The following is a 110,020-nucleotide window of genomic DNA, read 5'->3' as shown; positions in this document are numbered from 1 at the left end:
GTTGTGATAGAGCACCGATCATAAATCAAATCTGTATCCAGTGATAGGCTTTTAGGGGGGTTAAAACATCTCTCACTAGGGATAAGCCCTAATGATAGATATCGAGCGAAGGGACGAGCGTGTGAGCAGTAGTTTTAGAGATGAGCAAAATTATAAGAAGGCACCATGCAGCCAGAACGGTTTTCCCATATCAGGCTGTGAAAAAACTTGCTTCCTACACCCCTATTACAGTCCTGCCCGCGAATGAATCCCCTTCGTGCACCTTGAAAATTCAAATCCTTTATCTATCCTTGAAGGGCATGCCTTTCGACAACCTGGTAAGTCTCATCCTTTTGTTGCAAGAAACTGAAGAGGAGTCATCATGAAAACTATTGTGGGCATCAAAGTCCGTGGCTTTATTCTCGCTGCAGCATTTTTTGTTGGTGCGGGTTTCGGCACCAGTGCCTATGCGCAGTTTCAAAGCTCATACCTCATCGACCCCAACAGCAACACGGTAACTATGATTGGCAATTTGGGCGGTGGTTCCAGTGATGCTTGGGGCATCAACAGCGAGGGGCGGATAGCGTGTTATTCTTCCACGGCTGGAGGCACTACGGGGTAGAACAAGCAGTCGTGTCACCAGCCGCCATTTCGATCACAGCAACGCCAGCCTGGCGTTCATGTCGAGGTCAAACCGGCCATACGGGTTGACGTGTTCCCAGATCAGCGGCGTCAAGGCGGCGTAGTCGCGCGGCGTAAACTTTCCTTGCCAGTTCGGTTGCGCCAGCACTTTCTGGATCATCAGGGTGTTGACGTAGACCATGCAGTTCTGGATCAAGTGTAGCGCGAGCATGCTGACTTCGTGATCCTCACGGCGGTTGCTCGCCATCTCGCCACGCCGGGCAAAGAATACGAAGTCGGTAGCACCGTTCCACTGCTCCACCACGTTCAGCCCCTCGTTGATCTCGCGGCGTAGAGATTCGTCATGCAAGTAGCGGCACAGGAAGATGGTCTTGATCGCTTTTCCCAACTCGGCGATCGCCTTGTAAGTCGGGTGTTGCACGTTCTTCCTGGTGAAGCGCCGCAGGATGGCTTCCGTCTCGGCCGTCCTCAGGCGCAGTGCTGTGGCGTACTTGACCATCTGGTCATACTGCTGTCGCACTGATTCCCAGTCGATGGGCTTGGTCAGAATCTGTTGCAGGTTCGCGTAGGCATCGGCCTTGCCAGTCTCTGGGCGATACAGTTTCTGCGAGTGAATGGCTTTCAGCCGTGGCAACAACTGGAAGCCCAGCAGGCGGCAGAAAGCAAATGCTACTGTGCTCTGGCCGTGGGAATCGACATACTGCCGATCCACCTCCATCTCTGTACAGTGGTGGATCACGCCCTCGATCATCGACGCCACTTCCGACGATGATGGCGACTTGAGCTGAGAGTGGATGCAAAGCGAGCTGCGCTCAACGTGCCGCGAATGTTGTAGTCCGTGCCCGGATCGACGAGCACATCAAGGAAGAGGCGAGCGCCGTGCTGGCGGCGATGGGTCTGACCGTATCGGACGCCTTCCGCATCATGCTGACCCGCGTGGCCCGCGAGAAAGCCCTGCCGTTCGAGCCGCTGGTGCCGAACGCCACTACCATCGAGGCGATGAAGGAAGCGCGCCGTGGCGGCTTGAAGTCGTTCGCACCGTCGAGGATCTGATGACGGACCTGAATGCGGAGGATTGAACAGACCGGCCAATTCAAGCGCGACTACAAGCGCGAAGCCAAAGGCCCGCATCGGCAGACTCTGATCAGCGATTTCGTCGCCATCACTTTGGCATCGGCTCAGTCTCGACAGAATATGGCGTGGAAACCTTATTCTAGGCGGGGTTCATACTGAGCCGATACCCTTTTTGATGAAATATCCGGGCTAAGCCAAGTGCAGATGGAAGTTACGAAGACCAACCCTTGTCCGTTTGTTTAGTTGGTAAGTGATGATGACAGATGATCCTACTACGATGTCTTTGAACTGGCTTGCCACCCTCGCTGCGAGTAAATTTTGTCGACACACGGCTTATTGGAAGGGAGGCTGGAGGAATCGTCAACTTGCCGCGGCAGCACAACGCGCGCAAATCGACATTACAATCTTTGATCTTGGCCCCGTGGTACGGATGGGCGAAGCCTTCACTACTGAGCCGCAGGAACTTACTCGATTTAGCATGTTATTAATGAAGGTTTCCGACGAGACCGAGATTAAGAAGGCTGCCGGATTTGATGTTCAGAAGGTGCTCCGAAAGGAAACCACTTGGGGTGTTCAAGTCGATCTCTCCAATATTCAGGCGAGCGAGCTTGATCCCTCTTCAGGGCAGAGCACTCTTGAGGTAGAGTTGCTCAAGCTCCCTATCGCTGGACCTTACCTACCCGATGAGCCATCTTTGCTTCCGCATGTGATTGCCGACCTATCAGCCCTATTGTGGCTCGGAGTTCAGCAGGAAGTGCTGGCAGAGCGCGCGGTGCTCGACATCAAGGGTCTAACGGCGTCGGACGAAGCGCTTCGCTACTTGCGCCGGTACTGCGGCACGAGAAATCAAAATCTTGCTGGTGTCATGATGCTGCCTGACGCCGTTTTGCGTGACTACTATCTAACATTAGCGCGGGAACTGCAGCATATCGCTCCCGAAAAGGCTGCTGAGTATGCCCAAACCGTGTCCGACATGCTCTGTCAGGGTTCTTCGGTGATAATATCCGCGCCAAACTATACATTCACAACCGAACCCGAGGCTACTTCGATCGATCAGGAGTTTGGCGGGTTGAGGAAGCACCGGCTTGGGCTCAGGGCTCTAACAGGTCGTCATGTCGCATGGCTGAGCAACCAAATGGAGGAAGGTCTTGCCGTGTGGCGCGGCGAGTTCATAGGCAGCGTCTTGCTGCTGCAAGAAGTCATTCAACCACTGCCATTTACTCCCGCGCACCTGATTAGAAAACCTATAGAAGTATTAGAGCAATATGAGAACCTACCCCCAGATAGTGACTACATAGTTGGCTTTCGTTATGCGGCCACGGCTGCATTAACTGGTAGTCCTTGGCTACTTTCTAGCGCTCCACTTGCTGCCGCAGTTTTGCGTGTTCCTCTTGAGTTGCTCAAGACAAGGTTGCCAGCCAGCGCGTTCCTGCGGGTCCAGCCCGATAGCCTGTTCGCGCCGAATGAACGTCTCCGCCAGTTGGCGCAGCTCGGAGTGGGTGAAAAGCTGGAGGAGCTGGTTTGGATAGAACGTGTCTATGATTCCATTGGAGCCACGACCCCACCAATCATAGATGCTGTCGTTCGACACGTGATTAAAGAACAAAATGAAGGAGGTCTACTATGAAACTACTTGTCGAGGATGCCGTTGTCCTCCATGAGCGTTTTGAAACGCATGCTGATCTCGTGGATCACTACCGGAATTACGAGGCGTCACAAGGTCGAGTCCCACCAGGGTTTATGTGGGAAACTCTGCTTATCGCGTTGGCAGCTTTCCTCGCTGAGTATTTGGGCGGAAAAGCCCTTGATTATGTGTGGGAACAAGGTCTTCCAAAGATGCCTATTAAGCCAGATGTGAGAAAAATATTGACTAACCTTGCCAGCGAGGGCCACAGGGTACGCATTGTTCTCGAAACAGACGCTGAGGCTGAAGTCGTGCAGCAGCTTCGAAAGCAGTTGCCTGGGGTAGAAGTGACCGTTCCATCGGAGTAGCTGTCGGTCGTCCTAATCTACCGCGTTCCCAACAGGCCGAACCAACATGTCCGCTTTGGAGAAATGCCAACGGCAGCTCAGGGTCGTTATGCAAAGCTTTGCATAAAGCAGAGGATTTTTAGGTCAGCGGGCGCGGCGCATGGAGGGTGGCAAGATGCATAGCCTTGATGCCGCGACCGGTGGGCTAAAATCACCGCGCTGGCGAATGACCTGCCGCTAGCAGAGAAGCACCGCGACCACGCATTGCCCGGCGATTGGAAAGACCACCGCGATTGTCACGTCAAGCCAGACTGGTGTTGATTTACCGCAAACCGGATGACGCCGTGCTGCAGCTCGTGCGTCTCGGCTCACATAGCGAGCTTGGCCTGTGAACGGCCCTGCTGAAACTGCATCAACTGGCGAGAGCCGTATTCAATGAGGGATCACGCAGCCAGGTAGCCGACCTGTTCGAGTTCGCCGTCGATCTGAAAGATCAGGTGTTCAGCATGATGAACCTGCTGGAACAAGTACAGGAACACTCTCTTGTTGACCGAGTTTTGGCCGGAAAGTCTGCCCTATGCCGACTTTGACGACGCGGCCTGATTCAAATGGCGGCTGGTGACACGACTGCTTGTTCTACCCCATTCTAGAAGGCACACGCTCTTCCTGTTTCTTCCAAGAGTGCAAAACAGGGTTGAATACATATAGCATTCTACGAGATGCCTGTGAAAGCCGGGTGAGCGGCAATGCAATCAAATCACATCGCTAATCTGCAGCTCGTGCTTTCTTCGTTGGTTCACGCATAAATAGGAAGATTGCCTTATTGGCATGATTCAGCCCCATCGGATATCGAGCTTTCGCGCCCACGGGGATCGAGGGAATCAATTTGCGCGGGGTGTTCCGTTTCCCTATTGAGCGTTATGCCGGCCAGATTCTGCCGTTAGGAAATGTCGCGAAAACAGGCGCTGCTATCTGAAATCGGCCACGCAACCAGGCTCTGTTGCAAAAAAGAGGACAAACCAAAGAACTATGGGTGTGATCTGATTGATTACGTCCTGTAGATACCGAATTGCCTTTCAATGAGCCAGATTTCTCCTGTGAGGCCTTGGCGCAATTTCCAAATGTCCAGCTGTCCTTTCTTGACCATCCGCATGAGCTCGAAACCTTTGATGGTGGCGTAGGCTGTTTTCATCGATTTAAAGCCCCGCACCGGGTTTATCAAGCGTTTGAGCTTGCCATGATCAGCTTCGATAATATTGTTCAAGTATTTGACCTGCCGGTGCACGATATCCAGCAGAGACTTTCCTTCCGCTTTTAATTCGGCAATGGCGGACCTGTAAGCGGGCGCCTTGTCGGTATTGATGGCACTGGGGTGGGCCCAGGGTTTCATGGATTTCAGGGCTTTGCCCAGAAAACGTTTGGCGGCTTGGGTATTGCGAGTAGCGGAGAGATAGAAATCAATCGTATGGCCTTTTTTATCAAGGGCCCGGTAGAGATACGTCCACTCCCCTTTTACTTTGACGTAGGTTTCATCCACTCGCCAACTGTAGCCCATGGAAGATTTCCAATGCCACCTCAGGCGCTTTTCCATTTCGGCGCGTAGTGCTGAACCCAACGGTAGAGCGTCGTGTGATCCACATTAAGACCACGTTCCAGCATCATTTCCGCCAGATCACGATAGCTGATCCCGTATTTACAATACCATCGGACACAACCCAGAATCATCTCCCCACGAAAATGACGCCACTTAAAATCTGACATTTGAGGATCTGTTCTGAAAAACACAATGGTGCACCTGGCTTCTTATTTTTTGCAACAGAGCCAAAAGCTGCAAGGGAAGCTTGTCCCCTTGCAGCTTCGGGTACTTTTGGCTTCAGCGGGCAATTAGCCGCTTTTTGTCGCGTCGCCTTACACCGCTGGAGAACCTTTGCTCTCCCTCCTCAAATTTTAAAATTGCATCAGTCATTTATAAAACTGGCACAATAATTGCTTATCCCATCTCTTGGTAAGCCAGCCTTCTAGCGAATAGAGGGAAACCATGAGAGAAGAGGACTAAAATGACTGAGAAGTTACTGGGAGCAAAAAATTTTATTGTTGTCCTATCCACGATTGCCATTGCTTCAATATCACCAATCTCCAATGCAGGCTGGATAATTACGAGTATAGGACGCATTCCTGGATATTTGGGGTCGGCAACTGGGATAAATGATTTGGGGCAAGTGGTAGGTTATTCTTTTGACCATACTACCCGTTTCGGTTCTTTCCATGCCTTCACGACGGGCCCCAACGGAAAAGACGTGAGTATCCCCGACATCTTGGGTGGAGAAAGTACCTACATCAGTTCTATCAACAATTCTGGGCAAATGGTTGGGTCAACTAGCACTGATAATAGAGCAACCCAAGTCTTCTTTTTCGATGCCTTCATCACGGGTGCAAACGGGATCGGTATCACGCGGTTGGAGGCAACCGATGGAGCAAGGCTTTTTCCCGTGGCGATAAATGACTCTGGGCAGGTGGTGGGATCTTCCGATGATCCGCGTACTGGCGAGGACCACGCATTCATTACAGGGCCCAATGGAGCAGGACTGACCTATTTAGAGAGTCCGGATGGAGTACCTATTTCGGTAACTGGAATCAATAATTTCGGTCAAGTCATAGGCTATTCTTATCCTTCTAATGGCCCTTCCTACGCGTTCATTACAGGCCCCAATGGAGTAGGATTTAATTATCTAGAATCCTTGGTTGGATCAACCATTATGCCGAGAGCCGTAAATAATTCGGGTGAGATTGTCGGGGGTTTTCATACTCCCGGCTCACCTTTTCACTCTTTCATAACTGGCATAAACGGAATCGGGTTTAGCAGCTTAGTGCTGCCTCCAGAGGGAAGCTATGGCAGTTATGCCTATGACATTAATGATTTAGGGGATGTGGTGGGAGTAATGCACACGGAGGATTTATTATCTAGATCTGCGTTCTTCTATAGCCAAGGAGTAACAACGAACCTCTCGCTTCTACCCTCCGTCATCGCGGGCGGGTGGACTGATCTTAATCCCCGTGCCATAAATAATTTTGGCCAGATCGTGGGGTTTGGAACGAACGGCTCGGACCAGTTCCCATCCCCATTTTTACTTACATATGTAACTGAGCCTCTTGAGCAGAATCCCGAAATGGAAATTCCACTTCCTGAACCCGGGACCTTACTATTGACGAGTTTGGGGCTATTGGGTTTTCGCTTCCGGCACCGAAAGCATAGGTATTTGACTAAAGGCCGCCGATCAAGGCAACCATAATTCCACTCTTCAATACAATCACAATCGTATTTGCACAAAGCGTCCACGAGAGTTCTATCTGGAATTGGCGTGCTGACAGTTGAGAGCGCGAGTTTAAAATTGTGGGAGGCTCGCGCCATATTCCACAGTGGTAGTGGCGAAGAATTCAAATAGACAGCGAATTAATAGACGAACTTCAATTCAGAATGAGGATTACCGCGCCTCACTGTCATTCCAAAAAACCCACATCTTGCAGTATTTCTCTTCATCTTTTACCCATGATACGTATTTTATGATGGTTGAATTGGGGCAAGCTTGCGTATCCTTTATTATTGATAAAATACGTTATCGATAATAAAACAGGTGCACGAGCACTCTGATCTTCCCGCCTCAATTCCTCTTTCAAGCCGGCTTCTAGCTGTGAAGTAGCGAAGTACGGGGAAATCTCAAACAAAAAAAGCCGCAGGACAATTTAGTTTATTAATTCTCATACACCCGCCTCCCGGCGGGTTTTTTTGCTCTGCCATTCTCTTACGAGCCAGTTCCTTGCTCAACTGCTTCTCTGCTTCAAGATCTCACAATCTCGAAAAACGAACTTTACTAGATTCCAAGTGGTACGTTTTATTGGGGCACATCAACGGTTCGTAGCGGATTTTCATTTTTAAATGCTCTCCTGAAACTCATCGTATTTATAGCTTTTCCGAGAGTTAATTTCAGGAGACAGTTTTCGTAGGTTTTTTCAGTCAGGATTGGGACTAAGACATCCGGTTTTTCAAGCTCTCTGAAAAACCACCGTTTAAAAGAGCCAAGTCGCAGCAGGGTTCCGAGCGGACTCATGGCGAAGTAACGATGAACCATATCGGATCTCATTTATTTCAAAAACCTCTTTTTGCATTCGACTTCAAGTTGGTTACCTGAAGCAGCCCTAGGTATTCACTTGCTCAAGTAGCGACTCCTCCTCGTTAAGTTCTGAATACCCACACTGATTCTCTGGTGTACCTCAGGACAGCAGGAAATACTGCTGAGTTATATATAATCGCCCCAAGCTGATCAGTAATGTCTATAAGTAACGTATGCCGCAGCAATCCCTCCGAGAATTTCTAAACAAATCTAAAGTCGGAGCGCATGAGGCTCGGAACGTGGAGCTACGCATTAACACTCCGTTTCTACGCCGATTAGAAACTTGATGGCCATCCGCGCACATCGATAAATGTATGAAGAAGACCTAGCGACATGGAGATTTCGTCTTGGCACGTTATAACCCGCACCACGACCCAAAGCTTAACCACGCTGCAGCTGCGAGATGGAGCGAGCGCTGTCTGATCGATGACGAGTCGATATTACAGGATGGGTTGAACCTATGGACCCCTGTGCTGGTTGATGAGCTGGATCAGAGATTCGTTCAAAACCTCCACGAGGGTGAAGGCGATTTCTTTGGCAAGCTGCGCACCCAACTTTCCCGAGGATCAGCTGAGTGTCACAAGCTGATGGCAGAGATCCTATGGATCCTCATGCTGTTCCAGTCCAACGTTCGCACTTCGAAAAAGAGAGCGAACATCCGGCTGGTTTGGTCTTGGTCGGGGGGAGATTTGCCCGAGGACCATCCCACGCTTTCCGACGCAGTCCTTGAAGGGCTCGGCTCTACAGGCACCGCGTACAACACACATGATGGCGAGAGATTGCCTTTCTAGTTGCGGCGCTACTCGACTTTAAGCATCGTGACCGAGTTCAACGTCAAAACATGGTGAACGACCCGTGGACGTTCGCAGAATGGCTGAGCAGCTTGCCCGAAGCCCGCAACCGCCAGCTGCCACATATCCTGCCACATCTCTTGTTTCCAGACAGTTTTGAGCATATTAGCTCGGAAAAAGACAAGAGACTTATTCTCTCTGCCTTTGATGGCGTGACAGAGAAGGAGCTCCGTAAGTGGGATTTAATCAAGATTGATCGAGCACTCCTCGATCTGCGACGGCGGCTGGAAGCTGAACATTCCCGCGAGATCGATTTTTACGAGAAAGAGCTCGCTGCCAAGTGGAAAAACTCATCAAGGAGTTGGTTGCTGAGCTGGAACCCGAAGAACTGGGAGTGGGCCACTCTCGCCGCCGATCGATCCAACACCAGCGCAGGCGAAACCGTCACCCACGGCTGGCGGTGCGCATCTTCCGCTGCCCGTGAGGGAGACCATGTTTTTTTAATGCGCACCGGGGTTGATCCGAAAGGCATCGTAGCATTTGGATCAGTGGCACGCTCGCCCTACGTGGCAACGCATTATGATGTGGAAAAAGCCAGGGAGGGTAAAACAATCCAGTTCATCGATGTGGATTTCGTCGAAATCCGCGACACGTCGCAGGACCCGATCGTGCCTCTCGAGTTACTTCAGCGCGAGGCCCCCGACCACACGTGGAATCCGAAATCATCAGGTATAGAGATCAAGCCAAAGGCGGCCCGCACACTATCTCGATTATGGAGGGATTCATCCGGGGAGAGAACAGAAAAGCCACCCACCTTGGCAAGGTCGGACAAAGCACCTGATCCTGGGGAGCCGCTGAACTTGATCCTGTATGGTCCCCCCGGCACTGGCAAGACCTATCGTCTGCAGCACACCTACATACCACGCTATTCAGATAACGAGGGCGACCGCTTTGAGTTCATCACCTTCCATCAAAGCTACGCTTACGAAGATTTTGTCGAGGGCATCCGGCCCAAGACTATCAACGGGACCGTTACGTATGAGATCCGGCTTGGCGTCCTGCGGCGTCTGTGTGAGAGGGCACGCAATGATCCAGGGCACCGCTATGCCCTTTTTATAGACGAAATCAATCGCGGAAACGTCGCTAAAATCTTCGGAGAACTGATCACGCTAATCGAGGCGGATAAGCGTTTGCGCTTCGACTCGGATGGCAAGAAAGTCAACGGCCTCGAAGTCACGCTACCTTATTCTGGTGATCGCTTCGGCGTGCCTGCAAATATGGATCTAATTTGCACGATGAACACTGCAGACCGCTCAATCGCCCTGCTCGATACGGCATTAAGGCGGCGATTCCGCTTTGAGGAGCTTATGCCGAGCGCAAGAGATATCGACAGTCGGGGTTCAGGGACGATCCCTGACGGAGAAGGCGGTGAGATTGATTTGCGTCAGCTACTCAACGCGGTCAACGCACGACTGACGCATTTCCTGCACCGAGATCAGACAATCGGGCACGCCTATTTCACTAAAGTGAGAAGCTTTTCTGATTTGCGCACTGTGATTGCTAAGATGGTTCTGCCTCTCCTACAGGAGTATTTCTACGATGACTGGAACCAGATACGCCTGGTCCTCGCCGATCAAACCGTCACCGATCGCGAATATCAACTTGTACGACATGTCACTGCCGACCCTGTGGACTTATTCCCCAGTGCCGATTTTGCCGGACTTGGCGAGTGCCGTATATTCGAAGTAACGCCAGAGGCGGAAATTACCCCTCACGCCATTCGCAAGATCTACGAGTCCCGCTGATGCGGCGACTGACGATGCGGCGACTGACTTTGCGAGAGCGAGATGCGATTCCTATCGGAACAGACGACGGCTTGAGCGAAGCCGAGGCGGCAGCATTTGCCCGGCTTCAGCCCTCGCTCCCCGCAGGCAGTGTGAATTGGCAACATCGCGCTATTCGCTTCGGACCTTTCTGTGGCGTCTTGCGCGCTGGTAATGTAACGGTAGAGTTATTACCTAAGATTGAGGACGGCCAGGATTCGAACGAGGGCGCGCGCGGCCTACTGGTGGCAATGCTGCGCATCACGGGCAATCTCATTGTGTCCAACGCGGGAGAATCGACACTCGGGCAGCAGCAGCTTCATTTGCTGGATCAGTTCATTTTAGATTTCTGCTCTCGCGTGCGCACGATGCTACGCGGTGGCGCAATCGCACGCTATCAGGACCATAAAGAGAACCTGAATGCGCTGCGCGGCCGTTTGATTCTAACCAATCATCTTCTGCGAAACAGCTTTGACCGATCGCATTTGTTCTGTAGCTTTGATGAGCGCACAATCGACAACCCGCATAATCGTGCGCTGAAGGCCGTGTTGTCGGCCCTGCGCTCTAGCGCAGTCAGCGTTCAGACCAGGGCTACCGTGACTACTCTTTTGCATCACTTTGATAATGTCGCCCTGTATCCCGTGACACCGCGAGATATTGCCCGGCTAATCTTCGATCGAATGACGAATCGTTGGAAACCAATCTTCGAGCGAGCCGCATGGCTTTTGCAGGGCCTCTTTCCAGACGTCCGCAGCGGGAATATCGACGGCACCTGCCTGCTGTTTAATATGGAGCGGCTGTTTGAAGCATTCCTCGTCGTCAAAGTGCGGCAGGCTTGGCGAGGTAGCCAGGAAAACAACTTTAAAATTGTATCGCAAGGCCCACAAAAGAACCTTGCGCGGTCTGACTCGGGCCCTGCGTTCAGCCTTCGGCCAGACGTCACTTTGATGGACGATGATGTTGTAGTCCGGATCTTCGACGCCAAATGGAAGCGGCTAGACCCCCAAGCCCCTTCATTCGGCGTTTCGCCATCTGACGCTTATCAGCTTGCCGTCTATGCCAGCCGATATAGGTGCGAACGCGTGGCACTAATATATCCGTCCTCAATAACCCGTCCGCCCGGGCTTGTCGAAAGATATAGATTGGCAATCCCGGGTGCTCCTATTCTCGAGATTTATGCATTCGATATTCGAAAGCTCGCAAGTGGCGGCCCGTTGCCGGTGGAGTTGCACCCTTCGGTGGCATCTTGATGAGCCCGCGACCCGGTAGGCTGCGGCATTGGGGACTAGCCTGCTCAGTGCTTGCCGTAAGGTGAGGGGGCATGTGTCACACCCGCCGTGTAGCGTGTTCAAGCACTCTCTGCTCCGCTACCACCCCCGCGACAATATCTTCTTCATGCTTAGCGGGTCCAACACAGACGCGCAGGTCTCCCAGTTGGCATCTTCTACCTTACTGTATTTCGCATCGAACGGGTTTCGAGTCGCCGTTGTTCGGTCGATGAGTTGATTGGCGGCTTTCTCGTCGTTAAGCGCTATCTGCACCCACACATCTTCCAGCGTGTCGGGAATCTGGCCGAACAGGTCGTGAATTGCTTCGAGGCGGTCGGCGAGCACCTGATGGACCCGATCTTCAATTGAGCCACGATAGCGAAGGTTGGCAATCCATATTTCACCGCGAGCCTGGCCGATGCGCTGGATGCGCCCCTTGCGCTGCTCCAATCGTGTCGGGTTCCACGGCAAGTCGATATTGATCAGCGCACCCAGACGCTGGAGGTTGAGGCCTTCGGACGCGGCATCAGTCCCCAACAAGAGTTTGAGGTCCCCAGTTCGGACGCGAGCCTTGAGATCGTTCCTGTCGCAACGCTGAAACGTGCCGTTACGCCAGATCCCGGAACGGTTGCTGCCGGCATAAAGGCCGATGTCCATGCTGGTAAACTCGGTACGCTTGGCCAGTTCGTCACCGACCCAGCGGACAGTGTCGTAGTACTGAGAAAACATGATGCAACCAAGATCCAGCCAACTGTGAGGGAGGCCGGGGTGGGTGCCACCCCGCAGGTAGCCGATTAGCGCATCCAGCTTAGGGTCGTTGTTGCCGCCCTCGAGAAGCAGCTTGAGGCAACGCTCAAGGGACTGGCGCTCGGCATTAGTGAAGTTCTTGAAGTCGCTGAGAGCCTGCGGCGGCCGGCCGACCTGCGCAGGCGCATCTTCCTCGGCGTCATCATCATCCTCGTCGTCGGGGATGTCCAGCTCTTCGCCGAGCAGTTTGGCAACGGTGCGGCGCCCCGCTTCCATCGAACTGCCCAAACGGCGCAGTAGCAGTGTCTTGAAAAAGCCCGCCCCTTTTACCCGTTCCTGGAGCAGTTGCGAGAAGTTCTCCGCCTCCTGATAGGCATCACGCAGATAGCTGCCGAGCATCAGAGCACCGCTGTCGTCCTCCCCAAACAGCTTCACCGTCACTTTGGGCAGGAAATAGTCACCGGTCGCGGGATTGATCGTCGCTTCAAGGTAGGCGCGCGTGCGGCGAACGATGCAGCGCAACAGCGGGTTAAAGGTTTCGCCGTAGTTGGGCAGCAAGCCGTTCTGTAGTTGGACGCGCTGAATCGCTTTAGATAGGTTGTCGAGACTTTCGGGATTGAATTGCCACCGCGCGTCGCTGGCATCGAGGGTGCGGCGGATACGATCGAATGCTGGGTCTTCAAACCTTGAGGGAAGCGGATCACGTACGTACTGCCAGCCGTCGCGAACATCGACTATTGGTACTGCCGAATCCCCGGTGGCAATCTCCAGGCAATGACTGGCCTGAAACCAGGGACTTGTATGCGTCCAGCCACCTAGCACTCCTTCGTTGCCGTGAGACAGGATGTGCAACAAGTCCCATGCCTCAACCGGGTGCAATTGCACCGGCGTCGCCGTGGCGAGCAACATGCTCTTTGTCTTGGGCCCTAGTTCCCGTAGGAAAACCATCAGTTTGTTGGGGGCGGCACGCTCATTGATTTCAGTAGCATCGGCATCCACCTTCGGCACATTACGTCGGCGAGCGCGGTGCGCTTCGTCGACGATCACGCAGGTATAGCGCCGACTCAGGAGTTGATTGACAGCTTCCGACAGCCCGCGAACAACCAACCCTTGGGAGACCAAGCCAATGCGGCGGGGGCACTTGCCGAGTGACTTGCCACTCTCCGAGGGGTATTCCAGCTCGTTCTCATCAACCCACGCACGGCCATTCCAGCGAGCTGATGGTAGCAGCAAGAGTTCCATCAACTCGTCCTGCCACTGTTGCAGCAACGGCTTCGGCGCCAGCACAAGAATTGGGCCACCGTCAGGATCATCCAGCGCCATCAGCAGCGCGGCCATCGCCAACTGAATCGTCTTGCCCAGACCCACCTGGTCAGCCAGCACTAGCCGCGCTCCGCCAAGCCGGTGTCGCTCCAGCGCGAGGCGGGCGAAATACTTCTGATGTGGCCACAAGCCCTGTTCGCGGCGATAAACAGGCGTTTCGACCGCCGCAGCGGCAGCCGCTGCAGTCGGGTCAGCAATGGCTTGCAGATCCTCGGGCTCGATCAGCTTCCGCGATAGGATGCGTTCCACATCCTGCGTAATGAAGGGGCAACAGGCCAGATCGACAGCACGAGCATCGTTCCATAGCGCATCAAATTCTTCCTGTACCCAGGCAATCGTCGCGGGGTCGGCGTCTTCCCACAGCAGTTCATAATTCACTTTCCAGGCTGAGGCGCTTTCGTTAACGCTGCCCAGGAACGCAGTGGCCGAACCATCGGCGCGGCGCACTACACCGGCCTTGCCGTGAATCAGGCCGAAGGCGGAATCCGGCAGCACCCGCACCTCCATCTTCCGGCTGGTCAACGCGTCGTAGAGTGCGCGGTAGCGGGGTAATGCCATTGGCGGCGCCTCTTCCGGCTTGCCCGCGCACCAGCTCCGGCGCAGCGCCGCTTGGGCCGCCGCCGCGGTGATGAGATCTTGCGGGTCGAGGTCCGAGTTGCAGATGATGCGTACTGGCCCGGAAACCTTTGAGATCGCTTCGCCCGCCACCTCGAACAGACTGGACCGGAAGTAGCCGGCAATGCGGTCGTATGACACTGCGCCATCGAGGCGCCGCGCCAGTACCGAGTGGTCGAGTCTGTTACGTCGACTGGAATGGCGCTCCAACATCAGGCGTGATCATTCCGCAGGCGACCGGCTAGGATGCGGGCGGCCTCGGAATCCGCAATCCATTCGTTCATGCCCTCGGCGTTGCCAAGGGCGGCGAGCCATTCGAGCAAGCCGATGAAGCCCTCGCGCTTGCCCCAGTAGGCCTGGCCAAAGGTGTCGCGCAAGTACTGCCGACCCGATTCCGGGCTATTGTCGGCCGCGGTGGTTTCGCAGATGGCAAACATCAGATGCCGCAGAAGCGATGCCGCAAACGGGTGTGGGCCATTGCGGCCTGCGCGTCCACCGCGAGCAGGCAGTGCAGCCGAATTCGCCTCGCCTCCACTCACGGGAGCAAGCTGGGTTGCAGCAAGGCCCGATGGCGTGAACATGCGAGTGCCATTCGCCTTGTCGCTCTTGAGCAGCGGCTTGACGTCAGTGACCCCGAAGCCGCGTGCCAGCTCTTCATACATGCCCTTGCGACGCTCGCCCCGGCTCTCGATATCCAGCGCTCGCAAGTAGTAGCGCTCTACCAAGGAAAGATCACGCCAAGAGGCGTCCAGTCCATGTGGCACCAGCGTATCGCACGCGATAGCGAGCGCTCGTTCGATTACGATCTGGAAATCGCTCTTCTCGTTCTTGGCACGCACCGCAAAAACTTCATGTTCCACGTCCTTGCTATCCAGATTGCCATATTGAGTCAGCACCTTCAGCGCGGCAGCATAGGCGGCAAGCTGGTAATCAGCGTCGTTGAAGTTGGGCTCCCCACTTTCGTCGAGGGCCTGCATGGACTCGATCTGGCGCTTCACTTCATCTTCCACCAGAGGATATACCTCATCGAGGAAGCCGGGCTCGTTGGCAATGCGCTTTCGCAGGACGAGGCAGACGGTACCTTGGACATAGTTGCCTTTCTTGATGCCGGCGGCTTCGGTTTCGGTGCTGATGGTCCACGCGGCGGTGGCTTTCAGTCCCGCGGCCCAGAGGATCATCCCCAGATCAGCCCAGACCGCGGGGTCTTGATGGGTAAACATGACCATCTGCATACCGTTGTTCGGCATGTGGTTGGCGAGGTTCTTATAAATCTCCACCATGGAATGGCGGAAGTCCTCACCGTCACCGCGCACCGCGAGCTCGGCGCGAGCGTCAGGTATCCATTCGGGGAAGGCTTTGGCCAGCTGCTTGTCGTACCAAGCCAGGAAGAAATCTCCCAGTTCGTGGTAGTTGACCGCGTCCGCATAGGGGGGATCGGTGACCCAAAGGTCGCAAGTTTGGCGGAGATCGCGGGCGTCAACCGGCAACACTTTAGAAATGCGAGCGGTTGATACCTTTGCTTCTGTTAATACCGGCCATGCAGTAGCGAGTTTTTGAAGCGATCGATTCGAGTAGCTAGCCAGTGTATTTAAAGCTTGATTCAGGAAGACATCTTTTCCTTTTTCATTTGCGGGACTCGTGTCCCAAAGGCATAGCCTTGAATTCCAATTCGCAATTCGACCCAACCCCAGAACGCACCCAACTTTCGCCGCCTTCGACGTCGCAAGGCGACCGCTGATTTCTGCGAGTAGTCCGTGCGTCAACAACTGCCTTGGGGTAAACAAATGGTACCAGTAAGTCCAACCCCGCTCGCGATAGAGACGCGCGGTCTCGTCGCCACCTTCAGGAATTACTTTCGACGGAATAAACCCCTCGCGCTGCCACTCCGCAAGGCGTTCGCGCAGCAGTTCCAGCACCTTCGCTTCCCGCGCCAGATCAGCAGCCTCAGGGGCGGCGTAGCGGCGGACTTTCTTAGGTTTGCCATTTCGAACCACGGTCTTTACCCAGCGGATGCAGTAGAGCCGTTCCTGAAACACATCGCCGGGGCGCGGAACCACATCATTATTGCTCCAACGCCGCAGTCCCTCCGGGCCCCGCAAGGCTTCCATCGACCAAGAACGGCTTGCGTTGAAGGGATCGATGACGCGACTATCTACCACCGTGGCGCCTTTCTTTTCTTTGTAGAGTTTCAGTTCGGCATCTGAGACAACAGCGATTTCTGGCGTCAGAGAGTCGCTGCCGGGGACAAGCTGCCAACGGGCGACGACCTTGGATTTCTCTCCGATCAGCCAACTAGGCGCCAGCGGAATGAAATAGTCGCACCCCTCTGGCTTCACCTCTACGCAGTAGAGGTACGCGTCAGCGCGTTCGCCCTGCGCATTGTGCTCGATGCCCCATTCGGTGACTTGTCGGTCGGCGGCGGCGAGCGCCTCGGCCTGTGCGCGGATGACTTCTTCCTGAACATCCATGTCTCCGCAAAGCAAATTGAGGCTGGCCCAAGTGAGCAATCCCGCGACGGGATTTAAGTCGGAGCCAAACGCCTCGCAACCGATGCGGGCTGCCTCGAAAGGAATGGAACCACCACCGCAAAAGCTATCGCCGACACGGGGCGTATGGCCGAAGGCGCGCTGACCGAGTTGTTCGACCAACTCAGCCAAGGAGGTCGCTGTGGTGCCGAGGTGCGCGTTGATCTCCACCCAAGCGCTCTCTGACGGACCCTCGACGTTCTCCGGGCGCTCGCAGTATCGGAGTCTATCTGCGTAAGGCAAGGCGTCGAATGCGGTACGGCTGATGTAGCTGTCCTCGGTGCGCCAGGGTGCGCCAGAAACTGCGTCTTTGACACGTTGCCATGTGCCGTCGTCATCCATGGTCAAAATCTTGAGAAAAATCTCGCGGTCTTTTTTTGCGTCGTTGGAGGCGGGCATCAACATGCCAATGATAGAGGCCCGTACAAGAATCAGCGGCTTGCGCCCCCACCATTTGCCAAGACGAGTTAGTGTCTGTCCGTTGTTCGCCTTGCGCTCCTTGTAAGACTCGGCGGAGAGGCGGGCGACGGGGAACTGGGTTTCGATGAATGCAGGCATGGGGCGATCTTGATGAATTCAGAGTGAGAGCGAAAGCTGCGAATGACCCAGCAGCTCGCGGCGGGCCTTGGGCGACAGGCCCTCGCCCTTAACGAAGGGGTTGTCGACGATGGCAGCACGCAGCGCCTTGCGCCAACCCAGCCCCTTCTGCGTGGCCTGCCCGGTGGTGGCCACTGTCATGGTGTAGAGCCACCAGCGTTCTTCCGGAGCCAGCGCCTCCCAGTTGTGCAGGGCGTTAGGGATGTCATCAGGTGAGGCGTCTTCCACTGCCCAGCAAAGGATGCAAAGCTCCTTGCCCAGCGACGGATGCACCGGCACGGGATTGCCAGGGTTCTTCTGGAACTTCGCCAGCGGCAGGCCGTTGGCACGCAGGCGGCGGTTGGCTTCTGCCCAGAAGGCCGGAGCGAGTGCAAGCCAGCGGTTGCGGTCGATCAGTACACGCAGGGATGGGTCGTTCGGCGCAGGTATCTCCACGGTGCGAACGCCCAGATGGTCGAGATCATTACCACGGTGCTCCGTGATGTAGATCATTTCGCTGGCGCTGCTTCCCTTGGGGACATCAATGAGGAAGCCGTGACGAGCTTCTTCGGGTAGAAAGCCGAGACCGACAATCTTGCGGGCGGATGCAGGTGTGCGGACCATGGCTTATTGACTGACCTTCGCGGCGTTAAACGGCTGGTTGGTGGCCTTGAGCCAGTCGAGCAACACCTGACCGCTGGGGAAAGCCAAGGAGCCGACGCTCATGCGCAGGCTACCGTTGCTGACGATTTCTTGCAAGCGCTCGGCGACGGATTTCGTGGTGGCGGCGTTGTAGCCCCCCTCCAGCGCACCGGAATACTCGACGTTCTGTTGGCCGTCCGTACTCTCAGCCGTGAGGCGGATATCATGCGCAACAACACCGGCAGCTGTTTCCAGCCGTTGCAGGAAGTCCCACACCGCGCCGGTATCGTCGAATTTGGTTTGCTGCGTCCAGCGGGCCGGTTGGGTGAGGTCGATAGGCGGTCCGGTGTCTTTGCCTTGCGGAATCTGAATGCGGATGACTTCTGAACTTAACTCATAAGCGGCACAGACGGCCATGGCGCAAACGATGCGGCAGTTAGTCGGCACGCGGAAAATGCCATCGTAGGTTGCCGAGCCAGCGTTGGTCGGTGAGGAACCGTCGGTGGTGTAGTGGATGACGATTCCGCTGGCTTTGGGCAATGCCCGGAGCTCGACTTCGTAATGGTCACCACGGTTGGGCAACTGGTACTTGAGCCGCAGCTTGGCCGTCCATTCCTTGACCGCACTGACCCGCGCCATGTCAGCAGGGTCATGGGCCAGGAAGCGGTAGCGCAGTGCGGTCGCCCCGAAGCGGGTGGGGGTCGGCACCGGGCTGGAGGCGCTGGTTGGGTTTGCATCACCCGTTTCAAAGACGACCGCGGGCGCGTGCAAGGGCTCGATCTTGAGATAGGTGATGCCGTCGCCGTCTTCCTGAACAGAGAGCTCGCGAATCGAGACTTCCGGCACGGGCGGCGGGAAGGGGCCGCGGCGAATGTGATTACCCTCCTCGCGCCATAATCCCCGGCGCAGGCATTCGGCCTTGAGGTCCTCAAGCGCGGAAAGTTTATGTAGCGGCCAGTTAGTTGTTACCGCCGCTGCGCGCTTGAAGTCGGCCCAGAGAACAACCTTGCTGTCTGCTGATCCGAACAGCCGGCCTTCAGCCCGGCTGCGGAAGCTGTCGTCATCCACCTTGGTGGTAAACTTTTGTGCGCCTTCGAGCGTGTGGCGAAGCGTCGCTTCGCCGTTCTGATTGCCGGCGAATGCGAGATCAATGCCCGTGGCGCGGAGGGCGAAGTTGATCGAGGGATAGACGATCTGGTCAAAGGCTTCCTTGAGGGCGGAGGTGAATTGCAGCCCTACACGGTCGCGCAGGGCGTCGAGTGTCCGCCACTGCGGATCATCAGACGGTGTTTTTTCCTGACGGAGTTCGTCTTCGATGCTTTCCAGGGCGCGGGTCTGACGGGCTGAGTCGAGCACCTTCTGGAATGTGTCCCGCAATCCGGTTAGGAAGAGGACGCGGTTCTTGTATTGCTGCTGTTCCCACCATGCCTGCCAGTCCACCGAGATGGGCAACTGGTTGGCTTGGCCTCCGGGGCGAACGATGACCAGCGTGGTCTTTTCCTGTTCAACCTGCACTTCATCGGGCGGCGGCAACACTTTGACGACTTGGTAGCAGTCGCGCAGTGACGCGGAAAAGTAGGACTCCAAATGCTTGCGTAGCATCCGGTCTACGGTTTCGAAGTGGAGTGAGAGGGCGGTAGAACGAAGCTTGGCCGCGAGATTTTGCTGGTTCTTGAAGAACAGGCGGCCGTCGTCGGAGTTGTGGAGATACCAAGCACGGGTGGCGAGCTTGTCGAGGACGTTGGCCTTAAAGGTAGAGAGGTCGCGATGGGGACGCTGGAGGCAATCCACAAGCTGGTATTCGCGCAGCCCCTGAATGGCACCCGGCGTAGTGGACAGCGAAGCGACGAGGATCAGCCGGGCAGCATCTGAGGCGTCGGAATTGCCGTTGGCGAGGTCGATCTGCTCCACTTCGGCATCGCCACTATGCGCGATGTCGTGTGCGATAGCTTCGCTGAGCGACGGATTGATGGTCCGGATTTCAGAGGCGATCTCATCCAAATTCAGGTCGATATCGTAGGGGTGAATCAGGTCGTTACCGACAGCCCGCTTGGAGTTCCACAGGCTGGCCACCACCATCTGCATCAGGCGAATGACGCCACGGGTTTGCTGGAAGCCTTCGTTTTCCTTGAATTTGCCAACGAGTTCGCGCAGGTCGGGATGGAAGGGGTAGGCATCGGTGATGCGGGTGAATAGCGCCTCGGGGGACGAGCTGGTCAAATTCATCCTGACCGCCTCACGCAGCGCCTCTCGGTACGCCTCGGCAACTTTTTGGATTTCCTGGTCGGGGGCAATCGCCTCGAACAAACGTTTGCGCAGGATGTGATACAGCTCGTCGCCGTTGGGATTGACGGGCGTGATGGGCACAGCGATGCGCTTGGATTCCGAGGTGATGCCCTGGACGGCACGATTGAATGCCAATTCCAATTTGGATTGTCCAATGCTGAAATTCGACCCCGCCAGATCGGAAAGCACCAGGCAGACGTTGTCCATGTCGGCGACGGCAACGAACAGATTGGCCAACGCGGCAGTGGTCACCACCCCGAGATCGGCATTGCCGACCGGAACCGCAACTGCGTATTCAAGGTAGGGCGGAAGCTCGTCAAGGAACAAGACAAGCGGATCACCACCGAGCAACTGCTTCCACGCCTCCGGCCCGGGAGCGCTGAGCATAGGAGAAACGTAACGGGCGAATTGTTCAGCCTTGCCAAGTTGTTCTGCAATCGAACCCCAGATGCCGCCAACCGCGTCGGTGCTGCGGCCATTGAAGCCGGAAACCCTTGCCCGCCCCAGATTGGGTGCCGGGTTTCGCTCCCCAAGTATCTTCTTCCGCAAGGCTGGGTCTTTCGCTAGCAAGCCCAGAGCAATCATGCTGTGAGTTTTACCGCCACCCATCGCCTGCGACAGGAGGAAGACCGACGACCCGGCTCCCTCACCACTCAGGTGCCGGAATGCTCGATCGACGAGCGTGAGCATGCCGCTGGTAAAGTGGTTTTCTTCGAAGAACTCCGTGCCGTTGACCTGCCCCTTCAGGAACGCATCCAGGTTGAGAACTGTAGCGCGTCGATCAGCGGCGAATACTGACTGCCGAGGTTTGCAAAGGGTGTGGAGGCTCATGGTGGTGTGGACTGGATGGATTAATGGCGGAAATCATGGGTATTCTTGCGTCCGTGCAAGTTCTATATTGTGCGGGAAAACCCCACGCGGAAGTATAGAGGCAACGGCAAACTTTCGATGTGCGATAGGGCTGGAAAGAGTAAAAGTTGCGGAGGTTTTCGAAAAAAATGTTACTTCTCTTTGCGATCGACAGCCTTTCTCCTTCTCCTTCTAACTACGTTCTCCTCTCTTGTTCGGCCACAGTTACTCTCTGCCGTTAGCATTTGAAGCAAGAAGGATGGTTTTGATAGCGGTGTTTGGGAAACACCGAGTCCAGTAGATTCCGCCATGCCTGCTGAATGGCGTGCAGAGGTAAAAGAAGAGATCGAGGACAGGGCGCGAGAATTGACGCTGTTGCGAGATCAAGAGCTTGTCATTACCAGCAACCAAGCCTAATAGTCGTAGTCCAATTCCTCTGTATCTGACGCCTGCGCCTGCCTCTCTTCCGCATAGGCTATGCAGCCCTCAATAAATGAGTCGGAGTTTCCCCCGCAATCATCGGGATCGTGAATATCATTTTCCTCCGCCCACTCATACCCTGCCTCATGCCCTGAGCAATCAATTGTGCACGTGTACCCCATAAAGGTAGGCGGAGCATGCCGTGCGTAAGGGGCTGTCGTTTTAGATTGATATTCGCCCCAAGATTCTTCCCAAGGCTCCGGGTTATTCCGGGTTTGATGTTCCTGTTTTGTTGACGAGTCTTTTTCACACGAGAGCAGGGATCCGGCGATCAAGACCATAAGGATACTGCTCAGTAGCAGCTTCATTTTTATTGCCTAGATTTTGCTATTAGAGGGAGCAATACTTGCTTTGGGTTCACACTAGTCTGGCAATTTGCCAAGTCCAGCGGAGCTTGTCTATTGGACTAACGTACACCTGAGTTACAGTATGGGTATTGGGGGATGGAAGGGCAAAAAACCCACCGAAGTGGCTTGGTATAGAACTACCTGGGATCACCAGACGCGGAGGAAGGCAATTAGGGCGGCGCCGAACATCCGTGTAAATCGTATTGACGGACTTATGTAGAAGCCCCGAAACCTCCTTTACTCCTATTGTTTTCATCCTCAATTTCTAATTGCTGTAAAGCGAGGGAGCGAGTAGCATTCTTTAGCGTAACCCCGGGTGTAACCCCGTAGGTCTGCGGCATAAAGACAGATAGGATACTTATTGATTAAGGACCACCGACCAGGGTTCGTACCTGAGACCTGTGGATTAACAGCCCTATCACTATTTTATCGGAAACAGTTGATGCTAAGTACGTGAAACAACGGATAGACGAATGCCAGGAAAAAGAAATTGCAAAAAGCGATACTGGATACAAATGTAAATGAGCGGGAGTCAAGAACAAGACCGAGCTTTGACTGCCACTAGCGTTTTGATTTATTTAATAGGTGTCCTCTTTAAAATACGTCCTCTCGCTCTTTAATTTTTTGCTTAATTGGCTTCAGGTTATCTGCACATGAAGTAACAGCTACTAGAGCGGGTAAAAATACGGGTAAAAAATGTTTATGAAAAGTAGGAAACCCTCTTTCCTACTAGTTTTCTGAAGGTTTTTAGATTCCCCCTCCCGGCACCACGAAAGTATTTTCCACTTCTTCCAGAATCCTCCCAAAACCGATTAAGTTGTTGCTCTTCAACGGTTTTATCTGTAATCAGCATTATACAATTTCACCCAGTTTACCCTGTTCCGCTCTACTTCGGCCCCATTATTGCCCCAATTTTGGCCCCAAGCGTATGGCATCGATTACCAGATCAGGACGCAAATGGCGCGCCCAGGTAAACTCAAAGGTGTCCGTGACTCGGAGACATTTGACACCAAAGCAGAGGTCATGGCATGGGCGGTCGAAACGGAAAAAGCCATTCAAGCAGGCAAACGAGGTGAGATTCCGGATAAAACTTTTGGGCAACTACTCGAGCGCTACCGTGATGAGGTATCGATCACAAAAAAAGGGGAGCGCTGGGAACGGCTACGGATCGGAATGCTGTGCAGGGATGAGATAACGAAGATCAAGCTGCAAGAACTCAAGACAGATCATTTTGCCACCTGGCGGGATCGGGGGCTGCGGTCAGTATCGGCCGCTTCAGTTCTGAGGGAATGGACGCTCGTTTCGCACGCGCTGAATATTTCGGTGGTCGAATGGCGATGGCTGAGGGAAAACCCGATCAAGGTGTGCGCAGGCCCGCTGAACCGCCGCCTCGGGATCGTCGGCCTACGGGTGATGAGAACGAGCGTTTGCTATTTGCCCTTGGCTACGATTACGAGAAGATGCCCTCCACCGTCACAGCACGGGTTGGTGCTGCCTGGTTATTCGCCCAGGAAACAGCCATGCGTGCCGGCGAGATAGCGCGCCTCACGCGTGACCGGGTGGATTTCGAGCGGCGTTACGTTAGGTTGCTGGAAACAAAAAACGGTACAAAGCGGGATGTGCCGTTGTCGGCCGAGGCACTCCGCATCCTCCACCAGGTGGATAAAGTGCGGAATGGACAGCTCATGTTCGGGCTCACTACCCAACAGATTGATGCGCTGTTCCGGAAGGGTAAAGCTTGGGCGATGATCTAGGACCTCCACTTCCACGATTCGCGGCATGAAGCGATCACGCGCTTGGCCAAGAAGCTTGATGTCCTGGAGTTGGCCAGGATGGTAGGACATCGGGATCTACGTCAATTGATGGTTTACTACAACGCGACAGCGGAGGAGTTAGCATAAAAACTTGATTAGGTTATGCGAGTATTCTTGAGGTAAGGCAAAATTGAAACGCCTGAGATAGAAGGCAATGCTGAAACGTGGCCGGATATTCCGACCCATTTCAATAGCAGCAGTACGTTTGTACTAAACCCTGCTTCCTGATTTCTGGCGCCATGCCACCAGCCAGATCAGGCTGAGACCCGCGAGCATCAGGGCGTAGGATTGAGGTTCGGGGATAGATGGAACAGGCGATGCAGATGTGAAAAAGCCGTCAGCAATCACTTGCCCGTTGTCATTGATGTCCATGGCCCTAATCAGAGTCACTCCTTGTGGGAGGTCAATCAATGAATTGAGGTCCATCATCGCTCCCCCATCAGGCCCGGTGATGAAAGCGTGCTGAGGACCTCCCCTACCCAGGCTAGATTCTCCCACCACCTGTCCAGCGTCGTTCATGCCGAAGACAAAGCTGTAAGCGCCGCCTAACGTGCCAAGGTCTCTCATTCCCATTCCATCAGGACCGGTGATGAAAGCACGATTAATATCAAAGGCTTCAGCCGTGTGATAATTTCCCACCACCTGTCCCGCATCGTTGATGGCCTTAGCAGAACTCATACTGCCTAACGTACCAAGGTCCCTCATGCCCATCCCATCAGGGCCAGTGATGAAGGCATGAGTAGCGCCGTCAGCCGTGGCAGAACTTCCCGCCACCTGTCCCCCATTGTTGATGGCGTAAGCAGAGCTCCGATCACCACCGAGGGTGCCAAGGTCCCTCATGCCCACCCCATCAGGGCCAGTGATGAAGGCATGAGTAGTGCCGTTAGCCGTTTCAGAGCCCCCCACCACCTGCCCAGCCTCGTTGATGCCAGAAGCACTGCTGCCGAAAGAATGGCCGGAATAAGTACCGCTCAGGGTTCCCAAGTCCCTCATACTGATCCCGTCAGGGACAGTGATAAAGGCATGGGACTCATACTCATAAACCGAGCTAAAAAATCCCACCACCTGCCCCTTGTTGTTGACGTCAGAAGCAACCGAATCTGTCTGTGCCAGGTCACCGAAGGGACCCAAACTCTTAAGACCGATCCCATTGGGACCGGTGATGAAAGCATGATCAGGAGCTCCACCATAACTGCCCACTATTTGCCCCGCATCATTCATGGCGCTGCTACCGACTAGGCCATAGACGTCACGATCTAAACTCCCAAGCTCGGTCGCTGTCCTGCTGTTGAGGTCGATGAGATACGTGCGTTCCTGGGCAATGGCAGGATTAGCAAGGCCGCCAACCAGGGCTGCAGCGAGGATGAGGCCGTGGAAGTTGAAGCAATCTTTGATTATCATTGTAGGCTCCAGCAAAACGGATTGAAGGATTGATTTCACAGATCAAACGCGATCAATTTGCTTGAGACATTATCTATGGTGTCGAGTCTGATCCTAATCCCTGTTCCCTTTTCTTTTCAACTGCTTTTTGAACATGGCTTTTCCTGACTTAAGCTACGTCCCACATCATTATTAACGGGAATCTTGATCTCTCTCCCACTCCTCCCGCATCTGCTGAAGGCCTAACGCCCACTCCCTGCACTCGTTCCGTTTGACCCGGGTGCGATTGGCTTTAAGGGCGTAGTCGTAAAGATTTTCTTCAACTTCGCCTGGAAGTCGTAGCCAATCACATCGTCCTCCTCCAGGATCGACGGCGGCACTATCGGCAGTGGCGGACACTGGGTCAACTCGGCATGTTTCGGCTAGGATGCGCAGGCCGTCAGGATCGCGGTGGAGAGCAGCGTCGGCAGCGTGGATCTTCTGATTTTCTTTTGCGGCATTGTTTGTCACCCTGTCATTCAGTTTTGAGTTCGCCTCGATCAACGCAAGATTTCTGACGTTTGCCTCCTCGAGCTGCTGCTGGGGGTTGAGGTCAGCCATTCCTGGCTGAATCACTTCCGAAAGCTACTGGTCCGGTTCGAGAAAACGCACCGCAGCTACATCCACTGCTTATGCTCGCCTGCGCCATCATCGCCTTTCGCAGGGCAGAGGGCCCGGGAAAAACAAACATTATTTACGGATAAGTTCTAAGTAATAAGCGGATGCAAAGATTATGGATGCAAAGATTATTAAAATTGATAAAAAAAGAATCGTGATAAAATGCGTTTCGGCTCGCGTTCCGCTAAGAAATCTAACTGAAAAACTCGCAATCGTCGAAAAAAATGGGATAGCTGCAAGCTACTGACGGTATTTTTAACGGTACGTTTAAGAACTGAAATAATAAAAACCTTTGTAATCAACGTTTATACTTTTTTGCGACTACCCTCCCCACCAGATACGTGATAATAAACTGCTGCTTTTTCCAAAGATTTTCAGTCCTGCCCTCGAAGCCCGCCATCTGACGCTCCTCGCAATTCCTCCCAACGCTCCAGTCGTCCGAAATGAGTACCAATCCGACCATAAGGAGTTGCAATGCCATCCGATCTGGATTCCGAATCAATAATAATCTTCTGTCCTCACTGCTCGAATCAGCATGAAGAGACAATCTTGCGGCTCAAGTACGAACCGAGGCTTTCCTGTCCGGATTGCGGGAAATATATCGTCATCAATCTTCTTGACCTCTACACCATGCTTGAGTCGGTGCAAAAATCGTGTAAGGCGCTCCTCAAAAAATTGACCCGCATGTCAAACGGCAAAAGTCCACGTTGACCTGCAAAGCTGAGACTTCTGCCCGATTTTTAAAGGAAGCTCGGCCGTTACTGCAAGAAAGGAAAAATGACTTTTCGTCATGTTTCCATCTTTATGTTCTGCGATCTTTTCGCGAGCAAATTGCCTGTAGTTTCTCATCCTCCTTCCGCCTTGGCGAGATCACGCCATGATAGTCTCCGTCCTGCCCGAAGGACTGATAGTCAACCTCATACCCGGCAAAAACCATTGTTTTAAAAATTCCGAAACAAGCTTGACTGTAAAGCAAATACTGCTATGAATAAATCTGGAAATCCGAATGCCCTCCTGTCACTGGAGTAATGACGGTCAAAAACGCTTCATGCCCTGTTCATGACTTTGACATTTGAAGGCATGCGGGGTTTGTTCGAATTCCGACAATAAGGAGGTCGTTATGAAACAGTTGCCAGTGATAGGCTTTTTGTCCGCATTGATGGGACTGTGCAGTCTGCTTGTTACTCCCGTTTCACAGGCGGAACCGGTGAAGCCTTCCAAGACAATCAAGACGGAGTATCAATATTCGGCCAAGGTCGCGTGTTCATTGCTGCTGCCACATCAGGACGGAACACTGGCACGCGGCACTTATCGCACCACGGTCAACATTCATAACCCGAGCGACAAAAAAATCAGCATTGCCGCCAAGGTGGCGCTTGCCGCACAGTTTGGCTCCGAGCCAGGCCCATTCGACGTGACGCCTTTCAAGGAGGCCGTCATTCAACCGGATGGGGCGGTAGGGGTCAATTGCTTTGATATCGCCAATTACTTTTGTCCGATCGATGGCGTGTGCGTGGATTTCGCCTTTCTTGAAGGATTCCTGGTCGTGAAAAGCCCGGTGCCCCTGGATGTTGTCGGCGTTTATACCGCTCGCCATACTGATGGAGAAGTCGAATCCATCGACGTGGAAGCGGTTGCGCTCCGCCAGGTTCGTGAGACGATCAGCATAGGCACAGCGGAATCCGGGAAGCGAGGAACAGGCAAGCGCGTCGATTATCCGCCGAAAGGAAGTTCGGCGTATGGGGAGAAAGAACCGAAGCAGATGTGCGGTGGCATAGCGGGCTTCCCCTGCCCTGAGGGCAAGAAGTGTGTGGATGATCCTTCAGACAATTGCGATCCGGCACATGGCGGAGCGGATTGCAGTGGTATCTGCGTAAAACAATGATTTGAAGTAGTCGCGAAAAGGCGTTTTTCCTGGCAGGGGCGGATGCAAATTCGTCCTTGCTCAGAGATGGATTGAAATTGGCAAACTATAACTGAATAAATCGTGTTTCCGGAAAAACCATATTAGTTTGAGTCGTTGTTGACGGGTGAAGATGCACGCGACTTTATATTAGAGACTGTCCCCTGCCATGATCAATGAAATTTGCATGGACATTGCCAAGGCAAATGAAAAATGATAGGCAAAAAGCTTTAATGAATTTCATATCTTTGTTCATGTGGATTATTGCACGAGCAAAGCAAATATTATGCCTGTTATAAAAACATCATAAAAAGACTGGAGGTGTTGCAAAAGGGAATCATTGTTCAATGTTGCCCAGAACAAGTAATGATTGATGGGTCTCAAAACCTATCAGCTACATTTGCCCCGCTAAAGTCCCCTTGGCTGTTTTCACCACATGAATAATATGGGTTAGATATGACCCGGCAATGGGTAAATCTCGTATGTTTGTTTACTGTCGCAGTTTTCCAGCCGGAAATCTCCTCCAATTTGTCCCCATTAGGGGTAAAAAACGACACAGTTCTCTCGTCTGATATTAATTTTCCAATGGAGATTCAATGTACACTCTCTCTTGGTGGCATGACTTTTGCTGGAAATTAATGTAGGCAGGATCCCCTAAAAACCTTCTCTTACTGGAGAGAAATCATGAAAATTACCCATAGCTCTAAAATCCAGAGTTTGATTTTGGCAACAGCCTTGAGTATCGGCCTATGTTTCGTTTCCCCTGTCTCTGCACAGCAGTTACGTTCATATATTCTGGACCTCAATACCAAAAGACTGACCAGTATGGGCACCCTGGGTGGAAGTGACAGTTTCGCCTATGGCATTAATGACGCTGGGCAGGCGGCGGGGGGGTCCGACACGAGCACAGGTGAGAGGCACGCTTTCATCACCCGCCCCCACCCCAATGGGGTGTACGCAGCGGATCTTGGGACGCTGAGTGGAGGTTGGCCACATTTTAGTGGCGCCTATGGCATCAATGACGCTGGACAGGTGGTAGGGTACTCCTCCGCGGCTGGAGGTTGGCACGCTTTTATCACGGGTCCTGATGGGGTGGGCATGACCGATCTCGGGACGCTTGGTGGACGTAACAGTTTTGCTTGGGGAATCAATCACGCTGCACAGGCGGTGGGGGAGTCCGACACGAGGACAGATGAGACGCACGCTTTTATCACCGACCCCAATGGCGCTAACATGAGGGACCTGGGCACGCTAGGCGGGGATCGGAGTCGAGCTCATGGTATCAACGATATAGGGCAGGCGGCTGGATACTCTCGCACAGCTGAAGGTTATTACCATGCTTTCATAACCGGCCCTGATGGCACGGGGATGACCGATCTCGGAACCCTTGGTGGAGGTGACAGTTACGCTTGGGACATTAATAACGCCGGACAGGTAGTGGGGGGATCCTTCACAGCAGAGGGTTATCATCGTGCCTTCATCACTAGCCCTGATGGGGCGAACATGAGGGATCTGGGCACCCTGGGTGGAAGGGAAAGTTGGGCTTATGGCATCAACGATGCAGGGCAGGTGGTAGGCGAGTCCATCACGGCTACAGGTGATTTGCACGCTTTTATTACAGGCCCCAATGGTGTGGGCATGGCCGATCTCAATTCGCTAGCTGAGTTGCCCGCCGGACTTGTTCTAGGGGACGCCCAAGACATCAATAACGTGGGACAGATCATCGTCGCCAACGCTCTTCCTCCTATTCCTGAACCTCAGTCCTATGCCTTGATGCTCGCGGGCTTGGGCTTGATCGGGTTTGTGGCATGGCGAAAGAACCTGCTGGCATAAAAATAGCTACAAACCCAGCCCTTTCGGTTACCCGCCCTGGCGGTCGTGCTCTTTCCGCCCCTCTTTAGGCTTGTCCATTAAGATCGTCCTTAAAACTCGAGAACAATCTATCGAATATATTGATAAAGCGTTTCCCGACTAATTCCAAACTCCTTCCCCAGCTTTGATCGGTTTGCGCCTGCTGTGGCCTGTTCCCACAGCTGAGCAATCCTCTCTGGGTTTAGAGCTGGCTTCTTGCCCTTGTAGACTCCTTTGGCCTTTGCTAGGGCTATCCCTTCCCGCTGTCTTTCCTTGATGAGTGAGCGCGCAAACTGGGCGAAGGCACTGCGCATGGTAAACATCAAAGTAGAGCGAGGATCATCATTACCGGCAGTGAAGTTCATATTCTCCTTAATGAATTGACCGATACTCCCCGATCATTCATTTCCCTCACCAGCTTGACCATGTCTTCCACATTACGCGCCAGCCTGTCCATGGAATGGACTATGAGCGTATCCCCCGAACGAATGTGATTGAGTGCGGCCTGGAGCTGAGGCCTGTTCGTATTCCTGGCTGATGCCTTGTCGGTAAATACCTTGTCTAGCTTAATACCGTCGAGCTGGCGCTCCGGGTTTTGATTCAGTGAACTTACGCGAACGTATCCGATTCTTTGGTTGGCCACGACTCTCTCCTCGCATAGCTTGTCAGGATAGAGTCTACAGCTCTCACCAAGAGATGTCAATTAATAATAATTTAAAGTCTATCCTGACAAAAAATAGGAGAAAAATTGTCAGGTAGATTTGTCAGGATGGGGTGTACTCCAAAATGACGTTCTCAACGAAGTCAATGAGCCACTTATCCTCGCGCCCCCATCGCACGGCTGGTACTGGCTGTAGCAGAAGCTTTCAAAATGGGGTTAGGTAGTGGAGTTAATCCTTTGCATGTCGCTGACGCAACAGCGGATGGCCGGGGAACTCTTGTTCCACCTGGTCACGCCGATTCGCGTCGATTTGTTGCTGGATATATTCTGGAACAGTCAGTCGGGAGAATGGCGAGATGACCCGGGTCCAAGGATCGGAAAAGAACCAGCGAATAAAGGATTCGGCCGTTGGTTCTCCCAAGGGAGCATTAGCAGTTTGCTCGCGCAGCTTGTTGATCTGCCCTATTTGATCTTCGAGAGGTTCAATGGCCCCGAGCTCATTTAGCTGTTTACCGCCTATCGCTTCTGCTAGGGCTGAGAGCAAATCTTTATTATTCGAAACGACCACCGATATATCCCACACCCGAGTGGTCTTGTCCTTCGATGCGGTCAACACCTTGTTGCCGTCGGGACTGAACTGTGCAGAGTTGACCCAACCTTCATGCCTCATAGCCTCGCTCACAGGCTTGCCGGTTTTGCCATCCCACAGCCGTGCAGTATGGTCCTCCGATACGGTCACCACCTTGGTACCATCGGGACTGAACTGTGCAGAGTTGACCCAACCTTCATGCCTCATAGCCTCGCCCACAGGCTTGCCGGTTTTGGCGTCCCACAGTCGCGCAGTCCGGTCCCATGAGCCCGTCACCACCTTCGTACCATCGGGACTGAACTGTGCGGAGCTGATCGCATTGTTATGCCTCATAGCCTTGCCCACAGGCTTGCCGGTTTTAGCATTCCATAGCTGAGCTTTACCGTCCAAAGACGCGCTCACTACCTTTGTGCCATGAGGGCTGAACTGGGCAGACTGAACGGGAAAAGCATGTCTCATAACCTCGCCCAAGGGCCTGCCAGTTTGGGCATCCCATAGTCGTGCGGTATTGTCCCCTGATGAGGTAAGTTCCACTGATGCGGTCACCACCTTCTTGCCGTCTGGACTGAAGCGGGCAGAAATTACCCAACTTTCGTGCCTCATGACCTCGCCCAAGGGCCTGCCAGTTTGGGCATCCCATAGTCGGGCGGTATTGTCCCAGGATGCAGTCACCACTCTGGTGCCATCGGGACTGAAGTGGGCAGAGTTAACCCCATCTTCATGCCTCATAGCTTCCCCCAAGGGCTGACCGGTTTTAGCATCCCACAGCCGGGCGGTATGGTCCTCCGATACGGTCATCACCTTGGTACCGTCGGGACTGAACTGCGCAGATGTCACCTTATCTTCATGCTCCATGGTCTCGCCTACAGGCTTGCCGGTTTTGATATCCGACAGGTGCGCGGTCTTGTCCATTGATGCGATCACCACCTTCGTACCATCGGGACTGAACTCAGATATCACGTCACCTTCATGCTCCATGGTCTCGCCCACAAGCTTGCCAGTTTTGGCATCCCAAAGCCGCACGGTATGGTCCTCTGATACGGTCACCACCTTGGTACCGTCGGGACTGAACTGCGCGGATGTCACCTTATCTTCATGCTCCATGGCTTCCCCCAAGGGCTGGCCGGTTTTGGCATCCCACAGTCGGGCGGTATTGTCCTTTGATGCGGTCACCACTCTCGTGCCATCGGGACTGAAGTGGGCGGAGTTGACCCCATCTTCATGCCTCATGGCTTCCCCCAAGGGCTGGCCGGTTTTGGCGTCCCACAGTCGCACAGTCCGGTCCCATGAGGCCGTCACCACCTTCGTACCATCGGGACTGAAGTGGGCGGAGTTGACCCCATCTTCATGCCTCATGGCTTCCCCCAAGGGCTGGCCGGTTTTAGCGTCCCACAGTCGGGCGGTATTGTGCGGGGATGCGGTCACCACTCTCGTGCCATCGGGACTGAACTGTACAAACCGGACCTCGCCTTCATGCCGCATGGGCTCGCCCAGAGGCTTTCCGGTTTTGGCATCCCACAGTCGGGCGATATTGTCCTTTGATGCGGTCACCACTCTCGTGCCATCGGGACTGAAGTGGGCGGAGTTGACCCCATCTTCATGCCTCATGGCTTCCCCCAAGGGCTGGCCGGTTTTGGCATCCCACAGTCGGGCGGTATTGTCCTTTGATGCGGTCACCACTCTCGTGCCATCGGGACTGAACTGTACAAACCGGACCTCGCCTTCATGCCGCATGGGCTCGCCCAGAGGCTTTCCGGTTTTGGCATCCCACAGCCTCGCAGTCTTGTCATCTGATGCGGTCACCACCTTCGTGCCGTCCAGACTGAACTGAGCAATCCAGACCGTATCTTCATGCCTCATGGCCTCGCCCAGAGGCTTTGCGGTTTTGGCATCCCACAGCCGCGCGGTCTTGTCCTTTGATGCGGTCACCACCTTCGTGCCGTCCAGACTGAACTGAGCAATCCAGACCGTATCTTCATGCCTCATGGGTTCGCCCACAGGCTTGCCGGTTTTAGCATTCCATAGCTGAGCTTTATCGTCCAAAGACACGCTCACTACCTTTGTGCCGTGAGGGCTGAACTGAGCAATCCAGACCGTATCTTCATGCCTCATGGGCTCGCCCACAGGCAGGAACCAGCTTCTCTGCTGCAGGAGATTGACCAGAAGAGTACGACTAGCTGTTCCCTCGGGGTTCAGTCGCACAGCATGAGCAAGATAAGCCAGAGCGTATCGAATGTTATTATTTTGATAATACCATTGGGCTTCGCGGAAATTGGATGCTGCCAAGGCAATTTGTGCCTTTTTCTTTGATTCTTCCGCTGCAGCTTGCCTTTCCTGCGCCGCAAGAAGTTCAGCCTGGCGGTAGCGCTCTTCCGCCTCGCGCCGTTGCGTCTCCCGCTGACGCGAGCACAACAGAAATTCGCTGGTCAATTCCAGCCGTCTGCGATAACCTGGCTTGGCGGCAACTGCCTCAAAGATTGCCAGTCGCTCTCCTTCTACAAGCCAATCGATTTTTTTGCCGCTCGTGCTCCAAGCACTTGCAGCCTGTTCGAGCCGAACAGCATCTTTCAGATCGTCACCCTCCTCCCGCAGCCATTCAGCCAGTTTGTCCCATTGGCGCAAGAGGCTTTCATGGGCAACCTCGAAGACCTGCTCTCCGTCACGCATGTCGCTCAGCAGCAGACGCTTCTCAACCAGCGCCTGTATCAGGACAAGACTATTGGATGGGAGATCGGATTTTCTTGCCCTCCTTCGCATGGGCTGGTTGTTTTCTAGATTGATGGCGGCAAGCCAGGGAATGAATGCGGCATGCAATATTTCGAGCTGGGCCTTCCTTGTTTCCGGATCGAAAGCCAATATTGAGTCAATCTCAGTCTGAATGACATTGCTTATCCCGCCCATGCTCTGATACTCATCGAGGCGCAGATCGCCATCCTTCCCATAATCACGGTACAGGTGCGATAAAGTCAGACTCAACAGTGGCAAGGTATCAGCTCCCTGGTCGCAATCAGCCAGGAGTTGCTGCACGAGGTCCGCTTTGACTTCCAGTCGCTTGGCGCTCCGGGTTGAACGCTCGGCTGGGCCAGTTATGACTTCCTTGAACTGGGCTCGCGGCATGGGCTTCAATGCGTCGAACACCACTGTTTTTAATCCCGTCAGCTCAGACGCGGTCTGTAGGGGTTCGTAGCGGTCGGAGCGAATAGTGAAGGCTACGATTAACGAGGGGCTTCCTCCCCTGTCAGATAGACTGGCCCGCAGAACATTGCCTAGGAGCTCGAGAAATCTGCGTGCCTCTTCGGTAGCGTCAGCATTGAAGAGTTCTTCGGCCTGATCTACCGGAAGAATCAGGGTAGGGGGCGGCGCATTGTCTGGCAGTCCAAGCAACTGATGGCGAGCCGCGCATTGAATATTGTGCAGTAGCTGCGCAAGACGGTGAGCACTTTCACCAAGCGCTATTTTTACTTCCCCCCTGTTGGTTGGCTTAAGACCAAGATCATCATTTGCCTGGGAGATCGCGTGCGCAAGCCCCCGCTCTCCGAACAATGGGCTGCGTTCCGGACGGATAACTTCCAGTGGATGGAAGTGTCGGGCGTCACGCTTCAGCCGTGGCAGGAGGCCAGCGCGCAGGAATGAGGACTTGCCTGCACCGGAAGGCCCGAGTATGACGAACAGAGCCTCGTCCCCGGAAGCACGCATCCCCCGCAACTTATCCAGGCCCTGCAATATCTCCACATCGCGGCCAAAAAACACGGCAGCGTCCTCTTTATCCAGGGGTTCGAAGCCCCGGTAGGGGGAGCGGGCCTCGTCGCCCTTCGGCGGCCACGGAAAAAAACTGGCGCTCAAGCCCGCTGTTTGCAGCCCTAATCGCAGTCGGCCAAGTCCGTTGGCAAGGAAAGAAACATCAGCCGGACGTTCGTGATGAACGAAATGAATAGCCTCAGTTGATCCCTTGCCGATGAGATAGGTCAACTGATACTCTGAGGTGAGCTCAGTGGGCAGTTCGCCCAGCGGCGTCTCCTTCACCACCACACCGAAGATGAGTTTGTTTAGGCTCTTAGCCAGTAGAAATTCAGTCAGGCACCACTTTGATTTTGCCCATGCCGGGGAGATGATGAATATGACTGCTTCACAGTGGTCAGCTGCACGCCGCAGTGCTTCCTGCCACCGCTCGCCAGCCTTCAAGCCACGCACTGGATCAAGATCGAGAAAGACATCATCCCAGCCGTTATCCAGTAACCAGTGCTTCAGCGCAACCGCTTCAAGTTCATCTACACTGGAATGGCTCAGGAAGATGAGGGACATGTTTTCACCGAGGTTCTTTCGTCTTACCCATCACGCGCCTACTACAGGCATCACTTGCATCATTTTAGGTATCCTAGGAGCCAGTTCTGGTTTCAGGGATCTTCACGCCCTCAAAATATTGGGCCGTCTCCCCTGACACTGCCTCACTTACCGTTTTGATGAATTTCTGCAGGCCTTCTCTCAAAAGCGCCAAGCCTTCCTCGTCGGTTAATGCGGCCCTTGCCTCAGCGGTTCGCAATTCCCACTCGGTCAACGCAAACTGTAATGTGAGTTGTGTCTGGACATAGCCTTGCCATGCCTTTTGCCAATTGAAAAAGGAATTGGCTGCAGCGACAAGGGCAACCAACCAGGCAAGCGTTGATGCCACTTGTGCCTGCAGATCTTTTGGAGCCAGCTGGGTCAGGAAGGGAAGACTGATGCTCAAAAATAATAAGATGAATCCACCAGCTCGAAAGGCCCTGCGTCTCTGGGGTGCACGTTTCTTGTAAAAAGCGATATACCAAAGCACGCTGCCTTGAGTTGAGGCGTCCTTAAAGAAACTCTGCTCATTGAGCGCGGCCAGGAAAGCCTCGACCTTCGGCAGGGAGTTCTGAGCGGTAGCCATTATTCTTTTGTTCTTCTGATTTTTTTCAGCCACAATTCGCGCGGCTTACGTTAAATAATGCAATATTAATATTAGTACGCTAGGGCCTGTTGACGTTTTGATCCAAGGTTTTGTCATTAGGAAGAAAACCCGTATTGTTAAAGCTCTCATACAGTAACAACACGAGTTTTCGATGCCCCGATTGCTGCTCAATAAAGCCCACCGTGGATATTTTTCAAGATCGATCTTTTCATTTCGGCAGTGTAACGATTCGTCCAGCTTGCAGGGTCCCGGATTGTTAACGATACCGAAAATGGGATGATTTGCCCGATGCAGACGGCACTTCTGCTTCCACCACAGGTGCCACAATCTTGATCAGCGCAGGAAAGCAAAGCGGAGACACGAGCTTGGGCAGTTATCAACAGATCTATCCACGCCAATCGGGGAAAAATCGATCCATGTCCCCCTTGGCTGCCTCAAATTAGGGTGTACTCCAGAAGGACACTTGGCGGAGGCTTGTAAAGGGAACTTTACCTGCCACCTTTAAGCAGGGTGAGTGCGGGAGAAAGTGAGTGAGCATTGGCTCCGCTTTCGCTCTACCCATCGTACCGCAGCTACCATTTCAGTGCATCACTTACCTTGACAGTCCGTATTCACAGGAAATTTCGAATGATGGTCTCCCCGTTTGCTCAGATAATGAGTGATGAAGGACATTGTCCATAATGAGAAAGATTCGGCCGGTACAAGCATTTGGCAAGGGCTAACCGCCGTCGGGCTGGAGATCTACGTTTGCCGGACCGTTGAGAACTTTGCCATAGGGGTCGAAGCGAGACCCGTGGCAGGGGCAATCCCAGGTTTTTTCCGCGTCATTCCATGCCACAATGCAACCCAGATGGGGACATACGGCGGAGCGTTTGTGCAAGGACCCTTGGCTATCCCGGTAGACAGCTAGCTTCTTCAGTCCTTGCCTAACCAGTGCTCCGGTACTCGCTGTAATTTCGCGAGTCTGATTGAGGTCTCCAGCGGTTGCATAATCCGAGTATTGGGCCAAGACATTGAGGTTCTCTCTGGCGAATTCCGGAGCTGCCCGAAGGGAAATGCGTGACGGATCATAAAGAGTTTCCCATTCGTTTTCCCGTCCGGAGATGAGATCGGTGAGAAGAATGCCAGCAATCGTTCCGTGCGTCATCCCGTTTCCAGAATCGCCCGTAGCCACATAAATATTTTTGTCCCCGGGATTTCGTCCTATAAAAGCAAGGCTGTCGATGGGCTCAATGATCTGCCCCGACCAGTGAAATTCCACCGCTCCTGCCGCCGGGAACCGTTCCCGCGTCCAGGCTTCCAGCCTACCAAATCGCTCGTCAGCATCGTCGGCCTGGCCCGTCTTATGGTCTTCCCCGCCGACAATCAGCACCTCATACCCTGATAATTCCTGCAGTCGGACGTAATGGTACGGATCGGGCGTATCCCAGTAGAGCGCTTTTGTCACCGATCCTTTCGCAACCCGAAGGCCAATGACGTAAGTGCGATAGGCCGCCTGTTTGGTGTGAATGGTAACCCAATCGTTAACCGGCGTATTCGTCGCCACTACGATTGCTCCGGCGGACACCACCAGACCCCTGTCCGTTTTGACGTGGGTGGGGGAGCCATCCTTGAATTCTTCCACATGAGTCTGGTTAAAGATGCGTCCGCCTCTTATTTCAATTGCATGCGCGAGGGCGTCCAAATACTTCAGCGGATGAAACTGCGCCTGACGGGGAAACCGTAGGCAAGGTCCGGTATCAAATCCCTCTAGCGGAGCACGCTTGATATGCTCCACGTCCTTCAATCCAGACTTATGCGCTGCTTCCAGCTCTTTATCGAGCACATCCGTCGAGTCGCCCGGGGGCACAAACAAGTAACCGTCAAGTCTTTCAAAATCACAGGCGATTTTCTCCTTCGTGATAATTGCCTCAATGCGATCTATTGCTGCAGTATGACTTTCAGCAGCGAGCCGGGCGCCTTTCTCTCCATGCATCCTTTCGATCTCGAAATAGCGATCGTCGAGCGCGTTAACCAGATGCGCTGTAGTTCGCGATGTTTCCCCACTCGCTATCGATCCATCGTCCAGGATGATGACAGATCGACCTTCGTTCGCAAGCAGATAAGCGGTCGTGAGACCGGCAATACCGGCGCCAACTACGCAGACCTCCGCTGTCATATCTTCGGAAAGGGCCGGCCGGGACGATATCTCAGTCGTTGCCATCCAAATTGAAGTCATGACTCCCGAGTTCTTCATCTTATTCTCCATTTTTATCAGGGGGATACGCAGAATTTCTGCCATCTTGCTATTTTTTTATAGCAGGTATTCCGCTTTTAGTCATATAAAAAAGACCAAATCCTCTGCAGCTTGCCTACAGTCAGCTTGGCGTTCACGTTCAGCCTATCGCGGCATGGGCCACCTATTTGCTGGTTGTCAAAAAACCGATCAGGTTTCCCTGGGTTTTTGGAAATCAGGCGCCACCACTTCGCCATTCGACGAGACAAAGACGACCGCTATCTTGCGGGGTGTCTGTTTGGGCGCGTTCCCCTTGCGAAACAGTCCCATGTGCCTGAAAAGCCGCTCCTGGGCGCTGTTCTTGTCCCAGAACCTTATTCTGCACGTCCTCCCTGTCACCTTGCCGTCAGTAATGGTCTGGCCGACTTCAATCGTTGAGATAGCAGAGGCCGTTGCATCATCGATTTCATGAATGGCTTTCGGTGATCCATCAGTGTTGAACAGCCTGCGTATGTCCGAGAAAGCGACCGCTGCAGTCTCCCGAATGATAGTTTCGCTGGTCAGCTCGCAGCGTTTGGCGACCTCCCTTTGCTTCTGCTCGATGGCTTCCTGAACCTTAGCATTTCTTAGCAATTGGCAAGCAGACACTTCCGCTGAATTACCTCGCGCTCGGTACCCAGCACGTACATAAGCGGCTGTCGCATTCAGGTCAACGCAATATTCAGTTGCGAATCGTTGCTGCCTGGGTGTCAGTTCAGCAGGTTCTGAATGCTTCATGATGGCGTCCTTTCTGGCACTCACGTCAATACCGGTACTTTCGCCGGATTTGATCAGTACAAGCGGCCATCTATTCCTCCCTCAGCTTCCATTTCGCCAGCGCTTCATTGAGATAAGCATCCATGCTGGAATTCACCAGGCAGAGTTCCCCACGCGCCCGCTTGACGAAATACCGTCTGGCATCCATGTCAAGGCGGCACTTGTTCATCAGGGCTGCAATTCCTTCAGGGTCGGTCTCACCAATTTGAGTGAGCCATGCGCCAAGCAAGGCTTCTTCCTCGTCGCTCATGGGGGGCGCAGCACGGGCTGAGCTGTGATTTTCCTGAAAAGCCGGCGGAAGAGTACTGGCAATATCGACGCTGGAAGTCCCCAAATTTTTAGATTTGCCAGGTTGGGGTACTGACAATACTGACGAAAGTACCCTTTTGTCAGTATTGTCAGTGCAATCGCCAGCACTTTTCGAAATTTGCGCGGGGGATTTGGCGTTCGCACTCAACTCACGTCGCGCACACTCAAGCCAGTTCGTCATCGTGTTTCCCCGTTTTGCCCAGCTCGCTTATCCTGGGATTGATCCAGTAGCGCCGGGTAGACCGGCCGCTAGCGCCAATGTCCTCACTGCGCAACCACTCTTCCTCTTCCAGCCAGGCCAAGCCTGCCTGTATCACTGGTTTTGTTTTCAGGCCACTCCACTGCTTGCGCATAACGTCTCGTACAGTGAAACCATTGACCAGATCACCTTGCAACAACTTTTTCGCCAGTGCCTGTGCCGCGCAAAGCTCCATATCGGCCAATAAACCATAGCACCGTCGGGCATGGGCCTCAAGGTATTCGCACCAGGCTGCAGCGCGCAGGGCGGCCTCCTTCGATAAGGGTCCCCGCCGGCCTGTAGCGGCACATTCAACCAGATGGAAGATCAGCGCCAGCGCGGGAAACAGTTTGTCAAATTTCGCCAGATGTTGAGCCATCAAGGAATCCTCTTCCGCCGGTAGGCGCTCCGTATGTAAATCGCTGGACCACTTGATAAACAACTCCTGTGCAGCCTCGTCGAAGTGGAAATGGGGAAACTTGATGAATTCATCGGCTGGCGCCGCCCCCCAGTCCACCGGATTAAATTCCGCCAACGCTTCGAATATCGCGAAAGCCTGGTTGCGTGCCTCCATGTTTGGTGCGCGGTCGCGCCACTCCCATTTCCGGTGATCCGGGTAGACCAGCAGTTGAAAGCGTTGCAGCATGCCGTCGTTTGCCAGGGCATTCTTGATCTGCTCCAGGTAGGCAGTCAGTTTGTCCGGCTGGATTCCCCCAAAGATCGACACGCACAGGTTGGGGATAAAAATGGAGCCGCGGCCAATGCGGTCAGTATCGAAACTGCTGTTGCCGTTCCAGGCTTCCAGGTAAAAGGCACGCTCCCCTTCACGGCCATACCTTTCCCATGATGAAAGCAATCCCACCAGTTCATCGCGCAAGAGCAGCAGCCCACCGGGGTTGTCCCTGAGCAGCTCGCCCAGTTTTTCAATGGTCGTGTCATTAGTCTTGTAGCGCCGCAGTGCAGGTGAATCGGGAACCTGCTGCCGGTGATCTTGCAGCTCCTGCACGAGGCTGTCCAAATCGCCGTTTTTGGGATCCTTTGCCGCCGCCTTGATGTGATGCTCGATTGCATCCTCGCGTGCCTTGAATACGGTTCTGCTCGCATCACAGGCATCCAGCTCAGCTCGATGCGCCTCTATTGCCTGCTCAATCAGCCGCTCCAGGGGTTTCAGTGCTGCGCTGATGGCGGGAGATTTCTTGGCCGAGGGAAGACCTACTACTCCGCCCCAGACATTGGGCACGACAAGCCAGTCATCCTGTGCCTTGGGCTTGATCGCGCACCGGGCACCGATGATAGAGCCAAGTGCCACGACCGCAGCCGCCGCAACAAAGTCCGGTGGACAGGGCATGCGGTCGGCTTCGTCCATGACCCATTCACGCAGGACTGGAGGCAACAGCGTTTCTGCTTCAAATGAGGGAACGGGATGTAGCTTCCCCTTGATATCGCCGGGTTCCGGCCAATCATCATTTTGCGAATTGACGCTGGCCGTACCCTCCGTATTCCTGTTCCGGATTACTCCTGCTACCTTGTCAAGAAAAGACTGTCCACGCTCTATGGCTTTATTCATGGTTCAGTCCTCCAGCATCCAGTGCTGCATGTATCCTGCATACTGCCAGAGCCAACCGCTCTCGGTCAGCGGCATTCAAGGGTTCCCCTGCAAGAATCGAGGAAGCCGTTACAGCTACGAACAACACTTCGAATGCGATGGCGTGAAGGATGTCAGTCGCAGGAAAAGGCCGCTTCTCTCTCGTGAGCCTATGCCCCAATTCCCGTGACGGGTATAGATCATCGAACGTAATTGCCAGCCGGGACAAAATGGAATGGATGTCACACCCAGCGAAACAATGGACCAGAACTCGCCCATCATCCAGTTCACGTAGAGCTAAGGAAGGACTGCGATCGTTATGTGCAGGGCATAGGGCCAGCCAGCGGCCCTGTCCCCTGCGTTTGACCCCCTCAAGTAATGGCAGCATACGATCGAGGCTCATTATTGATCCTCCTTGCCCGTTTTGCGGCATTGCTCGATACACTTGGCTTGCCACTCAGCTATTGATTCTTCGGTCCACGCTACAGATCGAGCACCGATGGAAATGGGAGCAGGAAATTCGTCCCGACTGATCGCGTCGTATATCCAGCTACGGGAGCGACCGGTAATAGATGGCAGTTCCTTCATACGAAGGAACCGGCGTAACTCGCGGGTCCGGCGCGCCCGGCACAGCTTCTTGCGCATGGTATCTCCTAACAAACAAGGCCGGGTGCTCCGCGATGTTACTGGCCTTGCCCGTACAGTTGAGGAATGTAGCGGAGCACCTGAGATACAGTGTGCGCGGGCAAAAAATAAGGCGGAACCACTTCGGTTCCGCCTTTATATTTGTATTACAATAACTTAGTTAGGCAGCAATAAGTAATCGGGCAACTCTCACTATTTCCACTGCTTTCGTATTCTGCGCAACACTGTTTCTGACGTCATGCCAAGCTCTGCTGCCAGTTTTTTTGCTACCTCGTCTCTCGTTGATACCCGCCCCGGAGTCTTCTTTTTTAGTTCAGCGGCTATTTCGTTAGCTCTCTTCTGCATTTTCAGATCATGGTTTAAATGACCAGGCTGCTTATGTTCGCTTTCCCTATTACACTCATCGTTACCAAAATCCAACGTTTCGATTTCTTCGATCTCAGAGACTGGAAAAAATGCAGTTTCGATGCGTGGGTCAACGCCGAGAAGTGAACAGCCTGCCCCCGTTATCCCACAGATTGGATGAAAACCGGTAAGCCGAGATTCCCGAATTTTCGCCATAATGTAGACTTTGGGTTCGATCCCTGGTTGTTTGCTCCATTCTTCAATTAGCTTCTTTCCTGTTATGTAGCGTTCGCTGGGATAGAAGTTAATAATCTCCTCTTTGAGGAACCACAAATTCATCAATGGAGAAACATAATCTTCGCTGATGCGGGGATGGGTTCGAACGGCATAGGAAAACACCCAAGGATCTGCGAATTCATGGGCGTGTTCATAGGCCCTAAGGCCACCCAGCTCCGGTCCATAAAAAATCCAAGCCGCCATTTCTTCAGGGGTTGCGCCAATTCGCTCTGCAAGTAACCTCATCGCTTTTGCGTAGGGAATATAGTCAGGGCGATCCACGCCGACATTTATGTTCTGGACGCGCTGTTTCTCACCTGATATGCGTTGGTAGTCAGGGTGACTATGAAATAGCTGTTGCTCTTTTTTTGTCATATTGAAGTACCGTTGTGATGCGACACAAATTTCTTTCTTCGGTAATACGACACACGATTCATGCATATCCCTGCCGAGTTCATGCCTAGCGTTCGAGCCATTCGTGTTTCCAATCCAAATCGGTCGTGATCCTGGATTTAGGATGTGCAGAGGGAGATTGAGATACAGATAAAAAGGGGATAACCGAACAGGAAAAGATCACGTAGGATTGATCTGTATTTTACTGTACATTTACAGTCACGAGAGGAAAACAATGGCAACAAAAAAACAACAACTCTAACCTTCCATATTGACCGCGCTTTAAAGAGGCCTTACGAAGGGCTGCAGCATGTGAGCATCGCTCAATCTCGAATATGGCGGAAGTTTTGATCCGAGATTATTGCGCGAGTAACAATATTAATATTGCTGAGCAGGGCAGTCTGTTTGAGGAAGAGGAGAGGCAACCGGCTAGTACCAGAAAAGTCCTCTCCGCAGCAAAATTGGCGCGTCTAGGCTTTGCCTGCGGCTCTGGTATATAGCAGTATCACTTCCGCTCCAGGCTTCATCCCTTCCAGCTCATCTGCCCACCATTGCGCCAGTTCGCGTCGCTCTCGGATATACGTCGCCCGATTGTAGGTTGCCCGGATCGCGTTTCCGTCCTTATGCGCCAAAGCGGCCTCGATCACGTCATGGCGGAACTGCCCGTGTTCGTTGGCCATTGTGCTGAAAAAATGCCTGAAGCCATGAGGGACAATCCGATAGTGCGGCCAGATCGTTCGCAAGGCCTTCGAGATCGTCATATCACTGATGGGCTTGGTAGAACTGGTCACACTGGGGAATAGCAGTTTGCTGTAGCTGGTGTAACGGTGTAGTTCCTTCAATGCAGCAATCGCCTGATGCGACAGGGGCACGATATGCGGTTCGGACATGTGATTGCGGTTTCGCATGCGTTCAAGCGGGATTGTCCATAACGCTTTCTCGAAATCGAACTCTTCCCATTGCGCCAAGCGCAATTCACCAGGACGGGTAGCCACCAGCATTTGCAGCCAGATGGCAAGACGGGTTTCAGCCCGCCCAGGATACTCAAACAGATTGCGCAGGAACTGGGCAGCATCCTCACGGCTCTTAAGACCCGGATGGCGCTTTTCTTTATGCTTCTTCAGTACCAGGTCTTTCTGGGGCACGGGATTATGCTCGATCATTTCTTCGCTAAGGGCGAAGTCAAAAACAGACCTGATCCACGCCCGGCATTTCTGCATGATCTCAAGCGCTCCACGGCGCTCCATTGCCTGCATCGCATCCCGCACCATGAGAGCACTCACATCCTTGATTGGCAGATCGCCGAAACGGGGGTAGACGTTGGCTTTGAATGTTTCCTCTGTCTTTTTATAAGTGGTGGGAGCCAAGGTACGCTTCTTGATATTCAGCCACTGCTCAGCAACGGCCCTGAAGGTATTTGTAGCGGAGGCGGCTTTTTTGCTTCCTGAATGCGTCTGTTCTGGACGGGATCGGTGCCGTCGGCCACTAGTTGGCGCGCACCTTTCGCCGCCACTCTGGCATCAGCCAATCCCATCTCAGGGTAGGCCCCAAGCTGAAGCGTTTTCTCCTTGCCGTGGAGGGTGTAGCGAAGCTGGAAGTATTTGGAGCCGTTGGGGTGCACCAACAGGTGCAGGCCATTTCCATCGCGCAGCTTGCGCGGCTTGTCGCCGGGTTTGGCGTTGCGGACTTCTAAGGCGGATAAGAGCTCAGAGGCCATGACGGGTAAAAACTTCTCCAGGTAAATTATTTACCCGTCTTTTTACCCGCTCTTTACCCGGAAGTCAATGGATGCAAAAGGATATTGCCAGACCACTGTTTATAAGAGAGGATTGTTTTAAATGATTATTTATACTTCTCTTGGCTTCTTTGGACTATCTGTTGGTGCCGGGAGGGGGAATCGAACCCCCATGACCTCGCGGTCGCGGGATTTTGAGTCCCGTGCGTCTACCAATTCCGCCATCCCGGCAAAGCTTTTCGTGTTCTTTTTCAGGAGGGGCATTATCACTGAAAACCCCATTTGCGGCAACCCGTAGCGCGATTCCTGCTGCCGGTATAATACGCGCGATGAAAATTCAGGATTTCGACTTCGACCTTCCTCCTGAACTCATTGCGCAGTTTCCGGCCGAGAAGCGGGGCAATAGCCGCATGCTGCATCTCGAGGCCGCAAGTGGCGCATTGCAGGACAGGATGTTTACAGACCTTCCATCGTATTTGCGTCCCGGCGACGTGATCGTCTTTAACGATACTCGCGTCATCAAGGCGCGCCTGTATGGCGTGAGAGATACTGGCGGCAGGATCGAGGTCCTGGTGGAGCGCGTGCTGGACAGGCATTGCGTGCAGGCTGCTATTCGCGCCAGTCATTCACCGAAACCGGGATCGAAGCTTTTCCTTGCTGATGCGATCGAGGCCACTGTCCTGTCCCGCGAGCACGGTTTTTATACCCTGCAATTCGAGCACGAGAGTGCGGTCATCGAGTTGCTGGAACGTTACGGCAATCTGCCTTTGCCTCCTTATATATCGCGCCCGGTGGAAAAATCTGACGAGTTGCGGTATCAGACCGTTTATGCGACCCGGCCTGGCGCAGTGGCGGCTCCAACCGCGGGCCTGCATTTCGACGAGCCTATGCTGGGGTTGTTACGGAAACTGGGTGTGGTAATGGCGCATGTGACGCTGCATGTGGGCTCTGGCACTTTCCAGCCGATCCGGGTGGAAAATATTGCCGATCATAGAATGCACAGCGAAGTTTTTTATGTGTCTGCGGAAACCGTGGAATGCATTAGGCATGCTAAAGCCGAGGGCGGACGGGTATTGGCCGTGGGCACCACATCGCTCCGGGCACTGGAAGCCGCGGCAGCAGTCGCGGGGGGGCGGGCGGAAGCAGATAATGGGGAAGGTGACGTTCGGATAAAATGCGGAGCGGGCGAAACCGATATTTTCATTACGCCGGGTTATCAGTTCCGGGTGGTGGATTGCCTGCTGACCAACTTTCATTTGCCGCGGTCAACCTTGTTAATGCTCGTGTCCGCGTTCGGTGGCGTCGAAAATATCCGGCGTGCGTACCGGCATGCGATCAAAGAACGCTATCGCTTTTTCAGTTTTGGCGATGCGATGCTGATCGAAAGGGCAGGGGGGATATAGATTAAAGCCTGGAATAACGAATCTGCGGACAAAACCGTTTATCTCCAGTCATAGCGCTATCCTCTAAAAAACTGCTTGGTCTTCTATAAAACTGTTTTATTCAGTAGCTTGATCCATGAAATTTCAATTGCATCGAACTGATGGACTGGCCCGTCGCGGCACCTTGTCGCTCACACACGGTGTTGTGGAAACGCCCGCTTTCATGCCCGTGGGGACCTATGGCGCCGTAAAAACAATGTCACCGGCAGATTTGCAAGCCATCAACGCACATATCGTGCTTGGCAACACCTTCCACTTGTGGCTGCGCCCGGGCCTCCAGGTCATCGAAGCGCACGGTGGATTGCACCGGTTCATGGGATGGGACGGGCCCATACTGACCGATTCCGGCGGATTCCAGGTATTCAGCCTCGGCGTTTTGAGAAAAATCACGGAGCAGGGGGTGAAGTTCAAGTCTCCCGTCAACGGTGATACGTGCTTTCTTACTCCCGAGGAATCGATGCGCATCCAGCATGTGCTCAATTCTGACATCGTCATGATATTCGATGAATGTACGCCTTATCCGGCGGATGAGCGGGCGGTGGGCGAATCCATGGAATTGAGCATGCGCTGGGCGGAGCGGTCAAGGCAGGCGCATGATGAAGGTGGAAACCGCAATGCGCTGTTCGGTATTGTGCAGGGAGGGATGTACGAAAATCTGCGTGATGAATCCCTGGCGGGGTTGCTGGACATCGGTTTCGATGGCTATGCAATCGGAGGGCTTTCGGTGGGAGAGCCCAAGGCCGACATGCGGCGCATCCTCAGACACACCGCGCCCCGGCTACCAGCAGGGAAGCCCCGGTACCTCATGGGTGTGGGTACTCCGGCTGATATCGTGGATGCGGTGGCGCAGGGTATAGACATGTTCGATTGCGTGCTGCCGACGCGCAATGCGCGCAATGGATGGTTGTATACGCGAACCGGGGTTATCAAGCTGCGCAACAGCCAGTATCGCCTCGATACCCGTCCGGCGGATGAACAATGTACCTGCTATACTTGCCGGCATTTCAGCCGCGCTTATCTGCATCATTTGCAGCGAACCGGCGAAATTCTGGGTGCGCGCCTCAACACGCTGCATAACCTGTATTATTATCAGCAGTTGATGGGCGAAATCCGCACTGCAGTCGAAAACGGGCAGTTCCAGGAATATGCGCAAGCATTTCAAGCACAAACGGCATCGTGATAAAATCACGTTCTTTTTATCCCATTACCGGAGAATGCCATGTTGATTAGTGCAGCCTACGCTCAGGCCACCGCACCCGCCGCGCCACCCGGGGCCGATTTCATGAGTCTGCTCCCGCTGATCGCCATATTCGTCGTGTTTTACCTGTTGCTGATTCGTCCGCAGGCGAAGCGCGCCAAGGAACAGAAGCTGATGATCGAGGCGTTGCAAAAAGGCGATGAAGTGGCGACTGCGTCGGGCGTGCTGGGTCGGGTAACCAAGATCAGTGGAAATTACATCATCTTGCAGGTTGCCGAGAATGTGCAGGTTGTCATACAGAAGTCGGCTGTTCAAACCCTGCTCCCCAAGGGAACATTGAACACCATCGAAAAAGAATAATTGAAACTATTGTAAACGCTGTATGGCGCGGTCGCTTCGCCCTTCTCCTCCTCTGGCTACTCCGAAAACATGAACCGCTACCCTGCCTGGAAATATCTCTTTATCGCGGTTTCGATACTGCTTGGCCTGCTCTATACCCTGCCGAACTTCTATGGAGAGTCGCCGGCGGTGCAGATTTCGCCCTTGAGGAATGCAGCCAAGGCTGATACCGGGTTGCTGAATCGCGTCGAAGAGGCGCTTAAAAAAGCCGATCTCCCCACCACCGGCATGTTTCTGGAGGGGGGCAGCATCAAGGTGCGCTTTACCGATACCGATACGCAGATCAGGGCCAGGGATGCGCTCCAGTCGCTGCTGGGCAACGGCTACATGGTGGCACTGAATCTCCTGCCCAATTCTCCCCAATGGCTGACCAGCGTCGGCGCACTGCCGATGTATCTTGGGCTCGATCTCCGCGGCGGCGTCCATTTTCTGCTGGAAGTGGATATGAAAGGCGCCCTCTCCAAAGCCCTCGACCGCTTCAGTTCCGATATCCGCGGCAGTCTGCGGGAGAAAAAAATTCCCTATGCGGGACTCGACAAGCGTGGCTCGCTGATCGTCGTCAAATTCCGCAATGTAGAATCGCGCACGCAGGCAGAGGCGGAAATCAAGAAGAACTATCCTGACCTGGATTTGCGGGAAGAGAATGTCGGCACCGAGTTCCATCTGGCGGCCACATTGAGGCCGGAGGCGCAGAAGCGCATCCAGGACGCCGCGGTACAGCAGAACATCACGACCCTGCGCAATCGTGTCAACGAGCTCGGGGTGGCTGAGCCCATCATTCAGCAAGCCGGGGCGGATCGGGTGGTGGTCCAACTGCCCGGTGTGCAGGATACCGCCAAAGCCAAGGATATTCTGGGGCGCACTGCGACACTTGAAGTCCGCATGGTTGACGAGGAACACGACCTCAGCGCGGCGTTGAGGGGACAGATTCCCTTTGGCTCCGAGCTGTACAGCGAACGCGGAGGCGGGCCGTTGCTGGTAAAAAAACAGGTAGTGCTCACAGGTGACCGGATCAACGATGCGCAACCGGGCTTCGACAACAATAACCAGCCCGCGGTCCACCTCAATCTGGATAACAGCGGCGCCCGCATTTTCCAGCAGCTTACCCACGATAACGTCGGCAAGCGCATGGCCATTCTGCTAATCGAGAAAAACCAGGCCGAAGTGATCACCGCACCGGTGATCCGGGAAGAAATCGGCGGCGGGAGAGTGCAGATCAGCGGTCGCATGACTTCCGAGGAAGCACGGGATGTGGCATTGCTGCTGCGCGCAGGGGCGCTGGCTGCTCCCATGGATATCGTCGAGGAGCGAACCGTGGGTCCGAGCCTAGGCGCGGAAAACATCGAGAGCGGATTTAACTCCACGCTCTATGGCTTTGCCGCCATCGCTGTTTTCATGACCATCTATTATCTGGTATTCGGTTTCATCTCGGTGCTGGCGCTCGGGGTCAACCTGCTGCTGCTGGTCGGTCTTCTTTCGATTCTGCAGGCAACGCTCACGCTGCCCGGCATGGCTGCTATTGCGCTTACCTTGGGGATGGCCATTGATGCCAATGTGCTCATCAACGAGCGCATACGCGATGAACTGAGAGAGGGCATGGCGCCCCAAGCCGCGATAAACGCCGGCTACGAGCGTGCCTGGGCGACCATTCTCGATTCCAACATCACTACCCTGATTGCGGGTATCGCTTTGTTTGCGTTCGGGTCGGGCCCGATAAAGGGATTTGCTGTCGTGCTGTGCTTGGGCATCCTGACTTCCATGTTCAGCGCGGTGATGGTCTCGCGCGGATTCGTCAATCTGGTATACGGCAGCCGCCGCAAACTGGAGCGGGTTTCCATTGGACAGGTTTGGAAGCCTGTGACCAACAAGCGCTGACAACGGAAAAAAGCGTACCTTTTGAGAGAATAAGGGTCATCAATGGAATTTTTCAGGTTCAAGCGCGACATCCCTTTCATGAGCTGGGGGAAATATACGACGACCATTTCCCTGGTTACTTTTATCGCGGCGGTATTTTTCCTTGTTACCAAGGGGTTGAATCTGGGGGTGGATTTTACCGGCGGAACGGTTATGGAAGTCAGCTATACCCAGCCGGCGGATCTCAACCGCATCCGAGGCACCTTGATCAAACTCGGAATGGCTGACGCCAGCGTGCAGAATTTCGGCACCTCCCGGGATGTGCTGATACGCCTGCCAGCCAAAGCCGACATGTCGAGCGCAAAGCTTTCCGAGACAGTGATCGCCGCGTTGCACGCGGATGATGAGACGGCGGAGTTGCGCCGGGTAGAGTTTGTGGGCCCGCAAGTGGGCAAGGAACTGGTGGAAAACGGCGCACTGGCCTTGCTGATTGTGTCGCTGGGGATCGTCGCTTATCTGGCAATGCGGTTCGAGTGGAAATTCGGCGTTTCCGGCATCATCGCCAACCTGCATGACGTTGTGATTATCCTGGGATTTTTCGCATTCTTCCAATGGGAGTTTTCACTCACGGTTCTTGCCGCCATACTGGCGATTCTGGGGTATTCGGTAAACGAATCGGTGGTGGTATTCGACCGGATACGCGAAAATTTCCGCAAAATGCGCCGGGCGTCGGTGGCGCAAGTCATCGACAACGCCATAACCCGCACCATGTCGCGTACCATCATCACGCATGGCAGCACCCAGATGGTCGTGGTATCGATGCTGCTTTTCGGCGGCGAGTCACTGCATTACTTCGCTCTGGCGCTCACCATCGGCATTCTGTTTGGCATTTATTCCTCTGTGCTGGTCGCAAGCCCCCTTCTCATGCTATTAGGTGTTTCGCGCAAGGATATTGTCAAACCCGAAAAGAAATCTGAACCGGAAGCAGTACCTTGAACCGGAATCCATAAATCAAAACTCAGGCTTTTCCCTCCGGGGGGCCTTTCATATCCATTCAGTCCATTTTGGAAATTATTGCCACCTTTATCGACATCATCCTCCACCTGGATAAACACCTGATCTGGTTGGTCGAAAATTATGGCAGTTGGGTTTATCTCATACTGTTCCTGATAATTTTTTGTGAAACAGGCTTGGTGGTGACACCGTTCCTGCCAGGGGATTCGCTGCTGTTTGTCGCAGGCGCCATCGCAGCTACAGGCGCGATCGAGGTAACCGGGCTGGCAGCGCTGCTCATGCTGGCAGCATTCTGCGGAGATAATACGAATTACTGGATCGGGCGCTATTTCGGCCCGAGAATATTCAGGCGGACCGATTCGCGCCTATTGAATCGCGCCCATCTGGAAAAAACCGAGGCCTTTTATGCCAGGCATGGTGGAAAGACAATCATCTTTGCACGTTTTCTGCCTATCATCCGTACCTTTGCGCCGTTTGTTGCGGGTATAGGACGAATGGTCTATCCCCGTTTCATGGCTTACAGCGCCTTCGGCAGCATTTTCTGGATCAGTTTCTTCGTGTTCGGGGGTTTCTTCTTTGGCAATGTGCCGATAGTAAAGAATAATCTGGCTTTCTTCATTTTCGGCATCATTATCATTTCCATCCTTCCCGGATTGATCCAGTTCATGCGGGGCTGGCTCGGAAATCGCGCCGCGGTCCGTACCCGCTAGAACGACGGCAAGCGGACAAATCGGACCTCGATAAATCGGAACCCGATTTGCGGATGCTGCAGAAAGGCAGAAAGGATGGAAAGGGTTGTTACATTAATCGACATTCTTGTCGGTCGACGATGCCTCCCCTTGCGATAAAGCGATAACCTCCTCATCCTTGCTGGATCCTTTATCCTCAAAGCCAGGGCTCATCCATCCCTGTAGATTGGCAAGGGTAATGTCACCCAATGCGTGTATCCAGTTATCGCGTTCATTCAGGCAGGGAATGTAATGGAACTGATGTCCTCCGGCCTGGATAAAAATGGTTTTGCCCTCCATGGCGATTTCTTCGAGGGTTTCAAGGCAGTCGGAGACAAAACCGGGGCAGACGACATCGATACGCCCTGTCCCTTGCCTGCCTAGCTGCTCCAAGGTATCGGCCGTGTAAGGCCTCAGCCATTCCGCCCTGCCAAAGCGGGATTGAAAGCAGAGCTGATACTGGTTTGCGTCCAATTCCAGCGCCTTTGCCAGTAAGAGGCCCGTTTTCCGACATTCATCCTGGTACGGGTCCCCTTTGTCCACGGACGATTGGGGTATGCCATGAAAGCTCATCACGAGTTGATCTGGCCTGCCCGCTCTTGCCCAGTGGTCACGCACGTGGTTTGCGAGCGCAGCGATGTACCCTGGATGATCGTGATAATGTTTCACTGTGCGCACAGCGGGAATATTACGTAGTTTTGCCAGTTGCGCGAATATTTCATCGAAGGCTGAAGCAGTACTGCTGGCAGCGTATTGGGGGTAGAGCGGCAGTACGAGCAGCCGCTCGCAACCCTGTTCCCGGAAGCGCTCCAGCATTTCAGCTATTGAAGGGCTGCCTATGCTCATTGCGTATTGCACCACAGGCGCGGGATGAAGGCGTTTTGCCAGGAAATCCTGGAGCAGCCGGGTCTGGCGGGCAGTGTGAACCTTGAGCGGTGAGCCTTCCGGCATCCACACCTGCGCATACTTTTCCGCCGATTTTTTTGGTCGGGTATTGAGTATGATGCCGTTGAGGATGGGCCACCACAGCCACTGCGGCAATTCTATAACGCGGGGATTGCTGAGGAACTGCTTGAGATAAGGACGTAGCGCCTCTGGAGTGGGCGCATCCGGCGTGCCGAGATTGATCAGCAGGACGCCAGTCTGGCTGGATACATCTGGATGGGGAGCAGACTCGGGGGAAATCAAGGCGGGATGATTCCGGAGATTCCTTAATGCAGGGACAATGCGCTCGACAGCAGCCGTGCCGTCATATCCACGACAGGAATGACACGCTCGTAAGCCATCCGGGTAGGGCCGATGACGGCAACCGTACCGACCATTTTCCCATCCACCCTGTAAGGCGCCGTAACAACGCTGAATTCATCCATTGTGACGACTCCGCACTCTTCCCCGATAAAGATTTGCACACCTTCCGCCTTGCGGCTGAATTCCAGCAACTGCAGCAACGCGGTCTTGCGTTCGAACAGATCGAACAGCTTTTTCAGGCTTGCCATATTGCTGGATAAATCCTGTACATCCAGAAGCTTGCGTTCACCAGCCACTATTACGGCCTCGCTGTTTTCTCTGATTGCCGCATCGCCCGCATCGATGGCGGCGGTCATCAGAGAGGTCATGTCCTGGCGCAACTGCTTCAGTTCACTTTGCAGACGAGTGCGGATCTCATCGATGGCGTAACCGGCATAATTGTGGTTGATGAAATTCGCCGCTTCCGTCAGTTCAGACTGACTGTAATTCCTGTCGGTGAAAAGCACGCGATTTTGAACGTCTCCTTCCGGAGTGACAATGATGAGCAGAACACGTTTTTCCGACAGCGACATGAATTCTATATAACGGAATATGGCGCTGTTACGCTTGGGGCTGACTACTACCCCGGCAAAGCGGGTGAGTTCGGCCAGTAATTGCGAGGCGGAGTTGATCAACCGTGAAGGATTGTCCGGATGGAGCTGATCCTCCAATTGATGAATCTGGATGACATCCAGAGGTTTGACCACCAGCAGCGTATCCACAAAAAAACGGTAGCCCTGATGAGTAGGTATACGGCCGGCAGAGGCGTGCGGGCTGGCAACCAAGCCCATTTCCTCGAGATCCGCCATTACGTTTCGAATCGTGGCCGCGCTGAGGTCCAGCCCGGAAAATTTTGAGAGCGAGCGTGATCCCACCGGCTGGCCTTCGCTTATATAGCGTTCCACCAGAGTCTTAAGCAAAATCTGTGCGCGTTTGTTCAGCATACGGATATTCTACACCAGGATTTCATTTTCAGCCTTCTGTTCCCGCCAAAAGGAACAGCACCTCATCTTTTGATCTTCAATCGGGTGAAAAGATTCCATAAGGATTTGCGGCATGAGCCGGACAGAGTGAGGCGGGCAGGACATCCTTCCATGGGAACCCTTTGTCACCTTCCTGCCGATATGGTTTAATCTCGGCAGGAGAAGAGCCATTTCGCGGCTCGGAGGTAGGAGAAGTAGCAGAAGTAGCTAAGGGTATTATTCAATAGAATGAGTTCTTCCTTCCAGACAGTAGCACTGATAGGCAAGCACAAGAACCCCGGCATCGTAACACCGTTGTCGAGTTTGGCGCGCTATCTGCAAAGCCGGAACCTCACTGTGCTGTTCGACAACCTCACCGCTGCAAGCATGGGTGAGGATAGCTATCCGGCTGTAGCCATGGAGGAGATCGGCAGCCGCGCCGACCTCGCAATCGTCCTGGGCGGCGACGGTACCATGCTCAATATCGCGCGGAAGCTTGCGCCCTTCAATGTGCCGCTGGTCGGCATCAATCAGGGACGCCTCGGCTTTCTTACAGACCTGTCCATTGTTACCATGCAGCAAACGCTTGGTGCCATCCTCGAAGGTCAATATATTACGGAGCAGCGTATGCTGCTTTACGCGGAGGTGGCGCGCAGCAATGTCACCACCTTCGGCGGTCTGGCGCTGAACGACGTGGCTGTCAACCGGGGAATCGGCGGCAACATGATCGAATTTGAAGTGCGCATCAACGACGAATATGTTTGTTTGCTACGTTCCGACGGTCTGATTGTTGCCACGCCAACCGGCTCGACAGCGTATGCATTGTCAGCAGGAGGCCCTATACTGCATCCGAGCCTCGATCTGGTTGCGCTGGTGCCGGTCAGTCCGCATACGTTGAGCAATCGTCCGATCGTTGTCGGACCGGAGGCGGTGGTGGAAATCCTGATGCAGCGTACAGCGGTTGCACGTGTTCATTTCGACAGTCATTCTCATTTCGACCTGGAGGAAAACGACAAGGTGATGGTTCGGCGCTCGCCTCATAGGGTAACGTTGCTGCATCCTTCCGACCACAGCTACTACCGCATGTTGCGGGAGAAACTGGGTTGGAGCGGTCTTCCCAGAAACCCGACCTGAACGTTGTGGAGTTTCTATGTTGAAGTTTCTTGGTATTCGTGATTTTGTCATCGTTGATCGGATAGACCTGGAATTTTCTCCCGGCTTTACCGTCCTTACCGGGGAAACCGGCGCCGGCAAATCCATTCTGATTGATGCACTCTCACTCGTGCTGGGAGAGCGGAGTGATGCGAGTGCGGTCCGCAACGGCTGCGAGCGCGCGGAAATCAGCGCGGAATTCGAGGTAGCGGGCCTGCCCGACGTGATTGCCTGGTTGCATGAAAACGGATTCGAAAACCCGGAAGAAGAGGGTGTCTGTTTGTTGCGCAGATTGGTGGACGCAGGTGGCCGCTCGCGCAGTTTCATCAATGGAAACTCCGCTACTTTGCAACAATTGCGGGCGATCGGGGAAAGTCTCGTAGACATTCAGGGGCAGCACGTTCATCAGTCCATGTTGCGCAGTGAAGTGCAGCGTGAACTGCTCGATTCTTATGCCGGGAGCAAGCCGTTGGCCAGGCAAGTGGCGGAAGTGTACCGTCGATGGCAGACAGCGCGGCAGCAGCGCGAGGCATGGGAGCAGAATGCAGCCGCTTTCGTGCGTGAGCGGGAAGAACTGGAGTGGCAGGTAAACGAGCTTTCTACCCTGAATTTCTCAAATGATGAATGGGAAAGCCTGCAGGCGGAACACAGCCGCTTGTCCAATGCCGCCAGTCTGCTGGCGACGGCTCAGGCAGGGCTCGAAGCATTGTCCGAGGGTGAGTTCGCAGTCCTATCGCAGATCAACTCGGTGATTTCCCGGTTGCATCAAATGGTGGATTACGACCAGACCCTGAAAGCGGTTCTCGATTTACTTGAACCAGGCCAGATCCAGTTGCAGGAAGCCGTGTATGAGCTGGGCCGCTATCAGCAGCGGCTGGAATTGGATCCCCAGCGCTTGTCGGAGGTCGAGGAACGGTTGGCGGAGATTCATACCGCGGCGCGGAAGTATCGGGTGACGCCGGAAGAGCTACCTGAACTGTTGAAAGGCTTTACCGAACGGCTGCAAGCATTGGGGCACAAGGGAGATGGGGAATCCCTGGCAAGGGAGGAAGCCGTTGCGAGCAGTGAATATAGTGAACTTGCAAAAAAATTGACTATCGAGAGGTCAACCGCTGCCAGTACCTTAAGTCAACAGGTTACCGCCGCAATGCAAACGCTGGCGATGGCCGGGGGTGAATTTTCGGCGGCATTGCTGCCTCTCGAGCAGGGAACGTTACATGGCCTGGAACAGATCGAGTTTCAGGTTGCGGCCCACAAGACCCTGCCATTGCGTCCGCTCGCAAAGGTGGCGTCGGGGGGGGAATTGTCGCGCATCGGTCTGGCGATCAGCGTGATTACTGCCAAGCTCGGTACGGTTCCCACTTTGATCTTTGACGAGGTGGATGTAGGAATCGGCGGGCGGGTGGCAGAAATCGTGGGCACCCTGCTGAAAAGGCTGGGCCGGGAGCGGCAGGTGTTGTGCATCACCCACTTGGCGCAAGTTGCATCGGCCGGAGATAATCAATGGCGGGTGAGCAAATCAGCTGATTCTGCAAGTGGAGGAAAAGTGACAAGCCGTATAGTTGCGCTCGACAGACAGGAGCGGGTCGAGGAAATTGCGCGCATGCTCGGCGGGACGAAAATTACAGATACGACTCGTAGCCATGCTGCGGAGATGCTGCTTTCCGCCGGGGAAGCAGACGGCACTGATCAATCACCAATGCATCCAACTACATGATAGAACGCCATTTCATCGTGTCTCGTGCCTGAATAATGTGAGGGTTTGCGGTAGCGATGTGTGAGGCGGATGGTGCTGGACAGGATACCCGGCTCATCTTGCCACTCCTGTTTTCAGGCTTTGCAGTATGAGGGAACCCAGCTGCGCTGGATTATATGTGCAGGCAATTGATTAAAATCAAAGGTAATACCATCCTTGATCATCCGGTTAACATTGAGCAACTGTCTGATTTCAGGAATATCGTTAAAAAACAATATATAAAACGGCTTAAGCAGTGCTTTCGATATTTTCATGCCTATCGGCCCGATAAAATTTCTGCGCTGCCCTACATGCGCTACCTCATCAATGGTAATTTCATCCAACAGTTCTTTTAGCCGCTGACAAACTTCGGGTTCCTCGGCCAATACCTCATCGAACAGTCGGTACAAATGGCAATAAAAGGTTACTCCCATCAATTCAGTCACAAAAGCGGGAGGGGCCATCAAAAGTTCCGGAAACTTGGGAAACTGCTCGTAAATCTTTTCCTTGATCGGATCTAAAGGCACCCATTCCACCTCATCGAGGCCGCAGGTACGCAACATTTCGTCAAAAAGCCGTATGTGGCAGAACTCTTCCGCTAAATGCACCCGGCTGATTTTATCTTCCACCGTGTATGAAGATGCCATGGCGGGAACGGCATCCCAGGCCGCCTTTATTCCTACCCACTCGTGTCTTGCGAATTTGTAGATACATGTCAGCATTAGCGTCGTGCGATCCAGGGACGAAGGATCATCCTGCATCTCGACATAATTACGATAAAAGGCTTCGGGATTGGCAAGAGGTTGGCGCAAATTGACCGGATGATCCCGAAAATGCTTGAGTCTGGCGCGTTTTTTTTCCAGGTCTTTGTCATCCTCGAAAAATTGTCCACCATGTTGCTGGGTAAATTCCCAATAGTTATCAAAATTTTCCCGTCTTTGCTGCTTTGTCGCGGGAGAAAAAATGGAGAGGTATCTTGCTGATGCCATAGGTTTCGGGGCTCCGGTTAGTGGGCATGAGGATCCTGCAGACTGCTTATAACAAAATAAAATGAAGGAAATGTGACTGGCGTCGGAATGCCGATAGGGCATTGGAGCAGATGCTTCCTGGGAATCCCAGTATGTCAATCAGCACCTGGGAAGCGGAGTGTTTTTTGCGGGAAAAGTTGTTCAGCCGTTCCTTAGGTTACTCGTGCGACTCGGCCAATGCCAGAAACTCGGCACGCTGCGCCGCATTCGTTTTCAGATCGCCCAGCATGGCCGACGTTACCGTTTCTTCCCCGGCAACGGCAATTCCCCTCGACTCCATGCACATGTGGCGGCAGCGGAGAATGACGCCGACCGCCTTCGGTTGCAGGTGTTCCAGCAGGGATTGTGCAACCTGCTGAGTCAGGCGTTCCTGTACCTGCAGGCGGGCGGCAAAACAGTTAACCAGTCGCGTCAATTTGGACAACCCGACGATATGACCGCTCGGTAGATACCCGATGGTTGCATGGCCAAAAAAGGGGGCTAGGTGGTGTTCGCAGTGCGAGTAAACGGGTATCTGTCTCACCACGATCAATTCGTCGTAGCTTTCGCCGCCGTCTGCGAACGTCTTGAGGATCGCTGCCGGATCCTGCTTGTACCCGCGCGTCCAGTGAGCCCACGCGCGTGCCACGCGCCCCGGCGTTTCACGCAGGCCCTGGCGACTAGGGTCTTCGCCGAGGGAGCGCAACAGCCGCTGCCAATCGCCGATCCCGAATTCTGAATCACTTGAATCCATGTTCACCACGCCTTTATTCTATCGAGAGGGGGATATGTATAAGCCACATATCGGCCCCATATCACTGTCAGCAAACCCCAGCTGAAGTGCGCTGCGAGGGCCGGAAGATCCGGGCACTGGGTCTGTATTCACGTCAGAAATCGATACCGAAACGTTGAACCCGCGCTGCAACACGTTTTCATGATAGCACAAGGCGAATTGATAACTGTTCAGTATTTTGAATAATGGATATACTTCAGCCCAAGCAGAAGCAGAGCAAAGAACATGAAGATAGCCACCTGGAACGTAAATTCTCTTAAAGTTCGCCTTCCGCAGGTTCTGGAATGGCTGGCATTGAATCAGCCGGACGTGTTGTGCCTCCAGGAGACCAAGCTGCAGGATGAGCATTTCCCCGTAAGCGAGATTGCGGCTGCGGGCTATCAGACAATCTATTCTGGCCAGAAAACATACAATGGGGTCGCGCTGCTTAGCAGGCAGGCGATGAGCGAAGTCATTACCGGCATACCCGGCTTTGAGGATCCGCAAAAGCGTCTTCTCGGTGGAGTTCACGACGACGTTTGCATCGTTTGCATTTATGTTCCCAATGGGGAGCACGTTACATCCGAGAAGTATCAATACAAGTTGAGGTGGCTTGCAGCCCTGCGGGAATGGCTGCGCGAGATGTTGAGCAGGCACCGGAAGCTGGTGGTACTGGGAGACTTCAATATCGCTCCGGAAGACTGCGATGTACACGACAGCAAGTTATGGGAAGGAAAAGTCCTGTTCAGCGAGCTGGAGCGCGCGGCCTTCCGCGAAGTGCTCGATCTCGGCTTTATTGACAGCTTTCGTCTGTTCGATCAGCCTGAGAAATCGTATACCTGGTGGGATTATCGAATGATGGCTTTCCGCCGCAATATGGGTTTGCGCATAGACCACATTCTGCTGAGCCGTGAGCTTGCGAGCATGTGCACGGCTTGTGTCATAGACAAGGCTACCCGCAGGCTGGAGCGGCCGTCCGATCATGCACCGGTAATAGTGGAGCTTGGCGCCATCGCGCAGGAAAAGGACAGGAGGTCGGAATCAGAAGCCGTCATCTGCGTCTCCGCAAGCGAGGGATGAGAAGTCAGTTACAGCTCCTTGCAGATCATCTTCGATAAGAACGGGAAGGCTGACTGGTAAGGCAGCCTCAGACAGCAACGCGCGCTAGCGAATTGTACGGGGCTCGATCAGACCCATGGAGAGCGCACGTGATATGGCTTGCTGGCGATTGACAACCCCCAGTTTCTGGGCGGCATTCTGCAGATGAAAAGTTACTGTCCGTTCGGAAATATTGACGATGTTGGCGATTTCCCATCCGGTTTTACCCTCTGCGGCCCATAGCAGACATTCCTGTTCCCTTTCCGTCAGGTTGATCTTCTTCACGGGTAGCGGGCCTTTACTGAGAACAATGCGCTGCACCGCTTCATGCAGATAGCAGGTTAGCAGTTGTGCTTTACCCATTGTCCCCAGAATGTCAATCTGTGCCTCACGCGACTCCCTGGAAGTAGCCAGGCTCAACATGGCCGCTTCGCCGCGTCCTCCATGAACCGAAAAACTCGCTCCACTGACCAGTCCGCAATCCTTGGCCTCGTTCCTTACGCGCGCCTCCTTGCGCCCCTTGAAAATCTCTTTCTTCCATACGATCGGAATGGACGTTCTGGCGCAATGCGAAACCGTAGGATCGAAATTGGCATAACCTTCCTTGTCGTAATGTTTACGCCATTCCTCCGGATAACAACTGAGGATGAAGCGATAAGGACGGGTAAGAGAAGTGTTCACCTGAACACCATACAGAAAATGCTCGAATCCCATTGCCCGGGCAATGGTTGTGGTAGCGCTGTGCAATTCGTCCACCGAATCGCAATTCAGCAATGATTCGAATAAGGTCAAATTATCCATGATTTCCCTCTCATAATACTCCGCATTACGGACTGAGATATTGTATGTGAAGCCTTTACCAACCGTTCCCGCTGATTTCTGCTCCTGGCATTCCTGCTACCGGAAATGTCAACGCTTCCATCCGCGGTTATTCCTGCTCTTTCCCGCTTAATGGCAAATGGAACCGGGCCGGAGGAAATGCTTCCCTATAGCGTAAATTATCTTAACGTATCCTGACTTGACAATAATAGTAATAGTATAGGGTGACTTCGTTTCTGAACTATGACAACCATCTATGCTGAACGCTTGCCGCGTTGAATCTCCGCCGGCAGGGCGAGGACTCTTTCAGGAACTTTCAGGAATATTGTGGCAGAAAATCGGTATTTTATTTTACGGGCAGGTTAAGACATTATGCGTAATATCGGCTTTTTCAAAAGGAGGAAAAGACGGCAAAAAGAGGCACATTTCGGCGCATTCCCTGTCACTTTCCATAAGCCAGGATGGGCTTGGGCCTGCGCCAGAATTTCCGCGAATCGCTGCGTGTCGCGGTGAAACTTTTGCTGCTGCTCTCATCAGGCGCCGTGAGCATTATCTCATCGAATCGTCCGCGCCTGAACATCCTCCATAGCGGATCAAACCAGCGTCGCTCCATTTCTTTGATACTTTCGCGCCAGCCGTATGCGTCCCGATATTGGGCTCTTCCCTGCAATTCACCCAGCACCACCAGATGCCTGCCCCTCCTGACAGAAGCCTCCCACACCGTTGCGTCAACAGGAAGCGGGGCGTGTTCGATATTACACGCCGAGGCCAGCGAAACTGCAAGAACATCATTGCTCCAGACATTCGTATAGGGCGAAACAAGCGATTCAGGCAGCGTTCCGCCTCCCCAGAACCAGACGCTGTTGACTGCAAGCTCTCCGCGCGCCTCGCGAGTCTGATTCAGAGGGTGCTCGTGCAGCAACATCTGAATTTCATTGAGCAAGCTGCGCCAGAAGGTATTGTTCGCGCCGAAGGGCAGCTTGTTCCGGATATCCCGATTTACAACTTCACTCAGTAAATGGGTATGGGGCAAGGGCGGTTCCAGCAGACGAAGATACCAGCGGTCCGGTTGTAGCGGGAAGAGTCTTATCCCCTGATTTTCAGCGAAATGGCGGTTCAACAGTCCGGTGAACTGCTTGGCTTCTTCCAATGAAATGCGAAAAACATGGCTGTCGGCCAAAAGAATATGATCGCGCTCAAGGCGTAAATGTACCGGATCGGCACGGATCCAGCGACTGTTTTCCGTTGTTGTTGCTTCTCCGTCCTCTCCGCTATCGGTTTGCAGGGTAATGGGCGCAACCGGCCAATCCTGCTGCTTTGCGGCCCCAAAAGCGCGGCAAAGCCACGCCTCTATCCCCTCCGATTTATCTTCCGTGACGGAACATTTTGCCAGCAGATTCTCCAGGCCGGGCAGGGGTAGATCGCGGTAGATTTCAGGAAGCGCTGGGTCTGGCCAGAAGAGCGCCGGTACCAGCAAGTGCAGATTCATTATTCAGGCAATTCAGGCAACTTAGGCGGATAATATCAAACGTGTGGAAAGCGTGGCAGAAACAGAACCAAAACAGTACAGAAACAGCAAATAGAAAGACGAGAAAGAGACGCAGGTATCTGACCGAGATTAGGGAGGAAAGGCGAAATCAGGAAACCCGTGTTCAACCTGAACGCCTAGCCGCCAGCAATCATCATCCGATCTATGAGCAATGAACCACATTGCTTGGAACCGCGCACAATTACATCGTTTCCTGCTGCGGAGATGCCAGCCAACATGTCTTTCAGATTTCCCGCAATCGTTATTTCCTCAACCGGATAACGGATTTCTCCGTCTTCGACCCAGTATCCCGCCGCCCCTCGGGAGTAATCCCCGGTAACGTTGTTTACGCCGTGGCCGAGCAACTCGGTCACAAGCACACCTTTATCCATTTTCCTGAGGAGTTCGGCAAAAGTCAGCCCGGCGCCATTGTCTAGGACCAGGTTATGATTGCCACCAGCATTCCCGGTTGTGACAAGTCCCAGTTTGCGGGCGGAATAACTGCCGAGAAAATAGCCTTGTACCACCCCATTTTCCACTATGTTACGGTCCCGGGTCGCCACCCCTTCATTATCGAAAGGCCCGCTGCCCAGGCCTTTTTTCAGATGCGGCCGTTCGCGTATCTGGATGTCCGGCGCAAATACTTGCTTGCCGATACTGTCGAGGAGAAATGAGGATTTGCGGTAAAGACTGCCTCCGCTCACTGCCCCGACGAAATGCCCGATCAGGCTGGATGCAATGGGCGCCTCGAACAGAACGGGAACTTCGCAGGTAGTGATTTTCCTCGCGCCTAGGCGCCCGACACTGCGTGTTCCGGCTTTCTCCCCGACCGCATCGGCATGCTCCAGGTCGGAAGCATCACGCGCCACGCTGTACCAGTAGTCACGCTGCATACTGTCATCATGACTCGCAATCATCGCACAGCTGATACTGTGGCGAGAGGAAGGATAGCCCCCCATGAATCCCAGGCTGTTTGCGTAGACAAACTGTGATTCGCCCAGCGAGACGCTGGCTCCTTCGGAATTGGTAATGCGCTTATCGACTGCAAATGCAGCCGCTTCGCAGGTTTGCGCCAATTCTATTGCCTGCTCGACCGGCAAGTCCCAGGGAAAATACAATTCGAGATCGGGAAATTCGCGTGCCAGCAAGTCGGGATCCGCCAGACCCGCGCAATCGTCGGCGGCGGTATGTCGGGCAATCGAAAGTGCCGCCATAACCGTATCACTAATCGCCTGCGGCGAAAAATCCGAGGTGCTGGCATGCCCGCGCTTCTGCCCCACATAAACTGTTACTGACAATCCCTTGTCGCGGTTGTACTCTATCGTTTCCACCTGCCCCCGCCGTACCGTGACATTCTGGCCAAAACCATCTGAAACATCGGTTTCGCAGGCGCTGGCGCCCCCTTTGCGCGCATGGTTCAGGACATCCTGCGCGATTTGCTGAAGCACTGAAAACGAATAGGAAAAACGTTGTGAAGGCATGGCGTTATCATTCATAGGCGGCGACTTCAGGGAATTCAGGGAGTTCAGGGATTATAGGGATATAGGGATTATATTGAGTAGCTATCCGGCACTGCAACTTGCCCACAGGAGCGGGAGAGCAGCCCACGAGGAGTCAGATGGTGTGTCAGTGACGTATGATAGCAGTTTATTAATTTGGGAAGCACCTTGGAAGAGAATCTGACAGATAATTCCGAACGGGAAGCGCGGCCGAGCAAGACCAAACGCAAGAAGGAAATGCACGCTCTCCAGAATATAGGAGAGTCGCTTGTTCAACTCGATTCAAGGCGTCTGATCGAACTCGGCCTGTCGGACACCTTGATGGAGGCTGTACTGGAAGCGAAGCGCATAAGCAAGCACGGCGCATTGCGCCGACAGATGCAGCTTATCGGCAAACTGATGCGCGATGTTGATGCGGAACCTATTCGGAAGAAACTCGATCTATGGGGAAATTTAAGCGCCGAAAGTACGGCGCGCCTGCATCAGTTGGAACGCTGGCGCGAGCGCTTGATGGCGGACGAGCAGATGCAAGCCCTCAGTGAACTGGGGCAGAAATACCCCGATGCAGACCTGCAGCGGTTGCGCGCACTTGCGCGCAATGCTGTGAAGGAGAAGCTCGCAAATAAGTCCCCAAAAAGCTTTCGCGCATTATTTCAGGAATTGCAGAAGATCATTCCTGCTGCTACAGACGAAAGACGTAGCGAAGGAATCGACTGATCGCAGGTGCAACTTTCGAGGAGGCGCGACAGATATTTTTGGAACCAGGGCCTAAAACTTGATCCCCGTACCCACCAGCCGGGCTGAGGTTATCTTATAAGCAAACTCCGCCGGTTCAAGGCTGTCCCGCTCGTGTCCCGCTACTTCGGCCTGAGGGTACATGAAAAATGGCAGTTCGCCCAGCACGCTGTCTCGCGCCAGCCTGATATCCCTGCCGTGGTTGAACGCCACCCAGTTCATTTCCCACGAACCAAAAAGTTTTTCGCGTAGCTCGACCACTCGCGGATGTTCAATGGATAGTTCTTCATCCAGTGCCAATTGCCGCACATCCGCGGGATCCACTGGGACCCAGCCAAGGCCAGCCAGGTAAAATTCAGGGCGGCAGTGCTGGGCAGTGGTGATATCGTCGGCCTGACCAAGCGTTTTATGCGCCGCGGACTCATCGATGCGGATTCCATAATTGTCCCTCGCGGGAATGCCCGCCGCGCGTGCCAGCCCTACAAACAACGCATTCAGATCCGCGCATTTACCGCCAAGATGGCCGGTTTCCAGCATGGCTTTGATGTTACCCCGGCCACAGCCGCGTGTCGCCGGGTCGCGATAGGAATTTTCGACTACCCAGTCATATATCGCGCGTGCTTTCTGCAGCTGCGATTGGGCTTTGGCTTCCTTGGTAATGGATAGCGCAGTTTTGCGGACGATGCCATCCAGTGGGATAAATTTGGTGGGCTGCAGATAACGCTTCACGTCCGCGGGAAGCGCGCTCGAATTACCCTCCCTATAGCGCTCCAGGTTGACAGCGCGGTCCGATGTTTTGATCACGCTGCTCACCGTTACGCTGCGGGGACCACTACGGTTCCATTCAGCGTAAAACATGGGTGAGGTTGTTCCGGGAACGTTCTCGAATCTGGCGGTGCTTGCGGTCCCGCTCCAGACACTTCCCTGGGAAAATTGGTGGGGAGAATCCTCCGTATCCGGCAGCGGTAGCCACAAACGTGCTTTTTTTCCATCCCCCGGAAGATCAATTTTATAAGTTACACGATAAGTGTAGCGTCGCGGTGGAATAACTGGTTGACCAACTTGCTGGCCGAATACTGATGGCGCCATGGGAAATAATGCGGCGCTTACCCCCGCCAGTTTGATAAAATCCCTGCGTTTCATAGTCCTCTCCCTGCTATATGGTCTTGCATATCAGAATCGAAAAGTGCGAATCTAATCCCGTGGCCCATCCAAGTCAACGGGTCGATCTTCATTTTCTCTCATGATTTCCGGTTCTCCCGATCTGCTTCCTTCCATCGAGCTGGAAACGGCCGCTCATCCCACTCGTACGATCATCTGGATGCATGGCCTGGGGGCCGATGGCAGCGATTTTGTACCCATTGTGGATGAGCTTGCGCTGCCTTCCATCCCAGCCGTCCGTTTCGTGTTTCCCCATGCACCCATGAGACCGGTCAGCATCAACCGGGGAATGGTCATGCGTGCATGGTATGACTACGATATTGCCGATGGAAGCGCGGGGCTTCAGGAGAATATGGCAAGCCTGCGAGAGTCCCAGCGGGCTGTCGAAGCCCTGGTGCGCCACGAAACGCAGCGAGGGGTCAAGCCGGAGAATATCGTTCTGGCAGGCTTCTCTCAGGGGGGTGCCCTTGCGCTGTTCGCCGGTTTGCGCTATCCGGAAAAACTGGCGGGAATCATGGCGCTTTCATGTTATCTGCCAGCACCGCAGACCCTTGTGGAAGAGGCGCACCGTACCAATTTCGCCATGCCAATCTTTATGGCGCATGGTGTGGCCGATAATGTCATTCCGATAACCCTGGCTGCTGCATCGCGCGAGCAATTGCTTGGGTTGGATTATCCCGTGGAATGGCGCGAGTACGGAATGGCGCACACTGTCTGCAGGGAAGAGATACACGATATCCGTAACTGGCTGCAACGCGTGCTGACCTGAGCGGATTGTTCTCCATAATCCATCAAGGTACAGCAAGTATAATTGCAGGCCGCGTCTCTCGCTTTATCCTCCTGATGCTTCGACGGCCCGGTTACGGCCTTCACAAAATTTCAACACATACCTGAAACATTCTTCACACAGTCTTACTCTATACTGAGTAGTGTGGGGCATTTGCAAGTATTTTAATTGTGACTGGAGGAAGTGCCATGCATGCGTCTATCCAACAACAGGACGCCGAAAAGTTCCCGGGCCAGGTACGGGGATCGGCATCAGCTCAAGAAAGCACAGTGGCGCAACGGATTGCACATATCGATGATGATCCGGATATTCGGGATACGGTCAGGCGTATTCTGGAAGCAAGCGGGTATGCAGTCGAAAGTTACCAGACCATGAATGATTTCATGGTGTCGCTATGGAATTCAACCAATCCCCCCGATCTGGCAATTCTCGACGTGATGGTTGAAACAATGGATATAGGTCTGGAAGCGTATGTGGAAATACGCAAACGTTTCCCCGAGCTTCACCTGATATTCATGACTTCGCTCGGCGAGGAAATTCGCCCTTATTTCACTGGCCTCTCTGATGAGTGGATTCTGATCATGGAAAAACCGGTCGAGCCAATCAGTTTCTTATCGATCATTCGTAGCAGGCTGGAGAATAACGAACCCTGAAGCAGAATTTCCCGGAGACTTTAACCATGGCGGTTGTCGAGTTTTCCTGGAATCTGTCCGACAGAAATCGCTTCGCGCTTTCCGGAGTGGGGACAAATGGCGCCAAGCTCAGCGATGAAGTATTAATCAATAATGCTCGATGGTTTATTATCTTTCGATGGGGCGTTATCGGGGTTCTTCTGCTTTTTCAGGTATTCGCGCTCATTGCCTCGGATGAGCTTACGAAAATCGGCATTACCCACCAGCAAGGATGGCCGCTTGCGATAACGTTGGTATTATTCATTGCAAATGTCATTTACATTCAAGCTCTGGATTTCCAGCGGCACACAAAATATAACTCGCCCGCTATAAATATCTGGGCTCAGATCATTGTCGATCTTCTGTGTCTGTCGGTAGTCGTGCATTTTATCGGCAGCATCGCGACTCCGGCCCCCTTCTTTTACGTGCTGCATATAGCGCTGGCAATCGATCCTGGTATATCCGTTCTGAGTCCGCTCAAGATCAATATTTTCCTGTGGATGTTTACGCTCGATGTGCTCTTTATCACTGTCTGGTATGTCGTCTCAAGGCTGGCGATTGTAGTGCGCATTCATGAGCACAACCTTGTCGATGCCTACGAGGAAATCAGGCGTGCGCAAGTGGAGAAAGACCGTTATGCGGTGCTGATGACACATCAACTCAAAGCCCCGCTCGATGCTATCCGCAGCAAGATAAACCTCATAAAAGGAGAATATTGCGGCGAGGTATCGCCCGAAATAAGAGAAGTGATATCGAAGATCGATCATCGTGCTTCCGGCATGGCCGCCCTCATTCTGGATGTTCTCAAGCTGGAACGGTTGAAAGCCGCTGCGCGTGACAACAATGCAAGAGAACAGATCAGCATTGAAAGAGTGATCCACAAATGCATTGATAAATTAGGGCCGATCGCCAGTTCCCGCCATATCGACGTAAAGGTATCGCTCCAGGACTTCGTCGTTGAAGGTATTCCCAATCAGCTTGAAATACTGCTTGAGAATGTCATTTCAAACGCTATCGCTTATTCATATGACAACACAACGGTAGAAATTGTAGCTGCCGTTGAAGGCGCAGGTTCATACGGTACCGTAACCGTTATCGATCATGGGATAGGGATCGGCGAAAAAGATCTGCCGCATATTTTCGATGAATACTTTTACACTCCGCGGGCGGCACTGCATAACAGGACTTCGAGCGGAATAGGCTTATCGATCGTCAAGACCGTGGCCGAAAACAACAAACTACAGATCAGGATTTCCAGCGAACAGAATGCCGGGACAACTTTTTCCGTTATTTTTCCCACGATAACCTCGGTATCCATTCCTGAAACGGGGGCGCACTCTGGAGTCCCAAGTTCGCATCTTGTAAACTCACAAAGCCGCTCACTCGACTCCGAGAAAGACGGAAACGAACTCGCTTCCACTCATTGAAATGTGCCCTCTCCCATGGGGGCGGAGAGAGAACAGGGGATAGGGAAGGCAAAGGAAAAGGTTGGGGGAGCATCACGACATCGGTTCCGACACCCATTTCTTTCTCATGATCTTGATCTGGCCCTTGTGTGTCTTGCTATCCAGCCGCTTTTTCTGGGAACTCGCCGTCGGCCGGGTCGGCTTGCGTTTTCGCGGCAACTCAACGATGCTGTCGACAAGTTCGTGCAGGCGTCTTAAGGCTTCCTCGCGGTTTTTCTCCTGGCTGCGATACTGCTGAGCCTTGATAATAATCACGCCTTCGCGGGTTATACGCTGATCGTGGAGCTTCAGCAAACGCTCCTTATGGATATCAGATAGCGACGAAGCGGTAATATCGAAGCGTAGATGAACGGCGCTCGATACCTTGTTTACATTCTGCCCGCCGGCACCTTGCGCGCGAATTGCCTTTATTTCGACCTCATGATCGGGAATATCTACTTTTCCGAAAGCTGCCATCACTTTTCCTGCCCGCTGCCCCATTCAGGTGAGAACGCTCTTGGCGCAAAACCGAAATCGCTGGTCGCTTCCGTATGGTCAAAACACAGATCGACATTCATTCGCGTTGCCATTTCGGTTGTGAGCTCTTGCTTGCCGGGGAGCAGCATGGCTGAACGTATCGCCAATCGGTAGAGCCACAGGGGGGCAATCAGGAAATGTGCAGGCTTGCCGAGCGAACTGAAAATTTTCTCCACCATCTGGCGGTAGCTTAAAGTCTCACCGCCGCTCAGGTTGTAGGCCTTATTGAAAGTCAGAGGCTGGAAGAGCGCCGTCATGCACGTTTGCGCGAGATCCGCTGCATGGATCGGTTGCCGCAGCCCGGCAGCTTGTCCAATCAATGGAAAAAAGCCGTAACGACGGATAAAGCTTGCAATTCTCGTAATATTCTTGTCGCGAACACAATCATAAACCAGTGTTGGACGAAATATCGTCCAATCCATTCTGGACGCGCTGCAAAAGCGGCAAACAGCCTCTTCCGCTTCCGCCAGCCGGGTTGCCACCTTTCTTTCTGCCGCATGGGCTGAATGCGATTTACTAAACACGCTGGTGGAACCGAAGCCGATCACGCGTTTCAGTTGAAGCGTATTCGATACCGGCAGCAGCGGCGGGAGGAGCCAGAGCGGGGCGAGATGAATGAGAATTTGCGCGTTGACGTCAGGTATCTGTGCCGGCTCGCTCATGTCTGCCTGATGCCAGATCAATTTTACATTAGAAGGTAGCGCTTCTGCCGGCCGCCGGCTGATCGCATGAACCTCATAACCGGCATCCAGCAGGTTTGGCAGCAGGAATTCCCCGATAATACTGGTAGCGCCTGTAACCATGATTTTATGGCGGGAGCCCGGATCAGCCATTTGATTTTTTAGCGCGGGAAGCAGTGCCGTGGATTCCACAGGATTGAATCGGGATCAGAAAAGGTCCTGGAAACAGACTGTAGATCTCACCTTGATTGCGCCAGTCTCCCCATATACTGCATGCAATAAATTGCGGCTATCGCCCCGAAACGCAACCATATTCCCGCTGCTACCAGCCACATCAAAGCGCCGGGATATTCCTGCCGGAAGAACTTGCGATAGAAGCGCATCATTCCCCTGTGCTTGTGCCATTCCACGAATATCGGCCGGGATCTGCTGCATGTTCCCTTATGGTGCACTACCGGCGCATCAGGCACGAAAAGTATCTTCCAGCCTTTTTCCCGGAAGCGCATGCACCAATCGAGGTCCTCGCAGTGAAGAAAATAACCCTCATCCCATGAGCCAACGTCCCGGATTGCCTCCTGCCGCACCAGCATGAGTGCCCCGGAAATAGCCTCCACTTCGAGTGGCCCCGGCGGTAAAGACTGCTTGTGCAGGTGAAAATCAAAAAACAGCCGGGGCCAGTAACGCTCGAGGCGGTACAAGCCAAAGGCACGCACAAGGGAGCGCCAGGGTGTCGGTACGGCACGGCGTCCTCCTGCCTGCTCGGTCCCATCCTGATTAGTTAAAAGTCCACCCGCCATACCGGCCTGAGGGCTCATTTCCAATACATGGAGCAGACGCGGTAATGAATTTTTACTCAGGATGCAATCGGGATTGAGAAACAAAACATGAGGCTCGCAAGCAGCTTTGGCCCCGATGTTGCAGGCTGCGGCAAAACCGAGATTAGCTGTATTGCGGATAACCCTGAGTTTCGGTTCGGTGGGAAATTGTCCCGTGCAGAGTTCGAGGCTTCGATCCGAGGAAGCGTTGTCCACTATCAGCACTTCAGTCACCTGTGACAGTGCCGATTCAACACAGTCCACCAGGGTCTGCCCGGCATTGTAATTGACGATTACGACTGAGATGCAAAGGGGATTCGAATTATCATCCATCTCGCCTGGCAGTTCTTCCGCGTAAAACCCTTCTTCCTTCAAAATCTAAGCCGCATAAATCCTTTATCTGCTTTATTGAAGGAAAGCCACTATGTGCGCGACACAAGCAACCATGAGGGTGATTATGCTCCTGAAGTACGATTTTTGAATCAAGCTTCAAATGGGTTAATCACATCCACCCCTGTCGGGGCAAAATGTTGAACATTCCTGGTAGCAACCTTCAGACCATGAGTCAGGGCTGTCGCGCAATCAACAAATCAGCACTATCATTTCCTAACCGGGCTGAAAGGTTTCCCCAACGCCGGGCTATAGTGGATGTAACCGGTAATACGCGGTCGCCGTAGAGAAGCAATAAATCTTCAATCCATCGCGTGAGTAATGCGGCGAACGCGGGGTCGGCGGTTCGTTTCTTTTCGATGCCGCGTTCGATTCGCCAATACTTACAACACTTAGAAACAAATCAGTGTCCTGATAACCCTTGAGCCAGCGAATGACCTGAGGAGATGTGTCACGTTTGCGGAGTTCTGAAAGAACAACCGTGCCCAGGAGGATCATGAGAAATCCACGTCCCGCAGTGCCGGAGAAGCACGATCGATATCGGCTTCGTCTTCTCCTTCCTTCTGCTTGGGTATCGCCAGCAGGTGAGCGACAAAGCCGGGAGCTGCCACATGTGCACTACGTTGCAGAGATTCGAACGCTTCCTCGGAGAGAACGACCACTGCCGGCTTGCCGCTACGGGTAATATGCTGCGGTTCACCCCGCAAAGCCGCATCCACTAGCTGGCTAAATTGTGTTTTTGCATCCTGAAGCCGCCATTGGCTTGAACGCATTGATTCCCCTAACTGGTCAGATTATCTAGTCTGATTATGATCGGTTTCGTAGGCAACAATCAAGAACAGCAGCGCGACTGATCGCTGCATTTGCTCAAGTTCCATCTCGGGGAATGTTGGATTGCCCATCTACAACTCCTGCTCCCGGTGTGGGGGTGTTGTATTGGCGTCACATAGAGGGGTCCTGATACTCGTGCGTGAGTTTGGGACGCTGGCAACTTTCTTGTAGGTGAGAATCTTTTCCTTCAATAATTGATTACTGGCTTTGATGAGAGGAGTGTAGTGGGTGTTTTCAACGCCCCAGATGGTGGATTGCTGAGACTCCTTGTGCCCGACCAGAAACGGGTCGACGGTGAGTATGCTCAAGGAACCGCGTCTTTCAAGATAGCGATCTATCGTGTTCGTAGTCACGTCGTGGTTATTTTCATCCCATCGCGCAATCGTATCGTAGACGCGTTCACTGTAAACATTGAAAACCATGCTCATCAATTTATTGATGGCTACGAACTGCTCATCCCGGAATTGGTATAGGCCAAGCACATCGGCCTCTTTATCGAGATCGGCTATCAGGCCGGAAAATATATCCCAGTTAATGGGGGAATTCTCCAGGTATTCCCTGATGCCCTGCCACCGCATCTCGAAATCGGGGGGAAACTCGACATCGTCTTCACAGATCATGATCTGCCGCAATCCTTGCTGGCGTGCGAGCATGATGAGGTACTTGTAGCTCATCGCGCAGCCGAGCCAGCTGTGCGTATGGCGCAGGCCGGGGAAAGCCGAAAAACCAAATCTGTTATCCCTGGCGAAGCCTTCCGTACGCTCGACATATTCTGGCAGGCTAAGGCAGATGGTGTCGCTTGGCAATTCGGTTTTGTGGCCTGCAAGATGCCAAAATTCCTCGAACGAAATACTGTCCGTCGCCAACAGGAATCGGTAGAAGAAGTAATCCGTGTTGTCCGGGCAGTCATCCAGGGGAAGATAGAAAATCCGGCGTGGATCGAGGCCCTTGCGCGAGAGAAAGGCAATATTTGCGGTTGAGTAGTCGAGAATGGCAGACGCATTTTGCAGGATTTGCAGGTAGGCTTCAGTAAACAGGTTCGCCTTGCTTGAATCCTCCACTTGAACAGCAATATAAAAAGCGGGAAGATGCGCAAACGCTGGAGCGTTGATGACAAAATGGGTGCGCTCATCACAACTCTCTGGAGAGGGTCCTTGGACGATCCTCGAAGCGATTCCAGCACGGGATAATGCATTCGCGATCCGGTTTGCTGCGCTGAGCTGGCAAGGCATGACCAGGATAATGACGATATCATCGGAATTTGGCCGCAACCGCAATTGCATAGTTCCAACCTGCGGGGCAAGTATACGGCGAGCTCCACCTTGCCTGAGGCTCTTGCTAAAGCGTGATAAGGCGTTTAGCAGGCCCAGTTTTCGCGCGAACGAGAAATATCCTTTTAGAACTTCCGGGTGCTGCCGGAAATATCCTGCTACTGCCGTGATACGAGCGTAGCTATCCGCTAATTTTCGAATTTTAGTGCTGGGGGCGGGCAAAAGTTTTGCTTATCCTGGGGGTACAGTGACATCGAAAGTATTTTCAGAAATTGTAAAGGAATATTCCTTATGCCTCACTGCGTGTCACGATGACGATGCCTTCCGCGCTATTCATCACGCAAGGTTTCTCTTTTTCACAATTCCTTTCAGCTTGCACGCCTTAAAGGCTGCCCAGTATCCCCGATAGGTGAGATTCCGGGTTTCGTCATCGAGATCGAAACCCGCAGCCAGTTTCAGGTTGGCAATCGAATCCAGATGACGGGCTGATTTGACGATGACATCATAGTGCCCGTTTATCATTGCCCAGTTTTTATCCAGATCGACGGTTTCTGCCCATCGCTGAATTTCCGGCTCCGAGTGAAGCCTACTCATGACGTAATTGGAGGACCCCTGGCGTTCCAGCCGATGGCAGAAAGCATCGAAATCTATCTTCCTGACCATGATGGACACAGCGTTCTTGTTGTAAATTACCCGCAATCCGTGCTTCGAAAGCCGATAGCCCAGTTCGATATCCTCTGCGCCAAAGCGGAAAACGGGATTGAATACGCCATGCTCCAGCAAGAAGGAGCGTTTGCAGGAGGAACGCCCCCCCCAGAAATAAGAGTAATCGAGAATATCTCCATCCTTCAGAGAGGGGTAGGAGAACAAAAAACAACCTACTTCGGTGACGAAATGCATAAGCGGATTCTGCCTGATCTCCGGGTCGAGAGCGGTGTAACCTAGTACTGCGTAATGTTGAGCCGAAAATTTCAGGTGCGTTTTGACATGCTCTTCTAGGAGGGTTTCGGTGGCAACGTCGTCGTCATCCATAAAAAAAACGAGATCACCCCGGCTGGCAAAAAGGCCGTGATTCTTCGCACTGGCTAATCCGGCATTGCGCTGATAAAAGTAGCGCAGGGGGAGTTTTTTAGCGTAGCTATCCGCTACAGCCTCCGTATTGTCGGGTGATCCGTCGTTTATTATTACGACTTCGAAACGCTCTGCAGGCAGCGTTTGTCCACACAGGCTTTCCAGCACCTGAGCCAATAGCGGTGCGCGGTTGTAGGTACAGATTACTACGCTCAGTAACGGTACTGTCGCACTATGTTCTGTGGAAAGGGAGCGGTCAGGCATAGGATTCGAGTATGAAGAACGCATCTTTTTTAGGTAGATGCGGCCTCCTCGAGAGGTAATCGTTCATGGTCTTTGCAGCCGACGCATGATCGTAATACGCCACCGGTTTGCGCAAGCTGTGGGCAACCGGCACGGCATCGACGATTCCCATTTTAAGACTGTGTTTCTCAGCTAAAACCGGCCATACAAAATCATTGCCCCAGCCCATGGGACTTGCCTCATCAAAAGGCAGAATGTAGTCAAAGGCGCTGCGATGTAAGGAGAATAAAGGCCCGATTTCGACAAAACGAGTCCAGCGGGCATCGATTCCATCGAGTTGCTCCACAAATGGATGATCAATATAGCTGTCATGTGTTCTTGCGGGTTGCGCAATAGCGAAATCATAGTGCGACACCCACGCAAGATAGGAATCGAGGAAACCCAGCGGTAGAACGATGTCGTCATCACTGATAATGACGTATTCGAAATCGTACAGATCGACTGTCTTTAAGAGCTGATTCAGCAACAGGAATTTGGGTACAGGCGTCTCGAATCTTTGCACGGTGAGAGGCGCCATTTCGGGTTTTGGCAGGTTTTTTCCCAGTGATATCCATTGCTGCTCGACCTCCCAGTGCTTGCTGCCAGAAAATTCCCGGGTGATGCCGACAGCGAGGTTCTCCTTGTCGGCAAGATATACTCCGGCTATGAGTACCCTTAACATCTGCCGGGGTGTCTCTTCCCAACTGTTCATATTGCACTTCCCAAAGTGGTGGAGCTGCGCTCTCCATCTCTTGGAAAAGTTGGGAGTTTAGCTTCGTTGCTTCCAATACTCCAATCAAGGAGCGGCGTGCCGGGTGCTGAAAAGATATCGGCCCACTGCTCCCGGGTTCTATTATCAGAGTGAAGAGTAGGGAAACTTGGCACCAAGGCGATTTTTGTTTCAGGTTGCACCCCAAAAAGATTATCTTCTTCATTATCATCCGCCGCTACGAGTACGAGGTCCGCGCAGGCGGTGTTGAAAAGCTCGAATCGATGAAGTTCGATGTTGTCCTCGGGAAAAGCGGAATCGGCGGGACGAATAGTGGGTTGCGGATTGGTCATCCAATAGATAACCCTTGAATAGGGAGCGTATGCTCGCACGTAGGGTAAGTGCCGGAACGCTGTGACCGATCCATATAACAGCACATGATGATATTTTCCCCCCTCGGCCTTCAGATGGAGAGGAGCCGCATCGAGTCCGTGGAGAAAGTGAATACCTTGTTTTTCAAGTGCTTCCTTGTGAAGCAAGTCGTCTGAGTCCGAAACAAAGGTGATATGGAACTCCATTTCTTGCAGGAGATGAAGGATCGCCAGCACGGGATGAGCGTTGTTATCCTCATCGGTCGGAAGCACTGACGAACCCACTACCAATATCCACCGCTGCGCCTGATCATACTGGCACGCGTTCGCGGCTACAGAAGGCAGAGCGTCAGGATTACGATCAAGTTGGAAAGTATTCTTGGTAAGTGCGATCCAAGCGCCGGGACGCCTTAGGTATATGTCCTTGAGTCGATTCTTGAAATACCAAGGTAACGGTAGATTTCTGTATATCTGGCGCGACAGTCTGTTGAGCCAGATAGGAATAGATGAGCTTAATGGGTTTCCAATCATTCATTAATGATCATTCTGAATAGAAGGAAATCGTGTCCTAAATTTTCTTGCTCTCGAAAACGAGTCCATTATTACCGAGTATTCCATAGCGGATGTCGTAGAGTTTATGCATCGTAGTGCGGAATCCGAGTTGAGCTAATTTCAGTAACATTTCCAAGGAAAAAATATTGTATACGAGTATGCCACTAGAATTTAACGGATCCAGGTGATAAATTGGTTCCATATGATAAATAACTTCGCCATCAATTATTTCTGCTCTTTTCTCATCGAAATAATCCGTTTGATAAAAGGAGACGGTAAAAATGTGAACTCCTCCCAGCTTTAATATTCTATAAAGCTCTTTGAATGCCTTGTAAGGATCTGGAATAGGCTCGAAAACATCCCTTGTCATTACGACATCAAATGTATTTCCCTCAAAGTGCGAATGTGCGAGATCTACGTTTAGTATCCCATTGACAATATCTCCCAGACTTATTTTTCTGCCAAAATACTCACATAAGACATAGTTAACATTGTGTTTAAGGCAATCATGCAATCCGCCTTACGCCTCGGCATTCAAAATCTGCTTGTCGGGCGTTATTTTGCCGAAATCTTGGAAGTTAAGAATCATTCGCAGTACAAAACCTAACTTCCTCTTTCTATTGCTTGCTTTACATAATATGCAGCAACCCAATCCCCTATGGTTATTCAGAAACTTACCAAAATAGCTCGGGTGACCACAAACTGAACATACTCCAACGAAACCATATCTGGAAGTGAAGCTCTCTAAACGGTTAAAGTTTCTCTCGGCAATTGGATAAACTCTCATCTCGTCTGTTTAATGCTTACGGTTTTTCACGTCTTCCTAATAATCAGATTTCTAATACCGATCTCGTTTTTTAACTTCTGCCGTATTTCCTTCAGAGCCAAAAGTTCCGTCGAACACCTCAAGATAAACCTTTTCATAGCGCCTTAACATAATTGCCGGGTCAAACTTTTGTGCCGCTTCTGGAACACTCAGAAGGTGACCAAGGTAGAAATCAGTTTTCTCCGCATACGCCGCAATCGTTTCAGCAACGCCAGCAATCGGGATATCCTGATTTTCAAGATTAAATACTGTGCCAGCGGTTCCCTTCCCAGTGGCCAGCATTTTTTTAATTTCCCCAACATTACTCGCCAGCATGGGACGGTTGGAGTGGAGGCATTCGATCAGTACGAGAGGAAAGCTTTCTCCGGTAAAGCGCGAGGGAAGAAAACCGAGGTCAGATGTTGCAAAATAATCCCGCGTATTTGGACGAAACCCTAGGAAGTGAATGAAGCTGTCTTTGACAACTGGCCTTAGTCGATCATATTCCGGTCCTGCACCGATCAGGAGTAAATGAATGTCCTTTCCGCTGATTTTCCTTGCTAATTTCACAGCTTCGATGCCTTCTTTCCAACCCTTCTCCGGAATTGCTCTACTCACTACACAAATCAAAAACGCATCTTCCGGAACCCCCAGCTCTGATCGAGGTACAGGCATTATCGGACTAATGTCCACAGCATTATCGATACGGACAAAACCATCTGTATCAAACCCATGGGAAATAAATGGCGCAAGGTTTTTATCCGAAAGGTAGACGAATTTACTGACCCGCTTTTTCAAGAGAGGTAAAACTTGTGCCAATTCGACTGGAGGGACAGTCTCATACATGCCGTGCGTAGTGACAATCAGCTTGGCATTGGAATCAGGTTTCAGGAAATGGCAGATATTTGCATCTACCCACCCGTGATGCGAGTGGATAATTTCGATACCCATATCATCAAATATTGTTTCAAGCTTCTCGAGACTGTCCACTTCCAAAAGCGGGATATCTTTGCGCAACATTCCGCGCACACCTGCTTCAGTCGGAGCTCTTCCGCAGTTAAGAAAGGTTACCCCATACCCTGTTGCTTTCAGCATATTGGCTAGCTTAATAGGGAAGGTCTCTCCGCCTCCTGCTGTCAATGCAAATGAGGCCATGAGCACATTTGGCTTCCGCGATACAGCCAGACGTCGGATACGCTCAAAGCTATAGCAGTTTCCAAACGAGACTTCTGAATAATCCGTACGAAAGGTACGCCACTGGGACTGCAAAACCTGCTTTTGGCGTTCAAACACATCTTTATCCACGCGGTACAAACTTAGAAGCTCGTTTGCAACCAGCTCATGCTCATGATAATAGATGTCGCTGCTATACGTGTTTCGTGAAGTGTTGTTTTCATGGAGACGGTAGTAATTTATAGCTTTCGGTGTGTAGGCAATCAGACCACCTCGTACAAGATGCAGATAAAATATCCAGTCTCCGCATATTCTCATTTGCTTCCAAATGTTGTCGCCCAGCAATTCAAGTTTTCCTGGATGGCGAAAAACGGCGCTGCTGACGTTTGGCACAATATTTTTTATCGCCCACGCCTTATTGACTAAATGATGCGCTGACATTACAAAGGGCTTACGCCATAAATTGGCGTCGACTTCTGCCAGGTATTCTTCGATGCTCCATACCGGTTTGGCAGATGATCCTTCTATGAATACACTTCGGCAATATGCAAGCATCACTGCCTGATTCACAAAATATTTAATGAGTTCTTCCAGAAAATTTTCTGAACAGTAATCATCACTTTCGGCTATCCAAACCAGATCCCCTGTGGCTAAATCAAAACCCCGCTGCCACTGGTTAAAAGCGCTACCAGAATTTTCCTTATTGAAGGCACACTTCGTTACTTTGGGATGACGCTTTCGATATTCTTCGAGGATGTCTTGACTTCCGTCGGTTGATGCATCATCCAAAAGGATGATCTCGATATTTGAATATCTTTGCTGATAAATGGAACTCAACCGTTGCCGGAGGAAGTCAGCATGGTTATAGTTCGGTACAATGATAGATACTTTGGGCTGGAAATCTCTGGCAGACCAGTGATTGTTTTGATACAGCTTCTTCGAATCGAAGCTGAATAAAAAAGACTGTAAAAGTTTCTTTTTTAAAAATGGAGCCAGTTTAACGAAGATGAGTTCGTGCAGCTTCGGCAATATGGGATATACAATTTTCATTGATATACCCCGAGCAAAAAGGTAGATATTAAGAATTTGCTGGCGAATCGAATAACGGAATATGTGGTTTCTCACTACTCTTTGTCCCCCTCTATATTGAAGAGGGGCAATATGTTGTACATGGCTAAAGCTCAACGTACCGCTTAAAGTTGGCATCAGTCAGAGAAAAGCTTGCTAAAGCCAAAGTGGATTTGATGAGCTCACACCGCGAAAATGGTTTGCTATCCGAGTTGTCAAAAAACTGATGCGATGCTCCATAACAGCAAACGGAAAAAGAGTAGGCTGAATTGGATACTGCCCTTCAGCAACTACTCAGTATCTAGGAATAGACAATGAAAAGAGCTATCTCTTCAATTAGCCAGACCAACTAACTATTTTTACCGAGGTTACACCTTACGCTTTTCCGAGCCAAGATACCATCGTCAAATTAACAATGATTGCATACTTCATAATGGAAGGAGAAATTATATACGTGCACCTAAAGTACGCGCGGTTCTAACGAACGGGAGCAATAAGGAGCGAAGCCACCGTCTTTGGTTCACAGCAATCTTCAAGTCTCTAACTTTTAGCTGTAAATAGTATTTGACGGTAGATGATATCGCTTCCCGGAAGGTTAAATGGGCATCAATCGTAATGCTTGGTGTCCTGTGATGGGGAGCACTGCTTTGGTTCACAGCAATCTTCAAGTCTCTAACTTTTAGCTGTAAATAGTATTTGACGGTAGATGATATCGCTTCCCGGAAGGTTAAATGGGCACCAATCGTAATGCTTGGTGTCCTGTAATGGGGAGCACTGAAGTGTGGGAATGTGGAAAATCTGCGTACACCTGTTTTTGCATTTAAAGTCGCCTGGAGAAATCGATGCCCGAACCAGCGGTCGGGTTCGAGATGACACCCTTCTGCCCACTCATTCCAGGCGTTGATAAATACAAGTTCATCGGCCTTACCCGTTTGCCTGGTCTGGTCGATGGTGGATGCAAGCCAGTATTCGTAATTTTCCGGGGTACCATTCAGCACTATTAGTGCGCGTTCCTTTGTTCGTGCGGTGTTATCCCACGAGGGGAACACTGTTTTGAAAACATGAGCATTGTCATACACTCTATCAAGATAAGATTGGGCGATTGACGAAAACTGCATGAGGTTGCCTATAAACATCTCATGAAATTCCACTTGATCGTTAATATTAGCTATCTTGAGATTGTGTGGTGGAAACTCGACACCACTATCAAACCCGAACTGAGCGTAGTCCTCGTTGCCGTGAGTTAACGCTGCACATATATGTATCTCACCTAAACCTATAGAACGGCAGTACTCTCGCCAGACTGCAACTGTTTTGACCGGATCAGGTAACTGTTGAGGCTGATATACGATGAAGTATAGTTTTCCGTCTACGCGGATATAGCGTTTATCCTGGAAAAACGGGACTAGCGATTTAATGAAATTCAAGTCGTCATCGGGCAAGTACTTCTGGACAATAAGAACTTCCTGATCGGCTCCATCCCAGCGGCGGGTCCAGTTTTCATTTGCCCAGCACAGGCAAAACGGCATATCGCTTTCAGGATCAGCCAGCATATCGTCCACGGGCAAGTTTAGAATCCTTTTACCCGAGAACCAATAATAGTGGTAACAGAAGCCGTCTACACCGTATTGTTTGGCAACTTTGATCTGTTCACGTCGCGTTTGGCGGACCCGCAGGTCATAAAATCCGAAGTCCGTAGGCAGATGTGGCTGGAGATGGCCTTCAAACAGCGGTTCAGCCTTTGTCACATTAGTCCATTCTGTGAAGCCTTTGCCCCACCAGCGATCGTTTTCAGGTATAGGATGAAATTGTGGAAGATAGAAGGCGATCAAGCGTGGATCGGTTGGGAGGTTCCGCGACGGCTGGATAGATGGGGTAACCGCTGCATTTTGGGATTTGTCGCCCAATCTCTTGTCGTTTGCTTGGCTCGACGCTTCCTCCAGGCGGATAGCCGCTACATTGGGATTAGATGTAGAAGGACGCTTCCTAAATTCAGGCACTGGGGGTACAAGAGGAACTGCGTCAGCTGGATGATGTAAGGGAGCCGCTTTAACTACCACTTGATAGATTTGTGAGTAAGCACCATGCATGATCACATCTCGCATGGGAAAAGGCAGCTGTGACCAACTGGACGCAAGCTCGGTTTCCTCAGGGGCTTTGCTTACGTAACGTGCCTCGATGATTTTTAGACCCGCTTGTGCAAACAGGCTTTCGATGTTCTTGAGGCCAAAAAATCGGAGGTGCGTTCGATCCAGAAGTCTGTCCTCCCGGTACTCAAGATCCCCATTGATCAGGGATGACATTATCCCTGCATGTCCGGCATGAGGAAGTGAGATGACGAGGTAGCCCTGGGGATTTAAAAAGGCGACCATTTTTTGCAAGACCATCCATGGATCATAAAGATGTTCCAGTACATCAGCTGCCACAACTACATCAAAGTGTCCGATTTCAGTGAGTAGTTGCGTCCAGTCAATTGTGTTAAGGTCAGCCTGTATGATCTTGCTGCAGTATGGCTTGAGCTTTCTAATTGCTTCCTCATCAAGCTCTACTCCTGTCACGCGGCACTTGCCAAGTGATTGAAGGATTCTTGTGATTGCTCCAGGTCCTGGCCCAATTTCCAGGACATTTTTATTCCTCCCTACCATTTCCGTTACAAAAGCGGATGCTGCAGGATCTTGCAATTCTCGTGTTTTCATGTGTTGTCTAGGTCAATATCTTGATCGTGTTCAATGATAGGTTGCTTGTCCGCTAACAGTATTAGCTTGCCATGGAATCAGGGGGCAGACCGAGAGTATTAGCTTGCCATGGAATCAGGGGGCAGACCGAGAGTATTAGCTTGCCATGGAATCAGGGGGCAGACCGAGAGGGTTTCAACCATTTTTTTAATGTTCGTAGGGGGTGGGTGATGCGCCAAGACTTGCTGGTAAGCACACTATTGACGCGTGCCAGTGCTGCATCTTTCTCCGCTATCGCTGCATCTTTCTCCGCTATCGCTGCATCTTTCTCCGCTATCGCTGCATCTTTTTCGATTACTGCCGCTTCCCGTTCGGCCACAGCTTGATTAATATGCTTAATTTGCTCGCTGTATTCAGCGATAATCTGGTTGTTAACCAAATTCTTCGAAAAATATCTGTCAACTAGGGCGAGCGCTGGTTTGAGACGTTGAAATTCTTCACTCCATTGTTCAATCAGGCGGCATAGTACTGGATCATCAAGGTTCATCTCGCCTGAAGCTACCTCGAGCAGTTTCGTATAGATCTCGTGCACGAGCAGGGGGCAAGCCTCATCTAATGACAATTCACTCAAATCATGAATTGTATGCTGCAGTGCCTTATCCAGAAACTGAACGGCATAGTTATGCAGTTCATCGTAATCAACTTTGAAATCGAGTTGTCTTGAAATCCGGTCTATCTCAAGTTCTGGAGATTTCATCAATTTGTCATAATCAACCAGCACGCGTTGCAGGTCCATGCTACCTGACAAACTTTCAATAACATGACCTAACCATAAAAGATAGCTTTTTTCCGCGTCAAAACTGTCGCGTTTATTTAAGGATTTTGTAACACTAAGGGGATGGCGTATTACCAAAATGCAGCGAGTATCAAATTGACAATAGGTGAATACCTCTTTCCAAAAAGGCAGCAACTTGGCCACCCGCGGATCTTTAAATCCAAAAATAGTGTTCTTATCAACCTTCTGACGGAGCAATTCGACGGCTCGAGTGAAATAGCAACTTTTCAGTAAAGTCTCTATATCAGATGATTTAATTGGTGCAACATGATGCCAATCGCTTCCCAATGAGTTCAACAATTCATTGTTAAAAGCATTAATATCTGAATCTTCCCAAAAACCTTTGTCATTTACCCCTTCCATCGCCGGTATCAAATTATTACCCAGATCTATACCCATCACTTGCAGGCCGCGGGTGATGGCACTGGTACCGCTGCGATGCATTCCCAGTACAATAATGAGCCGCTTCTTTCCAGTGCTCTCCATCGTATCAAGTTTGGCTTCTAATACATTATTTCGGACCATGCCTTTACCACATATTCCAGGTTAGCGGGCGGTCTGCCAGCCACAACATATCGAACCCCGGTTTGGCAAATAGCATCCCGCTTTGCGGTAGCGAAGCCTGTCTCCGGAGGAGCTTAATTCCTAAATTTTCATCCATTTCTTTTCACGCCCTACTTTTTCGAGATAGGGTTATACAATTGTTCAAACGCGAAATGGCAACCGAAGTCGACGATACCCGTGGCCAGGTTTCCAGTGTTCGGCAAAACCCGAAATACGACGATATCAAGCAAGCGGTGTAAATATGTTTCTTCACTAGCATAGGCGCCCACGACACCTGCATTTAAGTAATAGGTGCCGGGATTTAAGAAACAGCGAAAGTGGAATTCGACTTGATAAAGGGAATTTGCCTCAGCATAAGGCAGACTTTCCTCAGGGGTGGCTGCCGACACGCCCCCTCCCAGTTCCACTCCAGACACGGTTTTGATGAGCATGCCGAAGCGTACGTTTGGTATCCTTTGGGTAAAGTACACTTCGTATTTGAAGCAATAGATATTTCCGCATTTCAGGCAATTTAGCGGCTCCCCTGTCAGGTTGAGAATCTCGGCTGATCTAATTATGGCTCCCCGAGACTCATAACTGATCGCACTTTGTGATTTGAGATGCGGGTCGAAGAATTCTTCAGGGCTGAAGAGTTCCGCCACTCCAGCATCGGCACTTTTTCCCCCGTGGTGACTGCTTATCGGTGATGAGGGAGGTGAGGTTGGAATGGAAGAAGTCTTGATTTCACTGCGGATCTGATCGCGTTTGAATTCAGGGGCATAGAGAAGCTTTTGGTATTTTGCGACGATTGTTTTCGGTGCTCCGGAAATTAGTATCTCACCCTTATCAACGAGAATTGCCTGATCACACAATTCCACAACTGTGGAGCCGGCATGGGAAACAAAGAGGATCGTCGCGCCACTTTTCTTAATTGCTTCGATGCGCGAAAAGCACTTGCGCTGAAAAAGTTCATCCCCGACGGAAAGTGCCTCATCGACGACGAGGATATCGGGAGCGACGTTGATAGCGACGGCAAAGGCCAGTCTCACGACCATGCCACTTGAATAACTCTTTACCGGTTGATCAATGAAATCGCCAATATCTGCAAAGGCCTGGATGTCGCTATAGCGCGCTTCGATTTCTTCTTTGGTAAGACCCAGCACAGCGGCATTCATATATACGTTTTCTCGCCCGGTAAATTCCGGGTTGAAACCAGAGCCCAGTTCCAGCAAGGCAGCTATTCGACCATTGGTTTCTATCAATCCATTCGTGGGTGACAATGTGCCGCAAATGATCTGAAGCAACGTAGATTTGCCGGAGCCGTTGCGGCCAATGATACCAATCGTCTGGCCCTTTTTTATTTCGAAGGAAACATCCTTCAGAGCCCAGAATTCCCGAAAATAGTGTTTGGGTGTTTTACCCAGCAGCCGTTGCAGGCGAGGGACGACAAACTGCTTCAGGCGGTCGCGCGGCGCGTCGTAAATCTGGTAGCACTTTGAAATGTTTTGAACACGAACGGCAAAATTGCCAGAATCCGACATGGCATTTTCACTTTTATCACTTCCTGCCTGATTCCCACATTCTGTTTCGGATAAGGGAAGGTTGGCAGCATTTGCGATATCTTCCGTGTCAGAGAACATCGGCAAATCCTTTGCGGGTTTTCTGAAACCAGGCGAATCCTGCCCACGCCATCAGCAAGGAAGCAATCATCATGATGCTCCAGTACCCGAGGTCTGGCAGTTGTCCGAAGACGAGCACCTTTCTTCCTTCCTCGATGATGAACGCAAGCGGATTAAGCTGTAATAAACCCTGGTATTTTTCAGGCAAGATGCTCAAGGGGTAAAACACGGGGGAAAGAAACAATAGCACGGTGGTAAACATTCCCGTGAGTTGGCCGATATCGCGCACAAATACGCCAAAGGCTGCCAGAAACCAGGCGAAGCCCATCGAAATAAAAATGAGTGGAAGCAGGACCAAGGGGAAAAGGATCACAGTCCAGGGCAGTTGATGGCTGATAAGGAGCTGCGCAAGCAATAGCACGCCTACGCTGATAATCGTGTGAAACAGTGCGGAGCCGAATGCTACCCAAGGGAGTATTTCCAACGGGAAAATGACTTTTTTCACATAATTTACGTTCAACAGGATCAAGGCGGGTGCGCGGTTGATGCACTCCGCGAACAGGCCATGCACGATCATGCCGACAAAAAGAATGATTGCGAAATCCGTTTTGCTTTCTTCTCCACCCACTCCCCAGCGCGCCTTGAATACCACTGAAAATACGAACGTATAAATCACGAGCATGAGCAATGGGTTGAAGAAGGACCACGCCATGCCCATGACAGAGCCGCGGTAGCGTCCGATGACTTCACGTTTGGTAAGCGCGATAATCAAATCTCTGTTGCGCCAGAGACTTGCGGCCATTTCATGTGGGAGAACGGAAAATTTTTGCATTAGCGCACGGGACAGCTTTGCGCGGGTGTTCTACGGGTGACGGGAAGCATCCATGCGAGCATGCAGGATGCGAATAATGGTGATGTTATAGGGTGTGATGCGAAAATAAATCATATGCCGACCGATATTATACCGGCGATAACCTGGCCGGATATGAATATGAGTATCTGACTCTACACTTGGCATCAATGGGGCTCAGCAGGCTAACTGTTCGACCATGCTTTGTCAGCATTCTTTTCTTGAATGCAGCTGAGTCAAAAGGAGTCAAAATGCTGCGATTCACCGCTGTTCTCACCTTCGGTCAGCGCGAGCGGGATGTCCTCAGTCTCGGCATTACGTGCCTGTTCCCGTTCCCGTTGGATGAGGCCGCGGATATATTCGCTATCATCGACATAATACCCTGCGTTAACCTATTCCTTGATCCAGTCATCCTGCCTGTGGGGCAGGGTGATGGATTTGCGTACAGTCCTCATGCATCCCCCAAGTGTGATACATCATTTTTATCACAGATTGATGCGATCCGAAAGCTGCTCCGAAATCGGCCGAATTTGATCCCGATCTCGCTGTAATCCGTGACAGAGTCACTACCAGGATAGCAACGTAAATCGGTTGCGGTCCTTCGATCGATCTATTGAAAAAACATCAAGAAAATTTTTATTCACTTCTTGCATTTCACCCAAAGTTGCCTATAATACGAATCATTCTCATTAATAACTGCGGAAACGGCGCCATGGATAAGTTACTCACAGTTCCGGAAACCAACGCGGATAAACAAAAGTTCGTCATGCTGGATCGGACTCGACGCATCTATAGCGATGCGCTGTTTTCCCACGGTGATGAGGTGTTTATTCAGCATCAGGGCGAACAATATCGCTTGCGGCGTACGCGTAACGGCAAGCTCATTTTAACCAAATAACAGAAATACTGGACGAATAGCAGGGAATAGTAGACTTAGGGCGCTCATCATGTATATTTGTGTCTGCAAAGGTGTAACCGATACCGCCATCCGAGAGGCCGTCATTCATCGAGGTGCCGACAGGATGCGGGATTTAAAGACTTGCCTGGGTGTGAGCGAGCAGTGCGGAATATGCGCATGCCACGCGAAGGAGGTCCTGGAAAAGGCACTGATGCAGAAAAACGTGGTTCAACACCATTCCACATAAACCCACTCGTTAATTCGAGATCTCGCCTGAGGAGGCATACATGAAGAGCAACGCAGACATTATCCAGTGGCTTAACCGCCAATTGCAGCATGAATTGACGGCCATCAATCAGTATTTCCTTCATGCCCGCATGTACGAAAACTGGGGTTTCGACAGGCTTGGCAAGCTGGAATATGAGGAATCCATAGAAGAGATGAAGCACGCCGATGCGCTCATCAAGCGCATCCTGTTTCTGGAGGGATTACCCAACCTGCAGGAACTGGGCAAGCTCTTGATTGGTGAGAAAGCGGAGGAATGCGTTGATTGCGACCTCAGGCTCGAAATGATTTCACGCGAGACGCTGCTTGGTGGAATCGCCGTGTGTGAAGCAGCAAAGGATTACGTTTCGCGGGAGCTTCTGAAAGAAATCCTGGAAGATACTGAAGAGCATATCGACTGGCTGGAAACGCAGCTGGAGGTGATGCAGAAGGTGGGTATCCAGAACTGGCTGCAGAGCCAGATGTAGACTTGTTTATGTGCCGCTGGATTTCTTTTTCCAGCGGCCTTTATTCGAGTTTATTCAACCTTTTTTGATTTTTAGCCAGCCAGCCCCTACAGGGCAAGCCAGCTTTCTGACCTGTCCGGAGTGGGGCTGTGCAACAGCTTAAGGCAACATCGCTGGCTAATCTCTGTGTTCCCGCATCTGCCCTGCTTGAACCGGAGCACCGCGATTCCGCAACCTCCAGACAGGGTAAATCCTCTCCTTCTTCGAATTTATTCATCCACCACAGGCAGATGCCGCAGATATTGCAAGCGCTGCTCGGAAAAAATCTGGTTGAGATTGTCAGGCAATTTTTCAGCGCGCGGGACAGCAATCCTTTTTTTACCCCTGCAAGATTGACGCGGATAGCGCGACTGGGTCGATCAGCGGTTCTGATCCAGAAATCGAAACCCGTACCTGCCGGCAAGTGGCCGACTGGTAGCAAGCCTGTTCATTCACTCCCACCCGATCGGGTCGATCCCGAAAATCATATCGGGCGGGAAGTCGCCGAAACGGATAGATTTCCACTGATCAAGGAATCTGCTCCGCCAGCGCCGTTTTCTTTTGAGCATTCATCTTCCGCCGCTTCCGGTGAAAAAGGCGATAGGACGTGCAAGGGATCGGGTATCGGAGGGCGTTGCGTTCTGTGCGTAGGGGGGCGCGCCGCACTGTACCCGGAATATCGCCGCGTAGTGGAGGCTTCCGGGGGTAAGCTGGTCATCTACAGAAACACGCCTCAGGGCCCCGGACATCACTTGCCAGTATTGTTGGATCACGCCGATATGGTTGTCTGTCCCGTGGATTGCGTAAACCATACCGCTTTTTTCACCGTCAAGCGTTACTGCCGACGTTCCGGCAAGCCCTGCGTCTTGTTGGATCGCTCAAACCTTTCCACCTTTCGTAAAGGTATCGCTACTCTGGCAGTATTGTGTACCTCACCTGCACCGGGTAGACCCGAGCAATCAAAGAGGCGTTGGCCAGCTTCTCCCGAAGAGAGACCAGTTTAAGGATTATTAAGGATATTCAGCCCTGACGGTGTAGAAACCGGTAGAGGTCGGATCAGGATTTTATGATATCTTGCAGTGATTATCATTCGTATTATAAAAACATGAATACTTGCAATGCAGGCCGGGTTATGGCGCTGCTTGGTCTTCTTGCACTTTTCAGCGTGGGGCAGGCAATGGCCGCAGAAAGGGAGTACTGGGTTGCGGCGGAAAAAGTTACCTGGAATTATGCGCCGTCCAGGAAGAATCTGATCAAGCCCGATGATGGATTGGGAGTGTGGGGCAAAACGCTGACATATCCCAAGTACCGTTATTTTGGCTACAAGGATGGGCGCTACAAGGAGCGATTGGTGCAGCCGGAGTGGGCAGGAATTCTGGGCCCCCAGCTTCGGGCAGAGGTGGGCGACACCCTCAAGGTTCATTTTCTGAACAAGACCGACCGGCCGCTTTCCATGCACCCGCACGGCGTATTTTATGACAAGAAAAACGAGGGCGCGGATGCCGCCAGCGCAGGAGCAGGTATCGGGGCCGCAGTGCCGCCGGGGAAATCCTTTACTTATACCTGGGTTGTGGATGAGGCCTCCGGTCCCGGACCAACCGATCCTTCATCAATCGTCTGGCTGTATCACTCGCATGTAATGGAAGAGGAAGAGGCGAATCTCGGCCTGGTAGGTACCATCATTGTGACCCGGCAGGGCATGGCAAGATCGACGCGCGATCCGTCGCCGAATGATGTGGATCAGGAATTCACCACCTTGTTCATGATCTTCAATGAGGAGAACGGGGAAGAAAGCGGGATGAAGCATACCATCAACGGTCGCATTTTCGGCAACCTCAAGGGTTACGATACAGGTATTGGAAAGCGTGTGCGCTGGCACGTCGTGGCACTCGGTAACGAGACGGATAACCATACTGTGCACTGGCATGCCCAGACAGTACTCGATCATGGACGCCGCACGGATGTGGTGGAAGTGCTCCCTGCAAGCATGACCTCGGTCGACATGATTCCGCGTTCACCCGGTAACTGGCTACTGCACTGCCACGTCGATGATCACATGATGGCCGGGATGTCTACCCGGTGGAACGTCGCGCCGGCAAAATGATGGAAGACAAATACTTATAACAACTCAATCATTTCCAATCCCTGATAAATAATAGAAAAGGAAAAGCCCGATGAAACTCCCGCAATTTATCCATGCCGTAGGTATGGGTATTATCGGCTGTGTGCTCAGCCTGGATGTTGCAGCTCATGCGCTGTGGCTTGAGAAAGAAGCCGGGGCAACCCGGCTTTATTTCGGCGAATACGCGGAAAATCTGCGTGAGCCTTCGCCGGGCAGGCTCGATAGCATTATCGAACCGAAGGTGACGGTGGTAAACGCGAAAGGCGTTGAAAAGCCTGTCGAAGCCAGGCGCGAGAATAATTATTTTGCGATACCGGCAGGTAATGAAGCTCAGGGCGGCGCTGTACTGGTGCAGGCGCTCAAGCAATCCATACGCGAGCCGCAAGGGCAAATCCCGTCTCCTACCTACAGAAGATTTCTCTATACGCGCTTCGGTAGCGGAGGCAGCCTGCCGCTCGATATCCAGGAATCCGGTAACACGTTGCGTCTGACCTACTTGGGAAAGCCCGTCCCCAAGGTCGAAATCGTGGTCATCGCACCCAATGGCTGGGAGAAACATCTGCAGACGGACGAGAAAGGAGAGGTGACCTACTCATTGCTTGAGCCGGGTCTGTATGTGATCGAAGCGAAATACGAGATGCACAAACCCGGTGAGTTCGAAGGCAAGGCATACGCGGTCGAGAGCCACAAGATCACACGCAGCCTATACAAATGAGCACTGTTCAATCCGGCGCGCAAGCAGCCCCCAAATCTTCTGCAACTTCAGCAACTGCGCAGAGCATGGGACAGCCTCACGTTGCGGGCCAGGGGGCGCGTCCTGTGGTGACGGAGCCACGCGGCTACCTCTTTTTATCACAAGGAATGAAGCGCGGCCGCTTTCTGGTCTGGCTGCGTCGCACTCATGCCTGGATGGGATTGTGGGGCGCGGCGCTTGGCCTCCTATTCGGGGTATCCGGGATTCTGCTGAATCACCGCAGCGAAATGAAAATTCCCCTTGCGGCGCAGCAGGAAACCCGCGAAATACTCACTCCGCCTGCCAACAGCGTTGAGTCACCGGAGGCGCTGGAATCGTGGCTGCGCGAAAAATTCAAAATGCCCGATGCAAAATCGCGCACCCAGAAAAAACCGGCGGGCCCGGTGCCGTGGGGAGGGGGGCAGGTCATACAACCGGAAAACTGGCGTATTACGCTCCTTGCACCCAATCATAGCGTGACAGCGGAATACTGGAAAGGAGATGCCGAGACGCATATCGAGCGGAAAGAGGCCAATGTCTGGGCGACTCTGGCAAACTTTCACAAGGGAAGCGGGATGTCCAATGTCTGGATATTGCTCACTGATACGCTGGCAGGTGGCCTGCTCGTGCTGGCCATCACAGGCACGCTGTTGTGGAGTCGTCTGCATGGTCCCCGCTTGATGGCAGCCGGGTTGATTGGGACGACCTTGACGACGGCTGCGATCCTCATGTTGACGACACTATCGCTTGCATGATCGTTATTTTTTCGAACAGGATCCCTGAACCGAGATAAAAGAATGTCCAATTGATTATAATTTCCCGCCCAGTTTCGCTGGGAAAAAGAACCCACAGCCAGCCAACGCCTTCGTGCTTGTAGCCAGCCAGTAGTAAAAAAATTAAAAGAGGCTATAAGTGAAACAGTTATCCAGATTCAAGCCCGCATCCTGCTTTTTGGTCCCTATAACCCTGTTTTGTTCATGGTTATTGATGCCGTTGCCCGTGACAGCTCAAGATGCAGTGACATCTCAAGATGCAGAGAAAGAGAAGGAAAAAAGTGCGACCCTGCCGGAGATCAAGGTGACTACCGGGCGGGTCCGCCCGGGAACGATCGAGGATGTCGCCCGTACTGGCAGCAAGACAGATGCGCCCTTGCGTGACATCCCCGCGACGGTCGACGTCGTTCCGGCGGCCACTCTTAAGGAGCAGGGCTACATCAACATGAACGATGCCATGCGCAACGTGAGCAGCATGCAGCCCCTCATGGGAGGCGGCTATGGTTTCGCAAATAACTTCACCTCCCGTGGGCTGACGGTAAGCTTTTTTCGTGACGCGATGCCCGACGGGACGTCCCCGATGAACGGTTATTACCGAACGATGTACGATGTGGATCGCATTGAAGTCCTGAAAGGACCCGGGTCGGCCTTGTTCGGGGCAGCGGGCCCCGGGGGGAGCATCAACATGATCAGTAAACAGCCCAGGAGTGCTTTCTCAGCCTCCACGGGAACGATGTTCGGCAGTTTTGGCACGCTAAACGGCTATCTCGATGTGACAGGGCCGATGGGAAAGAGCTTCGCAGGACGTTTCATCACTGATCTGGAGCATGCGGACGGGTTTCGCGGACTTAAACGCGATATATTCGAGATTTCTCCCAGCATGATGTGGCGCCTGGCAGATGACAAAACACTGACGGTCGACTTCGACCACCGCGAACTGAAGATCAGGCCAGACAACTATGGAACGCTTTTCGATTTCAATTCGAAGCTGGTGGTTCCCCGGGAAAACCGTTATTACAGCCCATTCAATTATACGAGCAATACCATCAATCGCGTCACCGCCGTCCACAACTGGACAATCTCCGCAGACCTGAGCATGAGAACGGCATTTACTTATGACGGGCGCAGGCTCGATATGTTGAGAAATGGGGGAGGCAACCAGGCTAACGCTGCCGGAATCATTACGGGCCGCGATGCGCGCCATCAGACCGACCATCAGGGATTTGCAACCTTTCAGAACGAGGCGATCTGGAAAACGGCCACTGGTCCGGTCAAGCACACGCTCTTGGGCGGGTTCGAATACAAGAACGTCGACATCACGACGGTCCGGGGAGATTTTACGTTGTCTAACCCAGTGAACATATTCAATCCGTTTAATCTGGAAACCTCCGTGAACGGCATTAACCGCAGACCCACTTTCGATCGCAAAATCAGCAGCGACCAGACGTCGTTCTACGCACAGGATCAGATCGAGCTGACCGAGCAATTGAAACTCCGGCTGGGTATACGCAACGATCTCGTGCAATGGAGCGACAAAGGTTTTCAGTCTGTTTCAGGGAACTATAGGTACCGGGAAATCGTGCGCACACGTTCCTTGACAACTTATTCCACGGGTGGGGTTTATCAGCCTACCCAAAACCTGGCCTTTTATGCCGGCTACAGCACCGGCGCCTTCATCAATCTGTCAACCGAGCCTACGTCGGTTGCGACCTCACCCGAAACTTCCAATCAGATCGAGGTTGGCGCCAAGACGACCTTCCTGGACGGCAAGGCGGATTTGAACGTCGCGCTGTTTCAGAGTTCCCGGAATAACTATTTCATCAACCTCAATCCGGCTGCCACCAATCTCCTCACCCAGGACGGAAAAGATCGTTCCCGCGGTGTTGAGGTGTCCCTCGCCTTTCGGCCCATCGCCGGACTTAGCATCATCGGCAACGGGGTGTGGATGGACCCGGAAACATTATCAAAGGCAGTTGCACGGAACAATGTTCTCTTTGCTCCGGGAGAATTCAGAAGCATTGCTGGAAATCGTCCCGTGGGCGTCGCTACCAACATGGGCAGCCTGTGGACCACGTATCAGGTACAAAGTGGACTTGCACGGGGCGTGATGTTGGGATTTGGCGTGACCTACAAGGGTGACAGTTTTGCCGACGCGCTCAATCTGCTGAGAGTGCCATCATATGTTGTCTATGATGCCATGGCTTCGTATCGTGTAAAGAACCTGGAGGTCGCAGTCAACGTCAGAAACCTGACGGACAAGACCTACTATACGAACCCGACATTCGCGGGAGCGCTCCCCGGCGATCCGCTCAGTGCTTACGGCTCAGTACGGCTTTACTTCAACTGACATTTGAGACGATCCGGCTTGAGCCGGTAAGAAGCTCTCGTCGGGTCTCGAGGCTCACGCCGCAATGAGCTGAGGGGCGCGTTCTGGGAGGACCTGTCAACAGGCCTGGATGCAGCGCAGTAGCTCGCGCTCCGTTAGGTTTTATTGCCACATCAACGCGTTCCCACAGTCACTGCGTTCCACGAGGACTCGTTCAGAGTTTCCCTGGTTCCCCTCCATTTTCCGCAAATTCTACGGAGGGTGACTGATCCTACCCGGGAACCTCAGTCAGCCCTCGACACATCATCATCACACCGTCATTTTCGCGCAAGCGGAAATCTATCGCTTTGAACCTTATCCTTACATTGCAGATCTGGATACCCGCTCGCGGATATGATGCGTACAACAAACTCAGCCAGCATTTCGTGTACGTCTCTCTTCCATAAGGAGAGACGGTTACGCGCTAGCGTCTCTCTGAAGGGCCTGCTGAAGAAGGCAAGCCTGAGAGTCTCCTTTTGCTCCATCAGATCTGTATCAGATCAGAAGGACTTCGCCCGAAGGACCTTCAAATCCATTTTTTTATTCACATTGCGGTCATAAAAGCATGTCCAACGCGTAGCAGCCGGAACTCCGGAAATCCAATACAGATAAGGGTTTCAGCCGGTTTTACGCCCTACCTCCTGTAAGATTTTACAGCTATTCGGAGGTCCGGTTCCGTTGTTTCATAACGTCGTCATCAACCAACGACGAGTGAAAAAATGGGACAGATTATGCTTGCACAACATGGCAATGGTTCTCTCGATAAACGGGCCGCAATGGGAATGTATCGGCTGAGGCACGAAGTTTTTCACGACAGGCTCGGCTGGGAGGTAACCACGGATAACGGGATGGAGCATGACGAGTTCGATCTTGCAGATCCCGTATATGTTCTGGCGAAAGGAGGCGAGGGGGATGAAGAGGATGAAGACGAGGTGCTCGGTTGCTGGCGATTGCTTCCTACCCAGGGACCCTACATGTTGAAGGATACTTTTCCGCAACTTCTGCACGGACAGCCCGCGCCGCAGCAATCGGATGTCTGGGAATTGAGCCGTTTTGCCGTCATGGTTCCCAAATGTGAGAGTGCCGGTTTCGGCTTTAGCGAAATTCCGGTAAAAATGATGCAAACCTTGTTTCTCTTCGCGCGCCACAACAAGATAAAGCGCTATGTAACCGTTACCACCGTCGCAGTGGAGAGACTGATACGCAAGCTTGGCGTGAACGTTTCCAGGTTGGGCGCACCGATCAAAATCGGTCGGGTTTTGACGGTCGCATGCTATATCGAAATCGATGCAATCACCGAGTTCGCCCTTTTTGGGATGCTCCCAGAAAACGCACAAAGGAAGGCCGCATGAATATTCTACTGGTTGGAGAGAGACAAGATACCCGTCAGCTCCTGCAGCTGCTGCTTGAAAAATCCAAGCACAGGCTGGAGCGAAAAACGCTGGACAGCTTCCCGGAGCCAGACCTGGAGGCCTATGACATGGTTCTGGTCGACGGCGCAGTAGATGATTGCACCCAGCAGGTGAATCTGGTGCAATGGGTGCGGGAAGCCAGACGGCGCTATCCTCATTTACCGGTAGCGGTCATGAATAACGTCGGACCAGAGGAGACTTCCGAGAATGAATCGGCTTGCAGCACGATGCATACCTGTGGTGTATTCGAGTCGGGTAATGGTGTCCTGAACATGCGGTGTAGACTGCGTGAAATCGCCTTGGGAGAAACTGCCGCATTGATGCGCGAGGATTGCCAGCGGCCCCCATTCGAGCCGGTTACGTTTGAGTATTCGGGAAGGGGATGAAATGCGGCTGGACTATCAATAGAACGAGGAAAAGAGGCGAAGGCTTTCGAGGAATTTAATAATTCATAAAACTTTCATCGTACTGCCATCAGTCGCAGGTAGCCTGTACAAGCTGACAAAGGTTTCAAATGATATTGACTGGTTGCTCAAAGGAGGCAAATCATGAAATCCCGGCTACCTGCATTAGTGAACGCAATCTCACCCCCCAGCGCGGTCCTCATGAACTTTGTTCGGAAGGAAATTGCCCAGCCGATCCCTGAAGGTTCTGCTGTTGATATAACTCCCACCGGAGGGGCAGAGTATGCTGATACTGGTGTCCCGGTTACCTCGCCCAGCTTTGAAGCTCCCATGCTCCCTGTGTTTACACGTCTATCCGGATCCAGGAGGAGTGTATGAGTCTGGCTGATGTAATGTTGCAACCATTCCTTTCCCTGACATCGGCCGATGTGGCGGAGCACGATCCGCTTTCTTCATTGACCGAGTTCTATCAATTCGATCAAGGCGATCAGGATCTGGATGAGGACGAAAGTGAAATTGACCTGATGATTCAGCTAAGCGGAATGGTTTACAGCCCTGAGACAGGCGAGGAGTAAGGCAATCTGCATCGCTTTTAACCGGCATTGACTCCAGGAGGAATCAATTCCTGCGTACCTAACTCTTGGACGTTTCGTACACGCCTGTTTTTCCGGTTCTCCGCAACATCTTGTTGACTTCGTCCGCATGCATTTCCTCTTCGACGACAAGGCCACGCGCATAATCCTCCAGCAGTACTGACTTCCCCTGGGTCAACTCCAGCAGCTCGTAGTAGGCTGTGAGCGACTGATTCTCATGCTCCAGCGATTCCCGCAGAATATCGCCGATGTCATGCACGTGCGTTTTCAACAGAGATCCGATCCCAAGCGAAGGATAGCCTCCTAGTAACGTGACGAGTTCTCCGGCTCTATGCGCGTGGAGCAATCCTTCTTCAGCCTGCTTCTTGAGCCATTCCACCACTGGAATCCGGTTGTAGCCGAAGACCATCAATGAATAATGCGTGTATCGCACTACTCCGGCAAGCTCGAGCTCCATGATTCTGTTCAGCAGCGTGATCGCCTTGTCTTTATCGAAATCCATGTGTTTCACCTTTATGGTTACAGGAGTTCAAGGAGGTACAGGTTTGTTGCATCAGAGCGCTTCGCCATGGCTTTCCAGATATTCCGCCACACCTTCGGGACTGGCTTTCATTCCCGGTTCACCTGCTTTCCACCCAGCCGGGCACACCTCTCCATGGCTTTCGTGAAATTGCAGGGCATCGACCATGCGCAGCATTTCGTCTACATCACGCCCCAGGGGCAGGTCATTAACGACTTCATGGCGCACGATGGTGTTTTTATCTATCAGGAAAGAGGCGCGCAGGGCAACGTGGTCCGGGTGAGCAATGCCGTAAGCGTGCATGATGTCTCCCCCTACGTCGGATACCAGCGTGATTCCCACCGGACCGATGCCGCCTTTGTCGACAGGAGTGTTGCGCCAGGCGTAGTGGGTGAACTGGGAATCCACCGAGACTCCAATCACTTCCACATTGCGCCTGCGAAACTCCTCTATGCGATGCGAGTGCGCGATGATTTCGGAGGGGCAGACAAAGGTGAAATCCAGGGGATAAAAGAACAATACGGCATATTTGCCAGCAATTTGCGCGTGAAGGTTGAAGGTGTCATTGAAGGTGCCATCTGCCAGAACAGCAGGTTTGGTGAAGTCGGGCGCAGGGTGTGTAACAAGCACTGCCATCTTGAATCTCCTTATTCATCATGAATCATGAAAACTGCCACATCTTCCGCCACATTTCGTTGCACCCTGGACATGCCACCTTCCTGCTGTCGCTTCTGCTTTTGAAGAGGAAAACAAAACAGCAGTAGTAAGTAGTAGATAGGAAGAACGATGAGGCGCTGCGGCAAAAAAGAAAGCACCGAAATTGAAGGACAGAGACCAATCCGGCTAATGGGACAGTGCCCATAAATCCATTTCTATCCAGGCACCCGACTGATCGTCTCTATCCCCTTATCGATGGGATCAACACGACCTTTATAGCTCTGTTTCAATTTTCTTTCTGTGCGGCAGCCCGCATAGATGGCAAATTCTCCCTCCTCTTATGGCAGATTGCCACGGCGGGGATTGGTCGATTCATTGCACCTGCAGGAAGACAGGTTTGCATTCATTAAGCTTTCAATTTCTGTTCCCATCCTTTCAAAGATAGACGCCGTAGTTCTTTAGAAGCTGAATCAGTTTGAAGGGAAAACCTGAAGGATCAAGAGTCTATTTTGGTTATGACTGTAAAAGGGAAAAGCGCACTTTCATCAGTGGTGAAACAAGCCATACTGATAGCAAACTTGATCGCCGAGTGCGAATGCGTGGGACTGGGAGTTGTGGAGATGAACAGGAGCCCACCGCATGGGGCTACCTGCAGAAATGTACAGAGCGGGAGCAGCGAAATATGGGTGGTGATACTACAGAAGTGGCAGTGCCTTTCTGGATGACTGATTGCCTTGATATAATGCCGGCTTCCCCATGTCATCAAGCGCGTCGTCAAATTCCTTCTTTATTGTTTCATAGCATTCGCACGCCCCTGTTTCCAGTCCGGTCCGGTTAAGTACCGTAATATGGCCTCGATGGTAGCGAATAATTCCCCTTCGTTGTAATTTTCCCGCAACTCCTGCAACGCTTTCCCGGCTTACCCCAAGGGCATTGGCGATCAATTCCTGGGTCATGCTCATTTCGCTGGAGTCAAGGCGATCCAACGTTAACAGGAACCAACGGCATAGCTGCTGCTCGATTGTGTGATATCGGTTACACACCCCGATCTGGGCGATCTGTGTAATAAGCGCGTGGCTGTAACGCAGCAATATCCATTGTAGCTGTCTTCCCCTGTTGAGCTCCTGTGGCAGAAATGTGGCCTTCAGGCGGTAGGCAAAGCCTGGAATTTGAACTGTTGCCCGGCTGCTGGTAGTTTCGCCTCCCATGAACAACGAGACTCCAAGCATGCCTTCCCTTCCTACGTTTGCGATTTCCGACGAGGCGCCATTTTCCAGAATGTAATGGAGGGAAATAATGGCAGAAGCGGGAAAGTAGGCATAAGGAAGCTGATCCCCTGCTTCGCAGAGAATATCTCCAGGTCGCACATGAATCAGCTCCAGATGCGGTATTAGATCGCCAAGTTCCGTTGCCGGTAAAGCGGCAAGGAGATGGTTCTGGCTGGGGTGGGGCAGGGGAGAACTAAACATGCGGCATATTATTTCTTTTTCCTCACTTTTCTCCATTGGACTGAAGTACACCCGCGACCCCCGCCCCGATGGACAAGGGCGAGGCCTCGATTCCTGGTCCTCAAGCTCATTAATACGCAATCGTCTGAAAAGTTCAGGGAAAAGCCGGGGGACGATAGGAAGTGAAGAGCAAGGGGCTAAGTGCTGGGGCAAGCAAGTTTCCGGCAAAGTCCAAAGGAATATGGAATATGGGAAATATGGAGATGCCGGGTAAAGCTGTAAAGGATGATAGATAAGCTTTAAGTCATTTTCCAGGCAGCCGCCTCTCAAATCTGCTTTGGGTTTTTGTTTATTACCCCAGCCTTTAACTTTCATTCTTACCCTGCTTTGACTGCTTCAGGCTGTCTATGTGGGAAAACGAACAGAATAGAACGGGGAATAAGTAATAAATCATACCCAAGCGACTCAGTTTCGATTAGCTGAGAGAAGATCTCATGGATAAAACCAGGGGATAAAACCAGGAAAACTGTCATGAAGGTAACCAACAAGCCAATTCTCCTGGTCGAAGATGACCAGGTGGACATGATGTCTGTAACCCGCGCTCTCAAGCAGATTCACGTTAGCAACAAGATCGTACACCGGGAGAACGGCGAGGATGGATTGAACTACCTCGAGGATGAAACCAATGATAAACCCTGCATCATTCTGCTGGATTTGAACATGCCCATCATGAACGGCATCGAATTCCTGGAAGCGGTAAAGAGCGATGACAGGTTTAGGCGTATCCCGGTAGTGGTTCTGACGACATCGGATGAACAGCAGGACAAGGTAAACAGTTTCGATTTCGGCGTAGCTGGATATATGTCGAAGCCGGTTGACTACTGGCAATTCGTCGAGGTCATAAGGTCAATCGATGCATATTGGACCATCAGCGAAATGCCATAACATATTCGCGCCAGGTACTACGCCTGAGACCTTGGCGAATAGAATAGCTATGATAACTGAAGAGGCGGCAGGCTCAGGCAATCGCAGCATTTTGCAATGCAGGCGGAAAGGCATCTTGAATCGTGACCTTGCGGGATTTCGGGTGATTCTTTGGCACCTTCAGCCCTCTTCCTGGTGAGGCGTCGGGACAGAAGTAACGGTAATCCATTGATTCAGCAGGTTACGGGCGGCGTTGGGAATTTCGGAGGCAGTCATTCCAATGCAGCCGCCATACTGCTTCTGCAATACGTCGGCAGCCGCTCCATGCAGATATACAGCAGCGAGCAGCGCATTTTCCGGGCTCGATCGCTGTGCGAGAAAGGCGCCAATCATCCCGGAGAGGATGTCGCCCGTTCCTGCGCTGCTTAAACCGGGATTTCCACTTGTGTTGATGAAGCGTCGGCCGTCCGGCATCGCGCACACGCTGCCTGAGCCTTTCAACACGATCCAGCAGTTAAAACGCTGCGCCAGCTCCGCAGCGGCTGCCATCCGGTCCTGTTGCACGGAAGCCGTGGTGCTTTGCAGCAGGCGCGCGGCTTCGGCCGGATGAGGAGTGAGGATGGAAGGCGCATTGCGTTCGCGCAACCGTTCCCCCAGCAATTCCGCTATTTCGGAATGCGAGGCAACGAGATTCAAGCCATCTGCATCGAGAACCAGTGGCAGAGTCGTTTGCAGCGCGCACTTAAGCCAGAAGCATGCAGCAGTTTCCGTTCCCAAGCCCGGACCGACCACCAGACAGTTCAACTGCTCCAGCTTGAACAGATCCTGGATAGGGCGCAGCATCAGTTCCGGCTGGAAGGTGTCGACCCCTGGCGCGTCCGGTGCCATCAATCCCAGGTAAACGCGGCCGGCACCCAGTTTCAGCCCCGCGGTACCCGCCAGAAGCGCGGCCCCGACCATGCCGGCTGACCCTCCGATTACCCCGATACTGCCGAACATGCCCTTGTGACTGTTAGCACGCCGGGGAGGTGGCAGGAGCCGCCGGATGTGAACCTGATCCATCAGCCAAGAATCGGGTTTCTTCAGGGATGAGACGTTGAGATCGAGGTCGTGCAAAAAAACTTCCCCGCAATAATCGGGGCCGTCATTCGTGAAGAGGCCGGGTTTCAGGCCAATGAACGTCGTTGTCACGGTCGCGATGACAGCTGCGCCGCACACAGCACCCGTATCGCTGCCCAGACCGCTGGGAATATCAATGGACAGCACCGGCAGTTTCATGGCGTTAACGGTATTCACCATAGCCAGATATTTGCCGCCCAGTTCCCGTCCGCCTTGCTGGTCCAGGCCAATACCGAACAAGCCGTCGATCACGACATCCCATGTTTCATTTTCCGGAATTTCGGAGAGCATCTCAGCACCGGTGGCAACCCAGGCATTCATCGCCCGCCGCGCATCCTCCGATAACTTTGCCTGCTCGCCTGTAAACACCAGCGTTACCTTGAACCGCCACTCCCGCAGGTGGCGCGCCGCGACAAAGGCATCGCCCCCGTTGTTTCCAGGGCCGGCCAGTACCAGCACGCGGGGTTTGTGGGTGGAGAGCAGCCGGTCACGGGCAGTTTCAGCGGCAGCCAGACCGGCTGCTTCCATCAATTGAGGACGACCGGGCAAGACAGCTGCAAGGTGCTCGATTTCTCTGATCTCAACCGTGGAGTAAATGGCGGTGGATAGATTGTTCTTTAGCGTGCTCATGCGATCCGCCTATACCATTTTGCCGGGCTGGGGGCAGCGAAGCTTCTCGTGTAAAATCACGTTCTTTCCCATCATCATCTTTATCTTCCGGATGCTCAGACTTCATGGCGACAGTGCGCTTTCTTCTTTCCGGCAGAAAAAACTGGCCGCCGCTCTTAAGGTTTCAGTTCCCCAAGTTTCCCATATTTGCGCCGAGTATTGGTATTTTTGCTCGGCGGCGCGCCCGTTGCAGGAAAACGAAATCTCCATTCTGGCCAAGCTGCTCAAGGCCGTACCCGAAGATATCTCATTAAGCGGTACAAGTAGCGATGCGAGCCGGATGCGTTCCGCGTCATCGCAAGGCGAATTGTTTCTGGTCGTGCCAAGACCGGGCACCATCTCTCCATGGTCCACAAAGGCGACCGATATCGCCCATAACTGCGGACTGGATGCCGTGGCGCGACTGGAACGAGGAGTGGTCTATTATGTGGAAACCAGGGAAAAGGTTTACGACACCGCCAGGCAGTCATTGCTTGGACTGATACACGACCGTATGACCGAGGCAGTATTCAATTCACTCGACGATGCGGAGCGATTGTTCAGGCATTTCGAACCCCTGCCATTCCAGGGAGTGGATGTGCTGGAGGGGGGGCGGGACGCGTTGCTGAAAGTAAACAGCGAAATGGGACTGGCGCTGTCGCCGGAGGAAATCGACTATTTCGCGGACTACTTCCTGCGGATCGGGCGTAATCCGACAGATGTCGAACTCATGATGTTTGCGCAGGCAAATTCCGAGCATTGCCGTCACAAGATTTTCAACGCGGACTGGGTCATCGACGGTGTGCCGCGGGAGGCTTCTCTGTTTTCGATGATACGCAATACCCACCGGCATCATCCGGGCGGAACCGTGGTCGCTTACGCTGATAATTCCGCCATCATCGAGGGCGCTGAAATTGCCCGCTTCTATCCCGGTAAAGACAACCGGTACGATTACGCGCAGGAGCAGACCCATATCCTGATGAAAGTGGAGACCCATAATCATCCGACTGCGATCTCACCCTCTCCGGGTGCAGCAACCGGGGTAGGGGGCGAAATTCGGGATGAGGGAGCTACTGGCCGGGGGGCTAAACCGAGAGCGGGCCTTAGCGGTTTCTCCGTTTCCAATCTGAATATCCCGGAATTTATTCAACCCTGGGAATTGCAAGGGCTTGCACCGGAGGAACAAACCTACGGCAAACCGGGGCGCATCGCCTCCGCCCTGCAGATCATGCTGGAAGGACCCATCGGCGGCGCGGCATTCAACAATGAATTCGGGCGTCCAAACCTGGCCGGCTATTTCCGCACCTTTGAAGAACGTGTGGCAGGCGCAATGCGCGGCTACCACAAGCCCATCATGCTGGCTGGCGGGATAGGCCACATCAGCGGCAGGCATGCATTCAAGCAGGAATTTGCATCGGGCGCTCTGCTGGTTCAGCTGGGCGGACCGGGAATGCTGATCGGGCTTGGGGGAGGCGCCGCCTCCAGCATGGATACGGGAATAAACGCGGAGGCGCTCGATTTTGATTCCGTTCAGCGCGGCAACCCCGAAATGGAACGGCGCGCGCAGGAGGTCATCGATTGTTGCTGGCAGATGGAAAGGCGCGGCGAACCCAACCCGATCCTGTCGATTCACGACGTCGGCGCGGGGGGCTTATCGAATGCCCTGCCTGAACTGTTGCATGGTTCCGGCCGCGGTGGACGTGTCGATCTGCGGGCGATTCCGTCGGAGGAGCCGGGCATGTCGCCCCTGCAGATCTGGAGCAATGAGGCGCAGGAGCGCTATGTTCTTGCAATCAGGCCGGATTCGCTGGAATTGTTCCGGGCCATTTGCGAGCGCGAGCGCTGCCCCTTCGCCGTAGTCGGCACGGCGACCGTGGAAGAACAGCTTGTTGTCGCCGATCCGTTGTTCGGCAATCAGCCGGTCGACATGGATCTTTCGGTACTGCTGGGCAAGCCACCGAAGATGACGCGCGATGTTACGCACATCAGGAAAGCGTTGCCGTCGTTCGACGCGGCGGAAGTGAATCTCCGGGAAGCGGCATACCGCGTGCTGCGGCTGCCCACGGTGGCGGACAAGACTTTTCTGATCAGTATCGGAGACCGTACCGTCGGCGGCATGACTGCGCGTGACCAGATGGTGGGACCCTGGCAGGTGCCGGTAGCGGATGTGGCGGTTACCGTGATGGGTTACAACACCTATCTGGGCGAAGCTTTCGCGGTGGGTGAACGTACCCCGCTGGCATTGATCGACTCAGCCGCTTCGGCACGCATGGCAGTGGGCGAAGCCATTACCAACATTGCCGCCGCGCAGATCGAGCACCTAGGAGAAATCAAGCTTTCCGCCAACTGGATGGCGGCAGCAGGACATCCTGGGGAGGATGCTGCTCTTTATGATGCAGTGCAAGCCGTGGGAATGGAATTCTGCCCTCAACTGGGAATCAGCATCCCCGTGGGGAAGGATTCGATGTCGATGAAGACTGTGTGGGAGACCAAGGCCGGTCTCGGCCAATCGACACGAAAAGAAGTGATTGCGCCCCTCTCCTTGATTGTCTCCGCGTTTGCGAGAGTAACGGATGTGCGCAGGACGCTGACGCCTCAGTTGCGCACAGACTGCGGCGAGACAGAACTCATCCTGATCGATCTGGGAGAGGGACGCAATCGTCTGGGCGGTTCTGCCCTTGCCCAGGTTTACAAGCAGGTGGGAGATACCGCACCCGATATAGCAGGCGTTGAGGGTTCGATGCGGCTCAAAGGTTTGTTTGCCGCCATACAGCGCCTGAACCGTGAGGGCAGGATCATGGCCTACCACGATCGCTCCGACGGAGGCATGTTTTCCACGCTGTGCGAAATGACCTTTGCCGGGCATGCCGGCATAGCCATCAACCTGGACCAGTTGTGCTTTGATTCGATCGCTAACGATATCGATGGCAGCGAGATGCAGCCTGAAGCGCTGGGTGGAAGGTTCACAGCCAGCCTCATGTCAGTCCTGTTCAATGAAGAGCTGGGGGCTGTCATTCAGATAAGAACAGAGCACCGCCGGGAAGTGCTGAGTGTTTTGGCGGATGCGGGCCTGGGCGAGGCGAGTTTTGTCATCGGCAGTGTCAATGACGGGGATGAGATCCGGTTTCTGCGCAATAATAAGGCGGTATTCGCGGAAAAGCGCGTCGATCTGCATCGCGCCTGGTCGGAGACCACCTATCAGATGCAGAGGCTTCGCGACAATCCGGAATGCGCGCAGCAGGAGTATGACCGCATTCTCGATCTGCATGATCCGGGACTGCATGCGGAACTCACCTTCGATGTGGATGATGACATCTGCGCACCTTACATTCAGGCAGGGGCGAAACCAAAAATAGCGGTGCTGCGCGAACAGGGCGTGAACGGTCACGTGGAAATGGCAGCCGCTTTCGATCGCGCAGGATTTGCCGTGGTTGACGTGCATATGAGCGATATCATCGAGGGACGTGTCACCCTCATGGATTACAAAGGCTTCACTGCGTGCGGGGGGTTTTCTTATGGAGATGTGCTCGGAGCAGGGGAAGGCTGGGCCAATTCGATCCTGTTCAACGCGCGCGCCCGCGATGAGTTTGAGGCTTTTTTTGCGCGTGCTGATACCTTTGCCCTTGGTGTATGCAATGGCTGCCAGATGATGAGCAACCTGCGTCAGATTATTCCGGGCGCCGAGCATTGGCCCAGATTTGTGAGAAACAGATCGGAGCAATTCGAGGCACGGTTTGTCATGGTCGAAGCGCAGCACAGTCCATCGCTGTTTTTCGATGGCATGGCGGGCAGCCGCATGCCCATCGCTGTTGCACATGGAGAAGGCTATGCAAAATTTGCGGATGAGAATGCTGCCTCAGCAGTTTCATCCCTGGTCGCATTGCGTTATGTGGATCATCGGGGTAAGGCGACCGAGGTCTATCCCTTGAATCCAAACGGCTCTCCACAAGGTATCGCCGGCATGACAACCGCCGATGGAAGATTCAGCGTTTTCATGCCGCATCCGGAGCGCGGCTTTCGGGCAGTGCAGCAGTCATGGCATCCCGGCTGGCGCGAGGATGCGCCGTGGATGAGAATGTTCCGCAATGCGCGCAAATGGGTGGATTAACCCGTAGGATTCCCGGTTCTTAATCCGGGATTCCTTTGCCCGGATGAGCAGTGCCTGTAGCGCAGTCACGGCGGCACATGTGGGAGCTGCGGGATCGATATCTGATAAGGAGTATCTGTTGAAAATTTTTAAGGCTGTACCGGTTGCGCCTATTTTCGTGTTTCTCGTTTCCACGTTATTCATGGGGGTTTTCCCGGATACTGCCTTCGCGCAGACCAAACCCGCTGCGGAAAAGAAGGAGGATGGAGGAGCCAACAAGGAGACGAGCAAGGAAGCAAACAAGGAAGCGAAAGGCGGTGAATGCGCCCCTGTCGCAGTATGGACGGTTCCCGGTTCTGTTTCCGGTTCAGGGAAAATATCCATTACCGATGTTATCGGCCGAGCTGTCCGGCAGGGGGTGGTGTTGCTGGGAGAAGCGCACGATAACCCTGAGCACCACCGCTGGCAGTTGCAGACGCTGGCCGCGTTGCATGCGGAGCGGCCGGACATGGTGATCGGCTTCGAGATGTTTCCACGCAGGGTGCAAAAGGCGCTCGACCAGTGGATTGCAGGCGAACTCACCGAGGCTCAGTTTCTCGCTGCTTCCGAGTGGAATACGGTCTGGAGCACCGATGCAGCCATGTATATGCCCCTGTTCCACTTCGCGCGCATGAATCGCGTGCCGATGGTGGCATTGAACATCGATACGCGCCTGAGACGATCGGTTGCGACAAAGGGATTCGCGGGAGTGCCGGAGAATGAACGAGAAGGTGTAACGGCGCCCGCTGAACCGAGCAATGCTTACCTCGACTATCTGCTCCCGATCTACGGGGAGCACGATCGCGCAGGCAAGAAAAAGGCGGGCGCCAGTGCGAGTCGTGACGATCCGGATTTTCGACGCTTCGTGGAAGGCCAGCAACTGTGGGATCGGGCAATGGCGCAAGGCATTCATTCCGCATTGGACCGGCCCCAGCGTCCCCTGGTTGTGGGGATCATGGGTTCGGGGCATATCAAATATGGCTACGGCGTTCCACACCAGTTGAAGCACCTGGGGGTGACGGATGTGGGAATGCTGCTCCCCTGGAACAGCGGTACTTCATGTGATCTGCTTACAGCGGACATAGCAGATGCCATATTCGGGACGGCGTTGCCGCCACTGGCGGCGGATGAGCGTCCCCGGCAGCGCCTGGGGATCCGCTTCGAGATGGCACAGGACGGCGGGGGCGCGCGCGTGCTGCAAGTGGAGAAGGGCAGCATTGCCGAGAAAGCGGATATACGTGAAAGTGATTTGATCATCGAGGCCGCAGGGCTGCCTGTCAAGCAGCTCAACGATATCGTGGAAATCGTCAAACGGCAGGCGCCGGGAACATGGCTCCCGCTGAAACTCAAGCGGGGCAGTGATACGATGGAGGCTGTCGCAAAGTTTTCTCCGATGTCCAAACGATGAACAGGATGCAAATAATAATGTCTGCAACGAGGCCGATGATGAAAGGGACGCGAAGCAGTTGCATTCCCGATTCCGGAAAGGTTGCCAGGATTGTTTCGTATGTGTCGCTCCTGATTGTTGGCATAACAGCAATTTTGTCTTTCCCTGCTGCACAGGCGGCGGAATCAGGTTCCGCTCAGGAGGTCTCTCGCGTCGATTCTCCGGTCCATTATGACATCCGCGTTCACATCGATCCGCTGGAGCGCACTCTCAAGGGTCGCAGCGTGATCACCGCGAATACTCGGGAGGAACTGACACTTGTGATAGGCCGCCGTTTCGAAGTGCTGAAGGCGCGGGTGGATGGCGAGTCGATCGGCTCGTCTGCGACCGTGGGAGCGATGCGGGCCTGGCGTATTCCGGAGGAAGAGAAGCTTCCCCGTCGCATAGAAATAGAGTGGCGGGGGGAACTGTCTCCGCTGGATACCTCGCTCGATCACCGCCAGACACTGGGGCAGAACGAGCCAGTCAGTGGCGAATCGGGTACGTTCCTGCCGGATTCGAGCGGCTGGTATCCGTATCTTGCAGGCGAACTGGCCAGCTATGATTTGAGCATGGAACTCCCGGCCGGCCAGCGGGGTGTGGTCGCGGGGCGACTTGCGGAGGAATCGGAATCGCCACAGGGATTTCGCGCACGTTTTGAATTTCCCGCTCCCACTGGCGGAATCGATCTCATGGCGGGCCCCTACATTGTCGAAACCCGGACGATCCGCAGCGCAGGGGGCAAGCCGATCGTATTGAGAACCTACTTCCACCGGGAAGTTGCGGACCTTGCAGGAGAGTACCTCGATTCGGTCAAGGGATATATCGATCTTTATGAATCCCGGATCGGCGCCTATCCATTCACGGAGTTCAGCATCGTCTCAAGCCCGACACCGACGGGTTTTGGCATGCCCACGCTCACCTATCTTGGTTTGGAGGTGCTGCGACTGCCTTTCATTCGCGCAACTTCCCTGGGTCACGAGGTATTGCACAACTGGTGGGGAAACGGCGTGTATCCCGATTACGCAAAAGGCAACTGGTCGGAAGGATTGACCACCTTTATGGCCGATTATGCGTATAAAGAGCGGGAGAGCGATGCGGCGGCGCGGGAAATGCGGCAGGGCTGGCTGCGCGATTTTGCCGCCCTATCGCCCAGCCAATATGCGCCGCTGAAAAGCTTTACCTCGCGCACGCACGGAGCTTCGCAAATCGTCGGCTACAACAAGGCTGCCATGGTGTTTTTGATGCTGCGCGACCTGCTCGGGCGAGAAACTTTCGATCGGGCACTCCAGACATTCTGGCGCGAACAGCGCTTCCGCGTTGCCTCATGGGAAGATCTGCAGCGCGCCTTTGAGACTGCTTCCGGCAGGAATCTGCACGTATTCTTCGATCAATGGCTTACTCGCTCCGGTGCGCCAATCGTGCGATTGACGAAAGCGGTGCGGATGAAGGCAGAGGGGGGAAGCCATCATGTTTTGGTCACGCTCGAACAACCGGAGCCCGCGTATCGGCTGCGGGTACCGATTGCCGTCCACACCCAGCAAGGCGAAAAAATTCACACCGTCGATCTAGAGAACACGCAGCAAGTGTTTTCCATCGAGACTGACGTCGCTCCACTGGAAGTGATACTTGATCCCGATCTCCGCTTGTTCCGGCATTTGATGCCGCAGGAGGCGACTCCGATCCTGCGTCAGGTGATGGTGAACAAGACAACGGTAACCGTTTTACTGCCGGAAAGTGGACCTGCGCGCGATGCTGCGGAGATTCTGGCGACCAAGCTTCAACATCGCGCGCCAAAACTGATCCCGGGTACGGACAATATGCCGGCCACGCCGACCTTGGTGATAGGCCTCCAGGACCAGGTGGATGCGTGGCTTGCGCGGCACGAGTTGCACAGGCCGGAGGATATGATGGGTAAAGGCTCGGCCCAGGCCTGGACTACGCGCCTTTCGGACAGTACCACGCTTGCAGTCGTTTCCGCACGCGACATCGAATCCCTGACTGCGTTGACCCGGCCACTGCCGCACTATGGCCGCCAGAGCTACGTCGTGTTCGAGGGCGCGAAAGCTGTCAGCCGCGGCACATGGCCTACCCGTCCACAGGCGGTGAAACTCGATTGAGAGAGTGGACGATTTCCTCTTTGGGAGACTTTTTTTCGTTTTACCTTGGTATCCCCAAATGAACCAGGATCGCGTCCTCCACCGCCAGCATATCGGTCCAATTTAGGGACTTTAAAGCTAGTTCTTGTTAGAATAATAAAGATTTACATAATTACTTGGAGTATTTGATGGCTGTCGAGCGAACCCTGTCTATCATCAAGCCGGATGCAGTGGCAAAAAATATAATAGGAGAAATTTATTCCCGCTTTGAACGGAATGGACTGAAAATAGTCGCATCAAGGATGCTGCGTCTATCCCAGGCTGATGCTGAGGGTTTTTATGCAGTCCACCGGGAACGGCCGTTCTTCAATGATCTGGTGAAATTCATGATTTCCGGTCCCGTCATGGTGCAGGTACTGGAAGGTGAGGATGCCATCAGAAAAAACCGGGATCTGATGGGGGCGACCGATCCGAGGAAGGCCGAAAAGGGGACGATTCGGGCAGATTTTGCCGAGAGTATCGATGCGAACGCTGTGCATGGCTCGGATGCGTCCGAAACCGCGGCGGCTGAGATCGCCTATTTTTTCCCGGAACTCAATATTTATTCGCGATAAGGGGGATCACGGCTCAGGTATGAGCATCAATCTTCTGGATTTCGATGCGAAAGGGCTTGCCGGTTTCTGTGCGAAAATCGGTGAGAAGCCGTTTCGCGCCCGCCAACTGCTGCGCTGGATACATCGGGCCGGTGAAGCCGATTTCGATGCCATGAGCGACCTCGCGAAAGGATTGCGGGAAAAGCTGTCTGCTGCGGCGGTGATAGAACCACCGAAAGTCATCAGCGATCATACCGCTCCCGATGGTACTCGTAAATGGCTGCTGTCGGTCGGCGCAGGTAATGGAATCGAAACAGTTTACATACCGGAAACGAGCCGGGGGACGCTGTGTATTTCCAGTCAGGTAGGGTGTGCGCTCGCATGCGCATTTTGCTCCACCGGGAGGCAGGGATTCAACCGTAATCTGACGGTGGCGGAAATCATCGGCCAATTATGGTGGGCGAATAAAGTGCTGACGGAAACGTTCACGAGCGAGGCGGGACGCGAGCGCCCCATCACCAATATAGTCATGATGGGGATGGGGGAACCGCTGACAAATTTCGAGAATGTAGTGACGTCGCTCGACCTGATGCTGGACGACAATGCTTATGGCTTATCACGGCGCCGGGTGACCGTGAGCACGTCGGGAATAATTCCAGCCATGGACCGTCTCCGCGAGCGTTGCCCAGTGGCGCTGGCGGTATCCCTGCATGCTCCCAACGATGCTTTGCGCGATCAATTGGTGCCGATCAACAGGAAATACCCGCTCAGGGAACTGCTGGGCGCATGCGAGCGCTATCTTCAATCCGCGCCACGAGATTTCATCACTTTTGAATATGTCATGCTGGATGGTGTGAATGACAGCGTGGCGCAGGCGCGTGAATTGGTGCAGCTGGTAAGGAATATTCCCTGCAAGTTAAACCTGATTCCGTTCAATCCTTTTCCTGATTCAGGTTTCAAGCGTTCTTCCGCAAACGCCGTATCCCGCTTTCGCGATGTGTTGATGGAGGCAGGATTGGTGACTACGGTACGCAAGACGCGGGGGGATGATATTGCCGCGGCCTGCGGCCAGCTTGCGGGAAAAGTCCTCGACAAGACACGCCGCGCCCACCGCAGCATTGCGGAAACGGCTGGATGAGCCAGGTTGGGGGCGTATTTTTCCGGTTGGCAACTGCACCTGGAGACGTGAAGGCGTAAAAGCGATTGCGGATATGAAGCGTCAGGTAACATGAGATGGGGTGAGGGAATGGAAGCTCCTGAAAGTAGCGACATTGAGCAGCATGAGGAACCAAAACAGACCGGAGAGCAGGTCGGCCAGGTGCTGCGCGCTGCGCGGCTGGAACGCGGCCTGGATATTGAGGACGTTGCGCGGCAGTTACGCTTTGCGGCGCGGCAGGTGACGGCACTCGAAGAGGATGAATACGATAAGCTTGCCGGCGGCCCTTTCCTGCGCGGATTCGTGCGCAATTATGCCAAATTGCTGCAACTGGATGAGGCGCCGTTGTTGAAGCTGCTTGAACAGTCGGTTCCTCCCCCGACTGCGCACGTGGGACGGCCTCCAAGTGAGGATATCC

92 protein-coding genes, 1 tRNA gene and 4 pseudogenes (1 of these 97 running past the window's edge) are annotated in these 110,020 nt (G+C 53.1%); 47 read left to right on the top strand and 50 right to left on the bottom strand.

Going from position 1 to position 110,020, the window contains the following annotated elements; translation table 11 throughout:
* Positions 1–361 precede the first annotated feature (361 nt).
* Entirely contained in the window at positions 362–601 is a 240-nt protein-coding gene (locus BMY01_RS10870; RefSeq protein ID WP_074747032.1) for a hypothetical protein, read from the top strand.
* Positions 602–634: 33 nt separating this feature from the next.
* Here BMY01_RS10870 and BMY01_RS10865 read toward each other — a convergent pair.
* A pseudogene (locus BMY01_RS10865) lies at positions 635–1,474 on the bottom strand (Tn3 family transposase); the annotation flags it as partial.
* Positions 1,475–1,500: 26 nt separating this feature from the next.
* On the opposite strand from BMY01_RS10865, the gene BMY01_RS10860 reads away from it, so the two are divergent.
* The 5 genes from BMY01_RS10860 (at position 1,501) to BMY01_RS18960 (ending at position 4,058) form a co-directional block, all read left to right on the top strand.
* Positions 1,501–1,674, top strand: a complete 174-nt coding sequence (locus BMY01_RS10860) for a type II toxin-antitoxin system RelB/DinJ family antitoxin (protein WP_439331403.1) — start codon at positions 1,501–1,503, stop codon at positions 1,672–1,674.
* A 274-nt stretch (positions 1,675–1,948) separates the two neighbouring features.
* Positions 1,949–3,322, top strand: coding sequence for a hypothetical protein (locus BMY01_RS10855; protein WP_074747030.1), 1,374 nt, complete (start codon positions 1,949–1,951; stop codon positions 3,320–3,322).
* Positions 3,319–3,687 (top strand): hypothetical protein, encoded by a 369-nt coding sequence (locus tag BMY01_RS10850; RefSeq protein WP_074747028.1) that lies wholly within the window; start codon positions 3,319–3,321, stop codon positions 3,685–3,687. Before BMY01_RS10855 ends, BMY01_RS10850 begins: the two co-directional genes overlap by 4 nt.
* 189 nt (positions 3,688–3,876) lie before the next feature.
* The gene (locus BMY01_RS18965; RefSeq protein WP_439331404.1) at positions 3,877–3,987 is read left to right on the top strand and encodes a type II toxin-antitoxin system mRNA interferase toxin, RelE/StbE family; all 111 of its coding nucleotides are present in this window, start codon (positions 3,877–3,879) and stop codon (positions 3,985–3,987) included.
* The gene (locus BMY01_RS18960) at positions 3,960–4,058 is read left to right on the top strand and encodes a type II toxin-antitoxin system YafQ family toxin (protein WP_254772700.1); all 99 of its coding nucleotides are present in this window, start codon (positions 3,960–3,962) and stop codon (positions 4,056–4,058) included. Before BMY01_RS18965 ends, BMY01_RS18960 begins: the two co-directional genes overlap by 28 nt.
* Before the next feature lie 656 nt (positions 4,059–4,714).
* On the opposite strand, the pseudogene BMY01_RS10835 reads toward BMY01_RS18960, so the two are convergent.
* A pseudogene (locus BMY01_RS10835) lies at positions 4,715–5,427 on the bottom strand (IS6 family transposase).
* Between the two features lie 296 nt (positions 5,428–5,723).
* Between BMY01_RS10835 and BMY01_RS10830 the strand changes: the two are divergent.
* The 4 genes from BMY01_RS10830 (at position 5,724) to BMY01_RS10815 (ending at position 11,699) form a co-directional block, all read left to right on the top strand.
* Positions 5,724–6,956 (top strand): HAF repeat/PEP-CTERM domain-containing protein, encoded by a 1,233-nt coding sequence (locus BMY01_RS10830; protein ID WP_074747026.1) that lies wholly within the window; start codon positions 5,724–5,726, stop codon positions 6,954–6,956.
* Positions 6,957–8,182: 1,226 nt separating this feature from the next.
* Entirely contained in the window at positions 8,183–8,626 is a 444-nt protein-coding gene (locus BMY01_RS18080) for a hypothetical protein (RefSeq protein ID WP_217638653.1), read from the top strand.
* Positions 8,627–8,676: 50 nt separating this feature from the next.
* Positions 8,677–10,431 carry an AAA family ATPase gene (locus BMY01_RS10820; RefSeq protein ID WP_217638652.1) on the top strand — a complete coding sequence of 585 codons (1,755 nt, stop codon included), beginning with the start codon at positions 8,677–8,679 and terminating at the stop codon, positions 10,429–10,431.
* Entirely contained in the window at positions 10,431–11,699 is a 1,269-nt protein-coding gene (locus tag BMY01_RS10815) for an McrC family protein (protein WP_139176867.1), read from the top strand. Before BMY01_RS10820 ends, BMY01_RS10815 begins: the two co-directional genes overlap by 1 nt.
* Before the next feature lie 117 nt (positions 11,700–11,816).
* Here BMY01_RS10815 and BMY01_RS10810 read toward each other — a convergent pair whose 3' ends face one another.
* From BMY01_RS10810 to BMY01_RS17425, 5 genes are all read right to left on the bottom strand, one after another.
* Entirely contained in the window at positions 11,817–14,615 is a 2,799-nt protein-coding gene (locus tag BMY01_RS10810; RefSeq protein WP_074747022.1) for a phospholipase D-like domain-containing anti-phage protein, read from the bottom strand.
* Positions 14,615–17,485, bottom strand: a complete 2,871-nt coding sequence (locus BMY01_RS10805; protein WP_074747020.1) for an anti-phage-associated DUF1156 domain-containing protein — start codon at positions 17,483–17,485, stop codon at positions 14,615–14,617. The genes BMY01_RS10810 and BMY01_RS10805 overlap by 1 nt, the downstream gene beginning before the upstream one ends.
* A gap of 18 nt (positions 17,486–17,503) precedes the next feature.
* Positions 17,504–18,127, bottom strand: coding sequence for a DUF3780 domain-containing protein (locus BMY01_RS10800; RefSeq protein WP_074747018.1), 624 nt, complete (start codon positions 18,125–18,127; stop codon positions 17,504–17,506).
* Between the two features lie 3 nt (positions 18,128–18,130).
* Positions 18,131–21,262 carry a DUF499 domain-containing protein gene (locus BMY01_RS10795; RefSeq protein ID WP_074747016.1) on the bottom strand — a complete coding sequence of 1,044 codons (3,132 nt, stop codon included), beginning with the start codon at positions 21,260–21,262 and terminating at the stop codon, positions 18,131–18,133.
* 431 nt (positions 21,263–21,693) lie between these two features.
* Complete coding sequence (locus BMY01_RS17425; protein WP_139176865.1) at positions 21,694–22,068, bottom strand: hypothetical protein; 375 nt, start codon at positions 22,066–22,068, stop codon at positions 21,694–21,696.
* 996 nt (positions 22,069–23,064) lie between these two features.
* On the opposite strand from BMY01_RS17425, the gene BMY01_RS18330 reads away from it, so the two are divergent.
* Positions 23,065–23,646: a hypothetical protein gene (locus tag BMY01_RS18330; RefSeq protein ID WP_139176863.1), complete on the top strand. Its 582-nt coding sequence runs from the start codon at positions 23,065–23,067 to the stop codon at positions 23,644–23,646.
* A pseudogene (locus BMY01_RS18790) lies at positions 23,568–24,008 on the top strand (site-specific integrase). The gene BMY01_RS18330 and the pseudogene BMY01_RS18790 overlap by 79 nt, the downstream one beginning before the upstream one ends.
* A gap of 123 nt (positions 24,009–24,131) precedes the next feature.
* Here the strand turns inward: BMY01_RS18790 and BMY01_RS10780 are convergent.
* Both BMY01_RS10780 and BMY01_RS10775 read right to left on the bottom strand, forming a co-directional pair.
* Positions 24,132–25,322 (bottom strand): HAF repeat-containing protein, encoded by a 1,191-nt coding sequence (locus tag BMY01_RS10780; protein WP_074747014.1) that lies wholly within the window; start codon positions 25,320–25,322, stop codon positions 24,132–24,134.
* A gap of 171 nt (positions 25,323–25,493) precedes the next feature.
* Positions 25,494–25,901 carry a hypothetical protein gene (locus BMY01_RS10775; RefSeq protein WP_074747012.1) on the bottom strand — a complete coding sequence of 136 codons (408 nt, stop codon included), beginning with the start codon at positions 25,899–25,901 and terminating at the stop codon, positions 25,494–25,496.
* Here BMY01_RS10775 and BMY01_RS18320 point away from each other — a divergent pair.
* The 3 genes and pseudogenes from BMY01_RS18320 to BMY01_RS10750 form a co-directional block, all read left to right on the top strand.
* Positions 25,887–26,044 (top strand): annotated as a pseudogene (locus BMY01_RS18320) (IS5/IS1182 family transposase); the annotation flags it as partial. The gene BMY01_RS10775 and the pseudogene BMY01_RS18320 overlap by 15 nt on opposite strands.
* A 1,034-nt stretch (positions 26,045–27,078) precedes the next feature.
* Entirely contained in the window at positions 27,079–27,843 is a 765-nt protein-coding gene (locus BMY01_RS10760) for a Kazal-type serine protease inhibitor domain protein (RefSeq protein WP_074747006.1), read from the top strand.
* Between the two features lie 702 nt (positions 27,844–28,545).
* A complete protein-coding gene (locus BMY01_RS10750; RefSeq protein ID WP_081353886.1) occupies positions 28,546–29,694 on the top strand; it encodes an HAF repeat-containing PEP-CTERM protein in 1,149 nt (382 codons plus the stop codon).
* A 107-nt stretch (positions 29,695–29,801) separates the two neighbouring features.
* On the opposite strand, the gene BMY01_RS18955 is transcribed toward BMY01_RS10750, so the two are convergent.
* The 14 genes from BMY01_RS18955 to BMY01_RS10690 all read right to left on the bottom strand — a co-directional run bounded on the left by BMY01_RS18955 (position 29,802) and on the right by BMY01_RS10690 (position 44,677).
* Complete coding sequence (locus tag BMY01_RS18955; RefSeq protein WP_439331402.1) at positions 29,802–30,077, bottom strand: recombinase family protein; 276 nt, start codon at positions 30,075–30,077, stop codon at positions 29,802–29,804.
* Positions 30,074–30,355 carry a recombinase family protein gene (locus tag BMY01_RS18950; protein WP_439331401.1) on the bottom strand — a complete coding sequence of 94 codons (282 nt, stop codon included), beginning with the start codon at positions 30,353–30,355 and terminating at the stop codon, positions 30,074–30,076. Before BMY01_RS18950 ends, BMY01_RS18955 begins: the two co-directional genes overlap by 4 nt.
* A 247-nt stretch (positions 30,356–30,602) precedes the next feature.
* Positions 30,603–35,264, bottom strand: a complete 4,662-nt coding sequence (locus BMY01_RS10740; RefSeq protein WP_074747004.1) for an nSTAND1 domain-containing NTPase — start codon at positions 35,262–35,264, stop codon at positions 30,603–30,605.
* 73 nt (positions 35,265–35,337) lie between these two features.
* Positions 35,338–35,868, bottom strand: a complete 531-nt coding sequence (locus BMY01_RS10735; RefSeq protein WP_074747002.1) for a DUF4231 domain-containing protein — start codon at positions 35,866–35,868, stop codon at positions 35,338–35,340.
* A gap of 739 nt (positions 35,869–36,607) precedes the next feature.
* Complete coding sequence (locus tag BMY01_RS10730) at positions 36,608–38,107, bottom strand: FAD-dependent oxidoreductase (protein ID WP_217638651.1); 1,500 nt, start codon at positions 38,105–38,107, stop codon at positions 36,608–36,610.
* A gap of 207 nt (positions 38,108–38,314) precedes the next feature.
* Positions 38,315–38,881 (bottom strand): terminase small subunit, encoded by a 567-nt coding sequence (locus tag BMY01_RS10725; RefSeq protein WP_139176861.1) that lies wholly within the window; start codon positions 38,879–38,881, stop codon positions 38,315–38,317.
* A gap of 70 nt (positions 38,882–38,951) precedes the next feature.
* Positions 38,952–39,410, bottom strand: coding sequence for a hypothetical protein (locus tag BMY01_RS10720; protein ID WP_074746997.1), 459 nt, complete (start codon positions 39,408–39,410; stop codon positions 38,952–38,954).
* Positions 39,394–41,034 carry a YfjI family protein gene (locus BMY01_RS10715; RefSeq protein ID WP_081353885.1) on the bottom strand — a complete coding sequence of 547 codons (1,641 nt, stop codon included), beginning with the start codon at positions 41,032–41,034 and terminating at the stop codon, positions 39,394–39,396. The genes BMY01_RS10720 and BMY01_RS10715 overlap by 17 nt, the downstream gene beginning before the upstream one ends.
* Positions 41,027–41,455: a hypothetical protein gene (locus BMY01_RS10710; protein WP_074746994.1), complete on the bottom strand. Its 429-nt coding sequence runs from the start codon at positions 41,453–41,455 to the stop codon at positions 41,027–41,029. Before BMY01_RS10710 ends, BMY01_RS10715 begins: the two co-directional genes overlap by 8 nt.
* Entirely contained in the window at positions 41,455–41,697 is a 243-nt protein-coding gene (locus BMY01_RS10705) for a helix-turn-helix transcriptional regulator (protein WP_074746992.1), read from the bottom strand. The genes BMY01_RS10710 and BMY01_RS10705 overlap by 1 nt, the downstream gene beginning before the upstream one ends.
* Positions 41,698–41,889: 192 nt before the next feature.
* Positions 41,890–42,693, bottom strand: coding sequence for an AsnC family protein (locus BMY01_RS10700; RefSeq protein ID WP_139176859.1), 804 nt, complete (start codon positions 42,691–42,693; stop codon positions 41,890–41,892).
* A 488-nt stretch (positions 42,694–43,181) separates the two neighbouring features.
* Positions 43,182–44,078: a tyrosine-type recombinase/integrase gene (locus BMY01_RS10695; RefSeq protein ID WP_081353884.1), complete on the bottom strand. Its 897-nt coding sequence runs from the start codon at positions 44,076–44,078 to the stop codon at positions 43,182–43,184.
* 17 nt (positions 44,079–44,095) lie between these two features.
* Positions 44,096–44,428 carry an Arm DNA-binding domain-containing protein gene (locus BMY01_RS17055; RefSeq protein WP_081353883.1) on the bottom strand — a complete coding sequence of 111 codons (333 nt, stop codon included), beginning with the start codon at positions 44,426–44,428 and terminating at the stop codon, positions 44,096–44,098.
* Between the two features lie 162 nt (positions 44,429–44,590).
* A tRNA-Leu gene (locus tag BMY01_RS10690) sits at positions 44,591–44,677 on the bottom strand.
* Between the two features lie 98 nt (positions 44,678–44,775).
* Here BMY01_RS10690 and queA point away from each other — a divergent pair.
* The 6 genes from queA to BMY01_RS10660 all read left to right on the top strand — a co-directional run bounded on the left by queA (position 44,776) and on the right by BMY01_RS10660 (position 51,063).
* A complete protein-coding gene (gene queA / locus BMY01_RS10685) occupies positions 44,776–45,849 on the top strand; it encodes a tRNA preQ1(34) S-adenosylmethionine ribosyltransferase-isomerase QueA (protein WP_074746988.1) in 1,074 nt (357 codons plus the stop codon).
* Between the two features lie 115 nt (positions 45,850–45,964).
* Entirely contained in the window at positions 45,965–47,068 is a 1,104-nt protein-coding gene (gene tgt / locus BMY01_RS10680) for a tRNA guanosine(34) transglycosylase Tgt (protein ID WP_074746986.1), read from the top strand.
* 39 nt (positions 47,069–47,107) lie between these two features.
* Positions 47,108–47,446 carry a preprotein translocase subunit YajC gene (yajC, locus tag BMY01_RS10675; protein WP_074746984.1) on the top strand — a complete coding sequence of 113 codons (339 nt, stop codon included), beginning with the start codon at positions 47,108–47,110 and terminating at the stop codon, positions 47,444–47,446.
* Between the two features lie 69 nt (positions 47,447–47,515).
* Positions 47,516–49,360 carry a protein translocase subunit SecD gene (secD, locus tag BMY01_RS10670; RefSeq protein ID WP_074746982.1) on the top strand — a complete coding sequence of 615 codons (1,845 nt, stop codon included), beginning with the start codon at positions 47,516–47,518 and terminating at the stop codon, positions 49,358–49,360.
* Between the two features lie 42 nt (positions 49,361–49,402).
* A complete protein-coding gene (gene secF, locus BMY01_RS10665) occupies positions 49,403–50,335 on the top strand; it encodes a protein translocase subunit SecF (protein WP_074746980.1) in 933 nt (310 codons plus the stop codon).
* A gap of 68 nt (positions 50,336–50,403) precedes the next feature.
* A complete protein-coding gene (locus BMY01_RS10660; RefSeq protein ID WP_074746978.1) occupies positions 50,404–51,063 on the top strand; it encodes a DedA family protein in 660 nt (219 codons plus the stop codon).
* 93 nt (positions 51,064–51,156) lie between these two features.
* Here the strand turns inward: BMY01_RS10660 and hemH are convergent, their stop codons facing one another.
* Together hemH and hrcA are read right to left on the bottom strand one after the other, a co-directional pair.
* Positions 51,157–52,269 carry a ferrochelatase gene (gene hemH / locus BMY01_RS10655; RefSeq protein ID WP_074746976.1) on the bottom strand — a complete coding sequence of 371 codons (1,113 nt, stop codon included), beginning with the start codon at positions 52,267–52,269 and terminating at the stop codon, positions 51,157–51,159.
* Between the two features lie 23 nt (positions 52,270–52,292).
* Complete coding sequence (hrcA, locus tag BMY01_RS10650) at positions 52,293–53,312, bottom strand: heat-inducible transcriptional repressor HrcA (protein ID WP_074746974.1); 1,020 nt, start codon at positions 53,310–53,312, stop codon at positions 52,293–52,295.
* Positions 53,313–53,579: 267 nt separating this feature from the next.
* On the opposite strand from hrcA, the gene BMY01_RS10645 reads away from it, so the two are divergent.
* Entirely contained in the window at positions 53,580–54,464 is an 885-nt protein-coding gene (locus BMY01_RS10645) for an NAD kinase (RefSeq protein ID WP_074746972.1), read from the top strand.
* Between the two features lie 16 nt (positions 54,465–54,480).
* Positions 54,481–56,199 (top strand): DNA repair protein RecN, encoded by a 1,719-nt coding sequence (gene recN / locus BMY01_RS10640; protein WP_074746970.1) that lies wholly within the window; start codon positions 54,481–54,483, stop codon positions 56,197–56,199.
* A 113-nt stretch (positions 56,200–56,312) separates the two neighbouring features.
* Here the strand turns inward: recN and BMY01_RS10635 are convergent, their stop codons facing one another.
* Together BMY01_RS10635 and folE are read right to left on the bottom strand one after the other, a co-directional pair.
* A complete protein-coding gene (locus tag BMY01_RS10635; protein ID WP_074746968.1) occupies positions 56,313–57,206 on the bottom strand; it encodes a hypothetical protein in 894 nt (297 codons plus the stop codon).
* 196 nt (positions 57,207–57,402) lie between these two features.
* Positions 57,403–57,978 (bottom strand): GTP cyclohydrolase I FolE, encoded by a 576-nt coding sequence (folE, locus tag BMY01_RS10630; protein WP_074706374.1) that lies wholly within the window; start codon positions 57,976–57,978, stop codon positions 57,403–57,405.
* 264 nt (positions 57,979–58,242) lie between these two features.
* Here folE and xth point away from each other — a divergent pair, with 264 nt between their 5' ends.
* Positions 58,243–59,076 (top strand): exodeoxyribonuclease III, encoded by an 834-nt coding sequence (gene xth, locus BMY01_RS10625; RefSeq protein ID WP_074746966.1) that lies wholly within the window; start codon positions 58,243–58,245, stop codon positions 59,074–59,076.
* An 84-nt stretch (positions 59,077–59,160) separates the two neighbouring features.
* Here xth and BMY01_RS10620 read toward each other — a convergent pair whose 3' ends face one another.
* The 3 genes from BMY01_RS10620 to pmbA all read right to left on the bottom strand — a co-directional run bounded on the left by BMY01_RS10620 (position 59,161) and on the right by pmbA (position 62,922).
* A complete protein-coding gene (locus BMY01_RS10620; RefSeq protein WP_074746964.1) occupies positions 59,161–59,895 on the bottom strand; it encodes a LuxR family transcriptional regulator in 735 nt (244 codons plus the stop codon).
* Positions 59,896–60,355: 460 nt separating this feature from the next.
* Entirely contained in the window at positions 60,356–61,402 is a 1,047-nt protein-coding gene (locus BMY01_RS10615; RefSeq protein WP_074746962.1) for a phosphoglycerate mutase, read from the bottom strand.
* A gap of 176 nt (positions 61,403–61,578) precedes the next feature.
* Complete coding sequence (gene pmbA, locus BMY01_RS10610; protein WP_254772698.1) at positions 61,579–62,922, bottom strand: metalloprotease PmbA; 1,344 nt, start codon at positions 62,920–62,922, stop codon at positions 61,579–61,581.
* A 186-nt stretch (positions 62,923–63,108) separates the two neighbouring features.
* On the opposite strand from pmbA, the gene yjgA reads away from it, so the two are divergent.
* The gene (yjgA, locus tag BMY01_RS10605) at positions 63,109–63,657 is read left to right on the top strand and encodes a ribosome biogenesis factor YjgA (protein ID WP_074746957.1); all 549 of its coding nucleotides are present in this window, start codon (positions 63,109–63,111) and stop codon (positions 63,655–63,657) included.
* A 51-nt stretch (positions 63,658–63,708) separates the two neighbouring features.
* Here the strand turns inward: yjgA and BMY01_RS10600 are convergent, their stop codons facing one another.
* Entirely contained in the window at positions 63,709–64,818 is a 1,110-nt protein-coding gene (locus BMY01_RS10600) for a transglutaminase-like domain-containing protein (RefSeq protein ID WP_074746955.1), read from the bottom strand.
* A 100-nt stretch (positions 64,819–64,918) separates the two neighbouring features.
* Here BMY01_RS10600 and BMY01_RS10595 point away from each other — a divergent pair, with 100 nt between their 5' ends.
* The 3 genes from BMY01_RS10595 to BMY01_RS10585 all read left to right on the top strand — a co-directional run bounded on the left by BMY01_RS10595 (position 64,919) and on the right by BMY01_RS10585 (position 67,721).
* Entirely contained in the window at positions 64,919–65,605 is a 687-nt protein-coding gene (locus BMY01_RS10595) for an alpha/beta hydrolase (RefSeq protein WP_074746953.1), read from the top strand.
* 206 nt (positions 65,606–65,811) lie between these two features.
* Positions 65,812–66,276: a response regulator transcription factor gene (locus BMY01_RS10590; RefSeq protein ID WP_074746951.1), complete on the top strand. Its 465-nt coding sequence runs from the start codon at positions 65,812–65,814 to the stop codon at positions 66,274–66,276.
* A 26-nt stretch (positions 66,277–66,302) separates the two neighbouring features.
* Positions 66,303–67,721 carry a sensor histidine kinase gene (locus BMY01_RS10585; RefSeq protein ID WP_074746949.1) on the top strand — a complete coding sequence of 473 codons (1,419 nt, stop codon included), beginning with the start codon at positions 66,303–66,305 and terminating at the stop codon, positions 67,719–67,721.
* Positions 67,722–67,793: 72 nt separating this feature from the next.
* Here the strand turns inward: BMY01_RS10585 and arfB are convergent, their stop codons facing one another.
* The 15 genes from arfB to BMY01_RS18785 all read right to left on the bottom strand — a co-directional run bounded on the left by arfB (position 67,794) and on the right by BMY01_RS18785 (position 84,984).
* Positions 67,794–68,216: an alternative ribosome rescue aminoacyl-tRNA hydrolase ArfB gene (arfB, locus tag BMY01_RS10580; RefSeq protein ID WP_074746947.1), complete on the bottom strand. Its 423-nt coding sequence runs from the start codon at positions 68,214–68,216 to the stop codon at positions 67,794–67,796.
* A complete protein-coding gene (locus BMY01_RS10575; protein WP_074746945.1) occupies positions 68,216–69,109 on the bottom strand; it encodes an SDR family oxidoreductase in 894 nt (297 codons plus the stop codon). The genes arfB and BMY01_RS10575 overlap by 1 nt, the downstream gene beginning before the upstream one ends.
* Positions 69,110–69,195: 86 nt before the next feature.
* Positions 69,196–70,104 (bottom strand): glycosyltransferase family 2 protein, encoded by a 909-nt coding sequence (locus BMY01_RS10570; protein ID WP_074747065.1) that lies wholly within the window; start codon positions 70,102–70,104, stop codon positions 69,196–69,198.
* A gap of 551 nt (positions 70,105–70,655) precedes the next feature.
* On the bottom strand, positions 70,656–70,934 hold the full coding sequence (locus BMY01_RS10560) for a type II toxin-antitoxin system Phd/YefM family antitoxin (protein ID WP_074746943.1): 279 nt from the start codon (positions 70,932–70,934) through the stop codon (positions 70,656–70,658).
* 129 nt (positions 70,935–71,063) lie between these two features.
* A complete protein-coding gene (locus BMY01_RS10555) occupies positions 71,064–72,275 on the bottom strand; it encodes a hypothetical protein (protein ID WP_074746941.1) in 1,212 nt (403 codons plus the stop codon).
* Positions 72,276–72,599: 324 nt separating this feature from the next.
* The gene (locus tag BMY01_RS10550; protein ID WP_074746939.1) at positions 72,600–73,598 is read right to left on the bottom strand and encodes a glycosyltransferase family 2 protein; all 999 of its coding nucleotides are present in this window, start codon (positions 73,596–73,598) and stop codon (positions 72,600–72,602) included.
* The gene (locus BMY01_RS10545) at positions 73,591–74,328 is read right to left on the bottom strand and encodes a hypothetical protein (protein ID WP_081353881.1); all 738 of its coding nucleotides are present in this window, start codon (positions 74,326–74,328) and stop codon (positions 73,591–73,593) included. Before BMY01_RS10545 ends, BMY01_RS10550 begins: the two co-directional genes overlap by 8 nt.
* The gene (locus BMY01_RS10540) at positions 74,325–74,969 is read right to left on the bottom strand and encodes a hypothetical protein (RefSeq protein ID WP_217638650.1); all 645 of its coding nucleotides are present in this window, start codon (positions 74,967–74,969) and stop codon (positions 74,325–74,327) included. The genes BMY01_RS10545 and BMY01_RS10540 overlap by 4 nt, the downstream gene beginning before the upstream one ends.
* A 295-nt stretch (positions 74,970–75,264) precedes the next feature.
* Entirely contained in the window at positions 75,265–75,762 is a 498-nt protein-coding gene (locus BMY01_RS10535) for a methyltransferase domain-containing protein (protein ID WP_074746935.1), read from the bottom strand.
* A 324-nt stretch (positions 75,763–76,086) separates the two neighbouring features.
* The gene (locus BMY01_RS10530; protein WP_074746933.1) at positions 76,087–78,276 is read right to left on the bottom strand and encodes a glycosyltransferase; all 2,190 of its coding nucleotides are present in this window, start codon (positions 78,274–78,276) and stop codon (positions 76,087–76,089) included.
* A gap of 464 nt (positions 78,277–78,740) precedes the next feature.
* Entirely contained in the window at positions 78,741–80,990 is a 2,250-nt protein-coding gene (locus BMY01_RS10525) for a glycoside hydrolase family 99-like domain-containing protein (protein WP_074746931.1), read from the bottom strand.
* Between the two features lie 151 nt (positions 80,991–81,141).
* On the bottom strand, positions 81,142–82,329 hold the full coding sequence (locus tag BMY01_RS10520; protein WP_074746929.1) for a sulfotransferase family protein: 1,188 nt from the start codon (positions 82,327–82,329) through the stop codon (positions 81,142–81,144).
* A gap of 149 nt (positions 82,330–82,478) precedes the next feature.
* The gene (locus tag BMY01_RS10515) at positions 82,479–83,888 is read right to left on the bottom strand and encodes an ABC transporter ATP-binding protein (RefSeq protein ID WP_074747063.1); all 1,410 of its coding nucleotides are present in this window, start codon (positions 83,886–83,888) and stop codon (positions 82,479–82,481) included.
* A gap of 88 nt (positions 83,889–83,976) precedes the next feature.
* Entirely contained in the window at positions 83,977–84,798 is an 822-nt protein-coding gene (locus BMY01_RS10510) for an ABC transporter permease (protein WP_074746927.1), read from the bottom strand.
* A 30-nt stretch (positions 84,799–84,828) separates the two neighbouring features.
* A complete protein-coding gene (locus BMY01_RS18785; protein ID WP_081353878.1) occupies positions 84,829–84,984 on the bottom strand; it encodes a type II toxin-antitoxin system RelE/ParE family toxin in 156 nt (51 codons plus the stop codon).
* 83 nt (positions 84,985–85,067) lie between these two features.
* Between BMY01_RS18785 and BMY01_RS18075 the strand changes: the two genes are divergently transcribed.
* From BMY01_RS18075 to BMY01_RS10440, 12 genes are all read left to right on the top strand, one after another.
* On the top strand, positions 85,068–85,367 hold the full coding sequence (locus BMY01_RS18075; RefSeq protein ID WP_217638649.1) for a hypothetical protein: 300 nt from the start codon (positions 85,068–85,070) through the stop codon (positions 85,365–85,367).
* A 161-nt stretch (positions 85,368–85,528) separates the two neighbouring features.
* On the top strand, positions 85,529–85,714 hold the full coding sequence (gene hemP, locus BMY01_RS10495; RefSeq protein WP_081350792.1) for a hemin uptake protein HemP: 186 nt from the start codon (positions 85,529–85,531) through the stop codon (positions 85,712–85,714).
* Positions 85,715–85,763: 49 nt separating this feature from the next.
* The gene (locus BMY01_RS10490; protein ID WP_074746923.1) at positions 85,764–85,961 is read left to right on the top strand and encodes a (2Fe-2S)-binding protein; all 198 of its coding nucleotides are present in this window, start codon (positions 85,764–85,766) and stop codon (positions 85,959–85,961) included.
* A 40-nt stretch (positions 85,962–86,001) separates the two neighbouring features.
* A complete protein-coding gene (gene bfr, locus BMY01_RS10485) occupies positions 86,002–86,466 on the top strand; it encodes a bacterioferritin (protein WP_074746921.1) in 465 nt (154 codons plus the stop codon).
* Between the two features lie 128 nt (positions 86,467–86,594).
* Complete coding sequence (locus BMY01_RS10480) at positions 86,595–87,488, top strand: DUF2325 domain-containing protein (RefSeq protein ID WP_074746919.1); 894 nt, start codon at positions 86,595–86,597, stop codon at positions 87,486–87,488.
* Positions 87,489–87,589: 101 nt separating this feature from the next.
* Positions 87,590–88,588, top strand: coding sequence for a multicopper oxidase domain-containing protein (locus BMY01_RS10475; protein WP_254772696.1), 999 nt, complete (start codon positions 87,590–87,592; stop codon positions 88,586–88,588).
* A 70-nt stretch (positions 88,589–88,658) separates the two neighbouring features.
* Entirely contained in the window at positions 88,659–89,321 is a 663-nt protein-coding gene (locus BMY01_RS10470) for a hypothetical protein (RefSeq protein WP_074746917.1), read from the top strand.
* Entirely contained in the window at positions 89,318–90,094 is a 777-nt protein-coding gene (locus BMY01_RS10465) for a PepSY-associated TM helix domain-containing protein (protein ID WP_074746915.1), read from the top strand. Before BMY01_RS10470 ends, BMY01_RS10465 begins: the two co-directional genes overlap by 4 nt.
* A gap of 244 nt (positions 90,095–90,338) precedes the next feature.
* Entirely contained in the window at positions 90,339–92,459 is a 2,121-nt protein-coding gene (locus tag BMY01_RS10460) for a TonB-dependent receptor (RefSeq protein ID WP_254772695.1), read from the top strand.
* Positions 92,460–93,196: 737 nt separating this feature from the next.
* A complete protein-coding gene (locus BMY01_RS10450; protein WP_254772694.1) occupies positions 93,197–93,829 on the top strand; it encodes an acyl-homoserine-lactone synthase in 633 nt (210 codons plus the stop codon).
* Positions 93,826–94,275 carry a hypothetical protein gene (locus tag BMY01_RS10445; RefSeq protein WP_074746909.1) on the top strand — a complete coding sequence of 150 codons (450 nt, stop codon included), beginning with the start codon at positions 93,826–93,828 and terminating at the stop codon, positions 94,273–94,275. Before BMY01_RS10450 ends, BMY01_RS10445 begins: the two co-directional genes overlap by 4 nt.
* 392 nt (positions 94,276–94,667) lie before the next feature.
* Entirely contained in the window at positions 94,668–94,868 is a 201-nt protein-coding gene (locus tag BMY01_RS10440) for a hypothetical protein (RefSeq protein ID WP_074746907.1), read from the top strand.
* A 58-nt stretch (positions 94,869–94,926) separates the two neighbouring features.
* Here the strand turns inward: BMY01_RS10440 and BMY01_RS10435 are convergent, their stop codons facing one another.
* The 3 genes from BMY01_RS10435 to BMY01_RS10425 all read right to left on the bottom strand — a co-directional run bounded on the left by BMY01_RS10435 (position 94,927) and on the right by BMY01_RS10425 (position 97,532).
* Entirely contained in the window at positions 94,927–95,388 is a 462-nt protein-coding gene (locus BMY01_RS10435) for a ferritin-like domain-containing protein (RefSeq protein WP_074746905.1), read from the bottom strand.
* Between the two features lie 51 nt (positions 95,389–95,439).
* Positions 95,440–96,042: a peroxiredoxin gene (locus BMY01_RS10430; protein ID WP_074746903.1), complete on the bottom strand. Its 603-nt coding sequence runs from the start codon at positions 96,040–96,042 to the stop codon at positions 95,440–95,442.
* Between the two features lie 716 nt (positions 96,043–96,758).
* Positions 96,759–97,532: a Crp/Fnr family transcriptional regulator gene (locus tag BMY01_RS10425; protein WP_074746901.1), complete on the bottom strand. Its 774-nt coding sequence runs from the start codon at positions 97,530–97,532 to the stop codon at positions 96,759–96,761.
* Between the two features lie 510 nt (positions 97,533–98,042).
* Between BMY01_RS10425 and BMY01_RS10415 the strand changes: the two genes are divergently transcribed.
* Positions 98,043–98,456, top strand: a complete 414-nt coding sequence (locus BMY01_RS10415; RefSeq protein ID WP_074746897.1) for a response regulator — start codon at positions 98,043–98,045, stop codon at positions 98,454–98,456.
* Between the two features lie 159 nt (positions 98,457–98,615).
* Here BMY01_RS10415 and BMY01_RS10410 read toward each other — a convergent pair whose 3' ends face one another.
* Positions 98,616–100,184 carry a bifunctional ADP-dependent NAD(P)H-hydrate dehydratase/NAD(P)H-hydrate epimerase gene (locus BMY01_RS10410; protein WP_074746895.1) on the bottom strand — a complete coding sequence of 523 codons (1,569 nt, stop codon included), beginning with the start codon at positions 100,182–100,184 and terminating at the stop codon, positions 98,616–98,618.
* 91 nt (positions 100,185–100,275) lie between these two features.
* Between BMY01_RS10410 and purL the strand changes: the two genes are divergently transcribed.
* The 6 genes from purL to BMY01_RS18625 all read left to right on the top strand — a co-directional run.
* Positions 100,276–104,310 carry a phosphoribosylformylglycinamidine synthase gene (gene purL / locus BMY01_RS10405; protein ID WP_074747059.1) on the top strand — a complete coding sequence of 1,345 codons (4,035 nt, stop codon included), beginning with the start codon at positions 100,276–100,278 and terminating at the stop codon, positions 104,308–104,310.
* A 118-nt stretch (positions 104,311–104,428) separates the two neighbouring features.
* Complete coding sequence (locus BMY01_RS10400) at positions 104,429–105,736, top strand: ChaN family lipoprotein (RefSeq protein WP_074747058.1); 1,308 nt, start codon at positions 104,429–104,431, stop codon at positions 105,734–105,736.
* A 17-nt stretch (positions 105,737–105,753) separates the two neighbouring features.
* Positions 105,754–107,874 carry a M1 family metallopeptidase gene (locus BMY01_RS10395; RefSeq protein ID WP_254772693.1) on the top strand — a complete coding sequence of 707 codons (2,121 nt, stop codon included), beginning with the start codon at positions 105,754–105,756 and terminating at the stop codon, positions 107,872–107,874.
* A gap of 167 nt (positions 107,875–108,041) precedes the next feature.
* The gene (gene ndk, locus BMY01_RS10390; protein ID WP_074706461.1) at positions 108,042–108,467 is read left to right on the top strand and encodes a nucleoside-diphosphate kinase; all 426 of its coding nucleotides are present in this window, start codon (positions 108,042–108,044) and stop codon (positions 108,465–108,467) included.
* A 19-nt stretch (positions 108,468–108,486) separates the two neighbouring features.
* The gene (gene rlmN, locus BMY01_RS10385; protein ID WP_074746893.1) at positions 108,487–109,584 is read left to right on the top strand and encodes a dual-specificity RNA methyltransferase RlmN; all 1,098 of its coding nucleotides are present in this window, start codon (positions 108,487–108,489) and stop codon (positions 109,582–109,584) included.
* 108 nt (positions 109,585–109,692) lie between these two features.
* On the top strand, positions 109,693–110,020 hold the 5' end (the start) of the coding sequence (locus BMY01_RS18625) for a helix-turn-helix domain-containing protein (protein ID WP_074746891.1). Its footprint extends 1,019 nt past the window's final position; the window shows 328 of its 1,347 coding nt (coding positions 1–328); the start codon lies at positions 109,693–109,695; its stop codon lies off the right edge, out of view.

Origin of the sequence: Nitrosospira multiformis (assembly GCF_900110185.1) — a bacterium.
GTDB classification, from domain to species: domain Bacteria; phylum Pseudomonadota; class Gammaproteobacteria; order Burkholderiales; family Nitrosomonadaceae; genus Nitrosospira; species Nitrosospira multiformis_A.
This window is presented reverse-complemented; position numbering and strand designations above follow the sequence as displayed.

Bases quoted from the DNA above. Each gene is read 5' to 3' on its own strand.
- recN (WP_074746970.1), top strand. From the start codon at position 54,481: ATGTTGAAGTTTCTTGGTATTCGTGATTTTGTCATCGTTGATCGGATA.
- BMY01_RS10645 (WP_074746972.1), top strand. From the start codon at position 53,580: ATGAGTTCTTCCTTCCAGACAGTAGCACTGATAGGCAAGCACAAGAAC.
- BMY01_RS10600 (WP_074746955.1), bottom strand. From the start codon at position 64,818: ATGAAACGCAGGGATTTTATCAAACTGGCGGGGGTAAGCGCCGCATTA.
- BMY01_RS10710 (WP_074746994.1), bottom strand. From the start codon at position 41,455: ATGAGCCTCGATCGTATGCTGCCATTACTTGAGGGGGTCAAACGCAGG.
- BMY01_RS10830 (WP_074747026.1), top strand. From the start codon at position 5,724: ATGACTGAGAAGTTACTGGGAGCAAAAAATTTTATTGTTGTCCTATCC.
- BMY01_RS10430 (WP_074746903.1), bottom strand. From the start codon at position 96,042: ATGGCAGTGCTTGTTACACACCCTGCGCCCGACTTCACCAAACCTGCT.
- BMY01_RS10850 (WP_074747028.1), top strand. From the start codon at position 3,319: ATGAAACTACTTGTCGAGGATGCCGTTGTCCTCCATGAGCGTTTTGAA.
- BMY01_RS10550 (WP_074746939.1), bottom strand. From the start codon at position 73,598: ATGCCTGACCGCTCCCTTTCCACAGAACATAGTGCGACAGTACCGTTA.
- rlmN (WP_074746893.1), top strand. From the start codon at position 108,487: ATGAGCATCAATCTTCTGGATTTCGATGCGAAAGGGCTTGCCGGTTTC.
- bfr (WP_074746921.1), top strand. From the start codon at position 86,002: ATGAAGAGCAACGCAGACATTATCCAGTGGCTTAACCGCCAATTGCAG.
- pmbA (WP_254772698.1), bottom strand. From the start codon at position 62,922: ATGCCTTCACAACGTTTTTCCTATTCGTTTTCAGTGCTTCAGCAAATC.
- BMY01_RS10470 (WP_074746917.1), top strand. From the start codon at position 88,659: ATGAAACTCCCGCAATTTATCCATGCCGTAGGTATGGGTATTATCGGC.
- BMY01_RS10805 (WP_074747020.1), bottom strand. From the start codon at position 17,485: ATGCCTGCATTCATCGAAACCCAGTTCCCCGTCGCCCGCCTCTCCGCC.
- BMY01_RS10395 (WP_254772693.1), top strand. From the start codon at position 105,754: ATGTCTGCAACGAGGCCGATGATGAAAGGGACGCGAAGCAGTTGCATT.
- BMY01_RS10720 (WP_074746997.1), bottom strand. From the start codon at position 39,410: ATGACGAACTGGCTTGAGTGTGCGCGACGTGAGTTGAGTGCGAACGCC.
- BMY01_RS10570 (WP_074747065.1), bottom strand. From the start codon at position 70,104: ATGGATGATAATTCGAATCCCCTTTGCATCTCAGTCGTAATCGTCAAT.
- tgt (WP_074746986.1), top strand. From the start codon at position 45,965: ATGAAATTTCAATTGCATCGAACTGATGGACTGGCCCGTCGCGGCACC.
- BMY01_RS10490 (WP_074746923.1), top strand. From the start codon at position 85,764: ATGTATATTTGTGTCTGCAAAGGTGTAACCGATACCGCCATCCGAGAG.
- BMY01_RS18330 (WP_139176863.1), top strand. From the start codon at position 23,065: ATGGCGCGCCCAGGTAAACTCAAAGGTGTCCGTGACTCGGAGACATTT.
- BMY01_RS10740 (WP_074747004.1), bottom strand. From the start codon at position 35,264: ATGTCCCTCATCTTCCTGAGCCATTCCAGTGTAGATGAACTTGAAGCG.
- folE (WP_074706374.1), bottom strand. From the start codon at position 57,978: ATGGATTCAAGTGATTCAGAATTCGGGATCGGCGATTGGCAGCGGCTG.
- BMY01_RS10475 (WP_254772696.1), top strand. From the start codon at position 87,590: ATGAATACTTGCAATGCAGGCCGGGTTATGGCGCTGCTTGGTCTTCTT.
- BMY01_RS10440 (WP_074746907.1), top strand. From the start codon at position 94,668: ATGAGTCTGGCTGATGTAATGTTGCAACCATTCCTTTCCCTGACATCG.
- queA (WP_074746988.1), top strand. From the start codon at position 44,776: ATGAAAATTCAGGATTTCGACTTCGACCTTCCTCCTGAACTCATTGCG.
- purL (WP_074747059.1), top strand. From the start codon at position 100,276: ATGCTCAGACTTCATGGCGACAGTGCGCTTTCTTCTTTCCGGCAGAAA.
- BMY01_RS10560 (WP_074746943.1), bottom strand. From the start codon at position 70,934: ATGCGTTCAAGCCAATGGCGGCTTCAGGATGCAAAAACACAATTTAGC.
- BMY01_RS10545 (WP_081353881.1), bottom strand. From the start codon at position 74,328: ATGAACAGTTGGGAAGAGACACCCCGGCAGATGTTAAGGGTACTCATA.
- BMY01_RS10555 (WP_074746941.1), bottom strand. From the start codon at position 72,275: ATGCAATTGCGGTTGCGGCCAAATTCCGATGATATCGTCATTATCCTG.
- secD (WP_074746982.1), top strand. From the start codon at position 47,516: ATGAACCGCTACCCTGCCTGGAAATATCTCTTTATCGCGGTTTCGATA.
- BMY01_RS18785 (WP_081353878.1), bottom strand. From the start codon at position 84,984: ATGCCAAGTGTAGAGTCAGATACTCATATTCATATCCGGCCAGGTTAT.
- BMY01_RS10735 (WP_074747002.1), bottom strand. From the start codon at position 35,868: ATGGCTACCGCTCAGAACTCCCTGCCGAAGGTCGAGGCTTTCCTGGCC.
- BMY01_RS10595 (WP_074746953.1), top strand. From the start codon at position 64,919: ATGATTTCCGGTTCTCCCGATCTGCTTCCTTCCATCGAGCTGGAAACG.
- BMY01_RS10705 (WP_074746992.1), bottom strand. From the start codon at position 41,697: ATGCGCAAGAAGCTGTGCCGGGCGCGCCGGACCCGCGAGTTACGCCGG.
- BMY01_RS17055 (WP_081353883.1), bottom strand. From the start codon at position 44,428: ATGGCCTCTGAGCTCTTATCCGCCTTAGAAGTCCGCAACGCCAAACCC.
- BMY01_RS10750 (WP_081353886.1), top strand. From the start codon at position 28,546: ATGAAAATTACCCATAGCTCTAAAATCCAGAGTTTGATTTTGGCAACA.
- BMY01_RS10530 (WP_074746933.1), bottom strand. From the start codon at position 78,276: ATGAAAATTGTATATCCCATATTGCCGAAGCTGCACGAACTCATCTTC.
- arfB (WP_074746947.1), bottom strand. From the start codon at position 68,216: ATGGCAGCTTTCGGAAAAGTAGATATTCCCGATCATGAGGTCGAAATA.
- xth (WP_074746966.1), top strand. From the start codon at position 58,243: ATGAAGATAGCCACCTGGAACGTAAATTCTCTTAAAGTTCGCCTTCCG.
- BMY01_RS10590 (WP_074746951.1), top strand. From the start codon at position 65,812: ATGCATGCGTCTATCCAACAACAGGACGCCGAAAAGTTCCCGGGCCAG.
- BMY01_RS10415 (WP_074746897.1), top strand. From the start codon at position 98,043: ATGAAGGTAACCAACAAGCCAATTCTCCTGGTCGAAGATGACCAGGTG.
- BMY01_RS10760 (WP_074747006.1), top strand. From the start codon at position 27,079: ATGAAACAGTTGCCAGTGATAGGCTTTTTGTCCGCATTGATGGGACTG.
- BMY01_RS10525 (WP_074746931.1), bottom strand. From the start codon at position 80,990: ATGAAAACACGAGAATTGCAAGATCCTGCAGCATCCGCTTTTGTAACG.
- BMY01_RS10870 (WP_074747032.1), top strand. From the start codon at position 362: ATGAAAACTATTGTGGGCATCAAAGTCCGTGGCTTTATTCTCGCTGCA.
- BMY01_RS10725 (WP_139176861.1), bottom strand. From the start codon at position 38,881: ATGAAGCATTCAGAACCTGCTGAACTGACACCCAGGCAGCAACGATTC.
- hrcA (WP_074746974.1), bottom strand. From the start codon at position 53,312: ATGCTGAACAAACGCGCACAGATTTTGCTTAAGACTCTGGTGGAACGC.
- BMY01_RS10815 (WP_139176867.1), top strand. From the start codon at position 10,431: ATGCGGCGACTGACGATGCGGCGACTGACTTTGCGAGAGCGAGATGCG.
- BMY01_RS18075 (WP_217638649.1), top strand. From the start codon at position 85,068: ATGCTGCGATTCACCGCTGTTCTCACCTTCGGTCAGCGCGAGCGGGAT.
- BMY01_RS17425 (WP_139176865.1), bottom strand. From the start codon at position 22,068: ATGAAGCTGCTACTGAGCAGTATCCTTATGGTCTTGATCGCCGGATCC.
- BMY01_RS10820 (WP_217638652.1), top strand. From the start codon at position 8,677: ATGGTGAACGACCCGTGGACGTTCGCAGAATGGCTGAGCAGCTTGCCC.
- BMY01_RS10620 (WP_074746964.1), bottom strand. From the start codon at position 59,895: ATGGATAATTTGACCTTATTCGAATCATTGCTGAATTGCGATTCGGTG.
- BMY01_RS10795 (WP_074747016.1), bottom strand. From the start codon at position 21,262: ATGAGCCTCCACACCCTTTGCAAACCTCGGCAGTCAGTATTCGCCGCT.
- BMY01_RS10515 (WP_074747063.1), bottom strand. From the start codon at position 83,888: ATGTCGGATTCTGGCAATTTTGCCGTTCGTGTTCAAAACATTTCAAAG.
- BMY01_RS10435 (WP_074746905.1), bottom strand. From the start codon at position 95,388: ATGGATTTCGATAAAGACAAGGCGATCACGCTGCTGAACAGAATCATG.
- BMY01_RS10450 (WP_254772694.1), top strand. From the start codon at position 93,197: ATGGGACAGATTATGCTTGCACAACATGGCAATGGTTCTCTCGATAAA.
- BMY01_RS10510 (WP_074746927.1), bottom strand. From the start codon at position 84,798: ATGCAAAAATTTTCCGTTCTCCCACATGAAATGGCCGCAAGTCTCTGG.
- secF (WP_074746980.1), top strand. From the start codon at position 49,403: ATGGAATTTTTCAGGTTCAAGCGCGACATCCCTTTCATGAGCTGGGGG.
- yajC (WP_074746984.1), top strand. From the start codon at position 47,108: ATGTTGATTAGTGCAGCCTACGCTCAGGCCACCGCACCCGCCGCGCCA.
- hemP (WP_081350792.1), top strand. From the start codon at position 85,529: ATGGATAAGTTACTCACAGTTCCGGAAACCAACGCGGATAAACAAAAG.
- BMY01_RS10410 (WP_074746895.1), bottom strand. From the start codon at position 100,184: ATGAGCACGCTAAAGAACAATCTATCCACCGCCATTTACTCCACGGTT.
- BMY01_RS10465 (WP_074746915.1), top strand. From the start codon at position 89,318: ATGAGCACTGTTCAATCCGGCGCGCAAGCAGCCCCCAAATCTTCTGCA.
- BMY01_RS10520 (WP_074746929.1), bottom strand. From the start codon at position 82,329: ATGGTCCGAAATAATGTATTAGAAGCCAAACTTGATACGATGGAGAGC.
- BMY01_RS10810 (WP_074747022.1), bottom strand. From the start codon at position 14,615: ATGTTGGAGCGCCATTCCAGTCGACGTAACAGACTCGACCACTCGGTA.
- BMY01_RS10445 (WP_074746909.1), top strand. From the start codon at position 93,826: ATGAATATTCTACTGGTTGGAGAGAGACAAGATACCCGTCAGCTCCTG.
- BMY01_RS18955 (WP_439331402.1), bottom strand. From the start codon at position 30,077: ATGAACTTCACTGCCGGTAATGATGATCCTCGCTCTACTTTGATGTTT.
- BMY01_RS10780 (WP_074747014.1), bottom strand. From the start codon at position 25,322: ATGATAATCAAAGATTGCTTCAACTTCCACGGCCTCATCCTCGCTGCA.
- ndk (WP_074706461.1), top strand. From the start codon at position 108,042: ATGGCTGTCGAGCGAACCCTGTCTATCATCAAGCCGGATGCAGTGGCA.
- BMY01_RS10700 (WP_139176859.1), bottom strand. From the start codon at position 42,693: ATGACAAAAAAAGAGCAACAGCTATTTCATAGTCACCCTGACTACCAA.
- BMY01_RS10635 (WP_074746968.1), bottom strand. From the start codon at position 57,206: ATGGCATCAGCAAGATACCTCTCCATTTTTTCTCCCGCGACAAAGCAG.
- BMY01_RS10855 (WP_074747030.1), top strand. From the start codon at position 1,949: ATGATGACAGATGATCCTACTACGATGTCTTTGAACTGGCTTGCCACC.
- BMY01_RS10425 (WP_074746901.1), bottom strand. From the start codon at position 97,532: ATGTTTAGTTCTCCCCTGCCCCACCCCAGCCAGAACCATCTCCTTGCC.
- BMY01_RS10585 (WP_074746949.1), top strand. From the start codon at position 66,303: ATGGCGGTTGTCGAGTTTTCCTGGAATCTGTCCGACAGAAATCGCTTC.
- BMY01_RS10575 (WP_074746945.1), bottom strand. From the start codon at position 69,109: ATGGCTGATCCGGGCTCCCGCCATAAAATCATGGTTACAGGCGCTACC.
- BMY01_RS10775 (WP_074747012.1), bottom strand. From the start codon at position 25,901: ATGGCTGACCTCAACCCCCAGCAGCAGCTCGAGGAGGCAAACGTCAGA.
- BMY01_RS10730 (WP_217638651.1), bottom strand. From the start codon at position 38,107: ATGACTTCAATTTGGATGGCAACGACTGAGATATCGTCCCGGCCGGCC.
- BMY01_RS10800 (WP_074747018.1), bottom strand. From the start codon at position 18,127: ATGGTCCGCACACCTGCATCCGCCCGCAAGATTGTCGGTCTCGGCTTT.
- BMY01_RS10715 (WP_081353885.1), bottom strand. From the start codon at position 41,034: ATGAATAAAGCCATAGAGCGTGGACAGTCTTTTCTTGACAAGGTAGCA.
- BMY01_RS10615 (WP_074746962.1), bottom strand. From the start codon at position 61,402: ATGAATCTGCACTTGCTGGTACCGGCGCTCTTCTGGCCAGACCCAGCG.